The 115,343-nt window shown below is 43.3% G+C and carries 84 protein-coding genes, 6 tRNA genes and 2 pseudogenes (2 of these 92 only partly in view); 69 read left to right on the top strand and 23 right to left on the bottom strand.

Annotated features, from left to right (window positions below):
• The 4 genes from ACNEUN_RS03130 to ACNEUN_RS03115 all read left to right on the top strand — a co-directional run.
• A protein-coding gene (locus ACNEUN_RS03130; protein WP_463630741.1) for a fatty acid synthase subunit beta domain-containing protein crosses the window boundary here: on the top strand, nucleotides 1-9,438 show its 3' portion. 129 nt of this gene lie to the left of the window's left edge; only the last 9,438 of its 9,567 coding nucleotides appear in the window; the start codon falls outside the window, past its left edge; its stop codon occupies nucleotides 9,436-9,438.
• Between the two features lie 698 nt (nucleotides 9,439-10,136).
• Nucleotides 10,137-10,673 (top strand): DUF4190 domain-containing protein, encoded by a 537-nt coding sequence (locus ACNEUN_RS03125; protein ID WP_463630739.1) that lies wholly within the window; start codon nucleotides 10,137-10,139, stop codon nucleotides 10,671-10,673.
• Nucleotides 10,674-10,840: 167 nt separating this feature from the next.
• On the top strand, nucleotides 10,841-11,383 hold the full coding sequence (locus ACNEUN_RS03120; RefSeq protein WP_463630737.1) for a holo-ACP synthase: 543 nt from the start codon (nucleotides 10,841-10,843) through the stop codon (nucleotides 11,381-11,383).
• A gap of 94 nt (nucleotides 11,384-11,477) precedes the next feature.
• Nucleotides 11,478-11,551 (top strand) — tRNA-Gly (locus tag ACNEUN_RS03115).
• Nucleotides 11,552-11,698: 147 nt separating this feature from the next.
• Here ACNEUN_RS03115 and ACNEUN_RS03110 read toward each other — a convergent pair.
• From ACNEUN_RS03110 to ACNEUN_RS03100, 3 genes are all read right to left on the bottom strand, one after another.
• Entirely contained in the window at nucleotides 11,699-12,136 is a 438-nt protein-coding gene (locus ACNEUN_RS03110) for a DUF4190 domain-containing protein (RefSeq protein WP_463630735.1), read from the bottom strand.
• Between the two features lie 210 nt (nucleotides 12,137-12,346).
• A complete protein-coding gene (locus tag ACNEUN_RS03105; protein ID WP_463630733.1) occupies nucleotides 12,347-14,137 on the bottom strand; it encodes a PASTA domain-containing protein in 1,791 nt (596 codons plus the stop codon).
• Between the two features lie 108 nt (nucleotides 14,138-14,245).
• Nucleotides 14,246-15,076: a DUF4190 domain-containing protein gene (locus ACNEUN_RS03100; protein WP_463630731.1), complete on the bottom strand. Its 831-nt coding sequence runs from the start codon at nucleotides 15,074-15,076 to the stop codon at nucleotides 14,246-14,248.
• Nucleotides 15,077-15,450: 374 nt separating this feature from the next.
• Here ACNEUN_RS03100 and ACNEUN_RS03095 point away from each other — a divergent pair, with 374 nt between their 5' ends.
• Nucleotides 15,451-16,998, top strand: coding sequence for a glycoside hydrolase family 25 protein (locus ACNEUN_RS03095; protein WP_463630823.1), 1,548 nt, complete (start codon nucleotides 15,451-15,453; stop codon nucleotides 16,996-16,998).
• A 124-nt stretch (nucleotides 16,999-17,122) separates the two neighbouring features.
• Here the strand turns inward: ACNEUN_RS03095 and rfbA are convergent, their stop codons facing one another.
• The 5 genes from rfbA to ACNEUN_RS03070 form a co-directional block, all read right to left on the bottom strand.
• The gene (rfbA, locus tag ACNEUN_RS03090; RefSeq protein WP_427876286.1) at nucleotides 17,123-18,022 is read right to left on the bottom strand and encodes a glucose-1-phosphate thymidylyltransferase RfbA; all 900 of its coding nucleotides are present in this window, start codon (nucleotides 18,020-18,022) and stop codon (nucleotides 17,123-17,125) included.
• A 16-nt stretch (nucleotides 18,023-18,038) separates the two neighbouring features.
• Nucleotides 18,039-19,472, bottom strand: a complete 1,434-nt coding sequence (locus ACNEUN_RS03085) for a sugar nucleotide-binding protein (RefSeq protein WP_463630729.1) — start codon at nucleotides 19,470-19,472, stop codon at nucleotides 18,039-18,041.
• A gap of 134 nt (nucleotides 19,473-19,606) precedes the next feature.
• Nucleotides 19,607-20,641 (bottom strand): dTDP-glucose 4,6-dehydratase, encoded by a 1,035-nt coding sequence (gene rfbB, locus ACNEUN_RS03080; protein WP_463630728.1) that lies wholly within the window; start codon nucleotides 20,639-20,641, stop codon nucleotides 19,607-19,609.
• A gap of 34 nt (nucleotides 20,642-20,675) precedes the next feature.
• Nucleotides 20,676-21,440: an ABC transporter ATP-binding protein gene (locus ACNEUN_RS03075; protein WP_427876292.1), complete on the bottom strand. Its 765-nt coding sequence runs from the start codon at nucleotides 21,438-21,440 to the stop codon at nucleotides 20,676-20,678.
• A 50-nt stretch (nucleotides 21,441-21,490) separates the two neighbouring features.
• Nucleotides 21,491-22,354, bottom strand: coding sequence for an ABC transporter permease (locus tag ACNEUN_RS03070; RefSeq protein ID WP_463630726.1), 864 nt, complete (start codon nucleotides 22,352-22,354; stop codon nucleotides 21,491-21,493).
• A 177-nt stretch (nucleotides 22,355-22,531) separates the two neighbouring features.
• Here ACNEUN_RS03070 and ACNEUN_RS03065 point away from each other — a divergent pair, with 177 nt between their 5' ends.
• Nucleotides 22,532-23,374: an NAD-dependent epimerase/dehydratase family protein gene (locus ACNEUN_RS03065; protein WP_463630724.1), complete on the top strand. Its 843-nt coding sequence runs from the start codon at nucleotides 22,532-22,534 to the stop codon at nucleotides 23,372-23,374.
• A 63-nt stretch (nucleotides 23,375-23,437) separates the two neighbouring features.
• Nucleotides 23,438-24,409, top strand: coding sequence for a glycosyltransferase family 2 protein (locus tag ACNEUN_RS03060; RefSeq protein ID WP_463630722.1), 972 nt, complete (start codon nucleotides 23,438-23,440; stop codon nucleotides 24,407-24,409).
• Between the two features lie 87 nt (nucleotides 24,410-24,496).
• Here ACNEUN_RS03060 and ACNEUN_RS03055 read toward each other — a convergent pair whose 3' ends face one another.
• A complete protein-coding gene (locus ACNEUN_RS03055) occupies nucleotides 24,497-26,167 on the bottom strand; it encodes a glucosyltransferase domain-containing protein (protein WP_463630720.1) in 1,671 nt (556 codons plus the stop codon).
• 162 nt (nucleotides 26,168-26,329) lie between these two features.
• On the opposite strand from ACNEUN_RS03055, the gene ACNEUN_RS03050 reads away from it, so the two are divergent.
• The 6 genes from ACNEUN_RS03050 to ACNEUN_RS03025 all read left to right on the top strand — a co-directional run bounded on the left by ACNEUN_RS03050 (nucleotide 26,330) and on the right by ACNEUN_RS03025 (nucleotide 34,040).
• Nucleotides 26,330-27,616 carry a glycosyltransferase family 2 protein gene (locus ACNEUN_RS03050; protein WP_463630821.1) on the top strand — a complete coding sequence of 429 codons (1,287 nt, stop codon included), beginning with the start codon at nucleotides 26,330-26,332 and terminating at the stop codon, nucleotides 27,614-27,616.
• Nucleotides 27,617-27,680: 64 nt separating this feature from the next.
• Nucleotides 27,681-29,600 (top strand): rhamnan synthesis F family protein, encoded by a 1,920-nt coding sequence (locus ACNEUN_RS03045; RefSeq protein WP_463630718.1) that lies wholly within the window; start codon nucleotides 27,681-27,683, stop codon nucleotides 29,598-29,600.
• Nucleotides 29,593-30,702, top strand: a complete 1,110-nt coding sequence (locus tag ACNEUN_RS03040; RefSeq protein ID WP_463630716.1) for an acyltransferase family protein — start codon at nucleotides 29,593-29,595, stop codon at nucleotides 30,700-30,702. The genes ACNEUN_RS03045 and ACNEUN_RS03040 overlap by 8 nt, the downstream gene beginning before the upstream one ends.
• Nucleotide 30,703: 1 nt before the next feature.
• Nucleotides 30,704-31,627 (top strand): glycosyltransferase, encoded by a 924-nt coding sequence (locus ACNEUN_RS03035; RefSeq protein WP_463630714.1) that lies wholly within the window; start codon nucleotides 30,704-30,706, stop codon nucleotides 31,625-31,627.
• 10 nt (nucleotides 31,628-31,637) lie between these two features.
• Complete coding sequence (locus ACNEUN_RS03030) at nucleotides 31,638-32,771, top strand: glycosyltransferase family 2 protein (RefSeq protein WP_463630713.1); 1,134 nt, start codon at nucleotides 31,638-31,640, stop codon at nucleotides 32,769-32,771.
• 9 nt (nucleotides 32,772-32,780) lie between these two features.
• Nucleotides 32,781-34,040 carry a UDP-galactopyranose/dTDP-fucopyranose mutase family protein gene (locus tag ACNEUN_RS03025; RefSeq protein ID WP_463630711.1) on the top strand — a complete coding sequence of 420 codons (1,260 nt, stop codon included), beginning with the start codon at nucleotides 32,781-32,783 and terminating at the stop codon, nucleotides 34,038-34,040.
• Between the two features lie 58 nt (nucleotides 34,041-34,098).
• Here the strand turns inward: ACNEUN_RS03025 and ACNEUN_RS03020 are convergent.
• A tRNA-Ser gene (locus ACNEUN_RS03020) sits at nucleotides 34,099-34,183 on the bottom strand.
• A gap of 254 nt (nucleotides 34,184-34,437) precedes the next feature.
• Between ACNEUN_RS03020 and ACNEUN_RS03015 the strand changes: the two genes are divergently transcribed.
• The 6 genes from ACNEUN_RS03015 to rplI all read left to right on the top strand — a co-directional run bounded on the left by ACNEUN_RS03015 (nucleotide 34,438) and on the right by rplI (nucleotide 38,877).
• Nucleotides 34,438-35,568 (top strand): DMT family transporter, encoded by a 1,131-nt coding sequence (locus ACNEUN_RS03015; RefSeq protein ID WP_463630709.1) that lies wholly within the window; start codon nucleotides 34,438-34,440, stop codon nucleotides 35,566-35,568.
• A 206-nt stretch (nucleotides 35,569-35,774) separates the two neighbouring features.
• Complete coding sequence (locus tag ACNEUN_RS03010) at nucleotides 35,775-36,791, top strand: ribose-phosphate diphosphokinase (protein WP_463630820.1); 1,017 nt, start codon at nucleotides 35,775-35,777, stop codon at nucleotides 36,789-36,791.
• Between the two features lie 166 nt (nucleotides 36,792-36,957).
• Nucleotides 36,958-37,254: a 30S ribosomal protein S6 gene (rpsF, locus tag ACNEUN_RS03005; RefSeq protein WP_427876314.1), complete on the top strand. Its 297-nt coding sequence runs from the start codon at nucleotides 36,958-36,960 to the stop codon at nucleotides 37,252-37,254.
• A gap of 136 nt (nucleotides 37,255-37,390) precedes the next feature.
• Nucleotides 37,391-38,011 (top strand): single-stranded DNA-binding protein, encoded by a 621-nt coding sequence (locus ACNEUN_RS03000; protein ID WP_463630707.1) that lies wholly within the window; start codon nucleotides 37,391-37,393, stop codon nucleotides 38,009-38,011.
• 154 nt (nucleotides 38,012-38,165) lie between these two features.
• A complete protein-coding gene (gene rpsR, locus ACNEUN_RS02995; RefSeq protein WP_004105399.1) occupies nucleotides 38,166-38,414 on the top strand; it encodes a 30S ribosomal protein S18 in 249 nt (82 codons plus the stop codon).
• 16 nt (nucleotides 38,415-38,430) lie between these two features.
• Nucleotides 38,431-38,877: a 50S ribosomal protein L9 gene (rplI, locus tag ACNEUN_RS02990; protein WP_463630704.1), complete on the top strand. Its 447-nt coding sequence runs from the start codon at nucleotides 38,431-38,433 to the stop codon at nucleotides 38,875-38,877.
• Nucleotides 38,878-40,090: 1,213 nt separating this feature from the next.
• Here the strand turns inward: rplI and mvk are convergent.
• Nucleotides 40,091-41,284 carry a mevalonate kinase gene (mvk, locus tag ACNEUN_RS02985; protein ID WP_463630702.1) on the bottom strand — a complete coding sequence of 398 codons (1,194 nt, stop codon included), beginning with the start codon at nucleotides 41,282-41,284 and terminating at the stop codon, nucleotides 40,091-40,093.
• Between the two features lie 272 nt (nucleotides 41,285-41,556).
• Between mvk and mvaD the strand changes: the two genes are divergently transcribed.
• The 5 genes from mvaD (at nucleotide 41,557) to ACNEUN_RS02960 (ending at nucleotide 49,915) form a co-directional block, all read left to right on the top strand.
• Nucleotides 41,557-42,708: a diphosphomevalonate decarboxylase gene (gene mvaD / locus ACNEUN_RS02980; protein ID WP_463630700.1), complete on the top strand. Its 1,152-nt coding sequence runs from the start codon at nucleotides 41,557-41,559 to the stop codon at nucleotides 42,706-42,708.
• Nucleotides 42,701-45,430, top strand: a complete 2,730-nt coding sequence (gene fni / locus ACNEUN_RS02975; protein ID WP_463630698.1) for a type 2 isopentenyl-diphosphate Delta-isomerase — start codon at nucleotides 42,701-42,703, stop codon at nucleotides 45,428-45,430. Before mvaD ends, fni begins: the two co-directional genes overlap by 8 nt.
• Before the next feature lie 251 nt (nucleotides 45,431-45,681).
• The gene (locus ACNEUN_RS02970; RefSeq protein ID WP_427876327.1) at nucleotides 45,682-46,479 is read left to right on the top strand and encodes a DeoR/GlpR family DNA-binding transcription regulator; all 798 of its coding nucleotides are present in this window, start codon (nucleotides 45,682-45,684) and stop codon (nucleotides 46,477-46,479) included.
• Between the two features lie 443 nt (nucleotides 46,480-46,922).
• Nucleotides 46,923-48,314 carry a hypothetical protein gene (locus ACNEUN_RS02965; RefSeq protein WP_463630696.1) on the top strand — a complete coding sequence of 464 codons (1,392 nt, stop codon included), beginning with the start codon at nucleotides 46,923-46,925 and terminating at the stop codon, nucleotides 48,312-48,314.
• A 1,528-nt stretch (nucleotides 48,315-49,842) separates the two neighbouring features.
• Nucleotides 49,843-49,915, top strand: a tRNA-Arg gene (locus ACNEUN_RS02960).
• A gap of 340 nt (nucleotides 49,916-50,255) precedes the next feature.
• On the opposite strand, the gene ACNEUN_RS02955 is transcribed toward ACNEUN_RS02960, so the two are convergent.
• Complete coding sequence (locus tag ACNEUN_RS02955) at nucleotides 50,256-51,680, bottom strand: hypothetical protein (protein WP_463630695.1); 1,425 nt, start codon at nucleotides 51,678-51,680, stop codon at nucleotides 50,256-50,258.
• A 1,670-nt stretch (nucleotides 51,681-53,350) separates the two neighbouring features.
• Between ACNEUN_RS02955 and rpsP the strand changes: the two genes are divergently transcribed.
• The 4 genes from rpsP to trmD all read left to right on the top strand — a co-directional run bounded on the left by rpsP (nucleotide 53,351) and on the right by trmD (nucleotide 55,710).
• Entirely contained in the window at nucleotides 53,351-53,833 is a 483-nt protein-coding gene (rpsP, locus tag ACNEUN_RS02950) for a 30S ribosomal protein S16 (RefSeq protein WP_463630694.1), read from the top strand.
• Between the two features lie 2 nt (nucleotides 53,834-53,835).
• The gene (locus ACNEUN_RS02945; RefSeq protein WP_427876334.1) at nucleotides 53,836-54,072 is read left to right on the top strand and encodes an RNA-binding protein; all 237 of its coding nucleotides are present in this window, start codon (nucleotides 53,836-53,838) and stop codon (nucleotides 54,070-54,072) included.
• 10 nt (nucleotides 54,073-54,082) lie between these two features.
• Nucleotides 54,083-54,736 (top strand): ribosome maturation factor RimM, encoded by a 654-nt coding sequence (gene rimM, locus ACNEUN_RS02940; protein WP_463630691.1) that lies wholly within the window; start codon nucleotides 54,083-54,085, stop codon nucleotides 54,734-54,736.
• Between the two features lie 107 nt (nucleotides 54,737-54,843).
• Nucleotides 54,844-55,710, top strand: a complete 867-nt coding sequence (gene trmD / locus ACNEUN_RS02935; RefSeq protein ID WP_463630818.1) for a tRNA (guanosine(37)-N1)-methyltransferase TrmD — start codon at nucleotides 54,844-54,846, stop codon at nucleotides 55,708-55,710.
• Nucleotides 55,711-55,733: 23 nt separating this feature from the next.
• Here the strand turns inward: trmD and ACNEUN_RS02930 are convergent, their stop codons facing one another.
• The 5 genes from ACNEUN_RS02930 to cysS all read right to left on the bottom strand — a co-directional run bounded on the left by ACNEUN_RS02930 (nucleotide 55,734) and on the right by cysS (nucleotide 63,072).
• Nucleotides 55,734-56,315: an RsmD family RNA methyltransferase gene (locus ACNEUN_RS02930; RefSeq protein ID WP_463630689.1), complete on the bottom strand. Its 582-nt coding sequence runs from the start codon at nucleotides 56,313-56,315 to the stop codon at nucleotides 55,734-55,736.
• 9 nt (nucleotides 56,316-56,324) lie between these two features.
• Nucleotides 56,325-57,695 (bottom strand): MFS transporter, encoded by a 1,371-nt coding sequence (locus ACNEUN_RS02925; RefSeq protein ID WP_463630817.1) that lies wholly within the window; start codon nucleotides 57,693-57,695, stop codon nucleotides 56,325-56,327.
• Between the two features lie 802 nt (nucleotides 57,696-58,497).
• Nucleotides 58,498-59,619: an endonuclease/exonuclease/phosphatase family protein gene (locus ACNEUN_RS02920; protein WP_463630687.1), complete on the bottom strand. Its 1,122-nt coding sequence runs from the start codon at nucleotides 59,617-59,619 to the stop codon at nucleotides 58,498-58,500.
• Complete coding sequence (gene ffh, locus ACNEUN_RS02915) at nucleotides 59,616-61,292, bottom strand: signal recognition particle protein (protein ID WP_463630685.1); 1,677 nt, start codon at nucleotides 61,290-61,292, stop codon at nucleotides 59,616-59,618. Before ffh ends, ACNEUN_RS02920 begins: the two co-directional genes overlap by 4 nt.
• A 169-nt stretch (nucleotides 61,293-61,461) precedes the next feature.
• The gene (gene cysS, locus ACNEUN_RS02910) at nucleotides 61,462-63,072 is read right to left on the bottom strand and encodes a cysteine--tRNA ligase (protein WP_463630683.1); all 1,611 of its coding nucleotides are present in this window, start codon (nucleotides 63,070-63,072) and stop codon (nucleotides 61,462-61,464) included.
• A 507-nt stretch (nucleotides 63,073-63,579) separates the two neighbouring features.
• On the opposite strand from cysS, the gene ACNEUN_RS02905 reads away from it, so the two are divergent.
• The gene (locus ACNEUN_RS02905; RefSeq protein WP_463630681.1) at nucleotides 63,580-64,947 is read left to right on the top strand and encodes a nicotinate phosphoribosyltransferase; all 1,368 of its coding nucleotides are present in this window, start codon (nucleotides 63,580-63,582) and stop codon (nucleotides 64,945-64,947) included.
• A 95-nt stretch (nucleotides 64,948-65,042) separates the two neighbouring features.
• On the opposite strand, the gene ACNEUN_RS02900 is transcribed toward ACNEUN_RS02905, so the two are convergent.
• Nucleotides 65,043-65,327: a DUF3039 domain-containing protein gene (locus tag ACNEUN_RS02900; RefSeq protein ID WP_427877665.1), complete on the bottom strand. Its 285-nt coding sequence runs from the start codon at nucleotides 65,325-65,327 to the stop codon at nucleotides 65,043-65,045.
• Nucleotides 65,328-65,759: 432 nt separating this feature from the next.
• Between ACNEUN_RS02900 and coaD the strand changes: the two genes are divergently transcribed.
• The 4 genes from coaD (at nucleotide 65,760) to rpmF (ending at nucleotide 68,315) form a co-directional block, all read left to right on the top strand.
• Complete coding sequence (coaD, locus tag ACNEUN_RS02895; RefSeq protein ID WP_427876348.1) at nucleotides 65,760-66,320, top strand: pantetheine-phosphate adenylyltransferase; 561 nt, start codon at nucleotides 65,760-65,762, stop codon at nucleotides 66,318-66,320.
• Nucleotides 66,321-66,411: 91 nt separating this feature from the next.
• Entirely contained in the window at nucleotides 66,412-67,350 is a 939-nt protein-coding gene (locus ACNEUN_RS02890; protein ID WP_427876349.1) for a hypothetical protein, read from the top strand.
• A gap of 42 nt (nucleotides 67,351-67,392) precedes the next feature.
• On the top strand, nucleotides 67,393-68,013 hold the full coding sequence (locus ACNEUN_RS02885) for a YceD family protein (RefSeq protein ID WP_463630679.1): 621 nt from the start codon (nucleotides 67,393-67,395) through the stop codon (nucleotides 68,011-68,013).
• A gap of 107 nt (nucleotides 68,014-68,120) precedes the next feature.
• Complete coding sequence (gene rpmF / locus ACNEUN_RS02880; protein ID WP_427876353.1) at nucleotides 68,121-68,315, top strand: 50S ribosomal protein L32; 195 nt, start codon at nucleotides 68,121-68,123, stop codon at nucleotides 68,313-68,315.
• Nucleotides 68,316-68,777: 462 nt separating this feature from the next.
• On the opposite strand, the gene rnc is transcribed toward rpmF, so the two are convergent.
• Nucleotides 68,778-69,683 (bottom strand): ribonuclease III, encoded by a 906-nt coding sequence (rnc, locus tag ACNEUN_RS02875; RefSeq protein ID WP_463630677.1) that lies wholly within the window; start codon nucleotides 69,681-69,683, stop codon nucleotides 68,778-68,780.
• A 176-nt stretch (nucleotides 69,684-69,859) separates the two neighbouring features.
• Here rnc and ACNEUN_RS02870 point away from each other — a divergent pair.
• The 4 genes and pseudogenes from ACNEUN_RS02870 to ACNEUN_RS02855 form a co-directional block, all read left to right on the top strand.
• Nucleotides 69,860-71,636, top strand: a pseudogene (locus tag ACNEUN_RS02870) (ABC-F family ATP-binding cassette domain-containing protein); the annotation flags it as partial.
• Nucleotides 71,637-71,782: 146 nt separating this feature from the next.
• Nucleotides 71,783-72,016 (top strand): annotated as a pseudogene (locus ACNEUN_RS02865) (ABC transporter C-terminal domain-containing protein); the annotation flags it as partial.
• Nucleotides 72,017-72,083: 67 nt separating this feature from the next.
• A complete protein-coding gene (rph, locus tag ACNEUN_RS02860; protein WP_427876357.1) occupies nucleotides 72,084-72,845 on the top strand; it encodes a ribonuclease PH in 762 nt (253 codons plus the stop codon).
• Nucleotides 72,846-72,867: 22 nt separating this feature from the next.
• On the top strand, nucleotides 72,868-73,551 hold the full coding sequence (locus ACNEUN_RS02855; protein ID WP_427876359.1) for a non-canonical purine NTP pyrophosphatase: 684 nt from the start codon (nucleotides 72,868-72,870) through the stop codon (nucleotides 73,549-73,551).
• Nucleotides 73,552-73,682: 131 nt separating this feature from the next.
• Here ACNEUN_RS02855 and ACNEUN_RS02850 read toward each other — a convergent pair.
• Nucleotides 73,683-73,763, bottom strand: a tRNA-Leu gene (locus ACNEUN_RS02850).
• A gap of 87 nt (nucleotides 73,764-73,850) precedes the next feature.
• Nucleotides 73,851-73,923 (bottom strand) — tRNA-Thr (locus ACNEUN_RS02845).
• A 274-nt stretch (nucleotides 73,924-74,197) separates the two neighbouring features.
• Between ACNEUN_RS02845 and pgi the strand changes: the two genes are divergently transcribed.
• From pgi to ACNEUN_RS02795, 10 genes are all read left to right on the top strand, one after another.
• Nucleotides 74,198-75,892 (top strand): glucose-6-phosphate isomerase, encoded by a 1,695-nt coding sequence (pgi, locus tag ACNEUN_RS02840; RefSeq protein ID WP_463630675.1) that lies wholly within the window; start codon nucleotides 74,198-74,200, stop codon nucleotides 75,890-75,892.
• Nucleotides 75,893-76,049: 157 nt separating this feature from the next.
• Nucleotides 76,050-76,178: a hypothetical protein gene (locus tag ACNEUN_RS02835; RefSeq protein ID WP_427876361.1), complete on the top strand. Its 129-nt coding sequence runs from the start codon at nucleotides 76,050-76,052 to the stop codon at nucleotides 76,176-76,178.
• 188 nt (nucleotides 76,179-76,366) lie between these two features.
• Complete coding sequence (locus ACNEUN_RS02830; RefSeq protein WP_427876363.1) at nucleotides 76,367-78,115, top strand: ABC transporter permease; 1,749 nt, start codon at nucleotides 76,367-76,369, stop codon at nucleotides 78,113-78,115.
• Nucleotides 78,116-78,198: 83 nt separating this feature from the next.
• Nucleotides 78,199-79,713, top strand: coding sequence for an AAA-associated domain-containing protein (locus ACNEUN_RS02825; protein ID WP_463630816.1), 1,515 nt, complete (start codon nucleotides 78,199-78,201; stop codon nucleotides 79,711-79,713).
• Between the two features lie 241 nt (nucleotides 79,714-79,954).
• Nucleotides 79,955-80,320 carry a 50S ribosomal protein L19 gene (gene rplS, locus ACNEUN_RS02820; RefSeq protein ID WP_004105329.1) on the top strand — a complete coding sequence of 122 codons (366 nt, stop codon included), beginning with the start codon at nucleotides 79,955-79,957 and terminating at the stop codon, nucleotides 80,318-80,320.
• An 81-nt stretch (nucleotides 80,321-80,401) separates the two neighbouring features.
• A complete protein-coding gene (lepB, locus tag ACNEUN_RS02815; protein ID WP_427876366.1) occupies nucleotides 80,402-81,184 on the top strand; it encodes a signal peptidase I in 783 nt (260 codons plus the stop codon).
• An 11-nt stretch (nucleotides 81,185-81,195) separates the two neighbouring features.
• Nucleotides 81,196-81,903, top strand: a complete 708-nt coding sequence (locus ACNEUN_RS02810; RefSeq protein ID WP_427876368.1) for a ribonuclease HII — start codon at nucleotides 81,196-81,198, stop codon at nucleotides 81,901-81,903.
• Nucleotides 81,904-82,089: 186 nt separating this feature from the next.
• The gene (locus ACNEUN_RS02805) at nucleotides 82,090-84,687 is read left to right on the top strand and encodes an ABC transporter transmembrane domain-containing protein (protein ID WP_427876370.1); all 2,598 of its coding nucleotides are present in this window, start codon (nucleotides 82,090-82,092) and stop codon (nucleotides 84,685-84,687) included.
• Nucleotides 84,688-84,716: 29 nt separating this feature from the next.
• Nucleotides 84,717-85,451, top strand: coding sequence for an HNH endonuclease family protein (locus tag ACNEUN_RS02800; protein WP_463630815.1), 735 nt, complete (start codon nucleotides 84,717-84,719; stop codon nucleotides 85,449-85,451).
• 77 nt (nucleotides 85,452-85,528) lie between these two features.
• Nucleotides 85,529-86,437 (top strand): YlbL family protein, encoded by a 909-nt coding sequence (locus tag ACNEUN_RS02795; RefSeq protein WP_463630672.1) that lies wholly within the window; start codon nucleotides 85,529-85,531, stop codon nucleotides 86,435-86,437.
• Between the two features lie 382 nt (nucleotides 86,438-86,819).
• Here ACNEUN_RS02795 and ACNEUN_RS02790 read toward each other — a convergent pair.
• A tRNA-Val gene (locus ACNEUN_RS02790) sits at nucleotides 86,820-86,893 on the bottom strand.
• Nucleotides 86,894-87,081: 188 nt separating this feature from the next.
• Between ACNEUN_RS02790 and ACNEUN_RS02785 the strand changes: the two genes are divergently transcribed.
• The 3 genes from ACNEUN_RS02785 to ACNEUN_RS02775 all read left to right on the top strand — a co-directional run bounded on the left by ACNEUN_RS02785 (nucleotide 87,082) and on the right by ACNEUN_RS02775 (nucleotide 90,095).
• The gene (locus ACNEUN_RS02785; protein WP_463630670.1) at nucleotides 87,082-88,476 is read left to right on the top strand and encodes a DivIVA domain-containing protein; all 1,395 of its coding nucleotides are present in this window, start codon (nucleotides 87,082-87,084) and stop codon (nucleotides 88,474-88,476) included.
• 26 nt (nucleotides 88,477-88,502) lie between these two features.
• A complete protein-coding gene (gene recO, locus ACNEUN_RS02780; protein WP_463630668.1) occupies nucleotides 88,503-89,222 on the top strand; it encodes a DNA repair protein RecO in 720 nt (239 codons plus the stop codon).
• Between the two features lie 78 nt (nucleotides 89,223-89,300).
• Complete coding sequence (locus tag ACNEUN_RS02775; RefSeq protein WP_463630666.1) at nucleotides 89,301-90,095, top strand: isoprenyl transferase; 795 nt, start codon at nucleotides 89,301-89,303, stop codon at nucleotides 90,093-90,095.
• On the opposite strand, the gene ACNEUN_RS02770 is transcribed toward ACNEUN_RS02775, so the two are convergent.
• A complete protein-coding gene (locus tag ACNEUN_RS02770) occupies nucleotides 90,092-90,466 on the bottom strand; it encodes an MTH1187 family thiamine-binding protein (RefSeq protein ID WP_427876378.1) in 375 nt (124 codons plus the stop codon). The genes ACNEUN_RS02775 and ACNEUN_RS02770 overlap by 4 nt on opposite strands.
• 194 nt (nucleotides 90,467-90,660) lie before the next feature.
• On the opposite strand from ACNEUN_RS02770, the gene ACNEUN_RS02765 reads away from it, so the two are divergent.
• The 19 genes from ACNEUN_RS02765 to murD form a co-directional block, all read left to right on the top strand.
• The gene (locus ACNEUN_RS02765; protein WP_427876380.1) at nucleotides 90,661-92,181 is read left to right on the top strand and encodes a glycine--tRNA ligase; all 1,521 of its coding nucleotides are present in this window, start codon (nucleotides 90,661-90,663) and stop codon (nucleotides 92,179-92,181) included.
• 20 nt (nucleotides 92,182-92,201) lie between these two features.
• Nucleotides 92,202-93,398 (top strand): tRNA dihydrouridine synthase DusB, encoded by a 1,197-nt coding sequence (dusB, locus tag ACNEUN_RS02760; RefSeq protein WP_463630664.1) that lies wholly within the window; start codon nucleotides 92,202-92,204, stop codon nucleotides 93,396-93,398.
• A 237-nt stretch (nucleotides 93,399-93,635) separates the two neighbouring features.
• Nucleotides 93,636-94,847 carry a cell division protein FtsZ gene (gene ftsZ, locus ACNEUN_RS02755; protein ID WP_463630662.1) on the top strand — a complete coding sequence of 404 codons (1,212 nt, stop codon included), beginning with the start codon at nucleotides 93,636-93,638 and terminating at the stop codon, nucleotides 94,845-94,847.
• A 25-nt stretch (nucleotides 94,848-94,872) separates the two neighbouring features.
• Nucleotides 94,873-95,334 carry a cell division protein SepF gene (locus ACNEUN_RS02750; RefSeq protein WP_427876386.1) on the top strand — a complete coding sequence of 154 codons (462 nt, stop codon included), beginning with the start codon at nucleotides 94,873-94,875 and terminating at the stop codon, nucleotides 95,332-95,334.
• A 152-nt stretch (nucleotides 95,335-95,486) separates the two neighbouring features.
• The gene (locus tag ACNEUN_RS02745; protein ID WP_427876388.1) at nucleotides 95,487-95,843 is read left to right on the top strand and encodes a YggT family protein; all 357 of its coding nucleotides are present in this window, start codon (nucleotides 95,487-95,489) and stop codon (nucleotides 95,841-95,843) included.
• 229 nt (nucleotides 95,844-96,072) lie between these two features.
• Nucleotides 96,073-97,386 (top strand): DivIVA domain-containing protein, encoded by a 1,314-nt coding sequence (locus tag ACNEUN_RS02740; RefSeq protein WP_463630660.1) that lies wholly within the window; start codon nucleotides 96,073-96,075, stop codon nucleotides 97,384-97,386.
• A 75-nt stretch (nucleotides 97,387-97,461) separates the two neighbouring features.
• Complete coding sequence (locus tag ACNEUN_RS02735; RefSeq protein WP_463630813.1) at nucleotides 97,462-98,022, top strand: signal peptidase II; 561 nt, start codon at nucleotides 97,462-97,464, stop codon at nucleotides 98,020-98,022.
• A 15-nt stretch (nucleotides 98,023-98,037) separates the two neighbouring features.
• Entirely contained in the window at nucleotides 98,038-99,051 is a 1,014-nt protein-coding gene (locus ACNEUN_RS02730) for an RluA family pseudouridine synthase (protein ID WP_427876394.1), read from the top strand.
• A 45-nt stretch (nucleotides 99,052-99,096) separates the two neighbouring features.
• Nucleotides 99,097-102,669, top strand: coding sequence for a DNA polymerase III subunit alpha (dnaE, locus tag ACNEUN_RS02725; protein ID WP_463630658.1), 3,573 nt, complete (start codon nucleotides 99,097-99,099; stop codon nucleotides 102,667-102,669).
• Between the two features lie 14 nt (nucleotides 102,670-102,683).
• Complete coding sequence (locus ACNEUN_RS02720) at nucleotides 102,684-103,415, top strand: hypothetical protein (RefSeq protein ID WP_427876397.1); 732 nt, start codon at nucleotides 102,684-102,686, stop codon at nucleotides 103,413-103,415.
• 212 nt (nucleotides 103,416-103,627) lie between these two features.
• Complete coding sequence (gene glnA / locus ACNEUN_RS02715) at nucleotides 103,628-104,965, top strand: type I glutamate--ammonia ligase (protein WP_427876399.1); 1,338 nt, start codon at nucleotides 103,628-103,630, stop codon at nucleotides 104,963-104,965.
• A 1,425-nt stretch (nucleotides 104,966-106,390) separates the two neighbouring features.
• Nucleotides 106,391-107,152, top strand: a complete 762-nt coding sequence (gene mraZ, locus ACNEUN_RS02710) for a division/cell wall cluster transcriptional repressor MraZ (RefSeq protein ID WP_463630812.1) — start codon at nucleotides 106,391-106,393, stop codon at nucleotides 107,150-107,152.
• Nucleotides 107,152-108,207 (top strand): 16S rRNA (cytosine(1402)-N(4))-methyltransferase RsmH, encoded by a 1,056-nt coding sequence (gene rsmH, locus ACNEUN_RS02705; RefSeq protein WP_463630656.1) that lies wholly within the window; start codon nucleotides 107,152-107,154, stop codon nucleotides 108,205-108,207. Before mraZ ends, rsmH begins: the two co-directional genes overlap by 1 nt.
• A gap of 1 nt (nucleotide 108,208) precedes the next feature.
• Nucleotides 108,209-108,820 carry a cell division protein FtsL gene (ftsL, locus tag ACNEUN_RS02700; RefSeq protein ID WP_463630654.1) on the top strand — a complete coding sequence of 204 codons (612 nt, stop codon included), beginning with the start codon at nucleotides 108,209-108,211 and terminating at the stop codon, nucleotides 108,818-108,820.
• Complete coding sequence (locus tag ACNEUN_RS02695) at nucleotides 108,820-110,664, top strand: peptidoglycan D,D-transpeptidase FtsI family protein (RefSeq protein WP_463630652.1); 1,845 nt, start codon at nucleotides 108,820-108,822, stop codon at nucleotides 110,662-110,664. Before ftsL ends, ACNEUN_RS02695 begins: the two co-directional genes overlap by 1 nt.
• Nucleotides 110,665-110,688: 24 nt before the next feature.
• Nucleotides 110,689-111,840 carry a UDP-N-acetylmuramyl peptide synthase gene (locus ACNEUN_RS02690; RefSeq protein ID WP_463630650.1) on the top strand — a complete coding sequence of 384 codons (1,152 nt, stop codon included), beginning with the start codon at nucleotides 110,689-110,691 and terminating at the stop codon, nucleotides 111,838-111,840.
• Nucleotides 111,841-111,864: 24 nt separating this feature from the next.
• Entirely contained in the window at nucleotides 111,865-113,454 is a 1,590-nt protein-coding gene (locus ACNEUN_RS02685) for a UDP-N-acetylmuramoyl-tripeptide--D-alanyl-D-alanine ligase (protein ID WP_463630648.1), read from the top strand.
• A gap of 71 nt (nucleotides 113,455-113,525) precedes the next feature.
• Nucleotides 113,526-114,629: a phospho-N-acetylmuramoyl-pentapeptide-transferase gene (mraY, locus tag ACNEUN_RS02680; RefSeq protein WP_427876410.1), complete on the top strand. Its 1,104-nt coding sequence runs from the start codon at nucleotides 113,526-113,528 to the stop codon at nucleotides 114,627-114,629.
• Nucleotides 114,630-114,676: 47 nt separating this feature from the next.
• Nucleotides 114,677-115,343: the beginning of a UDP-N-acetylmuramoyl-L-alanine--D-glutamate ligase gene (murD, locus tag ACNEUN_RS02675; RefSeq protein WP_463630645.1), read on the top strand. The gene runs 896 nt beyond the window's last position; 667 of the gene's 1,563 nt are visible here — the first part of the coding sequence; it begins with the start codon at nucleotides 114,677-114,679; its stop codon lies off the right edge, out of view.

Below are 115,343 nucleotides of genomic sequence, written 5' to 3'. Positions count from 1 at the left end.
GAGTACGAAGCTAACGCGAAAACGTTACTCTCGCCAATATATGCTGAGCTTTTAGCAAACGCAGGAGGAGACGTAAACGTTTTCGATGCTTTGGAAAATAAGCATATTAACGCTGCAAACGCGCTTTTTAGCGTGCCGGGAATTACTTTAGCTCAGCTAGGAGCAGTGCGCGATTTAACCAATCTTGGCTACAACTTTGAAGTAAACAAACCTTGCGCAGTATTGGGGCACTCGCAGGGAGTAATCGCAGCGGAAATGGTAAAAGCGCGCATAAAAGCTAAATCTTGGCAGAAGGCTCGTGCGCAAATAGAAGAACTGCTTGCAATCGCTTATCTTATTGGCGCAGCTGGGGATCGCGAATCTAGAATGCTTGAAATCACGGGAGACGGCGAACGTACGCCAATGCTCTCGCTTAAAGGCGTAACGCAAAAGCAAGCAAAAGCTTTGATTTCTCGCGTAGAACGCACTCGTGGCGAAGTGTCGATTGCGGTTAAAAACGCTTATAATCACGTAGTTATTGCAGGCTATCCAGAAGATATGGAAGCTGTTGATAACGAAGCTCAGAAAGAAGCGCAACGCTCGCAAAAATTGCGCAAAATGAAGGTGCGCGGCGGTGCTGTGTTTGCTCCTGTTGCTGAATATTTAGATGTTACAGTACCGTTCCATTCGCCAATGCTTGAAACTGCTGTTGATCAGGTGGAATCTTGGGCGCGAGAAGCTGGATTAAATACAGTTCTTGCTCGCGAATTAGCTAATGCTGTGCTTGTGAAGCCTGTTGATTGGGCTGCTCAAATTAGCGAAGTTTTGGATCAAAACGATGCGCGTTCGCTTTGGATTATGGATATGGGACCTAGCGAAGTGCTTGGAAAACTTACTGGCGTGCTGGTGCAAGGTACAGGTGCTGGTGTAGTAGAAGCTGCAACTGTTCGCAATCGTGCAGAGCTTTCCACAATGGACTTAGAGCCTACTCGAACAGGCTGCTGGAATGATTTTGCGCCTCGCGTAATCGACACTCCTGCAGGACGCAAAGTTCTTACAAAATTCAGCAAACTTACTGGAAAAGCGCCGGTTCTTCTTGCTGGCATGACTCCAACCACAGTGGAGCCGGAAATAGTTGCTGCTGCAGCGAACGCTGGATATTGGGCTGAGCTTGCTGGAGGTGGTCAGGTAACTTCTGAAGTTTTCGACCGTCATATGAAGTCTCTTTGCTCTCAGCTTCGAGAAGGCGCAACGGTTGAATTTAACGCCATGTTTATGGATCGATACTTGTGGAATTTGCAGTTTGGTTCGAAGAGAATCGTACCAAAAAAGCGACAGTCTGGTGCTCCAATTGATGGCGTAGTTATTTCTGCCGGAATCCCAGAACTTGATGAAGCTAAAGAATTAGTGGCTTCTTTACAGTCTGATGGCTTCCCTTACGTAACGTTTAAGCCTGGAACAGTTGATCAGATTCGTCAAGTTGTGCGAATCGCTAAGGCTGTTTCTCCTGCAATGATTATCGTGCAGGTTGAAGGCGGCGCCGCTGGTGGTCACCATTCGTGGGAGTCTCTTGACGATCTTCTTATGACAACTTACGCACAAGTTCGCGATTGTGATAATTTGGTGCTTGTTGCAGGTGGCGGTATTGGTACACCTGAGCGTGCTGCAGACTACATTTCCGGCGAATGGGCGCGCGAGTATGGTTTGCCAAATATGCCTGTTGATGCTGTGATGATTGGCACGGCTGCAATGACAGCAAAAGAGGCTCATACAAGTCCTGAAGTAAAACGCATGCTGGTTGAAACGCCAGGAATTGTTATGCCTAAGGCTTCAAGTGTAGAAGGTTTTGATGAAGATCCGTTTGCGCCATTAGGTGAACGCTGGGTGCCTTCTGGAAAAGTTGTTGGTGGTGTAACTAGCGGCTTAAGTCATTTGCATGCGGATATTTATGAGCTTGAAAACGCTTCTGCACGCTGCGGCCGCCTGCTTGTACACATGATGAAGCATCCTGAAGAGCTTGAAACTCGCCGAGACGAAGTAATTGCAGCACTTAATGCTACTGCAAAACCGTATTTCGGTGACTTGGAAAGCATGACTTACGCTCAGTTTGCTCAGCGTTTCCTTGATTTGGCATACCCGTGGGTAGATCCTACTTATGCAGATCGCTACATGCACTTACTGCAGCGTATTGAAGCTCGTTTAGTGAGCCAAGATTCTGGTGAGTTTACGTCGATTTTGCCAACTCGTGCGCAAGTTGGCGAACATCCTCAAGCTGCTTTGGATGCTTTACTTGAAGCTTTGCCTCAAGCTCGTGAACTTAACGTTGTGCCAATGGATGCTGCTTGGTTCCCAACTTTGGTGCGCGAATACCCTAAGCCAATGCCATTCGTGCCAGTTATTGACAACGATTTGTTGCGCTGGTGGGGTCAGGATCAGCTTTGGCAGTCGGAAGATTCGCGCTATTCGGCTGATGCTGTGCGCGTAATACCTGGCCCTATTTCTGTGGCCGGTATCACTACTATGGATGAGCCGATTGCGGATATTCTAGGCCGTTTTGAAGCAGCTATGCTAAATCGTGCAGAAGTAGAAAATAAAGCAGAGAGTAAGTCTGAAAATAAATCTGAAAGTAGCGTTACAAAAGCTGCATTTAGTCAGATTTCTGCAGCTAAAAACGTTGAAGCTTACGTTCGTTCATGCCCTAATATTTCGTGGGTTGGTCACGTAACTACAAACCCAGCTTACGGAACTGAAATTGGCGATAAGAATTACGTTATTAACGTAACTTCTACAGATGCTGACTTGATTTCCCTAGATTTGGACATAAAACTCGATACTTTCTGGGATTCTCAAGAAAATCAAGAAGCGCAACACGCAGCCAAAAACGCTGCAGTATCTCAAAAACGCAAGCACGCTGTACGAGATATTGTTATTCCGCTTACAGTTGACGCAACTCGAGCAGGAAGCATACCAGTAGTCGACCGCGAACGCTTACCAAAGCATGTTTACAATATGCTTGCAGCAACCGCTGGTATTGGAAATACTGCGATTACAGGTGATGTTCTTGATGCTATGCCTAAGGTTGAGACGCTAAAAGAAGATGGCAGTATAGCGAAGTTGCCGGAAGATTTGCTGGAAGAGGGTTATAAAGATTTCCCATTTGGATTAGTTCACTCGTCTTATACTTTCTCTCGCAATCTTGGAATAGATCACGAGTCAGCTACTGCTGGAAGACTCCCAGACGGACTTCTTGCCTCTCGCATTGTGCCAGACGCGCTAGTTGGTCCTGCTTGGCCAACTATTTACTCTGCTTTAGGCTCTGTAATGGTTGACGGATACCCGATTATTGAGGGTCTTCTTAACGCCGTTCATTTGGATCATCTAATTGAGTTTGACGTTGATGTTGAAGATTTACGCAAGTATGTTGATAAGCGAATTAATTTACTCGGTTGGGCAGAACCTTACGCAGAATCTGCTTCCGGACGAGTTGTAACAATTCACGTAGTGCATACTGCGGCAGATGGCACCCGTTTGGCTCACGAAACAGAACGTTTCGCTATTCGCGGACGCAGCTTTAGTTCGGCACTTCCTGTACCAGCTAAAGAGTACGGTGATGCGGCAGGATTGCACGGATACGAAATTGAAGACACTCCTCGTCGCGCTTTGCGAAGAGTAGTAGTTCGCGCTCCTCACGATATGACGGCTTTCGCACGCACTTCTGGAGATTTCAACCCAATTCACACTTCTGCTAGGGGAGCTGCGATTTCCGGTCTTTCTGCGCCTCTTGTGCATGGAATGTGGCTTTCCGCAACAGCTCAACATGTAGCTCAAGCAGTTGATGAAAAGGGCGCTCGCTACGAGCTTATCGGCTGGTCCTACAACATGTATGGCATGGTTCAGCTTGATGACGAAGTAGAAATTACGGTTGAACGCGTTGGTAAAGTTCGCCGCGGCGGACTCGCTTTGGAAGTTACGTGCCGAGTTAACGGACAAATCGTATCTAAAGCAAGCGCACTTACTCGCGCTCCACGAGCAGCCTTCGTATACCCAGGTCAGGGTATTCAAAAGCAAGGAATGTCGCTGGATGAGCGAGCAAAATCGCCTGCAGTACGTGACACTTGGGAAAGAGCAGACAAGCTTACTCGCGAAAAGCTTGGATTCTCAATACTCGCAGTCGTGCGAGATAATCCTAAGGAGCTTACAGCTCACGGCGTAACTTACCGTCATCCTGAAGGATTACTGAATTTGACGCAGTTTACGCAAGTTGCGCTCGCAACAGTTGCTTTTGCGCAAACCGCTCGTCTGCGTGAAGCCGGATGCGATATTTGGCCAGCATATTTTGCCGGTCACTCGCTTGGTGAGTACAATGCTTTGAGCTCCTTCGCTCAGATTATTCCACTCGAAACTGTGCTCGAATTAGTGTTCCATCGCGGATCTACAATGCATCATTTGATTGATCGAGATGCACAAGGTCGCTCAAACTATCGCATGGGCGCGCTTCGTCCAAACCAGTTCGGTGTGGACGATGAAGGTGTTAACGCTTACGTTGATAGCATTGCTAAAGCTACTGGCGAATTCTTGCAAATTGTAAACTACAATTTGGCTGGTCAGCAGTATGCGATTGCTGGAACTATTAAGGGCTTGAAAGCTTTGCAAGCCGACGCTTCTAAGCGAGCAAAAGAATATGGTGGTAAGCCGCCGTTCATGTTTGTTCCTGGAATTGACGTACCGTTCCATTCTCGCATTCTTCGTAAAGGCGTGCCGGAATTCCGCGATAAGCTTGACTCGCTGCTGCCAGAGTATATTGACTACTCGGTTCTTGTAGATCGTTATATTCCAAACCTTGTGGCATGCCCGTTTGAGCTTACTCGCGAGTTTGCGCAGAAGATTTTGGATGTTGTTCCATCTGAGCGTATTGAAGCTGCTTTGGAAGACGAGGCAACTTGGAAATCTTACGCAGATGATGAGCAAAAGCTTGGTAGACTGCTTCTTACGGAACTTCTTTCCTGGCAGTTTGCTTCTCCAGTTCGTTGGATTGAAACGCAGGCTCTTATGTTTGCGGATCGCGCTCGCGGCGGTCTTGGTGTTGAAGAATACGTGGAAGTTGGTTTAGGAAACGCTCCGACTTTGGCAAATCTTGGTGCTAAAACTCTCGCTTTGCCGCAGTTTAGTGGCGAAAAGGTGACCGTTTATAACGTTGGCCGAGATGAAGGTCGCGTCTATATGACTGACACTGATTCGCTTGTGCCAGAAGTATTTGATGAGGAAGATAGCGCTACTGAAGCTGCTCCTGCTGCTTCTGTACCGTCTGCCGCACCTGCAGCACCTGCTGCTGCTCCTGCTTCTGCTTCGGCTCCTTCTGCTCCTGCAGCAAGCGGACCTGTAGCAGACTTGCCATTCAAAGCATCTGACGCAATTTCAATGCTTATTGCTTATAGCGCAAAAATTCGCCTCGATCAAATTGGCGATACCGACACAACAGATACACTTACGAACGGCGTATCTTCACGCAGAAACCAGCTTCTTATGGATATTAGTTCCGAGCTTGGCGTGGCAAGTGTGGATGGTGCAGCAGAAGCTCCAATGAGTGCGCTTCGTAAGCTAGTTGATTCTGTTGCTCCGCGCTATAAAGCATTTGGTGTTGTGCTTTCCGATATTGTGCGCGAACGTTTGCGTGCGCTTTTCGGTGCGGCAGGCGTGAAGCCAGCGCAAATCGACAAGCGTATTTCGGAAGTTTGGCAGTTAGGTGAGGGTTGGCGTGCGCACGTGCTTGCGGCTTTGGTTTTGCAAACGCGTGAAGGTGCTAGCGTGCGTGGCGAAAATCTTGCGCAAATTTCAACTGAACCAGCAAAGAATACTGCTGCTGCAGATGCGTTAATTGACGCTGCAATCGCTCAAGTTGCACAAGCTCACGGCGTTAGCGTTTCTCAGCCTGGTGCTGCGGGCGGTGCGGGCGGTGCTGTTGTTGATTCCGCAGCTCTTGACGCTTTTGCGCAACGTGTTGTTGGTGCAGATGGTGTACTTGCTGCAACAGCTAAGTTTGTGTTAGCAAAGCTTGGTGTTGAGGCGCCTCAAGCAGAAACTGAGAGCGATGAAAATGCCGCTGTTGTAGCTGCTGTTGAAGCTGAGCTTGGTTCTGATTGGCCAAAACAGGTTGCTCCTCGATTTGATGAGCGTAAGGCGATTCTTTTCGACGATCGTTGGGCTTCTGCTCGCGAAGACGTTGCTCGCTTGTACTACAAGTATGCTGGAAAGAATGTTGATATTCAGATAACTGAAGTTTCTGAAATCTTAAATGATTTTGGTAGTTTCCTTGGTGCTGGGGAAGCAGTAGCTTCAGAAGCTGAATGGTTTGCTGGTCTTGCTGATTCGCGCGGATTAAGTAATCTATCTACTGTTCTTTCTGCTATTGCTCGTGATGCACGCACCAAAATTGCAAAATCGCACGAATCTGATGCGGCTGATTTTGCTGAAGCAACTCGTTTTGCAGGAGAAGTTGCGGTTGTTACTGGAGTTGCTCCTAACTCAATCGCTGCTCGCGTAGTAACAGGCTTGCTTAAGGGCGGTGCTACAGTTATCGCAACTTCGCACAGTTTCAAGCCGAGCGTTAAGTCTTGGGCAAAGAAAGCTTATCGCGAAAACGCTCAAATGGGCGCAAAGTTGTGGCTTGTGCCAGCAAACTTGTCTAGTTATCGCGATGTTGACGCGCTTGTAAAGTGGGTTGGCACTGTTTCAAAGAAAGTCAGTGGCGCAACTACTACTATTTTGAAGCCTGCTTACGAGCCTAGTATGTTCTTCCCATTCGCAGCTCCACCAGTTCACGGTACTTTGGCTGATTCTGGTTCGCTTTTTGAATCGCAATCTCGCTTAATGCTTTGGGGTGTAGAGCGCGCAATTGCTGGATTTGCGCAAATTGGAGCAGACACGGATGTGCAACATCGTATGCACGTTGTGTTACCTGGTTCTCCAAACCGCGGTATGTTCGGCGGCGACGGTGCTTACGGCGAAGTCAAGAGTGCTTTCGATGCGATTGTGAATCGTGCGCATGCAGAAAGTGTGTGGTCTGATCGCGTTACGTTCGCTCATCCTAAGATTGGCTGGGTGCGTGGAACTGGATTAATGGGCGGAAACGATCCGTTGGTTGCCGTAGTTGAACGCCATGGATTAACTACATACTCTACGCAAGAAATGGCTGATCGTTTGCTTGAGTTGTGCACAAAAGAGTCGCGTAAGCAGGCTGCAATCGCTCCTCTGGACGTAGATTTTACAGGCGGATTAGGCAAGGAGCCTCTCGATTTGAACGCTCTTCGTGCAGAAGCGCTGGAAGATCAGAAGCGTGCGGAAGAAGCAGCAAAATCTGCGGAATCTGCTTCACAATCTGCTGCGGAAAGAACTGTCGAATCTTCTGTAAAGTCAACTAGCAAGGCTCTTCCTACCCCTTACGCACCAACTCAGCCACAAGTCAACTTGTCTGATTGGAAGAACGTAACAGCGCGTCCTGAAGATGAAATCGTAATCGTATCAGTCGGCGAGCTTGGACCATGGGGTTCCGGACGTACTCGTTTCGAAGCAGAGCTTGGAATTAAGGAAGACGGTTCCGTAGATCTTTCTGCAGGAGCTGTGCTGGAATTGGCTTGGAATATGGGCTTGCTTACTTGGCAAGACTCGCCAAAGCCAGGCTGGTACGATGCGGAAGGCACGCTTGTTCCAGAAGAAGATATTGCAGAGAAATATCGCGACGAAGTAGTAGCACGTTCCGGTATTCGACCATTCGAAACCGGAATGGGCGGCGACTACAAGGACGGAGCGAACGAAGAAGAAGCAGAAATATTCCTCGACCACGACGTAAGCTTCAGCGTGCCAACAGAAACGATTGCGCGCGAATATGTGGCACTCGACGAAGCACACACTGCAATTGCTCGCGATGCAGAATCTGGCGAATGGACAGTTACGCGCAAGGCAGGTTCCATGATTCGCGTGCCACGCAGGGCTGCGATGACCAGAACCGTCGGAGGACAATTCCCTAAGGGCTTCGACCCGCTCAAGTGGGGAATTCCAGCTTCAATGGTTGGAAGTGTTGACACGATTGCGTTGTGGAATATCGTCACAACAGTGGACGCTTACATTTCCGCCGGTTTCACACCTTCGGAGATTCTGCAAGCCGTGCATCCGTCGCTGGTTGCTTCCACGCAAGGAACCGGTTTCGGCGGCATGAGCTCAATGCGAAACCTATACTTGGATCGCTTCCTTAACCACGAAATCCCAACCGACGTGCTGCAAGAAGCGCTACCAAACGTGGTGGCAGCGCACGTAATGCAAACTTACATCGGCGGTTACGGAAACATGGTTCAGCCTGTGTCGGCATGCGCAACTGCAGCAGTTTCGCTCGAAGAAGGCGTTGATAAGATTGCGCTCGGCAAAGCTGACTTCGTAGTAACCGGCGCAATTGACGATATCGGCGTGGAATCCGTGGTCGGCTTCGGCAATATGAACGCAACTGCCAATAGCGAAGAAATGTACGCAAAGGGTATAAATCCTCGATTCTTCTCTCGCGCAAACGATCGCAGACGCGGAGGCTTCCTTGAAGCGCAAGGCGGCGGTACGATTTTGGTTACGCGCGGAGATATTGCGCTTAAGCTCGGTTTGCCTGTTGCTGGCGTAGTTGGGTTTATTCACTCCTACGCTGACGGCATCCACACTTCTATTCCTGCTCCAGGCTTGGGTGCTTTGGCTGCAGGAATGGGCGGCGCTAAGTCTAAGCTCGTGCGCGATTTGGCAGCTCTCGGCGTTACACCAGACGATATTGCAGTGGTTTCTAAGCACGATACTTCCACGAACGCAAACGATCCGAACGAATCCGAACTGCACAATACTCTTGCGCACGCAATCGGACGTACGGACGGAAATCCACTGTTCGTAATCAGTCAAAAGACGCTAACCGGTCACGCAAAGGGCGGCGCGTGCATCTTCCAAATAAACGGTTTGACGCAACTGTTTAGAAGTGGCGTAATCCCTGGAAACGCATCGCTTGATTGCGTGGATCCTAAGCTTGCGCGCGACGATCACATGGTTTGGTTGCATGAGCCGATGCGCATTGTTGGCGGATCTGGCTCTGGCGTAGTGAAGGCTGCGCTCGCAACTTCGCTTGGCTTTGGTCACGTTAGCGGATTTGTAGCCTTGGTTCATCCGGGTGCGTTTGAGGCGGCTGTGGCTGCTACCGCTGGTCCTGAGGCGCTGGAGGAGTGGCGCGCTAAAGCAAACGCTCGCTTAGCTGCAGGACAGAGAAGGCTTGAGGAAGGCATGATGGGTCACGCGCCGCTGTTTGAGCCGGTTGAAAATCGCCACTTGCTGAAGGATGGTACGCGCCTGCCGGATGGCACTCGCTATGACGGTCACGAGGCAGAAAAGGCTATGCTGCTTAATCCTGAAGCTCGCCTTAACGCTAACGGCTACTACTGCTGAGCTGCTTACGACTGTTATGGCTTGTAGCTTGTAGCTTGTCCAAAGCACTCTAATCGTTCGTAAGCGATCTAACTAGCGAGTGCAAAAGGCAAATAGGGCACTAACGTATTGCGAAAATGCGTTAGTGCCTCTTTTGTTTTGGTATGCTGACGGAGAATGTGGTGCACGAAGTGCGGAGATTGCGAAATCTTCGGCTTGCGATGCTATTTGTGATTCTTGGATCGCGTTTTGTTTATTTCACTAGATGGTTTTGTGTTTTCGACAGTTTTGCCCTGCATTTTGTCGATTTCATCGGGAGATTTGGTGAAATAAACAAAATGTGCATAAAAACCGTCGTTAGTGCAGAATCGCAGATGTCTGCTCGATCTTTCGTGGGTGCTCAATGTATAAAATATTGTCGTATCGACTCATTACTTAAAATTGCCTAAAATTTTATCGTTTTATAATAATTTATTCGTTTCGAATTTGCTTTATGCACTAGCGTTCGTTTTCTTACTTACTTACTCACTTACTTACTCAATTTTTGCATTACTCATACATGTTGTATAATCGCAGTGTTTGTCTTATTATTTGACAATCGAAATTATTTGAAAAGCGTTATAAGTTACATAGATTTTATTGCATTAATAGTGCATACTTGTTGCATTAATAGTGCATGTTATTGCATTACTTATATTGCTTTTGCAGATGGAGGGAAAATGGACGAAAATAACCAACAGGTTCCTCAGGCTCAGCCGGCTCAACAGCCTTACGCTCAGCCAGTCCAACAGCAACAATATGCTCAGCAGCAATATGCTCAGCAACCTCAGCAGAATTATGCTCAGCCGGCTCAGCAGCCTTACGCTCAGCAGCCTTATGCACAGCAGAATTACGCTCAGCAACCATATATGCAGCAACCAATGTATGTTCAGCAATCTCCAGTTTCTGGCTTAGCTGTTGCAGGATTAGTTCTTGGAATTATTGGTGTTATATTTGCTTGGGTACCTTTCTTCACCTTTATTTGGTGGATTATTGGTATTTTGGCTGTTATTTTTGGTATTGTTGCAATGCTCAACACCAAGGTTGGTGTTCCAGGTGCTAAGCGCGGTCATGGTATGGCTATTTCAGGATTAGTTCTTGGAATTATAACACTTGTTATTGCTGCGTATATTCAAGTTACTGTGGTGAGCAAGATTAATGCTGTTGTTAATACTGTAAATAATTTTAGTAGCTATTCTCGTTCTTATAACTATTAAATTTGCATAAAGTAATTTTGTAATAATAATTTATGTAATTATGTAGTTATTTAGTAATAATTGAAAATGTACTTAATAAGAAGGCGGGTGTTTTGTGCATCCGCCTTTACTTTTTACTTAGGTATGCTTAGTTATAGTAATAGGATGCAGTTTAAAAAGAGGTGTACATGATTGCAGGACTCGGGCATGATATTGTTTGCGTGCAGCAGTTTGCTCAGCAGATGCGCGATACTACAGGCTGGCGTAAGCTTTTTTCTACTCGTGAGCTTCGTCAGTGTGCTTTGCGCGCTGAGGCGAAAAATGATGATGAGTCTTTGCATGTGGCCGCTCGTTGGGCTGGTAAAGAAGCTGTGATAAAGGCCTGGTCGGAGGCTTTAAGCGCATGTGGTGGAGAATATCCTTACACATTAGACAACACGCCTTGGAATGAGATTGAGATTATTGACGATTCGCATGGTTGCCCAAGCGTACAACTTAGCGCAAGTGTGGAAGAGAAGCTTACAAAATCACTTGTGAAATTTTCTTCTGCTTGTGGAGATTTTACTTGTAGTGATTCTGCTGCTCAAGATTCTGCTGCTGAAAATTTCTCTGCTAAAGATTCTGTAGTGCGTTGGCATGTTTCTCTCACTCACGATGGGCGTTTAGCTGACGAAACGGCTATTGCCTCTGCAGTAGTAATACTTGAGCTTTTAATCAAAAATTTTAATTAGTAAGTTTTGTGTCTTGCCTGATGTCATTGGTATCTGTATACTTGAACAAGTTGCTGTTTGCGCATGAATGTTTCGTGTGAGTCAGTGATTAATTGCGGACGTAGCTCAATGGTAGAGTCTCAGTCTTCCAAACTGATTACGCGGGTCCGATTCCCGTCGTCCGCTCCACTTGATTCTTAAGTGGATATGCATAATACTCCGCTTAATACTTTAGGTTTCAAAAAAGGGCAGGTACTTTACGTACTTGCCCTTTTAGTTTTTCTATATTTCAGTATAGTTTTTACATTTCAGTATATTTCGAAAATTTAAGTTCTACTACGCAAATAGAGTAGTGAAAACTACGAAACTACCGTAAACAAGCGTGCTTTTCAAGCTATTAATTGCGGCTTGAGCAAGAATTAAAAGAATAACAGCAAGCACAGTATCAATGATTCCGAGAACCAATCCAGCTATTGCCATTCCTCGTCCTGATTTTTCGTTGCCAGTACGAAGTGCGAATGCTGCTAAGACTATAGCTAAAGGTCCGAGAATAATTGAGAAGAAGAATATACCTACAATTCCAATAACCATAGATGCTATTGCGAGACCGTTTACAGGTTTCTTTGCATACATTTGATTCTGACCATACGGCATCTGTGGCATCTGTGGCATCTGCGGCTGTGCCTGTGGAACAGGCTGCGCAGAGTAATTTGGTTGTACAGGTTGTGCTTGTGGAACAGACTGATTGTAGTCTTGCTGGTTGTTTTCTTCCATTTTCTTCCTCCATGGATTAAGAGCGGTGCCAGCTTGAGCTACGATGTATACCCTATTGCTTGCTCGCTCGCTAAACAATCTTGTAAATGCTCTTCGCAGAGTATAAACACTGCAATTGTATAACAGAGTAGTGTATCAGTGGTGTAAAAGTTAGAAATTTTACTCACTCTTTTCTGTTTTTGTACTGAGTTTTGAATTCCTAACTAATCCTTACTGCAGCATATCTCCGGGAAGCGTAGTCCAGTCAAATGGTTCTTCCATAAGATAGTAAACGTTTCTATCATCCGGGGCTGGAGCAAATGGTACCGGCTTGTGGTTAACTGTTGGTACGAACGGATTTGATTGCACAGACCATTCCATGTTGTCTGCTTTCGCTTCCGTCTCTTTGTATAATTTAGGATCGCGTTTTAATATAAACGGCCTGTCTAAATCTGGTTTTATTTCACCTTTTCCTGCAAAATATCCGGATTTTATAAGATCATCGAATCTTGTGTTAACTGGCACTAATACGAAGAAGTCGCTCATCTTAAAGCTTGATCCTTTTGCAAAGCCCGGTATTTTTTCTGGATTTCCATATTGCTTCATACTTTCAGGTAATTCGAATTCGTCAATCACTTTTCCATTTACGCATGCGAATGCTACTGAATCATCTACGCGTTCACTTCCGCAGTAAGGCGCTCCGTGACCCCTGTATAGTTCTACGGCTCCTGTGTTACCAAAAAGCAGATGGTTTTTCATAGGGTTCTCTGAAGGACTGTCTTTTAGTGCTCCACAGTTTGTTGGATCATGTGTTGCGTTGCACAAGTCAAGCGAATTATAGAAGTTTTCGTCAGTGTTAGCTGGGTAGCGTTTATCGGTTGACAGTAGTAATAAATCGTTTGTGTAGTTTGGATCTCTGCTTCGATCTGAATCATAAGATTCAAATTTGACGCAATCTCCTAATTTTGTGCACCATGTTCCTTGAACAGATTGTGGATCCATTTTTGCGTTTGTGCCAAATTCATCTTTGTTTGTGAATACTGATTTTGTTTGTGATGCGTCAACGCCATAGTAGAGTGTTACTGCGCCTTTTGTTACTGGACTTCCTAACGATGGGTTAGAACCTACTATTTTCCCTAGCATTCTTCGTGATGAGAATTTTGGATGCAATGTTACGTTGTATCCTCTGCTTACAAGCTTGTCGTATGCTTTGTTTTTATTTTCTCCGAACAAGTTAATAGGTATGCCGTCGCCGTATGTTCCAACTGCTAGGTGTATTATGTCGTTTTTTACGACTGCGTATCCAGGCATAGGGCTTGATGCAATAATTTTGCCTGGGTCGTCAGAAATTACTCTGTTAACTTCTACTGGCAATCCCATTGATTTGACGAGTTTTTCGGCTTTCTTTAGTGATTCGCCAACTACGCCTTTTTCTGGTATTCCTGGCCCTTTTGATTTTGCGATTACTACTGGTATGTGGGATGAGATTTTATCTCCAGGTTTTGTGTTTATGTAGCGTAGGAAGGTTCCTGCTTTTTTGCCACTAAATTCGTCTATGATTTTTACTTGTGCACCTTGTTTTTTTATTTCTTTTACTACGCGTGATATAGGCTCTCCTGCGTAGGCTTTTGGAACATTAATTGGATGGTCAGTTATGAAGTACCATATTGCTCCGGATGCTATTACGGCAATTGCTGCTATTGTGCTCGTTATTGTTATTGCAATTCGTTTACTTCTGCTTATCGTATGTTGCTTTTGTGGAATGTTCGTTTGGAACATCTGCTGTGCAATGTTAGGTTGAGCATTGAATGTGCTGTTTTGTTGGTTGATTTTTGGTTGGCTGGGAATTTCACCTGGCTCTAAAATTTCGTCTGGTTCTAGGATTTCTTGCCTATTTTGTGCAGCATTTTCTGCATTTTGCTGTATATTATCTGCATAATTTGGTGATGTTACTTTAGTTCCACAAAAAGCACAAAATTTACTTGTGTCAGCAATTCTTTTCCCACAATTTTCGCAGAACATAGTAATAGTAACCTTCCGTTTTGTTTTTGCCGGTATTGCCAGTGTCGCTGTTGCTAGCTTTACAAGTATTTCCAGTTTTTATTTGGCTGATAATTATGCTTATTTGTATCAGTCGTCATTGTCGTAAGTGCTCGACGAGTCATTTGAATAATCATTAGACGTGTCGTCTGATGAGCTGCTTGAATCATCGCTACTATAGTTGTCACTACTCGAACTGTCACTACTCGAACTGTAATCATTATTCGAAGAATCACTGGAATTAGAGTAATTGTTATATCCGTTGTATCCGCTATATCCGTTGTAAGAATTGTACGAAGGATTGTAGTAGCCAGAATAACCGTATGAATTTCTGTACTGATTGTACTGATTGTATGCGTTAACTATGACCATCTGAATATAAATTCCTATGGCTAGCGTGATTATGCCTAGAATCAATCCTGCTACACCCATTCCAAGTCCACGCTTTTTGTGGTTGTTTGTTACATACATGCCGCAGCATCCGAAGATTACAGCAAGTGCGCCAAGTATTAAATCAAGATATGGAATCCAAAAAAGTATAGCTCCAACAATGCCGACAGATAATGCTGCTATTGCAAAACCGCTATATGGTGCGTTTTGTTGTATTATAACAGGCTGCTGTATGTATATTGTTGAAGGCGTTGACGATTGATTTTGTACAACTATAGGTGACGGATTTGAAGTAGGAGCGTTGTAAACGTACGGCGTTTGTGGTTGTGAGTACGACTGATCGTATAGTGCTGGAAGATAAGGATCCGGCTGATACTGTGGTTGTTGAGCAGGTTGCGTCATTTGTTGCTGCATTGGGTACTGCGGCGCTTGTTGTTGCGGCATAGGTTGCGTCATATTCACTTGTGGATTTTGCACGTTATCTTGTGCGAGCCTAGCTAGTGAATCCTGATAATAATCGTTTCCGTACATTCTCTTTCTCACTTTATATAAAAAGTTAAAACAAATAACTTTATAGATTATATAACGCGCATATGTCGTAATTTAAAGTGAAAAAACTTGTATATAAATAGTTTTTTAGTAAATGTGTAAATAATCGCGTTTGTTTCGTGTGATTATAAAACAAATTGCTTATACGTTAGCTTACTTTTACACGCTATCTGAGTTATTTGTGTTAATTTTTCAAGAATTTTATTAATATATGCCTTCTTATTGGTGATGTTATTAGTGGCATGTTGCTAAGGTAGTTAGTTGTTTAAGTCTGAAAACATGTATATGGAGGACTTGTGAAACAGGTTATCGTGCGATTATTCGCTGGTTTTATTTCTGTTGCTACTGCTTTTAGTATGAATTTCATACCTTCTAAGCAGCATGTAGCGTCTGTACTAAGCGAAGTTAATGGCAATCAAAATAGGTTAAGTTTAGTTAATAAAGCAAACGTTCACGACGATATTGTGCCAAATACGGATGTGGTAGGTTCTAATAATTCTACTTTTAAGCCTATTCTGCAAACTCATCCTTCTGGAGTTGTTCGTCAAACTTCGCTTTCGGCTAATGAGTATGGCGTTTATTGGGGTGATCAATATGGAATTCCTACATTCTTTGAATCTGATGGAACTCCGTTTGTAAGAAACGCTAAAGGTGTTATTGATGTTTCTGAACATCAGAATTTGATTGATTGGAATGCCGTAAAAGCTTCCGGAGTAGACGGCGCTATTATTCGCATTGGCTACGGTTGGGATAATGGTTACGATAAGCAGGCCATTTACAACATTAATGAATGTAAGCGTTTAGGAATTCCTTTTGGTATTTACCTTTATTCTTACGCTGAAAAGCCAGAAGATGGTGCTTCTGAGGGCGTGAGCTTGGTTAAGCTTTTGCGCGGTGCTGGAGTTAGCCCATCAGATTTGACTTATCCTGTTTACTACGATTTGGAAAAATGGACTTGGGCTGGTCATGAAGCTCCAACTTCTCCATACGTGTATCAGGATATTGTTGCTTCATGGTGGAATCAGCTTGTTTATGCTGGGTATACAAAGCTTGGTGTGTATTCATACTCTAACTATTTGCGCGGCCCACTTAATTCTCATTACATTCATAATCGTACCAGTTGGGTTGCTAGCTACGGTTCGCGCACGGGATACAATTTTACGAGCGCTTTGCGTGGATGGCAGTACACTTCCAGCGGGAATGTTGCAGGAATTAATGGTTCTGTAGATTTGAACGCTTTTGGTATGGCTGATGGCGGAGAAATTAACGGTACTTCTGAATTTGGTACTGTTACTAGCGAAAGATACAACATTCCTGCAGTAAACTTTACTTGGATTGTTCGCGATAGTGATATAGCTGTTGGTGCTTCGGTAGTAAATACTGCTGCAAGTAATTTGGAATACCGTTGGCTTTCATACAATTTGACTACTAAGCAGTGGGAAACTATTTCTGATTGGACTCCAGGAAATTGGGCTTCTTGGGTGACTAATAACGGTGATTATTGGCTTCACTGTGAAGTTCGTGTTGCTGGAACAAATTCTGCTGTAGCTGTGAAAACTATAGCTTTCCATTACAGTGTTAATAACCCTATGAAGAGTGCTCCTTCTGTACAAGATAATCCTGGTGGAAGCAACAATACTTCTGACTTTGTTGGAAATACTGTAGTTTCTAGTACTTACGCTGGATGGCGTGGTGGAAACGTTCTTTTGGGTGCAATTACCAACAATCCTAACGGTTATACGATCATAAAGATTTACGATTATAACGCAAAGCAGTGGATTAGTCAGTTTAGAGGTCCGTGGGCTTTGTGGAATCCTAAGCCTGGTATCTATTGGACTCATTTCGAAGCTTATTCTTCCGATGGTACTCTTAAAGATACTAAGACTTACGCTTTCAAAGTGTGATTCTTAATCTTTATGTAAAATAGTAAAAGTCAGTAAATATAGTAAAAAGACCGGGCGCAAACCGCTCGGCCTTTTTATTTTATTAAGTGCTTTTTATTAATTTAAGTTACTAATTTATTTTTTACTAATCTGTGAATAAATCTTTGGATATAATAATACGATTTTCGGCAACCTGCTTTAGATGCTTTCCGTAGTTGCTTTTGCCGTATTTTTCAGCAGATTCCATAAGCTGCTCGCGGTCAATCCACTGATTTTCGTAAGCGATTTCTTCAAGAACAGCAATTGGCAATCCTTGAGCTTTTTCTATAGTGCGCACGAATTCGCCTGCCTCATACAATGAATCCATTGTGCCAGTGTCTAGCCACGCGTAGCCTCTGCCAAGCGTCATTACGTTTAGTGAACCGTTTTCAAGATATATTTTGTTAAGATCTGTAATCTCAAGTTCTCCACGTGCGCTTGGCTTAACTTGCTTAGCAAATTCTGTTACTCTTGAATCGTAGAAGTATAAGCCTGTAATAGCGTAGTTTGATGCAGGGTGCTCTGGTTTTTCAACTATGCTGATGGCTTTGTGATTCTCGTCAAATTCCACAACGCCGTAGCGTTCTGGATCGTCAACATAGTATCCGAATACCGTAGCTCCGTGTTCTACGCGTGCAGCGTGCTTTAGAATACCTCCAAGGCCGTTTCCGTAGAATATATTATCTCCAAGCACAAGAGCGCAGGAGTCGCCGTTTATGAACTTTTCTCCAATAATAAACGCTTGTGCTAATCCGTCTGGGGATGGCTGAACTTCATAAGACAAGTTGATGCCGAATTGTTTACCGTCTCCAAGTAACTTTTCGAAGTTTGGTAAATCTTTTGGCGTGGAAATCACAAGAATATCCCTAATGCCAGCCATCATAAGCACGCTAAGAGGGTAGTAGACCATTGGCTTATCGTACACAGGTAACAGCTGCTTTGAGGTTACTGTAGTAAGAGGGTAAAGTCGTGTGCCTGATCCGCCGGCGAGAATAATTCCCTTCATTGTTCGTATAAGTCCTTTACTCGTTATGGTTTTTTACGTATGTTTCGAGTAGTTGTTCCCAATTTTCTGGCTTAAAACCAGTAGATTCTATTTTTGATAAGTCAAGCGAGCAATGATGCGGACGTGGAGAGCCGTGAGATATTCTCGTATAATCGTCTACATGATTCGCTTCAATTTCGCTTGTGTTTGCTCCGACTAATTTGAATATTTTTTCCGCAATCTCATACCATGATGCAGGTTTTCCAGAGCAGGTAAGATTATATGTTCCGTATTCTGCATTCGTATTTAGAAGGTGGAATATTCCTTCCACTAAATCGCTGGCAAAAGTTAATCTTCCAACTTGATCTATTGGCGCTTGAACATTTATGTTTTCGCCATTATTGCAGCGGTTTGCAAAATCAATCATTCTGGTTACAAAATTGTGTCCTTCGCCAACAATCCAGCTTGATCGAATAATATAATGTTGCGAAACGTTTTCTACAAGAGCATCGGCAGCGGCTTTTGTTTGACCGTATACGCCGAGAGGTGAAAACTCTTCTGTTTCTTTGTGGTATTCTTCACTTCCGTCGAAAACGTAGTCGCTAGAAATATGTATTAGCGTAATATGGTGGTCTTGCGCAATTTTTGCAAGATTTGCAACTCCCGTAACGTTGCTGCGCCATGCTGCGCGTCTTCCTTCTGGGGTTTCTGCTTTATCAACTGCTGTGTATGCTGCAGTGTTAATAATTGTGCCGTATAAATCCCAGTCGTAGCTGTTGTAATCGGATTTATTTGCTATATCGAAACTATCTAAGTCTACGTATTCAAATCCTTCTAAATTATGCTTTTGAGCGTAGTCTTTGATCGCGCATCCAAGTTGTCCGTTGCATCCCGTTATGAGGGTGCGTTTTGGTGCCATTGGTTTTGCGTCTTTTAGCATTGGATGGTGTAAGTCTGCTTCGCTGCGCTCGGATTCTTCGAGCGGTATTGGCCAGTTAATGTGTAATTCTGGGTCTGCAAGGTTCACAAAAGTGTATGTTTTCTTTTGTTCTAACGACCAGTGTGCATTTACTAAGTAAGTGTATGCTGTGCCGTCTTGCAGTGCTTGGAAGCTGTTGCCTACGCCTCTAGGAACGTATATTGCTTTGCTTGGGTTTAGCGTAGTTGTATAAACTTGTCCGAAGCTTTCTCCTGGTCTTAAGTCAACCCATGCTCCGAATACTTCGCCGGTTGCGATGCTAATGTATTTATCCCATGGCTCTGCGTGTATGCCTCTGGTTACTCCGCGTTTTTCGTTGAACGAAATGTTGTTTTGCACCGGTCCAAAGTCTGGTAATCCTAGAGCAGTCATTTTGGCTCGTTGCCAGTTTTCTTTGAACCATCCTCGGTTATCTCCGTGTACCGGAAGATCGAATACTAGCAGACCAGGAATGTTAGTTTTTGTAACGCTTAGTTCTTTTTCAAATTCCATAGAATCCTACAAATTCTTTTATTTGTGATTAAATTCGTTTACTAAAGCAAGCAGAGCTGACTTTTATGAAGCTTACAAAGTTTATGAGTTTTATGAATTTTATAGACTTCATAAAACTTATAAGGGTGATTGTATCACTGTCCTTGTGCTTTATATTTCGCTTCGGTTGCGCTTTTAGCGCCTTCCCACCATGCTCGATTTTCCGTGTACCATTTGATTGTTTGTTCTAAGCCTGTTGTAAAGTCTGTGTGTTTTGGCTTCCATCCAAGCTGCGTTTGCAATTTTGTGCTGTCGATTGCGTAACGGCGATCGTGGCCTGGGCGATCTTTTACAAGGTCAAAGTCGTCTGCATCTTTGCCCATCATTTCAAGAATCATGCGCAGAACCGTTATATTATTTTTTTCACCGTTCGCACCAATCAGGTACGTGTTTCCAAGTTCTCCCTTTGTTAGGATTGTCCAAACAGCGCTACTGTGATCTTCGGTGTGAATCCAATCTCGCACGTTTAAGCCTTGACCGTATAGCTTTGGTCGAATACCTTCAAGAATGTTAGTGATTTGTCGAGGAATAAACTTTTCAACATGCTGGTATGGTCCGTAGTTGTTTGAGCAGTTGCTGATTGTTGTGTGCAAGCCGTAAGTGCGCGTCCATGCGCGTACCAGCATATCTGAAGCTGCTTTTGTGGAACTGTATGGGCTGGATGGATGATACGGGGTTTCTTCAGTGAATTTAGCTGGGTCGTCTAACGCTAAATCTCCGTACACTTCATCGGTAGAAATGTGATGGTAGCGTATTCCATATTTACGTACAGCTTCTAGAAGTCTAAAAGTGCCTTCAACATTGGTTTTAAGGAATGGTTCAGGGTCTGCAATGCTGTTGTCATTATGCGATTCTGCAGCATAATGCACAATTGCATCGTGTCCTGGAACGATCTTATCTAAAAGCTCTGCATCGCAAATATTGCCGTGCACAAAATCAACTCTGTCTTCTGGCAACCCTGCAATATTTTCAATATTTCCGGCGTAGGTGAGTGCGTCTAATACTGTTACATGAGTTTCTGGATGATTGTTCACTACGTAGTGCACAAAGTTAGATCCTATGAATCCGCATCCGCCGGTTACGATTATGTTTTTTGGCTCAAAATTTGTAGCGTTAGTCATATTTTCCATAATATCTTGTTATCTGCCTTTCTTGGAAAGATTTTTACGCTAAGCTTTTGCGCATTACATTAAACGCTGGTTCTGTGTCGCCGTCGTAAATCATGTGCGAATGTGAAAGCACAATGCAGCGAGAGCAAAGTTGCTTAATTTGATCTTCGCTGTGCGAAACAATAACCATTGTTTGTCCGCGTTTTTGCTGCTCTTTAAGTCTTGTTATGCACTTATGTTGAAACGCTTCATCTCCAACGGCTAAAATCTCGTCTATTAGGAAGATATCAGGATCGCTGTGTACTGCTACAGAGAACGCTAATCGTAAGAACATTCCGGAAGAATAGAACTTAACTTCTGTGTCCATAAAAGGTTCTATTTCGCTAAAATCTACTATTGACTGATATTTAGCGTCTATTTCTTCTTTTGTCATTCCAAGAATTGCGCCGTTAAGATACACGTTTTCGCGGCCAGTTAAGTCGGCTGCAAAACCAGCTCCAACTTCAATCAATCCTGCGATTCTTCCACGCACGCAGACTTGACCTTCGTCTGGTTGCATAACGCCGGAAAGCAGCTTTAACATTGTTGACTTTCCAGAACCATTCATGCCTATGAGTCCAACGGTTTCTCCGCGTTTAATAGCAAAATTAACGTTGTCTAAAGCTGTGAAATTTTGCGTTGCGTGCCTTTTTGACGGCGGTGTCAATAAGTTTACTATCGATTCTTTAATTGAATGATTTGCACGTAGCGAAAATCGTTTGCTGACGTTGCAAACGTCTAACACAACGTCTTCTGGAAGAGTGTTGGAAAGATTATTCATATGTAACTCCTGCGTAACCCCTAAAAGTAAATTCGCTAATCCTAAGCGGCTTAAATTTCCTGGGCGAATTTGCCTTCAAGATGTCTAAAAGTTCCTTCGCCAATGAGCAGAACTACAAAAGCAACCAACAGGCTTTCGCAAAGTCTTAAGGACCATGCGCCCGCAAATTGGAACGTGTGATCTGTGGCATTTAGCCAGAAACCGCGGTGGAATGCTTCAACGCATATTGCAATAGGATTCGCGTAGTAGACTTCCAGTGCCCACGCTGGAACGTGAATGGCCACCATTTGCCAAGTGTAAAAGCATGGAGCTAACCACACTGCAATCATTGCAACCAAGTCTGTAATATTTTCTGCATCCCTGTAGAAAACGTTAATTGCTCCAAAGAATAATCCTAATCCGAAAGCAAAAGTGCATATTGATACGAATCCGACTATCGCAACTATTATGCCTGCGAAATCTGGAATCCATCCCATGCAAAATGCTCCGATTATAAGCACTATTACTTGTGGGAAGAAGTGTACGAGAGCTACGCGCAAAGAAGCAAGCGGGAACAGCTCTCTAGGAAGGTAGATTTTTTGTATCAGTCCAGCGTTAGAAAGTATGGATCTTGTGCAATTAGAGAATGCTTCTACGAAGAAGTTCGTTACTATGATTCCGCTAAAAAGATACAGTGGGTAAGCTTGAATTCCGCCTCCGCGGCCAAGTCCTAGGAAAATTCCCATTGCTACGTAAAACACTATAAATTGTGTAATCGGCTTCACATACGTCCAAGCCATGCCCAGCCAAGAGCCACGGTATCGAATACGCACTTCTTTTTTTACAAGTAGGTCAAGCAAATAAAGGTATCTTGGAATGTCAATCAGGCCTTTGCTTTTACCAGGATGATAGATGGCGTCAGACTTTGCTGTCATCGTTGCCTTTCTTACGAATTTAGCGGTATTGCACACTTACAACTTCGTTATAGTTTACATTTGGGGATTGATTTGGGCTAATAGCTAGCACGTGTTTTGTGTTAGGTTGCTTTTGTTTATAGCTTTACTGTGCTTGGTATGTTTGAAAGTTTTTATACACTGCTAAACTTAAAAATTATGAGTAAGCGAATTCTTGTTACCGGTGCTGGTGGTTATATTGGTCGTCATGTTGTTAAAGCGTTGTTGGATGCTGGTGCGCAAGTAATTGCGTCCGATTTGCGTCTTGACGGCGTTGACGAGCGTGCAACGCGTATTGAAGCGAATATTTTTAGCGATGATGCTGATTTGTTCACAAAGCTTGGGTCTCCAGACGTTTGCTTGCACATGGCTTGGCGCAACGGTTTTAAGCATGCTGCAGACACTCATATGGAAGATTTATCTAACCATTACCGCTTTATTCGACTTATGCTTCAGGGCGGTCTAAAGCAGATTGCTGTTATGGGTTCTATGCACGAAGTTGGCTACTGGGAGGGCGCTATTGACGAGAACACGCCTTGCAAGCCAGCTTCCATGTATGGCATTTCTAAGAATGCTTTGCGTGAAGCTACTTTGCTTTTAGGTAAAGAGTATGATGCAACTGTTCAGTGGATTCGCGCGTACTACATCGTTGGTGACGACGCTCGCGGAAACTCTATTTTCTCTAAGCTTCTTCAGGCTTCTAAAGATGGCAAGAAAACTTTCCCGTTTACTACTGGCAAGAACAAGTACGATTTTATTAATGTAGATGTGTTGGCTAAGCAAATTGCTGCAACCGTTTTGCAAGATAAAGTAAATGGCGTAATTAATTGCTGCACGGGGGAGCCTGTTTCTCTGGCAGATCGCGTTGAGCGTTACATTCGTGAGAATAATCTTGATATTTCGCTTGAATATGGCGCATTCCCTGATAGGCCATATGATTCTCCAGCAGTTTGGGGAGATAATAGCAAAATTTCCAAGATTATGAGTGACTTCCTGAAATAATTATTGCAAATCGTTACTTTTCTGGATTTTAATGCTAATTGTGGTTTTTAGAAGGGATTAATATTGCTTGAAACATTGCAAAACGGCAAGCGTCCATGCGTATATTTTGTTCTTCCTTGCTACAATGAGGAGCCTGTTCTTCCGAAGACTTCTAGTATTCTTTTAAGCAAAGTTACTTTTCTTATTGAAAATAAGATTATTTCAGATTCTAGCCGTATTCTTTTTGTTGACGATGGATCTAAAGATTCAACTTGGAATATTATTTGCGATTTGCACAAGTCGAATCCTTCGCTTTTTGGCGGAGTAAAGCTTGCGCATAATCGTGGCCATCAGAATGCTTTGCTTGCTGGCTTAACTACAGCATATAAATCTGGTTGCGATGCTGCAATTTCTATGGACGCCGATTTGCAAGACGATGTTAATGTTGTTGACGAGTTTATTGCAAAATACGTGGAAGGCTACGAGGTTGTGTATGGCGTTCGCTCGTCTAGAAAAACAGACACGTGGTTTAAGCGTAACACTGCATTAGCTTTTTACGGTGTTTTCAAGTGGATGGGCGCAGAAACTGTGCCAAATCATGCCGATTATAGACTTATGGGCAAGAATGCGTTGAAGGCTCTTTTGGAATACAAAGAAGTTAATCTTTTCTTGCGTGGCATAGTCCCATCTATTGGTTTTAAGTCAACAAAAGTTGAGTATGTGCGAGGCAAGCGCGAAGCTGGCGTGTCTAAGTATCCGCTTAAAAAGATGATTTCGTTTGCTATAGATGGCATTACGTCTTTTTCTACTAAGCCTTTGAGTTTTGTAACATTTGTTGGCTCTGCGTCTATTTTAGTTTCATTAGGCGTGTTCATTTATGTAATAGCTTCCGTTTTGCAAGGAAAAGCAGTTGCAGGCTGGGGTTCTATTATGTTCTCAATGTGGTTTATTGGCGGATTGATTATGCTTTCAATCGGCATTGTGGGCGAATATATTGGCAAGATTTACATGGAATCTAAGCATCGCCCACGTTACGAGATAGAAACACTTATCTAAGTTTGCTCACAGTTTGTTGCTCACACTTTATACTCATTTGTTAGGTGCATTTATAAAGCGTGAGCAATTTTATTTTTAGTTAGTAATTTAGAATTTTACGATTATATACTTGTTATCTAAAACAGTAGTGCATTTATCCGAAGGCCAAGAAGGCAGATTTTGTGCGGCCTCTTCTGCACTCATATAAGCTGATTCTGATACAGGTGTTTCCATCTTAAATCCAGTAGTTGAGCGTATGAAACCACTTTTTACCCATGTGCCGTGAAGAGTTGAGAATCCAATCTCAAACATTGATCGCCCAATAAGCTCAAGTTGATTTGGTTTAAACTCGCTAGGATTGTAGTCTGCTACATGATTTCCAACGAATATTACTTTAAGCGGTTTTTTACGATTCGCCTGTAGTACTTCTATTTTTCTAACAACATCTTGAGCAATGTAATAGTCTTGGTTGTAAGTCATGTATTCCGTATAATACAAGCGGTTTACTGTAAACGATTGGCTTAATCCAATAATTGCAATAAGAATGCACGCAATAATTGTTGTTAAAGTCTTTTTACTAAATTGCATAATGTAATGCAGTACATACATTGATGCAAAAGCTCCAGCGAGCGGATAGGTTAGTTCCGTTCGAGCCATGCTAGCTGTGCCAAGTATTACGCTCATCATCATAGGGCTTGCAGCTATAGCAATAGCAAAAATAACAGTAAAAGCGTTAAGTTCTTTACGAATCACTTGAACAATAGTTAATAACACTAAAGCGATTAATGCAATTGTTATAAATTTGCTATGGAATATTGTTTTTCCTAAATACATGTTTTTTGCACGTGAAACTATAGCATAAATGATTTTTGCTATAGGGTCTTTACCCCAACGCATTTGTTCTTTAATGTACGGATCCGTGAAAGTGTGGTTGGCAGATATAACAATCTTGTTCAAAATCGCATAGGTTACATAACTTGCTATAAACACACAAATATACGTAAAAACGTAACCTACTATGTTCTTGAATTTGCACGCATAGTTGCCTTTAACCATTAGCGCAATCATGGCTGTTCCGGCAACAAAAACAGTAGTCATTGCCAAGTAGATAGTGAAACCAAAAACTGCAAAAACAAAAGCCATTAGTGCGTATTTTGCAAGAGTTTTAAGTTCTTTACGATTTTGGTACGCGTTATGCGTGCACATAAGCGATATGCTAACAAACATTAGCGCACAAGCTACGTCATCTCCCATAAGCAAGAATCCAAGCATTTCTGCAAGAATAGGAGCGCTTATAAACGGAATTATAAATAAAGCTGGGTGGAATTTTGCGCCTAAATTATGCGATTTGCTAAACAAATATGCCCACGTTGTTGCGGCCGCAAAAAGCGCAAGAACCATAAGTATGCCGGCCAAAGAATTGTTATACCAGTATCTTCCTGTAACGTACTTAAAAGCCAGCAAGCCGAAGCGTTCTAGTCGTATCCAAGAATTGTAAAGAGCATTAGATCTAGAGATCATCTCTTCTGTGTCTATAGAAAAAGTGTTAGAAAAAGCTTTTTGACCGTATGCAATAATCAAAAAAATCGCGCTTATTGCAAGTTCAGCAACATTAGATTTACAAAAATAAATGAAGTCTTTAAAAGAATACGTTTTTTCTATAATTGCTCCAGTTGTGCTAGTTGAGTTGCTTTTTTTGCCGCATTTTGCAAGTGTAGCTGAATCTTGTAGTTGATTAGTGTTTAATTCTTTAATGCAACTAGAGTCTGCTTGATTCATACTACAACCCTTCTATGCGTTTGATATGCATGTGCTACTCATTACTAAAAATATACTATAAGATTTTAATGCGTGACAGCAATCTAAAAACTGATTGTGTTTAGTAGTACAATAGACATGATTTGTGCTATTTTACCGTTTAGTGTGCAATGGAGACGATTTATGAATCCTGCAATTTCTGTGGTTGTTCCTGCGTATAACAAGGAACCGTATATTAAACAGTGCATGGATTCGCTTGTTAATCAAACTCTTAAAAACATTGAAATTATTGTTGTTGACGACGCTAGCACAGATAATACTTTGCAGATTTTGCGTGATTACGAGAAAAAAGATTCTAGAGTAAAAATTATTGCTAAAGATCATAATTGCGGTAGACACGTTGCGCGTAAAACTGGTGTTCAGGAAACTATTGGAGATTACGTTCTTTTCGTTGATGCAGACGATGAGATTGAGCTTAAAGCTTGCGAAGTTCTTTATTCTTACGTTACTAATAATCCTGCAGATATATTGCATTTTGGTGTTTCTATTCATCCGGAAGGTAAAGCGGATGAAGATTTTGCATACAGCTACGATCAAATGTATGCGCAAACAAATGGTGATCAATCGGGAGACAATATTATAAAATCGTCGTTCTCTAGCGATCTTCCGCATTGGACACCTTGGAATGTTATAACAGCGCTTTTTAAGGGTGATTTAGTTCGAGATGCGTTTAAAAAAACAGTTTCAACACGACTTTCTAAAGCAGAAGATGCTTACGAATATTTTGCGATTGCAGCCTTTGCTCAAACTCTAAAAGACTTAACAGCGTTCCGTGCGCTTAAATACCATATTGGCAGAGGAATTTCTGGAAGATCTAAAATCAGCGTTGAAAAATTCACTGTAGAACAACAAAGTGTTAAAGATGTTGTAAGCGCTGTTTACGATTTTGCTAGTGATTTTGCTAGTGATTTTGCTAACGAGTCCTCGATGAAAAGTCGCAAGCAAACCGTTGAAGAAGCCTCACGCTGGTTTGATAATCGAGGATTAAAAATAGTAAAAGATGAGTTCTTTACAAGGCTCAATGTTGAAGATTTCGAGGCTGCTTTTAATTCTGTTTCGAAAACTTGGGGTTCTGAGCGTGCTTGTTCAATGTTGCAAAAAAATCTTGTATATTATTTGGATCAGCACGTTAAAAATAGTTGCGATATAGAGCATGGCTCAAAATGTGATGTTCTACTAGAAATTTACAGAAATTCTAAACCGAAAACTTTTAGTAATTCGCAAAGCAAAGCGTATGATCAGCAAATTGACTTAATGTCTTTGCATATTATGCAGGTTCATCAGCAAAAATATGAAGAAGAACAAAAACGTTTGCAAATTGAAGCGCAAAAACGTTACGACGCTATGCCAGCGTATAAGCGTGCTGCACTAAAGATAAAAAACTTAATTAAATCGAAAATAAATAAGTAAAATTAAAAAAGTTACGATTTTAGAGAATAATAATTAAAAGTATTAAGGATAATCAGGAGATAACATGATTTTGGAAAATCCAAAGCGCTTGGGCATTTTCTTCTTCTACGATGCGCAAGGTCACGCAGACCACTATGTGTCTACGTTGCTTGACGGATTTAAGCCATTCTTTAACGAGCTTGCGATTGTAGTTAATGGAAAAATAGACGAAGCAAGTGAGAAAATGCTTCGCTCTTACGCGAACAAGTTTATTTTGCGCGAAAACAAAGGTTTTGACGTTTGGGCGTACAAAACAGCAATGGACTCTTACGGTTGGGGTGAACTGGAAAAGTTTGATGAAGTAGTGCTGTTTAACGCAACAATTATGGGTCCTGTGTATCCATTTAGCGAAATGTTTAACGCTATGAACGCAAAAGACCTTGATTTTTGGGGTATAACAAAGTTTCATAAGGTTAATGGCGATCCGTTCGGCTACAGTCCGTACGGATACTTGCCAGAACATATTCAATCGCATTTCCACGCATACAGAAAAAGTTTTATTCAATCTAAGGATTTTCAGAATTATTGGAATAATCTTCCACAAATCAACAGCTACTTTGAGTCTGTTGGATTGCATGAATCCGTATTTACAAAGCGATTTGCAGACAAGGGTTACAAGTGGGATGTGTACGTTGATACGAGTGATTTAGAAGGCTACTCTTACGGTCCAATAACGTATGCTGCAAGGCAGATTGTGGAATATAAGCGTTGCCCTATTTTTAAGCGCAGGTCTTTCTTCCACGATTACTCCGACGTTTCTACACAATCCGTTGGGAATCCTGCATTAGACTTATACGAGTATTTGCGTGACCACACAGATTATGACACGGATTTGATTTGGGAAAATGCTTTACGAAGCATGAATATGGCAGATTTGATGAAGAATCTTCATTTGCGATACATTTTGCCGCAAAATCAGATTGTAGAAAACTCGTCAACTGCTACTACAACTGATAAGCCTACATCTAAGCCAAAAGTTGTGTTGTGCATGCACTTGTATTACATGGATTTGCTTGATAAAAGTCTGCACTATATTCAATCCATGCCGCAAGGATGTGACGTTATTTTAACTGTAGGTTCAAAAGAAAACCAGCAACTTGTGAAACAGCGCGTGGAACAACTTCCGTATAACGTAGACGTACGGTTGATTGAAAATCGCGGTAGAGATGTGAGCGCATTCTTAGTTGGTGGCGGTGCTGACCTTATGAAGTACGATTACGTATGTTTTGCGCACGATAAAAAAGTTACGCAGTTATCGCCTAGAAGCATAGGTGATGGATTTGCATACAAGTGTTTTGAGAATATTCTTGCAAGCAAAGAGTACGTGCAAAACGTTATAAATCTATTTGAAACGCATCCGCGTCTTGGAATGGCAATGCCAACGCCGCCAAATCATGCAGACTACTTCCCAGGATTTACATACACTTGGGGTCCAAATTTTGAAGGCACAAAGAAATTCCTAGAAAAAAAGTTAGGAATTAGCGTTCCGTTAGACGAAAATAAAGACGCTATAGCGCCGCTCGGCACAATGTTCTGGTTCCGCACAAAAGCACTGCACGGGCTGTTAGATAAAAAGTGGACTTACGAAGATTTTCCGGCAGAGCCGCTAAAAATAGACGGAACATTGTTGCACTTTATAGAACGAGCATACGGATACGTGCCGCAATCTAACGGCTACTACGACGCATACATATTCTCGGATCACTTTGCGAGAATAGAAATGACGAATCTAGAATTTGATGTTCGAGAACTATCAAAATCTGTTAGCACGCCGTGGATTAAGCACAATTTGGAAGAAACCTGTAGGGAAGTAATGCGCGGAAAGCGCTTCCGCTACACTGTTTTAAGAGTGCTAAAAAGTATTGCAAAACGCGTATTTTATAAGACTTTGTACATAGGTCAAAGAATTGTGCATATTGGTCGTAAAGGTAAAGAAGATGAGTGATATAAGTGTAAATACATCGTCGCCAAAACTCGCGCGAGTAAGAAAACCGCGACTTTTCTACTTGGATTGGATTCGCGCAATAGCTGCGATTCTGATTGTTGTAACGCATTTTAACAATCCATATTTGGAGCCTACGCGATTCTTTGTAAATAGGCCGTTTGGAATTTACATTGGCGGATTAGGAGTATCGCTGTTTTTGATTATTTCTGGCGCTGCTCTTATGTACAACTATGGGGATAGAGAAAGTCTTGATTTGCGCACGTTCTACACAAAGCGCGCAAAAACACTGTACCCAATGTTTTGGGTAGCATTTGTAGTGGCGAATATTTTACTGTTTATTCGTAATAACGGTTATATTTTTGTGCCAAGACACAGAATAACAGCAATTTTTTCGCTTTTTGGAATGGATGGTTATGCTGCAGCATTCGGTGTAGGCACATTTTACACTTTAGGTGAATGGTTCCTCGGATTCATAATACTGTTTTATATAGTGTTCCCGCTTTTAAGAGTTGGCATAAACAAAATGCCAATAGTTACAGTGTGCGTTGTGTTGGCCCTATATGTTGCAACAGTTGTGTTCTTTAAGTTTTATCAAATTCCACGAGTTCCATCCGATATTCTTTTAACAACAAGACTGCCAGAACTAGTATTTGGCATGATTTTTGTTAAGTTTATTAAAAAAGTGCCGTCTTGGCTTGCAGCAGTATCTTTTGTGATTCTTGTAGCACAACAGTTAACGCATATATTAAAGGACAATATTGCAGTTACGATTGTAGGCATATTAGCATTCCTATTGCTGTCTTATATTGGCGAACTTGTTAAAAGTTTTAAGCCATTAAGTGCGTGCACGAAGTTTGTGTCTGCTTACTCGTACCCGATTTTTTTGGTTCACCACGTGTTAATAATGCAAGTATTTACAGTAATATATCCAGTGTGGCTTAATCGCTGGCAAGCATACGGGCTGCTAATCGCAGAGTTTGCGGTGATTCTTGTGCTTTCTGTAATACTTAAGCGTTTTACAAACTTGATTGTGGGTTTTGTGAGCAAATGTTGCGTGAAAATCGGAAGTAAGAATTGCAGCACGAATCGCAGTTTGGATTAAAATGCGTATTTGTGCAGGGATAATCACCTATAATCCAACTTTAACGGATGTAGATACGTGTTTAGAAGCGTTATGTAATCAAGTAGAGCGCGTAATAATCGTAGACAATGCGTCTAAAAATGTTAAAAGTTTACAAGAAATTGTAAGCAAATACGCAAACGTAACTTTAGTTAAAAACAGTCAAAATATTGGTTTTGCAAAAGCGCTAACGCAAGTGTTTAAGTGGGCAAAATCGCAAGGTTTCAACTGGGTTCTAACGCTTAACGACGATTCTGTTGTGCCAAGCAACATGATTAGCGAATACAAGAAAATCCTGGAAAATCAGGAAAGTCTTGTAAATCAAAAAAATGCAAAAAATTCAAAAATTGCAATTGTATGCTCTTTGCTAAAAAACCGTTTAGACGGCACGATTTTACACAGCAAGTGCCACGAAGACGAATGCATAACGTCTGGAAGCTTAACAAGCGTAGAAGCGTGGGCTAAAATCGGCGGATTTGACGAATGGTTGGAAATTGACGGAGTAGACTTCGACTTTTCAAGGCGACTTGCGCGCGCTGGCTGGCAAATCGTAGAGTGCCAAAACGTTATAATGGAACACCAAATCGGCAAAGCGCGCTCAATAAACTTGATTATAAAACACCCAATCGTGTGGAATCACAACGCAAATCGCAAGTACTACATAGCGCGAAATATGCAAGTAGTGGATTACAAAATGGGAACATACTCGTATGCTAAGTCGTTGCGTGCGGTTGTGCGAGATATGATTTTCGTGGCGTTGTGGGAAAAGGATAAGTTTGCGAAAATTCGCGCAATGATACGCGGATTTAAGGATGGGCAGAAAAAAATTCGTCAAATGCGCAAATACGAATGTGTAAAGTACAAAGACGAATGTATAAAGCGCAAAGCAGAACAAAACGCGGTTTGAAAGGATAGCAATGGAAAATTACGCTAAAAACGAAAATCCGCTAGTTTCTATAATCGTGCCAGTTTACAATTCTGCAAAATATTTGAGCGGATGCGTGGACTCGATTCTTGCGCAAACTTACAAAAACATAGAGCTGATTTTAGTAGACGACGGATCCAAAGATGACTCGGGTAAAATTTGCGATTTATACGCATCAAAAGATTCGCGAGTTAAAGTAATACACCAACAAAACGGCGGAATATCGCGCGCGCAAAACGCAGGGCTTGATGCGGCAAGTGGCGAATTTATAGCGTTTGCAGACAACGACGATATTTTAGACTGCAAAAATATTGAGATTCTACTCAACGCTATTTTGCAAAGCGGAGCGGATATGAGCAAAGCGAAATGGCAACAATTCGGGATAAGTAGCTTAGAACAAATTAAAAAAGAAGCTGGCTTGGGTGGAGCTGGTTTGGACGCACTTGATTTGGGCGCGGAAAAGTCGCAAGCAACCGAGCGCTTAGAAAATATTCCTCAAATAAAAATCGTAAAAAATCCTCTAAAAGCGTACCAAACCGTATTTTGCAAAATATTGCGAATAATAGGAAACAAGCTTGGCAGGTGCAGCGAAGCGCGTTACTTTAACGAAGCAAACTGGTGCAGACTGTACAAGCGAGAGGTTTGGGAAGGAGTGCGATTCCCAGAAGGAAAGTTTGCGCAAGACACTGCAATGGCAAGCGTGCTGTATTCGCGCATGAAATGCGTGGCGCACGTGGACGCAGTACTGTACTACTGGCTGCAGCGCGCAGATTCTGTAACTCACAAAATGCGAGACGCGAGCTTCTATCACGATCATATAGACGCAGTTCGAGCAAATTGGGATTTGTGCTTAAAGCACAATGTTGTGCCAGCAAGAAGCTACTACACGATGGTTGGAAACTTGAGGTACGAGCGATGCGCGCTGAAAAGTGGAAAAAATAGCACGGTAAATATCGACGCAAAAATCCAAAAAATATACGAAAAAAATTATGCTGAAGACGTAAAATTTGCTAAATCAGCAGTTAAAAAGCTTACTATTTTACAGCGCGCGCAATGTTTTACTATGGCGTGTGTGCGAAATCTTGAAAAAATAATCTACGATTGCAAAATCAAAAACATGAAGTAGGCGAGCAAAATGAACGAAAACAATAATGCAAAATCGCAAGAATATCCAGATTTAGTAGTTGTTGGAGCTGGCTTATTCGGCTTAACTGTAGCTCAGCAAGCGGCAGAACGCGCTGGCGCTCGCGTTGAAATTATTGACGTGCGTAATCATATCGGCGGCAATGCTTACTCGTATTTTGACGAGCGCACGGGAATCGAAATTCACAAGTACGGCGCGCATCTTTTCCACACAAGCAACAAGCGCGTGTGGGATTATGTGAACCGTTTTACGTCGTTTACTAGCTACGTGCATCGCGTGTACGCAACTCACGACGGCGAAGTTTATCCGCTGCCAATCAACTTAGGTACGATTAACCAATTCTTCCACGCGCACTACACGCCAGAAGAAGCGAAGGCTTTGATTGCAAGCCAAGCAGGGGAGTTGGCTGGCAAAGATCCGCAAAATTTGAACGATAAAGGCATTAGTTTAATTGGGCGGCCTTTGTACGAAGCGTTTATTAAAAACTACACGGCAAAGCAGTGGCAAACGGATCCTTCTAAGCTTCCAGCAGGAATTATTAAGCGCTTGCCGGTGCGATTTAACTACAATAATCGTTACTTTAAAGACACTTGGGAAGGCTTGCCAACGGACGGCTACACGGCTTGGATGCAGCGCATGATTGACGATCCGCTAATTCACGTTTCGCTCGGTGTAGACTTTTTCGACGAATCACAGCCGTTTAATAAGCGCGCGTTGGCGAAAGCTGGAGTGCCTGTTGTTTACACGGGGCCAGTGGACAGGTATTTTGATTACGCGCTTGGTGAGTTAAAGTGGCGTACCGTTGACTTTAAGGAAGTGCGTTACCAGGAGAATGACCACTTTGGTTGCCCAGTTATGAACTATTCGGATGCTGATGTGCCGTTTACGCGTGCGATTGAGTTTAAGAACTTTAATCCAGAGCGCGAGGAGGTTGAGGGTGAGGATGGCAGAGAGACTGGTTGTGATGATGGCGAGGCTGATTTCGTGCCTGGCAAAAGCGTGAAAGCAGGGGAGACTGTTGTATGGCAGGAGTATTCTCGCGCTGCAACTCGCGACGATGAGCCTTACTATCCTGTGAATACTGATGCAGATAAAGCCTTGTATGCGCGCTATGCGGAGCTTGCGGCGGCTGAGCCTCGCACTGTTTTTGGCGGAAGACTCGGCACTTACAGCTACTACGATATGCACAATGTGATCGATATGGCTTTGCGTGCTTACGAATCGCAAGTAGCGCCACTAATTGCGCGATAATCGTAAATAATACGAAAAAGGGTTCCGGGCAATCGAAGTGCCTAGAACCCTACACGCGCGGAGAATACGAGATTCGAACTCGTGAGGCTGTTACACCAACACGCTTTCCAAGCGTGCGCCATAGACCACTAGGCGAATTCTCCAATGTTGTACAGCTGAAAAGACTTAACGTCATTAAGCAAACAACTTAAACAGAATAACACGTTTTCTAGATAATGCAAACTCTGCGTGGCGGATTTATAAATTATTACTTATTGCGACACGCATACAAAATTTTTTGAAGTTTTCTGCATTTATATTTTTATTAATTGACTTAACGTGCAATAATACATTAATACGTTGCAAGCTAATTGTTGCAAATTGTTAGTTTTGGGGTTTTAAATGAAAGAAGTAGACTATGGCTATGCTTATATTGCATCGCAAACGACGCATTGCCGATAGTCAGGGTAATTCTGCTGATACTTCGTCAGATACTACTGCTTCGGATACGCTAACTTCCGCAACTTCTGCAGATTCTGTAACTTCTGCAGATTCTGCAGATTCCGCAGATTCTGCAACTCAATCAGCTTCCTCAACTTTCGACGAGTCAAAAGCTGCTGCTGCTGCAATCGCAGAAAATCCAGAAAAACCAAATCCTTCATTTAATCATTCCGCTGGAAGCATAGTAATCGGTATGATTCTTACGCTTCTTGGAGGAGCGCTTTGGGGTACAAACGCAACGGTTTCCAAGATTTTAATGATGAACTATCACGTGTCGCCAATGCAAATAGCGTGCGTAAGACAGTTCGCAACGGGAATCTTATTTATAATTATCGCAGCCATATTCACACCTAAGCAGCTTGTAAAAGTTTTCGGCGCAGGACGTGACTGGTTCATGATCGTAGCTACGGGAATGGTATGCGTGCTATTTGCGCAAATCACATATTTGATGGCAATAGATTGGACTAATTCTGGAACTGCTACAGTTTTGCAAAGTCTTAACTTGCTTTTTGTGCTTTTATACGTGTGCTTGCGTAATCGCAGAACTCCTACTATGCGCGAAAACGTTGGTGTGATTCTTGCTTTTGCTGGAACTGCTCTTATGGCTACTGGCGGTAATATCAACTCTCTTTCTTTGCCTATTATGGGTTTGGTTTGGGGATTAGGAGACGCTTTTTCGACTGCTGCTTTAGCTATTATGCCTATGAAACTCGTAGCTAAATGGGGTAGTTTTGTCATTAACGGTATTACTTTTATTATTGCCGGCTCTATTTTGATGCCGTTTGTTAGACCGTGGGCTACGCTTCCTCCGCTTGACGCTTTTGCTATCTCTTTATTCGTCTTTACTGTTGTTGGCGGAACTTTTGGAGCGTATTGGCTATTTCTTGCTGGTGTTATGCGAGTTGGTTCTGTTAGAGCTACTTTGCTTGGTGCAAGCGAACCTGTTTTGGCTGCGATTACTGGCGTTATATTCGCTGGCGCTGTGTTCTCTTGGGCTGATTTTGTAGGCTTCTTGCTTATATTTATTATGATGACTTTGATTAGATAGTTTTACTAATTTTTTGTTATCTGCTAACAAATTTTCGTATCTTTTTTATTTTTCGTAACTTTTGCGCAATTTTTTATCTAATTTTCTATTTAATTGCGTATCTTATTATTTTTGTGTTGGTACGGCTTGACGGGCTGGTAGAATAAAATCTATATGTGCAAATACGCATATTTGCGCTAAAAATTTTGCAAAATGGGAAGGCAGATATGTCAACGATTCTTGAGGGCACTCCTAAAAAACAGATGATGTTGGTTACCGGTAGGGCGTATCCGGAACTTGCTTCACAAACGGCTCAATACCTTGGTATTGACGTTTTGGAGACAACTGCTTACGATTTTGCAAACGGTGAAATGTATGTGCGTTTCACTCAGCCTGTACGTGGTTCTGATGTTTTTGTTTTGCAAGCTCACACTAATCCTATTAACAATTGGATTATGGAACAGCTGCTTATGGTTGATTCTTTGAGACGTGCTTCCGCGCGCAGTATTAATGTTGTTGCGCCGTTCTTTGGGTATTCGCGTCAAGATAAGAAGCATCAGGGTCGCGAGCCGATTACTGCGCGTTTGATGTTTGATTTGTTCCGTTCTGCTGGTGCTACTCGTATTTTGACTGTAGACATGCATGCTGCTCAAGAGCAAGGTTTCTTTGATGGACCAGTTGATCATTTAACAGCAATGCCTGTGCTCATTGATTATGTTCGCAACTCTATGAAACTCGACAATGCTACGATTGTGTCTCCGGATGCTGGGCGAATTAAGGTTTCTGAGCAGTGGGCTGCAAAACTTGGTAGTTTGCCTCTTGCTTTTATTCACAAAACTCGCGATATTACTAGGCCTAATTGCGCTGTTGCTCACGGAATTATTGGCGATATTAGTGGTCGTGACTGCATTGTTGTTGACGATATGATTGATACTGCTGGCACTATTTGCGAAGCTGTGCGTACTTTGCGAGAGGCTGGTGCTAATTCTGTAACTTTAGTTGCAACTCACGCTTTGCTTTCAGGTCCTGCTGTTGAAAGACTTAAAGCTTGTGGTGCTAGAGAAATTATTGTGACTGATACTGTGCCTGTTCCAGAAGAAAAGCGTCTTGATAATATGACTGTTCTTTCAATTGCTCCGCTTTTGGCTGCTGGTATTCGTTCTGTTTTCCGCTCTGGTTCTTTGGTTTCGTTGCGTAATGCTCTTCCGGAGGATATGAAACAGCGTAGTATTTATGCGCATTAGATTTGACGGCTGCTTGTTGACTGTTTGTTGACTGTCATCTAAGCGTATATGTTTGAGTCGTGTCTATAAGTTAGAATGTCAAAGTTGCCCTCTAATCGTAGGGTAATTTTGCAAACACACTCCTGCTGTGGAAATACCACAGCCGATAGTCCGAAGGAGGTGGGTGATGTCTGCACATAAGTATGAACTAATGTTCATTGCCGATCCAGAGCTTGATGAGCGCGGTCTTAAGAAGTTGACCGAGCAGTATCTTGAGCTTGTCACCAATGAGGGCGGTTCCGTTGATGGCACCGATTATTGGGGTCGTCGTAAGCTTGCTTACGAAATTGACGGCAAGTTTGAAGGCAATTACGTTGTAGTGAACTACACTGCTGAGCCAGCTTTAAGCGACGAGCTTGACCGTGTGTTGAACTTGAACGAGTCTGTGATCCGTACGAAGATTCTTCGCAAGGACGCCAAGTAAATAATCTTATAGTCAGCTGATTAAGCTCGATAATCGTCGTAATAACTTAAGAGTTTAAGACTTTAAGACTTTAAGACTTTAAGACTTTAAGACTTTCACAAATAACTTAAGTTTTACGGGAAAGAAAAGGCACAGTATGGCAGGTGAAACAGTTATCACAGTAGTGGGTAATCTTACTGCTGATCCAGAGTTAAGAACTATTGCGAACGGTTCTGCAGTGGCAAGTTTTACTATCGCTTCCACTCCACGTACGTTCAATCGTAATTCTAACCAGTTTGAGGATGGTCCTGCACTGTTTATGCGCTGCTCTGCGTGGCGAGACATGGCAGAACATTGTGCTAACACTCTTTCCAAGGGTATGCGTGTTATTGCGCAAGGCCGCTTATCGCAGCGTTCTTACCAAGCTCAAGATGGTTCTAACCGTTCGGTTATTGAACTAACAATTGATGAGATTGGTCCTTCGCTCCGTTATGCAACTGCTCAGGTTACTCGTCAAAGCTCTGCTACCGGTTTTGCTGGTGCATCGCGTGCTGCGGGTAACGCTAACGGTAGTGGTAACGGCGGTAACGGCGGTTATCATGGTGGTAGCTCTTATGCTGGTGGCGCAAATTATGCTAATAATCAAGCGCAATCTGCGTCTGCTGCTTCTGCGGCTCCTGCTGCAGATCCGTGGAGTGCTTCTGCTCCAACTAACGATAGTTTCGCTTCGTTTGGCGCTACTTCCGATTTCGGTGGTAGTGACGAACCAGAGTTTTAATACTAATAGTTAGTTTATTTCAGCTGTTTAAACTTGTAACTTTATTTTATTTATTATTCATTGGTTATAAGCGTTACGAAAATTAAAAATTATATTAAATGCGTTTAGAAACGTTTAGAAAAGTTCGTATCGCTTTGTTTAGAGAGGACATCTTATGTCACGCAAGAGGCCGCAACCACCGGTCAAGCCTTTCAAGAAGAAGCCAAATCCTTTGAAGGCTGCCAAAATTACTGAAATTGATTACAAGGACGTTGCTTTGCTGCGCAAGTTCGTTTCCGATCGCGGCAAGATTCGTTCACGTCGTATTACTGGCGTAACTGTGCAGGAACAGCGCAAGATCGCGAAGGCCGTGAAGAACGCTCGCGAAATGGCTTTGCTTCCATACGCCACTACCGGTCGCTGATTGAGAGGTTGTAACAATGGCTGAAACTAAGGTTATTCTTACCAAGACTGTTGCTAACCTCGGTCACTCTGGTGACGTTGTTGAGGTTAAGGCTGGTTATGCTCGTAATTACCTGATTCCTCAGGGTCTTGCTTTTGCTTGGAACAAGGGCGCTGCAGCTCAGATTGAGGCTATGCGTCGTGCTCGTTTGGCAAAGGCTGTTGCTACTCGTGAAGAGGCTGTTGCTCAGAAGGCTCAGATTGAAGGCTCTGTCGTGGAGATTTCTGCTAAGGTTTCTGAGTCCGGCAAGCTTTTCGGTGGTGTTTCTGCCGATAAGATCGCTGCAGCTTTGGCCCCTAAGGCTCAGGTTGATGCTCGCACAATCAAGGTTGCCACTATTAAGACAACTGGTGAATTCCCTGCAACCGCTGCGTTGCATCCAGAAATCACTGCTTCCTTCACTGTGAAGGTTGTTGCAGAGTAGTTATTTGTAATAATTTTACGAAACGTGTTACAGCAGGCGGTTTTTCACGTTTAGTGTTTTCCGCTTGCGATCCATGTGGATTGAACTTAAGCATTTACTCCGCGCGAGTTGTGGTCTAGTTTTATTTGGCCGCAACTTTCGCGGAGTTTTTTTTTATTTGCCGACTTTTGTAGCTGCTAATGCTGCCTCTTGCTCCAATCGCGAGACCCTTCTCTCGCGAATGGAGTTGTTGATTAGATTATTTGCTCCAAACCTGAGACCCTTCTCTCGCTTTTGGAGGGTTATTTATTGCGTAGCGCTCCATTTGTGAGAGAGTGTTCTCGCTTTTGGAGGTTTAGATTAGGATTATTGCTCCAATTGCGAGAGCCTTCTCTCGTGTTTGGAGTTGTTGATTAGATTATTTGCTCCAATCGCGAGACCCTTCTCTCGCTTTTGGAGGGTTTGCTGTTGATTATTGCTCCAATCGCGAGAGCTTTGTCTCGTGTTTGGAGCGTGTTGTTCTGCGTTTTGCTCCATTTGCGGGCGCGACGACCTGCTTGAGCGCTGCGATTTAGCGCGCGAAAGCAACTCGGAGCGGAAACTCGCTCAAGTTGGAAGTCCAGTGGACTTTCAACGCGAGTTTCGTAGCGAGCGCTTATAGCGCGAGCGTTAGAACACGTTTGGAGGGTGTCGGTCTGCGTTTTGCTCCAATCGCGAGAGCCTCGTCTCGCTTTTGGAGGGTTTGCTGTTGATTATTGCTCCAATTGCGAGAGCTTTGTCTCGCGTTTGGAGGGTTTGATTCCGTCATACGCTCCATTTGTGAGAGAGTGTTCTCGCTTTTGGAGGTTTAGATTAGGATTATTGCTCCAATCGCGAGAGCTTTGTCTCGTGTTTGGAGGGTTTGATTCTACTGAATGCTCCAATCGCGAGAGCTTTGTCTCGTCTTTGGAGGGTTTGATTCTACTGAATGCTCCAATCGCGAGACCCTTCTCTCGCTTTTGGAGGGTTTATTGTTGATTATTGCTCCATTTGTGAGAAAGTGTTCTCGTATTTGGAGTTGTTGATTAGATTATTTGCTCCAATCGCGAGAGCTTTGTCTCGTGTTTGGAGCGTGTTGTTCTGCGTTTTGCTCCAATTGTGAGAGGACTGTCTCATGTTTGGAGCGGTACATTATTAATTAAAACTGTGAAAATCGCTACTTGCGTTCACTACTTGCGTTCGCTACTCGCGTCCGCTACTCGCGTCCGCTACTTATATCCACAATCCACGTATTTCGAGCGCCAGCCTCTCGCAAAGCTGCGCTAACTTTTCGCGCATCTTCCGCACTTTCTGCCAACGCTATTACGCATCCGCCGCCACCGCCGCCAGTTAGCTTTGCACCCAACGCTCCGTGTTCACATGCCGTGCGCACGAGCGAATCAAGTTGTGGCGTACTAACGCCAAGTTCCGCCAAAATCTTGTGCGCGCGAGTCATTCGTTCGCCCATATTTTTTGCGCGGCCATTAGCCAAATCGTATTCTGCTTCGGCGGCGAGTCTGCCAAGTTCTTCTAATAATTTGCTAACAGTTTCAGGCTGCGATTTCAAATATTTTCGTAACGCTTCGACTGTTACGCGAGTCATACCTTTGTGCCCAGAATCCGCCAGAATAATCCAAGCGCGCATATTAATGTCCATGCGCGAAAACTTTCCGTGCTGAAAACGTACCGGCCATGACGCTGCTGTTGCAGTTGCGTCCAGCCCAGAAGGATGACCATGCGCTATGCGCTCAGCTGTCTGAGTTAGCTCAAAAATCTGCTTTTCTTTAGCTTTTATGTTGTAATAGTCAAGAATCGCCCGTATCACTGCGCCTGCAGCTGCGGCAGAAGATCCGAGCCCTCGTTCCGGCGGAAAATCTGCTTTTGTTGTTATATGTAGTGCCTGCCCGTCCCATTCTGCAAACTCTAGCGCGGCTTTAATTGCCGTGCGCACGCTGTACAAGCGCTGAGGTATTTCGCAAAGCGGCCCCGTAAAATCTAGGCAAGTGAGCGTTATTCGCGAGTCTGCGTTATTTGTGGAGTCTGCGTTATTTGCACCATTTTCATTATTTTTACTAGATTTGCAGCCCGTTACGGTTGCGCGCATTTTTAGATTTTTTAATGGCAATGCTACCGCTGGATGACCGTATACTACAGAATGTTCGCCGAAAAGTATTACTTTTGCACAAGTTTCGCCATATCCTGCTCGTGTAGTTTCAGATACTTTTGCGCGACTTACAACACTGCTTCCTCTGCTTCCTCTGCTTCCTCTGCGACCTACTGCGCTATCTACCGCGCTTCTTCCTCTACTGCATTTATTTTCCCCAGCGGGTTTTGCAATAATTTCCCCAACATTTTCTGCAGTAAGTTTTTCGGCAAGATCGCATTTGCTCTGAGGCTGAGTCTGAGGCACAGTTTGTATCTCCTTACTGACTCCTTACTGATTGCAGAGTCGTCGCCAAGGCGGATTTGCACTATTTTAACAGATTTATCAAGTTGTCAATCGCTTAATTCCGCATTTTCCGACTGTTCTAATCTAGTCGTCTTAATCGCAAAAGGCTACGATATGCGATTTACGCTCACAACACATTCACATTTCTTATTCCGCGTATGTTTCAGCGCGCGATTTTGGTAGAATATCAACTTGGAGCTATCTTATTTCATTATTTATTCCGAAGGGTTAGCATGCAAAAAGTAGAGATTCAGCCGAAAATAAAGTTTGACTCTAATCTTTCATCTAACACAGCTGTAGTTAGAGCGAATGTGAATATCGCGCTAATTAAATATTGGGGTAAGCGTAATGAAGATTTGATTTTACCTTATACTTCTTCTCTTTCCCTTACTCTTTCGGATTTATGGACTACTACTAGCGTAAGTTTCGACGACAATCTTACTGAAGATTGTGTTAATTTTGATGGCAATAACCTTAGTTTAGATGATTCTTCCTTCCGCAGAATAGTGAATATGCTTGATTTAGTGCGCAAAATGGCTGGTATTTCAAAGAAAGCTAGTGTTATTTCAACTAATCATGTGCCGACTGCGGCAGGTTTAGCTTCCAGCGCTTCTGGTTTTGCGGCGCTTGCTGCTGCGTCTTCTTACGCTGCCGGTTTGGAGTTGAGCTCGCGTGATCTTTCTAGGCTTGCCCGTAGAGGTTCCGGTTCTGCTTGCCGTTCTGTTTATGGTGGTATTGTCCTCTGGCATGCTGGTTCTGTTGATAATTCTGTTGATACTTCTGCCGGCGATGCTTCCGGCGATGCTTCCGGCGATGAGACTTCTTTCGCGGAGCCTGTTGATGTTCCCGAAGACTTTGATATTGCTATGATTGCTGTTGTTTTAGATTCTTCTAAGAAGTCGATTTCTAGTCGTGATGCCATGCGTCGCACTGTGCAAACTTCGCCGTCGTATATGCCGTGGGTTGAGCAGTCTGCTAAAGATCTCCGGCAGGCGCTTTGTGCTGTTAAGAGCAGTGATATTGAGATGTTGGGTGACGCTGTTGAACGTAATTCTTTTGGTATGCACAAGTCTATGCGTGATGCGGTGCCGCCAGTGGATTATTTGACTGCGAAAACTCACGCTGTGCTTGGGGTTGTTAAGTCTATGCGTGATTGCGGTTGGCCTGTTTGGGCGACTATGGATGCGGGTCCTAATGTGAAGGTAATTACTTCTGCGTCTGCTGCCGAGCGAGTTTTGAATGAGCTCGTAGATCGCGTTAAGCGCGAGTTTGCTCTCACTGCAAGCAGTTCTGTAAGCAGTTCGATAAGTACTTCGGAACCGGATTTTATTTTGGCTTTTCCTGGTAGCGGTTTGATTGTTAATAGGGGTGTGAAAAATGACTAAGGCTCAGGCGAGTGCTCCTGGAAAATTGTATATTGCTGGAGAATATGCTGTAGTTGATGGTGCTGCTGCGATAGTTGCGGCAGTAAATCGTTTCGTTACTGTTACAGTTGACGACGAAAATCTTTTGAAAAAAGATGAGACTGCTGTTAAAAATGACGCTAATTTAAGTAAAAACAGTACTTTTTACGGCAGTACTTTTTACGGAAGTATCGCCTCTGAAGCTGAAAATTATAAGCCGCTTATTTGGAGCCGCGCGCGTAACGGAAAAAGTATTGTTATAGAAACTTCCGCAACCGCATCTTCCGCAACCGCATCTCCCGCATCTTCTATAGAATCTCCCGCATCATCCTCATCATCCCCGTCTAATATCGAAGAAATAATAAAATCCTACTCTTACGTACTTTCCGCAATGCGCGTGGTCGACGCATACGCAATCGAATTCGGCTCAACTTTCATTCTTCCCTCATATAATTTGCGCATTTCCAGCGAATTGTACGACGCTAAAAGCGGCAGAAAATTCGGCCTCGGCTCTTCGGCAGCTGTAACTGTTGCTGCAGTGCGCGCGCTTTGTGAATTTTATAAACTCAATCTTTCCATTCAAAATATTTGCAAGCTTGCGCTGATTGCATCATCTCTTGTTAAGAAGTCGGGTAGCGGAGGAGATGTGGCAGCTAGCGTGTACGGCGGCTGGATTATGTACAGAGCGTACGATCGCGATTGGCTTAGTGCTGAGCTTGAGCTGGTTAAATCTGGCGACTCTAGTTTTGGCAAACTTTTGTGCAAAAAGTGGCCGCGTCTTGAGATTAAGAGATTAGATATTAGATCTGATATTAAGCTTTTGGTTGGTTGGACAGGTTCTCCTGCTTCTAGTGCGGAGCTTGTCAGTAGCGTAAAGTCGAGCGCTGGCAGCGGCGCTAGCACTACTCGCTCATCTGCACCTTCACTATCCGCATCCCAACTTTTTACGTATAAAGATTTTTGCGCAAAAAGCGAGGCTTTGGTGCAGCGTCTTATATTTACGCTTGAAAGTGGTGATCTCGTTGGCGCTGCAAACGGTTTTGCTTGCGCGCGTCAACTTTTGAAAGATTTAAGCGCACTTACAGGCACCGTTATCGAAACTCCGCAGCTTACGCGTCTTATCGAAGATGCTTTAATTTACGACGTTCCTGCAAAAACTAGCGGCGCTGGCGGCGGCGATTGCGGTATTGCGCTACTGTACTCAACCGATAAAGAGCGAATTGATTGCGTTAAATGCGCTTGGAAAGAGAATAAAATTCGTCCTCTTAATATTAATGTTGCTAAAATTAATGGCACTGGCAGTAAGTCCGAAAATATAGTGCTTAAGAATGCGGATCGCGCTGTGATTTGTGATTCTCAAAGTTGGCTCGATGATATTCCGGAATACGAGTCTGATGAAAGAGCGAAAAAGCGTACGCGTGAAAATATGAATTTGCTTCGTTTTGGTACGAAATTTGATGATATAAGATTGCCGCATGAGGGGGAGTCTGCGCCTGCAGCAGTTTCCGCAAACGCGCCTGCAGCAGCTTCCGCACTTTCCGCATCTTCCGCAGCTTCAGCGTCAAAAATCGCAAATGTATCTACATCTTCCACAAATTTAATTACGCAAAATCGCAAGGATGCGCACATTGCGCTCGCACAAGAACAGTATCATTCGCATGCAAACGCTGGCTTCGACGATATTCGTTTTGTGCCGAACGCATTGCCGCAGCTGTCAGTTGAGTCTGTTGATACTAGCGTAAGTGTTTTTGATAATGCTGCCATATGGTCTTATCCGCTTTATATCAACGCAATGACGGGCGGCAGTGAGAGTACTCGTAATATTAACGCGTCTTTAGCTCGTGTTGCTGCGAAAACTGGTGTTGCTATGGCATCTGGTTCGCTTAGTGCTGCTCTTCGTGATTCTTCGCTTGCTAGCACTTTTAGCGTAATTCGTGAGGAAAATCCGAACGGCTTTGTTATGGCTAATGTCAGTGCTGGCGCTAGCGTTTCGGATGCTATGCGTGCCGTTGATTTGCTTGAGGCGAACGCTTTGCAAGTGCATTTGAACGCTGCGCAGGAGCTTGTTATGCCTGAAGGAGATCGCGATTTAAGCTCTTGGCTTAAGAATATTGAGCAGATTGTGTCTGCTGCTTCGGCTGTGTCTGCTGCTGGCGTGCCTGTTATGGTGAAGGAAACCGGATGCGGTTTGAGCGCTAAAAATGTGGAGATGCTGCTCAATGTTGGTGTCCGTTATGTTGATATAAGTGGCAGAGGCGGCACGAATTTTGTGTCTATTGAGAATGCTCGTCGCGAGTTTGGCGATTTTGGTTATTTAGCTGATTGGGGTTTTAGTACTGTTGAATCGTTGCTGGATGTGCTTCATTCGAGTTGCGTCTGCAAATCATCATCTAATCAAAATTCTCTTTCCGTATTCGCAAGCGGCGGTATTCGCAATCCTCTTGACGTGCTTCGCGCTTTATCTTTGGGCGCTAGGGCTGCCGGCGTTGCTGGCGAGTTTTTGCATACGCTTATGTGCAGCGGCGAGGATGCGCTTTTGCAGCAGATTACGTCTTGGCAGTCGCAAATACGCACTCTTATGGCTTTGCTTGGTTGTAAAACTGTCGACGATGTTCGTTTGCATACGTCACTGTTACTTTCGGGTGCAGCTGCTGATTTTGCTAAATTGCGTGGTGTAAATCTGCATGATTTAGCTAATCGATAAGACGTTAAGTCGCTAAGCTGTTAAGCTGCTAATCGTTAAGCTACAAGGCTGCATGTTTGTTTTTCTTGCGTTTTAAGTAAGTGTATTTTGCGCCGGCAATGTTCGTTTTGTATCTTTGGTTGCGCTTATTTTTGTGCATTCTCACATTGCTTACTGAATTTTGCGTTATTTTTGTGAAATATGCGTCATTTTTCGTTTAGAAACGCTCAATTACGTTTGTTTTTTGCGTTTACGTGTGCGATAATGTTCGTATGATTTCTTCACAGCGTCAGCATTTGATTTTAAGTCGTCTTCGTACTCGCGGTGCAGTGCGTATTACTGCTCTTTCTAAAGAGCTGAACGTTTCTGCTATGACGGTTCGTAGGGATATTGCGGAACTTTCGGATCGCGGTCTGTTAAAGCGCGTTCACGGCGGCGCTGTAACAACTAATACGCTTCTTTCGGAGCCTCTGTTTTCTGTTAAGTCGCAGATGGATATTGGTTTGAAGGATGCAATTGCGCGTTTGGCTGTGGATTATGTGTCTCCAGGAGATGTGATTGCTATTGGCGGCGGCACTACGGCTTACGTTTTTGCGCAGCATTTACTTGAGTCGCGTAGGGCTTCTGGTATTACGATTTTGACTAATTCGATTCCTGTTGCGGAGCTTGTGCAGGCGCTTGAGTCTAAGGATGTTGAGGTTATTGTTACTGGCGGTGTGATTACGCGCTCGAATTCGCTGGTTGGGCCTATTGCGGATAAAGTTGTGGCTTCTCTTCGTGTGAATACTGTGTTTTTGGGTACGCATTCTGTGTCTCTTCCGCGCGGCTTCTTAATGCCGAATTCTTTGGAGGCGGCTACGGATATGGCTTTAATGGATATTGCTGACCGCACGATTATTTTGACGGATCATACTAAGTGGAGTTGCACGTCGCTTTCGCTGTTTGCGCGTTTTGATCAGGTTGATACCGTTATTACTGATGACGGTTTGGATGCGGATTCGCAGCTTCGTACGCGCGAGCTTGTTAAGGATTTGGTTTTGGCGCCGACTGTGGAACCTGTTGCCGAGTAGGTGAGTGGTGGTTTAGTTTTTCGTTTGTTGCTGCGGCGCGTTGGGTTTGTTGCGCATTTTCTGTGCCGCGTTGCGTTCGTTGGGTTTGTTGCGTTTGTTGTTTTCGCTTCGCTTGTTTTTAGTGCATTAGCGCAAACCTTAAAGAATCCTGAGAATTTTATGAAAAAAGTCTTAATGCGGCGTGTTTTGTAATATTTTCTATATTTACAAAATAAAGCAGGAAATATTTCAGTATCTGCAGAAAAATAGAGAAAATATTTCAATATTTTTAATTATTTTGCGTTTGCGAACCTGAGAATTACTATTGAGTTTTCTGAGAGCGGGTCGTATAGTTAATCCTGTTGCGGATGAAATCCCTAGTTTCTGAAGCACACGCGGGAAACCGCATCTAGCATTTTTTCTTCGTGTTCCTAGCACGAAGGAGAAGAAGAAAGGAAATTATTATGTTGAATAAGAAGGCTATCGCCGCATTCGCTGCTGGCGCCACCCTCCTCTCCGGTATGGCATTCGCCGCTCCAGCTTTCGCTGCTGAGCCTGCTAAGGATCCAAAGGCCGAGAAGTGCGCTACTGCTCAGAACAATGTTACAAAGCTTGAGCAGGAGAAGGCCGTGCTTGAGGCTAAGGTAACTGTTGCAAAGTCTGAATATGATGCTGCACAAGCCAAGTTTGATAACGCTAAGACTTTGGCTGGTCAGTATAAGGCTGCTGTTAACGCTTACAAGGATGCCGCTGCTAAGGCTAAAGCTGCTAAGGATGCAGGCGAGGATCATGGTGCTCTTGATGATGCTGCAGAACATGCACGTAAGAGTCTTGCTGACGTTGTAACTAAGGTGAAGGCTGATGAGAAGTTAAAGAAGACTGCTGCTGCCGCATTCGATGCTTCTGATGCTAATAAAGCTGGTAAGCTTGATCCTAAGGCTTTAGATAAAACTGTTAATGCTGATACTTTCGCTGCCAGCAAGGATAGTTTGAATCAGGCTAAGTATAAGGTCTTCCTTAAGGATGCTGAGTTGACTGCTGCTAAGGCTGATCTTGCTAAGCTTGCTTGCCAGGCCAGTGGTAGTGAGCAGAATCCACCAAAGCATGATCCTACTACCCCAACTCAGCCAGGTTCTGTGAAGGATGCTGATGCTGCTAAGGCTGATGTTATGGTTAAGGCTGCTGCTTATGATGCTGCTCGCGTGAAGAATGCTGCTGCTAAGGCTGATGCTCAGAAGGCTTATGAGGAGGCTGCTAAGGCTAAGAAGGCTGATGAGGCTGCTCAGGCTGAGGTTGAGGCTGCTCAGAAGGCTGTTGACTTGTTCGCTGGTGATAAGACTTCTAAGGAGTACAAGGATCTTAATGATCGTTTAGATCGTGCTAAGGCTAAGAAGACTTTCACTGAGAATACTTTTAAGGCTGCTGCTGCTAAGTATGCTGAGAAGCAGGCTGCTTTCGATGCTGCTAATGCTGAGGCTCAGAAGGCTTATGATGCTTACAAGGCTGCTGTGAATGTGGCTGCTGCGTTTGGTGTCGATGTTACCAAGCTTCCAGTTGTTGTAGCTATGGATCCTTTGGATAAGACTTTCCCTGGTTTTGCTGATGCTCAGCAGCTTTATCGTGATGCTCAGTCTGGTAAGTTTGGTCCTGCTGCTGCCGCTGCTGCTAAGGGTGCCGCTAATGGTGCTGCCGCTGCTGATAAGAAGGCTGATAAGCAGGGTAAGATTACTGTTGAGAAGGGTAAGGATAAGGCTGGTAAGAACCTTCCTAAGACCGGTGCTGCTATTGCTTTGACTGCTTTGGCTGCTTCTGTTCTTGCTGGTATGGGTGCTGCTGTCCGTAAGGTCCGCCACTAAGCAAATCTGCTCTAACTGTGGATTAAAGCGTTCGCGTTTTAATCGCAGTTTGAGCCTGCTAACTTAGTCTGGTTGTAAAGCATTCGCTTTACAACCAGACAGGGGCTGAGTTCTCAGCCCCTTTTTTGTTTTTGTTTTATTATTCTTTTTGTTTTATTATTCTTTTTGTTTTTGTTTTTGTTTTTTTGTTTACTCTTTTATATTCTTATATTTTTATTTTTATTTTTTATATTCTTATCTTTTATATTCTTTTATTCTTTCCTCCTTTCCTCCTTCCCTCCAAACATGAGACCCCTATCTCGCTTTTGGAGGGTTGCTTGTTTCGTTTCCCTCCAATCGTGAGAGCATCGTCTCGCTTTTGGAGGGTGTCGACCTGCGTTTTGCTCCATTTGTGAGATGTTGTTCTCGTAATTGGAGTTGTCTACCTTGCTTTTCCCTCCATTTCCGAGCCTCTTCTCTCGCTTTTGGAGGGTTGTTTGTTGTGCTCCGCTCCAATCCCGAGACCCCTTTCTCGCATTTGGAGGCTTATTTATTGCGTAGCGCTCCAATCGTGAGATGTTGTTCTCGAGTTTGGAGGCTTATTTCCGCCATACTTTTTATATTTTGTATATTCTTGTATTTTTTATTCTTTTACTTTTATTCTTTATTCTTTCCTTCTTTCCTCCAAACATGAGACCACTTTCTCGCTTTTGGAGGTTTTATTTCTGCCCTCCGCTCCATTTGCGAGACTCTTCTCTCGCTTTTGGAGGGTTTATTGTTGCGCATCGCTCCATTTGTGAGACTCTTCTCTCGCGTTTGGAGGCTTATTAGTCAAGTCATTTTTTGCTGTAAATTCGGTTTTACGTTTATCTGATTTGAAATTCTCTTAATTTAATAATTTAATAATTTAAAATTGATGAAATTAATTTTCAGGTAGAATCAATGTGCTCTTTTCGTGTGATTTTGTTTTGAAAATATTTTATAAAAATTATTTGAAAATAGTATTGTACTTTTTCTAAATTAGTGTATTATTGAATTAAGCCATTTAGCTCCCTTGGATGCGATTGATTCGGGAATGCACCCAACGGAAAGTAAATGGCTTTTTTTATTGATAAAACCAATTCTAATCCGTAGTAGATGTAAAGCATACCGTGTGATTATTTAAGTTCTCTGTTTCTGTGATCATGTACGAGCTTTATGGTGTGTAGTCTTAACATGAGCTATTGTCACACGCCAAAAATAAGAACAGAAACAAAAAATTTTTGTACACACATTTTTTGGAATAACTCCCTTATTTGCTCCAATTGTGAGAACATTCTCTCGCTTTTGGAGGTTTAGCTTAGGATTATTGTTCCATTTGCGAGAGGTGGTTCTCGTAATTGGAGTTAATTCTGCCTTTGAATGCTCCAATTGTGAGAACATTCTCTCGTGTTTGGAGGGTTTGCTGTTGATTATTGCTCCATTTGCGAGAACACTCTCTCGCTTTTGGAGGGTTTATTATCGTCCTCTACTTACAATCCCTAGTAACGTGTATACTTTCACGAGTTGCGGGCTTGTAGCTCAGTGGATAGAGCGTCTGCCTCCGGAGCAGAAGGTCGTGGGTTCGAACCCCATTAAGCCCACTTTGTGAAGTCTTGAGCAGATATATTCGTTCCGTTTATCTTTCGTTTTTATCGCAGTTTAAGTGAGTAAACAGTTTTTCATAATTGAAGTTATAAAATATGCGAATAATATAAAATTTCGCATAAAACTTATCTATTAATACCAGTGAAAACGCGTTAGTTTGCAGAGATGCGCGTTTTGATGCGCGTTTTGATGCGCGCTCTAGCTGAGTACATAGCGACTAAAAGTACATAGCGACTAAACAGTACATAACGGCGAAGGACTACATAAATTCGCCTCAACAACATCTTTATAATGCAAAATTAAATCGTAACCTGCACACGTGTAACTTTCGTAATATCAAAACGTAATTTTAGGCACCCCGGCGCCCAGCAAACGCTCCTCAAGCTTTGCTGGAGAAATCACGTGGGAGAAGTCAAATCGCACTATAGTATCAACCCCGCAACTGTACAAATGCCGCTCCCTATCGCGCTCGCGTATTACAGCAGATCTATCGTAATTGCGTAGTATGAATTCATTCGAACTGTTGGAATTAGACGAGTTGTTGGAAGTGTCATAAGATATGTCGCTGCTCGCTGCATCAATAGTGTCGATGTTTCTCTTAATTTCATTATTTCCGTTAAATTTTTCGTCATTATCAGTAAAATCAATATTTTTTCCAGCGTTAACTAAATATTTATCAGCACCATCAAGCTCTCCAACAATCAATTTTCCGCCAACTTTCCACGCAAAATCAACCCTATACGGCCACTTTGGATTAGTCTCATTAGGGAATTCATGCTGCAGCTCAGGCCGCACAAAACCAAGCTCAATCATCGCAGCGCGCGCCAACGACTCTCCGCCATTCTCGCTTTTGCCGTCAGCAAGCTGGCAAAGTGTGCGCAGTCGAGATAAAACATCACTTTCGTCAACGTATGTAAGAAGAGAATTTTTTTGCTTAAAATATGGCAGGTCTTGAAAATCCGCTGCCTCTTGCTGATAGCGGTAATCAGCGTAAAATTTACTGCAAACGCGGTAAACTTTTTCAAGATTTACGCCATTTCGAGCCGCAGAGTCAAAAATTGGCAGTGCGCATCTGAAAGGAAGAGTCCACGCGCATACAAACAAAACGTTATAAATGCTTGCCACGCTTTTCACTGCAGATTCTTCTAACGTTGCAACATGACCAAAATTAGTTGTATTTAGATTTTTTGGCTTCTCGTTACTTGCGCCGTTACTTGCGCCGTTATCTGCGTTTTTATTTGAGTTGCGTTTTCCTCCATATTTTTCACGTTTGAAATCGCACTCTTCGAGACGAATCCCATCCTCGTCCTCAATAATATCCGGTAATTGCACGCGCCGAAGCTGACGTTTTGCGGACTTGTAAGAGTCGTGAGAACGCGCCTCGGCAGCGTGCTTGTCTGCATAGGGGCATGAGACATATATTTTTATGGGTTTTCCACAGGTATCTGGAGCACTAGGCGTTTCAAAATTAAGTAAGGCTGCGCCTGTTTCGCCGGTAAACTTCCACACACCTATTTTTATTTTTTGCGCAAGTCGCGTTGCGATGTGCGTAATTCTCTTTTTGTGCGTTAGGCTTAACCAAAACAGTTTGCGCGCATACAATCCATAATATGGTTCGACCAGATCCCCTGATTTTAGGCTGTGTCGTACGCCGTTGCGATACGGAAGATGCGATGCCATAAGGCAGGAGCCTTCGTTTTCTGCAGCGTCTAGTGCTATGTCTAATTCGCTTAATTTATTATTTAGTGTATTTTTTATCATATTATTTTGCCTTTCCGCTTTTTTGTAAATAGATGATACTGAGCGTAGAAGTGGAAAAAAAGAAAAAATGTGCATTGTGGATACAGCCTATGTGAGGCCGCATTTTACTTAGGTTTTTGCTTATTTTTAGATGTGGATTTGTGGATTTTTATTTATTTTTTTTTATTTTTTTTTACGGATTTTTCTTGCGATTTAGTTTGTTGCTTATTGCTCCATTTGCGAGACTCCTTTCTCGCGTTTGGAGGGTTGTTTGTTGTGCAGCGCTCCATTTGCGAGATGTTGTTCTCGTAATTGGAGTTGTCTACCTTACTTTTCCTCCAATCCCGAGACCCCTTTCTCGCTTTTGGAGGGTTGTTTGTTGCGCAGCGCTCCAAACGTGAGAGCATCGTCTCGCGTTTGGAGGCTTTGATTCTACTGAATTCTCCATTTATGAGAGGCTGCTCTCGTAATTGGAGTTGTTGATTAGATTATTTGCTCCAATCGTGAGATGTTGTTCTCGCGTTTGGAGGGTTATTAATCAAGTCATTTTTTGCTGTAAATTTGGTTTTACGTTTATCTAATTTGAAATTCTCTTAATTTAATAATTTAATAATTGATGAAATTAATTTTCAGGTAGAATTAATGTGTTCTTTTCTTGTGATTTTGTTTTAATTTCAACTGTTGATTTTGTTTTGAAAATATTTTATAAAAATTATTTGAAAATAGTATTGTACTTTTTCTAAATTAGTGTATTATTGAATTAAGCCATTTAGCTTTCCTTTGGATGCAATTGAGATGGGAATGTGCCCAACGGAAAGTAAATGGCTTTTTTATTTGTGAAACGGGATATAAAAATACCTGATAATTCTTTAAATCTGTAATTAATACGAGTTTTAGAAGCGTAGTGTCCTAATATGTGTTATACGCGACACGCTGAAAATAAGAACGAAAACAAGAAATTCTGGGGTTATAGGTCAAATTCTGTATAAACATTTTGGGAAATAACCATTATTTGCTCCATTTGTGAGAGGTGGTTCTCGTAATTGGAGTTGTTGATTAGATTATTTGCTCCAATCGTGAGATGTTGTTCTCGCGTTTGGAGGGTTTATTTCCGTCGGCTGCTCCATTTGTGAGAGTCTTGTCTCGTGTTTGGAGGGTGTTGGCTTGTGTTTTGCTCCAATCGCGAGAACACTCTCTCGCGTTTGGAGGGTGTTGGTTTGTGTTTTGCTCCATTTGCGAGAGTCTCATCTCGCGTTTGGAGGGTTTAGTTTAGGTTGGTTGCTCCATTTGTGAGAGGTGGTTCTCGTAATTGGAGTTAATTCTGCCTTTAAATGCTCCATTTGCGTGAGTCTCATCTCGCGTTTGGAGGGTTTATTGTTGCGTAGTGCTCCAATCGCGAGAACGCGCGCTCGCGTTTGGAGGATGTTGGCTTGTGTTTTGCTCCATTTGCGAGAACACTCTCTCGCTTTTGGAGCGGAGTTTATTATTTCTCAGCTCTAATACCCATCGTCAATCAAGCGCCCTAAAGTGACTTACACGGAAAAATCGTCCAAGCAAAGCGACATAATAGATAAGTTATTCGCGTGGAATCGGCGCCCTCTTCCCGGCCACGTGAGGAACATGTGGAAGCTCGCAAGGAGTGCCCCACACCCAAGCGAAATTCTACGACTCTAGTTATAAGGAGAGCCATTTTGGCAACCAAGATTCGTCTTAAGAGACTGGGCAAGAAGTTCTACGCTTTCTACCGCGTGGTTATTTCCGATTCACGCAACAAGCGCAACGGTAAGTCTATCGAAGAGATCGGCGTGTACGATCCAAACAAGCAGCCATCCATGATTCAGATTAATTCTGAGCGTGCGCAGTACTGGCTTGGCGTTGGCGCACAGCCAACCGAACCAGTGTTGAAGCTTTTGAAGATTACCGGTGATTGGCAGAAGTTCAAGGGTCTCGAAGGTGCTGAAGGTACTTTGAAGACCGCTGAAGCTGGTCCAGATGCTGAAGCACGTATCGAAGCCGTAGATGCTGAAGCTCAGAAGCTGAAGGCCGCTAAGTCTGAAGCCGCTGCTAAGGCTCAGGCTGCAGCTGAGGCTGCTGCAAACGAAGCTGAGGAAGCTCCAGCAGAAGCTCCAGCAGAAGCTCCAGCAGAAGCTGCTTCCGAGGAAAAGGCTGAGTAATTATGCTGTCTCAAGCTGTGGAACATCTCATTAAAAACATCGTTGATTTTCCAGACGATGTTTCAGTGCGCTCCTACGAAAATGCTCGCGGAGAGCTGCTGCGCGTTCGCGTGAATCCTGAGGATATCGGACGAGTTATCGGACGAGGTGGACGTACAGCCAATGCTATCCGCACCGTTGTGCAAGCGTTAAGCGATCACAATGTACGCGTAGATATCATGGACGTACGCAATAAGTGAAATAAGTGAGATGAACGTGGCATTAGACCAACATTCTTATGGCAACCCTCAGCAACGTCGCAACGACCTGCTGAGGGTTTGTCGTATCGGCAAAGCCCAAGGACTAAAGGGTGAGGTTACTGTACAAGTTTTTACAGACGAGCCCGAAGAACGTTTCAAACCCGGCACTGTGCTTTACAGTTCAGATGCTGCTCGCGAATTCATTGTTGAGCGCGCGCGAACATTTAAGAACCGCTGGATTCTGCTGTTTGAAGAATCGCAAGATAGAAACGCTGCTGAAAATCTTAACGGTTTGGAATTATATGTGCCGGCGGAGGATGCGGAAAAGCTCGCTGACGAAAATGCGTGGTATATAAAAGATTTAATTGGATTAGAAGCGCGTTTGTGCGAGAATAATCAGCTCGGTTTATCTTCGCAAGTTATTGGGAAAGTCGTCGACGTGCTCGACGGAGCGCAAAGTTTACTAAAAATTCGTCTATCTAATCAGATTGAAAACAAGGAAAACGCATCTACTAAAAGTAACGTATCCAATAAAGAAGATTCTAAGATAGACGATACTAAAACTGCGCTTGTACCGTTTGTAGAAGCGCTTGTTCCGGAAGTAAATTTAAAAGACAGATATTTGACTATAGACCCTCCAGGCGGATTGATTCCTGGATTCTAAAGTATAAAATTGCGCGGCTATGCAAAATTGCACGGCTATGCCAATACGCAAGTTGTAAACACAGAAATTACTTAAGTACTTAAGCGAGCAGAAATAGACTCATTATGATGAATATAGACATCGTTTCCGTATTCCCAGAATACTTTCACATACTTGATTTGAGCCTATTGGGAAAAGCTCAAGAAAACGGATTACTTAAGATTAACGCGTACAATTTGCGAAGATGGACGCACGACGTTCATCAGTCAGTTGATGATACTCCGGTTGGCGGCGGCGCTGGAATGGTTATGAAGCCGGAAGTTTGGGCTGAATGTTTAGATGAGCTTCTTGCAGAAAATTGCGAAAGTGCTGCCGTATCTGAAAGTGCGTCTGTACCCGAAAACGCAGCTATACTAACGAAGCCTGTTATAATCTTTCCAAACCCATCTGCTCCGCTATTTAATCAAGAAGCAGCTACAAGCTTAAGTAGCGCAAAACATCTGATTTTTGGCTGCGGACGTTACGAAGGTTACGATGCGCGAATACCAGAATATTACCGTTCTAAAGGCTATGATGTGCGTGAATATTCGATTGGCGATTACGTATTAAATGGTGGGGAAGTGGCAGTTTGCGCAATGGTAGAAGCAATAACTCGCTTAATTCCAGGATTTATGGGAAATCCAGAATCGATTATTGAAGAATCATATACAGGAAAAGACGCGCTTTTAGAGCACAAGCAGTACACTAGACCAACCACTTGGAGAGATATAAGTGTACCAGAAATACTAACATCCGGAAATCACGCTAAAGTAGACAGATTCCGCAGAGACGAAGCGTTAGAACGAACTGACGAGATACGTCCAGATTTACTTACGAAACTCGACTGCAGTAAATTAGATAAGGCAGATCGGAAAAAACTTATATCACTCGGATGGGAAGTTTCAGGAGAGCATCCAAAGATAAGAGTTCCTAAAACCCAAGCACAAGCCAAATAATTTGGCAAACTTAACAAAACTGATTAACGCTTAGGCTGAATATACAAAACAGCAGTTTCGCCATAGTCTCGAGTATCAAATAACTCCAAGCCATCAGGCATATTAGGCGAAACGCTTCTAACGCTGCGCTCAAGTACAACAAGCGTATCTGCTTCAACACTAATCACTCCACTCTCGCACATTTTATTAAGCAGATTCTCGCATTCAGAAGTCTCATAAGCGTAAGGTGGGTCTATAAATACAAGATTGAAAGCAGCGCCACTGTAGTCATTTACAAACTGTTCTGCGCGTTTACGAACAACTCGCATACTAAGATCACTATTCCACTCGCGCGAATTTTGCAAAAGCTTAGCTGTGCGCTGTATAAGAGCTGCCGCTTGCGCATTCGCTTCAACCGACACAAGCTCACGAGAGCCTCGAGATAATGCTTCCACTCCAAGAGCGCCAGTTCCGGCAAACAAATCAAGAACGCGCGCATTCTCAAGAACATTCCATGAATCAAGTCTAGAAAAAATCGCCTCTTTAGTGCGATCTGTAGTAGGACGAGTGCATGATTGAGCTGACGTCAACGGCAACGATTTAAAACGACCTGAAATAACACGCATACTTACAAACTAGCCTTCTATCTTTGGAATAAACATTGAACAAATCAGTGCCAATGCAAGAGTAGCAGCACCCACAATAATAGATGCCAAATATCCGCAATTTCCAGCAAAAAGATTATCAAAAACAGTAAAACTTGCATACAAAAGAGCAAAACTAAGTCCTGCGCCAAGATTAAACGCACCAGCATTTAAACCAGGTAAATAACCAGGATTATCTTTAGGAGAAAGAACTATTCCCAAGCCGTTAAGCATAATATTTGTAACACCTGAATAAACAATACCGAGACAGATAGAAACTGCAAGCAAAGAAAGTGCTGAAGGGTATTTTAGCAAAAATGCGCTCGCGAAAAGAGTTAACATGCTAAACATTATGCCAAATTGCAACACAATGCGATAACCGAACTTACCTGCCAGCACTCCAGTAACAGGGCCAAAAATGAAGCCGATTATGGCGTAGGGGGTAAGTGTAACAAAAGAAACAACACTTAAATCAAGGCCGGCGCCAAAATGCGAATCTTGAGCTAGCTTAGGTAAAATTCCGTTTGCAATTGCAAAAACGCCGGTCATAGTGAAAAGAGTCGTTGAAAGCAAACCCCACGTTCGGCGTTGGCGTAGGTAGTGAGTCGAAATCATAGGCTTTACTAATTTACTAACAGATATTTCTTTTTTGCGCTCAACATTCCAAAAAATTGCGAACAAAACAATTGCGCTAAAAGCAAGAATCAGTACAAAAGCAAAATTAGAATTAGATAACTTTTGCAACTCATTAATCGACATATAAGCGCACAAAAACGCCAAACTAAGAAGGAATACTCCAAGCCAATCCATGCGAGGCGTATTTTCAACGGAAGAATCTTCAGTTTTTGCAAGAATCAAAATCGCTGCAATTGCACAAGCTAAAGCTATGCAAACAAAAACAGATCTAAAACCAAAACTACACGCAATCGCGCCGCCTAAAAGCGCATCAATGCCAGCAATACCGCCATTTACTGAAGTTAACACGGCCATAAGATTAGCGTAATGGCGTTTATCTTTAACTCTTACGTGCAACATAATCAACACAAGTGGCACAACAGGGCCGGCGGCACCCTGCAAAACGCGGCCAAACATAAGCATCTTAGCGTTAAGCGACAAAGCTGAAATTACAGATCCTACAGTTGCAATAAGAAGCATAGAAAAAAGTACTTTTTTGCGGCCGACTATATCCGCTAAACGCGGCAAAAATAAGGAAAATAAGGCTGCAGAAGTGAAGAAAATGGTTTGAGTAAGGCCGATATATGAGTCGGTAGTATTAAGCTCGCGTTGCATTGCCGGGAGTGCGGGGGAAAGCATGGAAACGTTGAGTTGAAAGGCTATTACGGCGGAAAATAGCGCAATCATTAGGGAGAGTAGTGAAGCGCGTGCGGATGGTGCGGTTGGTGCGGAGGTTGTGGATGGTGCGGTTGGTGTGGATGAGGGGAGTGCGGAGGGGAGTGCGGAGGTTTTTATTAATTTAGAATCGCTTTGTGATTTATTAGAATGCGTATCTTCAGTCATATATCACCTCTCGTAGCGCTTTACATCCAGTGAAATAAAACAGTGTATAAAAGCTTATGAAAGCATATAAATAAGTGTAATGCTATAGTGTGCGTTCGCATAATAAATATTAGCCATTCGAATTTTAAATTCTCCAAACATGAGCATCCTCTCTCGCATTTGGAGGGTTTAGAATCGTTATTCGCTCCATTTGCGGGCGCGACGACCTGCTTGAGCGCTGCGATTTAGCGCGCGAAAGCAACTCGGAGCGGAAACTCGCTTAGGTTGGAAGTCCAGTGGACTTCCAACGCGAGTTTCGTAGCGAGCGCTTATAGCGCGAGCGTTAGAACACGTTTGGAGGTTTAGCTGTTGATTATTGCTCCATTTGCGAGAGCACCGTCTCGTGTTTGGAGGGTTTGTCATCGTCATTTGCTCCATTTGCGAGAGTATCGTCTCGTGTTTGGAGGGTTTGTTTCCGTCATACGCTCCATTTGCGAGAGTATCGTCTCGCGTTTGGAGGGTGTTGGCCTGCGTATTGCTCCAATCATGAGAGCCTTCTCTCGCTTTTGGAGGGTTTATTGTTGTGTTTTGCTCCATTTGCGAGAGAGTGCTCTCGTAAATGGAGGAGGTTGGTTTAAGTCCGCTACGATATTCGCATATCGCTACGCTAATCTACTTTGATTTCTGCCATATACGCGAGGTGATCAGTGCCGTCAACTACCGCATTTTGCTGCCAACCGGCCGCAGCTCTGCAATTTTTTGCGCAAAAAATCACGTGATCAAGCGTCAAATTTGGCCATTTAAGCCACGTAGGCCATGTGCGCAAACGCTTTCCTAACGAAATTCCTGCGTCTGTAAAACCTGCTTTCAAAAGCGAACGAAAACTTGGGTGATCAATTGTTGAATTGAGATCTCCCGTAATAATCGTAAGAGTTGAGTAAGCTCTGTCTTCTTCAATTCCTCTACTTTCCGCAATTTTTGCGAGCGTGCATATCCCTTCGCTCCACGCTTTGCAACTTCGCATAGGCGATTTCGTGTGAGCAGATGCGAACGTTATCCTAATATTTTTCGCACAAGTCGCGAAATTTGTTCCCGCTGTTCCTACTGTTCCTACCGTTCTCGCTGTCGTCACAGTCGGCACTTTTGCCGCTTCAATTTCTACGGAATCGTCGCAAGTTTCAATAGCGGAATACTGCGTAAAGATTGCGTTAAATCCTCCGTTATTATGCTCACTTTGCGCGCCTATGCATGAAGTCGGAAAAATTTCGCAAATTCCTAATTTTTTTAGATTATTTACTAAAGATTCGCTTAATTCCTGTAAAAGTAACGTATTTATATGATATTTTTCTGCTATTTTGATTATTTGAGATGCGTTTGCTCTTCCATACCTACAGTTAAGTGTCATTACGCGTATTTTTATAGGAGAACTTGCCGTAGATTGACTGCGCAATTCACCAATAAAACTGCGCAATTTTCCAATCCAATACGGCATATACGACTGCAGCGAAATCAGAAACAACGCTGCGTATGAAACGCATAAATATGCGTAAGACTGCGTAATACCGCTCGATTGCGCTTGCACATATTTTCCGTAGAAAAATTCGCACCACACTGCAGCACCGCAACAGCATAAAAACAACGTTCCGATTACGAAAGTAGCCAGCGGCAGTAACGCAATAGCATACGGAAGTGGGTTATGTTTATCAACTTCAGCTGGAAGCCAACGAAGTAGCTGCCACGCAAGAAGCACTGCAAACACAACCCACAAAATTACTACTACAAGAATCATCTTCCAAAAAGACCGGCTAATCCGCCGCCGAAGTTAGGTGGAAGTTGAGCATCTTCGTATTCAGCGTCAGAGTTCATCAAATTCTGCAAACCGGCAGGAAGACCCTGCATATCTGTCTGCTGAGGTTTTGCAAAAGCAGATTCTTCAGAACCTCCGCCCATTGCGGAACCAGTTCCCGAAAGACGCTCGCGAAGTGCGCGCTCTTCTGCTTCTCGACGCATAGGATTTCCAGACTTTCCGCCCTTCTTCTTTGACTTTTTATCCTTGCGTTTCGACTTGCTTCCAGCACCACCAAATCCTGGCATGCCGCCCATTCCAGGCATTCCAGCGCCGCCGCTCATGCGTTTCATCATCTTCGCAGCCTGCTCAAAACGCTGCAAAAGTGCGTTAACTTGCGATACGCTTACGCCTGCACCGGCAGCGATACGCGCGCGACGAGATCCGTTTATTATCTTCGTATCTCTACGCTCTGCCGGAGTCATAGAACGAATAATTGCTTCAGTGCGATCGATTTCGCGATCATCAAACTGCTCAAGTTCCTGCCTGTGTTGCGCCATTCCCGGCATCATTCCAAGCAGTTTTTTCATAGAACCGAGCTTGCGTACTTGCTGAAGCTGATCCAAAAAGTCATCTAAACCGAATGTGCCTTCCGAAATTTTTGCAGCAGCTTTACGCGACTCTTCTTCATCAAACTGCTTTTGTGCTTGCTCGATTAGCGTCAAAATATCGCCCATATCGAGGATTCGCGAAGCCATACGATCCGGATGGAACACCTCAAAATCTTGTAAGCCTTCGCCGGTTGACGCAAACAAAATCGGTTTTCCGGTTACGCTAGCAACTGATAAAGCAGCGCCGCCTCGTGCGTCACCATCCAGTTTTGAAAGCACTACGCCTGTAAAATTCACGCCTTCGTTAAAAGCCTGAGCAGTGCGGACTGCATCCTGACCAATCATTGCGTCGATAACGAAAAGCACTTCCTGCGGCTGTACGGCATCGCGAATATCTCGAGCCTGCTTCATAAGAACATCGTCTACGCCCAAGCGGCCGGCAGTATCAATAATCACAGTGTCGTACATTTTTGCGCGAGCAAAATCAATCGCCTTGCGCGCAACTTTAACCGGGTCTCCTTTAGTAGACCATGGCAAAGAAATTGCGTTTCCTCCTGTTTGCACGCCTTTTTCGGGAGCAAAAACAGGAACGCCGGCGCGCTCGCCAACAACCTGAAGCTGCGTTACAGCATTAGGACGCTGCAAGTCAGCTGCAACTAGCAGCGGCGTATGACCCGAATCTTTAAGCCAATATCCGAGTTTTCCTGCAAGTGTAGTTTTACCAGCGCCTTGCAAACCTGCCAGCATAATTACGGTAGGTGGGTATTTTGCAAAATTAAGCGGCCTGTCTACACCTGCACCCAAAACTTGAGTCAACTCATCGTTCACTATTTTTACGACTTGCTGAGCTGGATTTAATGCGCGCGAAACTTCCTCGCCAAGTGCGCGCTCGCGGATACGCGCTGTGAACGAGCGTACGACTTCCAGCGCAACGTCTGCGTCAAGAAGAGCGCGTCGGATTTCGCGAATAGTGCCATCGATATCTGATTCTGAAAGCTTTCCCTTGCTGCGTAAATGTTTAAACGCGTTGGAAAGACGGTCTGTTAACGAACTTAATGCTGCCATAATATTCCCATTATATCCTTGTGTTCTGTCATAAAAAATTTTTTACTATACGATACCCGTTTATTTGTTTATTTACCTATTTATTTATTTACTTACTTACTTACTTATACGCGCGTTACTGTCGCGTTACTGCTTACAAGCATCATACAGATTTTCGTTTTTGAGGGTTTTATTTTAGATGCCAAGATGAACCTTGCGCGCTATCTTCAATAACAACTCCTGCATTATTAAGAGCGTCTCGGATTGCGTCGGCTGTAGCAAAATCCTTAGATTTTCTAGCGTTTGCTCTTGCGTCAAGTTGCGAAGTAATCAAAGAATCTAGGGCAGTATGTTCTTTACTATTTGCGCTATTTTCTAAAGATTGTTGAGCTTTTGAAGCCCAAGGTTCGCTGTACGGATCCAATCCAAGCGTGTCTAACATTGCGCGCACTTGTAAAACAGAAGTGTAAAGCAACTGACTTGTGCTATTTTCTCGTTTTTGAGCAAAATCATCCAGAAGAGCGTTTCCTTGGCGAATCGCGGTAAATATTGCTGCGTTCGCGCCGGAAACGTTGATATCATCGTTCATTGCTCGTGTAAAATCTTCCGGAAGCTCGTCTGCGCTAACAGACTGCACTTCTTCTTGAGTTGGTTGATTTTCCAATGCGCGACTTGCTCGTTCAAGGAAGTTGCTAATACGCTCGTATGCTGCTTGCGCTTCTGACAAAGCTTTATCTGACCATTCCAGCATGGCGCGATATTGCACAGCTCCCAAAGCGTAGCGCACAACCCAAGCTGAGTTTTTTGCCAAAACTACAGGAACCGCAAGACCGTTTCCAAGAGATTTTGACATTTTCTCACCTTTTGCTGTGACCCAGGCTGAGTGCATCCACACGTTTGCGCTTTCCCAGCCAGCAGCTGTGGTCTGTGCCATTTCGTTTTCGTGGTGAGGGAAGCGTAGATCTAATCCGCCGCCGTGAATATCAAAATCATCTCCTAAGTATCGATGACTCATTGCTGAGCATTCAATATGCCAGCCAGGGCGACCTTCGCCGAAAGGAGTATTCCAGCGCGCGTCCGGCTGATCAAAATCGCAAGGAGCTTTCCAAAGTGCAAAATCGCGCGGATCGTGTTTATCGGGGGATGCGTCAGCTGGGTCAGTTGGATTATAAATATCGTTTCCTGCAGTATCAACGCTAGGTCCCTTTGAGTCGGCAATTGCCGCAGCTTCGTCGATACTGATTTCGTTTTGATTTTGGTGCGTTAATTCGCCGTAATGCTCCCAACTTGGCACGTCAAAATAAACGTTTCCGGTGGGTTTTCCGGAAGCGTCACGAATAACGTACGCGTGGCCGCGCTCAATTAGGCGTTCAATTAGTGCAACCATATCCGTAATATGGCCGGTAGCGCGCGGCTCAACAGTTGGTGGCAAAACGCCTAAAGTGTTATAGGCTTCAGTAAATTCGCGTTCGTAAATGTAGGCGCGTTCCCACCAGGTTTGTCCAGATTCGCTGGCTTTTTTCATGATTTTATCGTCGATATCTGTGACGTTTCTTACGAAAATTACTTTGTAGCCAAGTCGCATCATCCAACGGCGAATCACGTCGAAAGCTATTGCCGCGCGAATGTGGCCGATATGTGGTGAGCTTTGTACAGTAGCGCCGCACACGTACATGCCTACTTTCCCCGGTTTTTTAGGCGTAAATGTGTTTGTTGTGTGTGATGCAGTGTTGTATAAGCGTAAGTTTGCTGCTGCTTTAGTAAGTTTCGCGGTTTCTTCGTTCAAAGTCTTATTCATCATAAATGTAATTATAAATGGTTCTTTATACTGCGATTTTGTGCTGCGCTCCATTTGCGAGACCCTTCTCTCGCTTTTGGAGGGTTTGATTCTACTGAATGCTCCAATCGTGAGAGCCTTGTCTCGTTTTTGGAGGTTTTGTTTTGGCTTATTGCTCCATTTGTGAGAGCCTTGTCTCGTTTTTGGAGGGTTTGTTGTTGCGTAGTGCTCCATTTGCGAGAGCACTGTCTCGTGTTTGGAGGGTTTGATTCTACTGAATGCTCCAATCGTGAGAGCCTTGTCTCGCGTTTGGAGGTTTTGTTTTGGATTATTGCTCCATTTGCGAGAGCACTCTCTCGCATTTGGAGCGTGTCGTCGCGCCCGCGCTTCCCACGCATTCCCATTATCAAGCTCAGCAGATAGAGCTAATATGATTCCAGCATTACCTTGTGGCTACGTATTAATTAGCCGCGCGTAATACGACATTCCTTAATATTTAGTTTTGATTTGTTCATTGTTGAAAGGAATATCATGACTGAGTCCCCATCCAACCAAACCTCATTTTCTCCGTTCTCTTCTGCGCTTATGACCGACATGTACGAATACACTATGCTCGACGCTGCTCTTAAAGATGGCACCGCAAATCGCAAGTGTGTATTCGAAATTTTCACGCGTCATCTTCCTCAAGGTCGTCGTTACGGTGTCGTTGCCGGCACGGGTCGTATCTTGGAAGAATTACAGAAGTTCCATCTTTCGGAAGAAGATTTGCGTTTTCTAAGTGATCGCAAAATTGTTAGCCCAGAAACCATTAAATGGCTGGAAAATTTCCGATTCCACGGCAAAATTACCGGATATCGTGAAGGTGAGATGTTCTTCCCAGATTCGCCAATTTTGCAAGTAGAAGGCACTTTTGGTGAATGCACCTTACTTGAAACGCTACTGCTTTCCGTACTTAATTACGATTGCGCTGTTGCGTCTGCTGCTGCTCGCATGGTTTCTGCTTCCTCCGGCCGTCCTTGCATGGATATGGGTGGCCGCCGCACGAACGAGTATTCTGCAGTTGCTGCATCTCGTGCCGCTGTAATTGGCGGTTTTAAAGGCACTGCAAACTTGTTGGCTGCAAAAATTTACGGTTTGAAGGCGATTGGCACTGCTGCTCACTGCTTCACTCTTGTGCACGATACCGAGCGCGACGCTTTTGCTTCTCAAATTGCCGCTCTTGGCAAGGGCACTACGCTTCTTGTTGACACTTATAATATTGAAGAGGCTGTGAAAACTGCTGTTGAAGTTGCAGGTTCTGATCTTGGCGGTATTCGTATTGATTCTGGTGACTTGTGCGCTTTGGCTCGCCAGGTTCGTGCTCAGTTAGATGATTTAGGCGCAAAGAACACCAAGATTACTGTTACTAACGATTTGGATGAGTATGCGCTTGCTGCTTTGCAAAATGCTCCGGTTGATTCTTATGGAATTGGCACAATGCTTGTAACTGGCTCGGGTGCTCCAACTTGCGCAATGGTTTATAAGCTTACTGAGCGCGAGGGTGCTGATGGTGTTATGCAGCCTGTTGCGAAGCGCTCTAAGAATAAGGCTACTGTTCCGGGACGTAAGCTTGCATTCCGTTCTTACGATTTTTCAAAAGATTCGCGTGGTGTTGCTGACTGTGAGCACGTAGTTTCCGGCTCGGAAGTTGCGCTCGCGAAGTTTGTTCCTGCAGATAATTTTGAGAATTTGTTGGTTGACTATATGGTTGACGGCGAGGCTGATGAACAGTTTATGGGTCACGATGCGATTATGCGTGCTCAGGATTATTGTGCTTCTGCTTTGCAGCGTCTGCCGCTTTCGGCTCAAAGTCTGATGAAGGGTGATCCTGCAATTCCTACTGATATAAGTGTTTTGTAGTTGAGCCTGTTTTATATTTTTAGTTTTTACGGTTTGTGTTGTTGAGCTTTGAATCGCGTAGTGTGTTTAAAGCTCAACAACATTAGTTCGTCGAATCAGAATCCAAATTTGTCCATATTCTCATAGATTCGCTTGCATTCAGGGCACACTGGATAATCGTTTGCTTCACGCTTAGGAATCCAAACTTTTCCGCATAACGCTACTACTGGTCGTCCTGTTAGGCGAGAAGCTTCTACTTTATCTTTAGATACGTAGTGTGCAAAACGATCCGCATTCCCGCCGTCGTCCATACGTGCATCTTCGTTTACTTCTGGACGTTCTAAAACTGAAGTACTTGTGCCTGAACCTGAGTCTGGAGTAGTGGACTGTGCGTTTTCCATGGTTGCGTTGAGGGTATCACTATCTTTTGAAAATGCTGAAAACATTGCCTCGTCCTTCCTCGTTTAAGCTGAAACACTAACTCAAAATTGCTGAACGCTAATTAGTAGTTTAAGTATCGTTCTTAACCAATAGTTTTAACAGCATAAAGTTTGTTCGTCAATCTTTATAAATTTTATGTTGTACGAATTTTAATTCAATACATATCGTATTGATTTTTATCTTAATTTTAATACTAATTTTTTATCTTAATTTCTAGTGTATTGCATAGTGTATTACAGACACTTTTTAATTTAATCAACTCAAGATATACTTCCGCGCTTTCTGTACTTCTGTACTTCTGTACTTCTGTACTTCCGCTACTTTCGCTACTTTCGCACTTTCCGCATGTCTGCAAATTTGTTATAAGCGATAAGGGTGCTAATCTAAAAAGCATGACTATAGCTGTGTGTCCCGGATCGTACGATCCTGTTACTGAAGGCCATCTTGATGTGATACAACGTTGTGCTCACTTATTTGACGAAGTACACATACTTGTTGCAGTAAATGCTGCCAAAACCCCACTTTTTAGTGAGGAAGAGCGAGTAAAAATAATAGAAGAGGCAATCAAAAAAATAAATCTATTAGACAAATCCAATAATCTTTCTAAAGAAAATATCTCATCTTCGCAAACTGTGGGAAAATTAGTAGTTTCGTCTACAAATGGATTAGTAACTGATTATTGTAAGCGAGTTGGTGCAACTGTTATAGTAAAAGGCTTACGTCAGAATGGCGATTATGAAGCAGAGTTGGGTATGGCTTTAGTTAACCGTAGACTTGCTAACATAGAAACACTATTTTTACCTGCTGATCCTATTTTGGAACACGTTTCAAGCTCTGTTGTTAAAGACGTTGCTCGTCATGGCGGAGACGTAACTGGAATGGTTCCAGATAACGTAATACCCTTATTACATAAGTTGTTTGCTGCAAATCGTAGTGTTGACGGTAGTTTATAGCGTCGAATTGCGAAAATGCTTGTAAACTTAAAATAAATAGCTGTAAAAGTTGAGAAAGAGTAACGAAAGTTTAGAAGACAGGAGTATGAATATGATGTCTGAAGACGATGCAGCATTGAGCGGTGATTCTACGCTTGAAACTGACGATACTATGGAAAGAGCAGTCAGCAATGGAGACAGACTTCCTTTGCACCCAACTCTTGCTGAAAATGTAGATGATGATGCCGATAATACAGAAACTTCTTCTGTACGTGCAGAATCAGTTATGAATGCGGCTAATTCTACAAGTGATGTTAATTCTACTTCTAAAAGTGGGTCTAAACCTGTAGCTCCTCTATTTCCTATGCCAGATTTGCGTGAGCGCGAGGATGGCGGCGCTATTTCCTTCGATGATGAGGATGATGAGGAGCCGGTTGAAGATACTGTTGATCCTGTAAGTGACGAAGTGCGTTCTAAAAGCCGTGCAGAATTTACTACTGTTTACGACGTTATTGACACTATGGAAGAGAATCTTTCGGAAGCTAAGAACGTTCTGTTTGCTGCCGGAATGGTGAAGATTGATAGAGATGCTTTTGCTGATCATCTTTCTAGACTTAAGGATATGCTTCCAGTTCAGCTTGAGCGCGCATCGGCTTTGATGCGTGAAGCTGAGCGTCGTCTGCGTACAGCTCAAGCTCAGGCGAACTCTATAGTTACTTCCGCACAGTCCAAAGCGGCGCAGATTGTTGAAGAAGCGCAGGAGCGTGCGCAATTCCTTGCTGGTCAAGAAAACGTGACTGCTTTGGCTAAGAAGAAGGCACGTGAGATTGTGGCAGATGCTCAAGCTAAATCCGATAAGCTTACTCAGGGTGCGGATAAGTATTGCACTAATGTTATGGACGGATTGAAGCAGCAGCTTGATAAGCTCGAGCAGGATGTTCAAGCGGGTCAGCGAGTGCTCGAAGAGCGTCGTTTGCATGCAGAACGTGAGCAGCGCAACTTGAGCGCTAGCTTGCATGATGATGACGAAATGTATTACGACGAAGATTAGAAAATATTTAATCGAATTAAAATTTCGTGAAAGGAACGTATTATGGCCTCGCATCCCTCCCAATCATTATGGGCGGTGCCTGTAGCGCAAATGGCTGCGCGTGCTGGTAGCAGTATGGAGTTGCATAGAGCTTTTCCGGCTCCAGAAGGCATTGGGGATAGTGTTATAGGTGTTAAACCTGGCAGCGATGTTATGGTTGACGGTAATTTTGATGCTGTTGTCGATGGTCTTATGTTTCAGGGCACTATTACGGCTCCTGTGCACGCTCAGTGCTCGCGTTGTTTGATGCCGCTTCGTCGCGATTGGAAAGTGGATGTTTGTGTTTTCTTCCCATATCATGATTCGCGTTCTGATTCTCGTGAGAAGCGTGGAATAGAAGATGAGAACGATGCGGATATTTGGGAAGATAATGATGAGTCTGGTAATGTTTATCCTCTAGTAGGCGGCGGAGATTTTGCTGATATTGAAGCTCTTATTAGAGATACGATGGTAGGTGAGTTGCCGTTGCAGCCACTTTGTGAGCCTGACTGCCGCGGTTTGTGCTCAACTTGTGGAGAAAATCTTAACGAGCATCCGGATCATCATCATGATGTTACAGATATCCGTTTTGCTGCGTTAGAAGGTTTGAAAGAGAAACTTGAGAAAGCACAGAGCGGAAAATAGCGTTGTTTAGTAGTGTAGAAAACGTTGAAATTGCGCAATTGTACTGCACTTGCTGTAATATACAGAACGCTTAAGCTCAATCGTTCGAACGAAATAGAGGAAAGATTATGGCACTGCCTAAGTATAAGACCTCGCGTGCTAATACGCATTCGCGTCGCGCTAATTGGAAGGCGTCTGCCGTGCAGACTGTGACTTGCCCGAACTGTGGTTCTGAGGCATTCCCACACATGGCTTGCCCAACCTGCGGTAACTTCCGCGGTCGCGTGTACAAAGAAGCCATTCGCTCGGCACACACCAAGTAGGTTGTACTGATAAAACCCTGCCATCGACGGGTGGCAGGGTTTTTCTTTTTTGCGCTCCAATCGTGAGAGCCTTGTCTCGTATTTGGAGGGTTTATTGTTGTGCAGCGCTCCATTTGCGAGAGAACTGTCTCGCTTTTGGAGTTGTTGATTAGATTATTTGCTCCATTTGCGAGAGATAGTTCTCGTGAATGGAGTTGATTCTGTTACACAACGCTCCATTTGTGAGAGAACTGTCTCGCGTTTGGAGGGTTAGCTGTTGATTATTGCTCCAAACCTGAGAGTGCTGTCTCGTATTTGGAGCGTGTCGGTTTGTGTTTTGCTCCATTTGCGAGAGCCTTGTCTCGCTTTTGGAGGGTTAGCTGTTGATTATTGCTCCAAACCTGAGAGTGCTGTCTCGCTTTTGGAGCGTGTCGGTTTGTGTTTTGCTCCAATCGCGAGAGTGCTCTCTCGTGTTTGGAGCATTCACTCGTTAGTGGAATTCGCGCGCGAATCGAGCGCATGCCACGCTTTCTCTGCAGCCGCGAGCTGCGCTTTGCGCTTACTAGTACCTCTGCCGATTCCCAGCAATTCGTCGCCATCCTTGTGCGCTAGTACTGCGCGCGCCTCAAATACAGGCGCATATTCCGGCCCAGAAACAGCCATACGATATTCAGGATTTTTCAAACCCATGCCATGCGCTTTAACCGTAAGCGAAGTCTTCCAATCAAGTGCCGGCCCTTCAGTCAGCACTTCCGCCAAAGTGTCGTCAATTAGACGATGAACAACTCGGCGCGCCTCATCAATGCCATGTTCCACGAATGTAGCGCCAATAAGCGCCTCAACAATATCGCAAAGAATCGAATCTTTCTTACTTCCGCCTTGCTCCATTTCGCCGCGCCCCAGCAAAATATAAGCTCCCGCGTTAAGTTTTTTGCGCGCAACAGCCGACAACGCCCATTCTGACACTGCTTTCGCACGCATTTTCGCGAGCTGACCTTCAGTCATGTCCGGATGCGCATAAAATAGCGTTTCTGTAGAAACCAACTCAAGAACAGCATCTCCTAAAAACTCTAGTCTCTCATAATTTCGCGTACCAGGATGTTCGTGTGAGAACGAGCGATGAGTTAGCGCTTCTACCAAAAGATCTGGCGAAATTGTCGTACCTAAAGCGTTTAAAAGCTCCTGAGTTGGGTCTCCCGGGCGAGCTTCATTGCCGTCCAATCTCAATACTCTACTTGCGTTGTGCTGTGTCGGCAGGCTGTGATTTTTCTGCTCATTTTCTTCCGGCTTTTTCTGCTCTTCCTGAATATCTTCTTGAATATCTTCCTGCATATTTTCCTGCTGCTTTTCGCTGTTCTGCTGATTTTCCTGATTAATTTGAGTCGCCATAGCACGCATCATTATAGTCTGTATTGCAAACACAGTATTATTGACGCGTCAGTTTCGATAATATTCCGTTTCTAAACTGCGTTCCCGTCAACTGCGTTCTCGTCAACTTCGTTCTCGTCGACTTTTATTCGTATAAGTCTGCAATTCGTATAAGTCTGCAACTATATTTGTGCATTATGCCTACGTATGATTTGGGATTAGAACGAGTTTCGCTAGAGTTTGCTACAAAAACTATTTTTACAGACGTAACGCAAGGTGTCTTTGAAGGAGACAGGATCGGCATAGTTGGCCGAAATGGAGACGGAAAATCTACGTTACTTCACTTGCTTGCTGGTAAGATGCAGCCTGATTCTGGGCGCGTGACTAAGCGAGGAGGTCTCACTTTCGGCATGCTTGATCAGCGAGATCCTTTGGATGATAACGCGACTGTTCGTCAGGCTGCGTTAGAAAATCGTGAGGATTACGAGTGGGCTGCAGATCAGCGTTCGCGCGAAATCGTAGAAGCTCTTCTTGGCGGCATAAATTTGGAAGCGAAAGTTGGTACGCTTTCTGGCGGTCAGCGTAGACGTGCAGATTTGGCGAGATTGCTTCTTCACGACTGGGATATTTTGGCTTTGGATGAGCCTACTAACCATTTGGATGTGGTGACTATTCACTGGCTTGCCGAGCACTTACTTAACCGTTGGCAGGACGGTCAGGGTGCACTTTTGATTGTGACACACGACCGCTGGTTTTTGGACGAAGTTTGCACGTCCATGTGGGAAGTTCACGACGGCGTAATTGACCCGTTCGAAGGCGGCTACAGTGCGTACATGCTTCAAAGAGTTGAGCGAGAACGTCAGGCGGATGTTCGCGAGGAGCGTCGCAGAAATTTGGCTAGGAAAGAGTTGGCTTGGCTTTCCAGGGGTGCTCGTGCGCGCTCTACTAAGCAGAAGTTCCACGTTAAGCAGGCTCGTGAGCTTATTGCAGATGTGCCGCCGCTAAGAGATACTCTCGAATTGAAGAAAATGGCAACTTCGCGTCTTGGTAAGCAAGTTGTTGATTTGATTGACGTTACGCAAATTTTTGACGATTCGCATCAGCTAAAAAATATTGATCCAGATATTGCAGAAACTGCAGTTTTACGTGATTCTGCTGCAGGAAGATCAAATAAAGTCGATATAGTGGAGTCTGCTTTTGCGCAGCCGACTCACGTAGGAAGCGTTACGATTTCGGTTGACGAAAATCAAAAAAATTCTTCTGATAGTACCGCCAATAGTGCCGCCAATAGTACAGAAGTTACAGAAGCTACAGAAATTTCAGACATTGCAGAAACTGTAGCAGCGTCTCGCAAAACTATTACAGGACGCATGATTTTAGACGATGAAACTTGGTTAATTGGACCTGGAGATCGCTTTGGAATTGTGGGTGCTAACGGCGCTGGAAAATCAACTTTATTAAGCATTATTGACGGTTCGCTAAAGCCTACACTTGGTCATGTAAATATTGGTAAAACGGTAAAATTCGCGGTACTTTCGCAGCGTCTAGAAGAGCTCGAAAAGCTTGGAAAATATAAGGTTAAAGAGGTTTTAAGCCGATATAAGCCAAGCTATATTATTGACGGCAAGGAGGTGACTCCGGGTCAGCTTATGGAAAGGCTTGGTTTTAAGCCTGAGCAGCTTATGACGCCGATTGCGGATCTTTCTGGCGGTCAAAAGCGACGTATGCAGCTGCTGTTGATTCTTCTAAATGAGCCGAACGTGCTGATTATGGACGAGCCTGGCAACGATCTCGACACGGACATGCTCGCTGTTATGGAAGATTTGCTTGATACATGGCCAGGTACGCTTATTGTTGTTTCGCATGATCGCTACTTGCTTGAGCGTGTAACTGATCAGCAGTTTGCGCTGATTGACGGCAAAATCCGTCACCTCCCGGGTGGTGTAGACGAGTATCTGAAGATTGTTGAGAATCTGCAGCGTGAGCATGAAAATAGGCTTAAGGAAACGCAATCCTCTACTGTTATTGCGCAAAACAATAGCGCCGCTAGTTCTGTTGCTTCTGCAAGTTCTGCAACTAAAGTAAGTTCAGTAAGTTCAGAAAGTTCAGTAAACACAGTAAGTGAGCCAAAACTTACTGGCAAAGCCTACCATGACGCCACAAGACGTGTGTCTGCGATTGAGCGCAAACTTGCGAAATTAGAAGAGCAAAAGTCTGATATTGAAAATCGTATGGCTTCTTGCGACCCGAGTGACTTCGTAGGTCTTCAGGCTCTTAATGAACAATTGCAGCAAAATGTGCAAGAAACTAGTGTTCTTGAGGAAGAGTGGATGGAGCTTTCTGAGAAGCTTTAACGCAAAAATTACCGCGCGTTAAGAAGATGAAATAGAAGATAACAGCCACGTGCTAGATTGTTGAGTTATGGCTCAAATCAAGGATATGTTGGAATCTGTGAAACCAATTCGCGTTGATGGGCGTGCTGTTGATGAGCTTCGTCCTGTACGCATAACGCGTAAATTTACTGACGTTCCGGAAGGTTCTGTGCTTATTGAGTGCGGAAATACGCGAGTAATGTGTACTGCAACTTTTACGGTAGGTGTTCCTCGTTGGCGTAGAGATTCCGGTTGCGGTTGGGTAACTGCCGAATATTCTATGCTTCCGCGCGCTACTGCAGAGCGCACAGATCGTGAGTCTGTTAAGGGTAAAGTTGGTGGACGTACTCACGAAATTAGTCGTCTTATTGGTCGTTGCTTGCGTGGTGTAGTAGATATGAAGGCAATGGGCGAGACGCAAATTCAGATTGATTGCGATGTTTTGCAGGCTGATGGCGGTACGCGTACGGCTTCTGTTACGGGTGCTTATGTTGCGTTGGTTGATGCACTTCGTTGGGCAGAAAAGAATAAGCATATTAGTAGTGCGAATAAGGTTATAAAAGATTCTATTTCTGCAGTTTCTGTAGGTGTTATTAACGGTACGCCTATGCTTGATTTGCCGTATATTGAAGATAGTCAAGCTATGACAGATATGAATGTTGCTATGACTGGATCTGGTAAGTTTATTGAAATTCAGGGTACGGCTGAGCATCGTCCTTTTACTCGCGATGAATTGAATGTGCTTTTGGATTTGGCTGCAAAAGGTAATACTGAATTGCAGGAGATGCAGCGTAAGGCTTTGGAAAATTAATTAAGATTAAGGGAGAGCGGGCGTGAAACTTGTTGTGGCAACGCATAATGAGGGCAAACTCGTTGAAATTAAGCGTATTCTAACCGAACAGTTATCGGATCATGCTGATGAAATTGAGCTTATGACTGCAGCTTCATTAGGATTACCTGATCCTGTTGAAACGGGCGTTACTTTTGAACAGAACGCACTGTTGAAAGCTAGGGATGTAGCTCAACGTACTGGATATCCTGCGATAGCTGATGATTCTGGTTTGATAGTTGATATTTTGGGTGCTGCTCCTGGCATTCTTTCTGCTCGCTGGAGTGGAGTTCATGGCGACGATCATGCGAATAATGCGCTTTTGCTTCGTCAGCTTTCTGATATTCCTGATCAGTGTCGTACAGCTCGTTTCCGTTGTGCTGCAGCTTTAGCTATTCCAGATGACTGTAGTGAAGTTCCGGAAGGTAGTGTTATGTCTCATGCTCATGGTTTTGAGACTGTACGTGTTGGTGAAATGACTGGACACCTTTTGCGAGCCGAGCAGGGGACTAATGGTTTTGGTTATGATCCTTTGTTTGTGCCTGATTCGCAGCCTATTCGAGATGGTGTTCGTATGGAAGGTCTTACTAACGCGCAGCTTACTTCTGACGAGAAAAATGCTATTTCACATCGCGGATACGCTTTGAGAGCTTTATTGCCGGAATTGCAAGCTATGTTTATGAAATAGTTTGATCAGATAAAACTAATAAAATTACTTTAGTTTCAGTAAATATTTTGCAGTAAATATTTTGCTTATTGCGTGTGTAATTTTGCGTGTGTAAGTATACAAACGTGTATATTTGCTTAAGAATCACAAAGTGCGCGAGATGGGACTTGAACCCACACGTCGTAAGACACAGGAACCTAAATCCTGCGCGTCTACCATTCCGCCACTCGCGCGTTAGCAAATAAGCAGCAAGCAAATCAGCTAAGCAAAACCTATCGGACAATACAAATAGAACATTTATACACCCGAATGGGTTAGAGAGCCACTTGACAGAATCGAACTGTCGACCTTCTCATTACGAGGGAGACGCTCTACCGACTGAGCTAAAGTGGCATGTAGCCCGAGACGCATTCGCGACTCGCGCACAAATCAAATATCATATCATGTTTTTTGCAATTTGTCTAATTGGCGTGGCGTGTTAGAAGTGATGTTTCGTGTAAATCTCGTGTACTTCTGTCTTCTTTTGTGAGTATCTTGTGAAGTGGATGATTGTGATGCGATAGTTGCGTTACACACATTGTTCATACGTGTGAAAACAAAAGCTGTCATAGTAGCGGCATAAACCGCACATCACGTCACGTTACCGAATATGAAAGGACCAAAACAAATGGCCATCAATCCGCCAGTTGACGCCGTAAAGACTCCAGAGTGGGCTGCTTTACAGAAGCATTTCGATCAGTTGCAGTCTGAAGGCGTTTGCCTGAAGAAGTGGTTCGCTGAAGATGCGAACCGTGTGGATAAGTTGAGCTTCGAAGCTGGAGATCTCCACTTCGATCTTTCTAAGAATTTGATTAAGCCTGAAACGCTTAAGCTTTTCGCCGACCTTGCAAAGGCAGTTAAGCTTGACGAGCGCACTAAGGCAATGTACACCGGCGTGCACATTAACAATACCGAAGATCGTGCAGTGTTGCACACCGCTTTGCGTCGTCCTGCAGAGGATGCAGGCAAGTTCATCGTTGACGGTCAAGATACCGTTGCTGATGTTCGTGAAGTATTGGGTCGCATTTACGATTTTGCTAACGAAGTTCGTTCCGGCGCTTGGAAGGGCGTTACCGGCAAGAACATCAAGACCGTTGTAAACATTGGTATCGGCGGCTCTGATTTGGGTCCAGTCATGGTTTACGAAGCCTTGAAGCCATACGCTGACGCTGGCATTAGCGCTCGCTACGTTTCTAACATTGATCCAAACGATATGGCAGAAAAGACCAAGGATTTGGATCCAGAAACCACGCTTTTCATCATTGTTTCAAAGACTTTCACCACTTTGGAGACTTTGACCAATGCTCGTACTGCTCGTACCTGGTTGCTTAACAAGCTTCAGGAGTGCGGTGCTATTGACGGAAGCGACGCAAAGAAGGCTGAAGCTGTTGCTAAGCACTTCGTGGCTGTTTCCACCAACCTTGAGAAGGTTGAAGAGTTCGGCATCAACCCAACCAACGCCTTTGGCTTCTGGAACTGGGTTGGCGGCCGTTACTCTGTGGACTCCGCTGTTGGTACTTCTTTGGCTGTTGTCCTCGGCCCAGAGCGCTTCGAAGAGTTCTTGAAGGGCTTCCACGCAATCGATACTTACTTCGCTGAGACCCCATTCGAGAAGAATGTTGTGGTTCTTCTTGGTATGCTCAACGTTTGGTACCGCAACTTCTACAAGGTTGCTTCTCACGCTGTGCTTCCATACGATCAGTACTTGCACCGCTTCCCAGCTTATTTGCAGCAGCTCACCATGGAATCCAACGGTAAGTCTGTGCGCTGGGACGGCACTCCTGTAACAAGCGAAACCGGCGAAATCTTCTGGGGCGAGCCAGGCACCAACGGCCAGCACGCTTTCTACCAGTTGATTCACCAGGGCACTCAGCTTATTCCAGCTGATTTCATTGCTTTCGTGAACACGCCAAATCCTACTAAGGATGGCGATCAGGATGTGCACGAGCTATTCTTGGGCAACTATCTTGCACAGACTAAGGCTCTTGCTTTCGGCAAGACTGCTGACGAAGTTCGCGCTGAAGGCACTCCAGAGGAGATTGTTCCAGCTCGCGTGTTCAAGGGCAACCGTCCAACCACTTCTATCTTCGGCGATGCTTTGACTCCATTTAGCTTGGGCGAGTTGATTGCTCTCTACGAGCACATCACCTTCGTTGAAGGCACTGTTTGGGGCTTGGATTCCTATGATCAGTGGGGTGTGGAGCTTGGCAAGCAGCTTGCAAAGCAGATTACTCCTGCAATTTCTAAGGATGATGAAGCTTTGGCAGCTCAGGATGCTTCTACTCAGAGCTTGATTCGTTTCTATCGCGCTCACCGCAAGTAAGTGCGTGCGTAGCAATCTCGTTTGATTGCTGATTTATAAGCCTCTTGGCGTATCTGTTCGTCAAGAGGCTTTTTATTTGTTTCTCTGCTTTTGTTATCGCTTGACACGATATTGTCGATATTTTATAATTAGCACGAACTTAAGGAGGTGATTCGCCGTGAAACATGACAGTAAAAGCCATAATTCGAATACTTGTGCTGATGAAGGTTCTGACACTATTGGTAGTAGTAGTTCGGACGTTCCTCCTGAATATATGAAGCCGGCAATCACCGAATTTAGGTTGTAAAATTGCGGAAATTATAACTTTCTAAGATTATAAATTGCGCAATTAAAAGACGTGGGTTCTGTCTATTTGCGCCTATAATGCGATCAATGGTGATACGGCTGCATAAAAATCTAAATAAAAATAATTAAACAGAAATAAACAAAATAGACGAAGGCGAACCCACTTATTGCCTATTCGAGGATTTTATTATGACCGTATTCACAACTTCGCGCAAAGAAGCCGCTGGTGCACAGATTGACGAGAACACTCGTTTCTGGTCCGATATTATTGTTTGCATCGGTATTCTTGCTGTTTTTGGCGTAACAGCATTTCTTTTGCAGCGTATCAATCAGCCTATTGGTCCGAAGGGGATTCCATCCACTGTATCAACTGATCTTATTAATCTTCCGTATTACACTCTTAGATCAGTATTCCGTATGATGCTTGCGCTTATTGCATCGCTTATTTTTACTATTATTTACGGCTCTCTTGCAGCGCGCAGCCGTCGTCTAGGTAAGGTTCTTATTCCTCTCCTAGATATTTTGCAGTCCGTTCCAATTCTTGGCTTCCTTTCTGCTACAGTTACGATTTGGCTCGTAATTTTCCCAGGATCAATGATGGGTGTTGAGGCTGCGTCTATTTTCGCTATTTTTACAAGTCAAGCTTGGAATATGACGTTCTCTTTCCATCGTTCACTGCTCAGTGAGCCGAAGGAACTTGATGAGGCTGTGCGTAGTTTGCAGCTTACTCATTGGCAGCGTTTCTGGGTTCTTGATATGCCGAACGCTATGATTCCTCTTCTTTGGAATTGCATGATGTCCGTTGGCGGCGGATGGTTCTTCCTTACTGCTTCAGAAATGATTTCTGTTAACAACCATACTTATGCTCTTCCTGGAGTTGGTAGTTTTGTGGCTCAGTCTGCTGCGCAAAACAAGCTTGGGAATATTTGGTGGGCTATTGCTTCAATGATTATTGTTGTGCTTGCTATTGATTTCTTCCTTTGGAAGCCGCTTACCGCTTGGGCTGAACGTTTCCGCATTACCCAGAGCGCTTCGGATGATGAGCGTCATAGTGCTATTTTAACTTTGATCCGTCATTCTCATGCTGATGAGGTTGTTAGTAAACTGTTTTCTCCGATTCGTGAATGGTTAGAAAAGATTACGCGCCCATTTGGTCGTACTGGAGCTAAGTGGCCTCGTAAAGCTTCTCAACGTAAGTTTGGAGATTTAGCTTTTAACGCTGTTATGATTCTGCTCGTTATTGTGGGTGCTGCTCAGCTGCTTTATTTTGTTGCTGTTACTTCTGGATTGCAGGAGTTTGCGAAAGCTGCAGCTTTTGGTGGTTTAACTTTCTTGCGTGTGGCTGTTTTGATTGTGGTTAGCTCCATTATTTGGGTTCCGGTTGGCGTGCTGATTGGTATGAATCCTAAAATTTCTCGCATTATGCAGCCAATTGTGCAGATTCTTGCTAGTTTCCCTGCTAACTTTATTTTCCCATTCGCTATGATGTGGTTCCTTGCTTGGAATATTGATTTGGGTTGGGGAAGTATTATTTTGATGGCGCTTGGAACGCAATGGTATATTTTATTCAATGTTATTGCTGGTGCGAGCGCTATTCCTGATGATCTGCGCGAGATGACTCGTAGCTTCCGTTTGAGTAATGTTTTGCGTTGGAAGACTTTGATTTTGCCAGCTATTTTTGGTTCTTGGTGCACTGGTGGTATTACTGCTGCTGGTGGCGCTTGGAACGCATCGATTGTTTCCGAAATTGTTGAATATGGCAAAAATCATATGGAAACTCAGGGTCTTGGTGCGTATATTACTTCTGCTACTACAGTTGGTGACTCTACGCGTACTTTAGTTGGCGTTACTGTTATGAGCTTGATTGTTGTGCTAAGTAATCGACTATTCTGGAGTCCTTTGCGTAAATATTCCGAAAAACGTTACGTTTTGGGATAAATCTTAAATAAATCTTAAAAAGTATTAAATAAAAATCTAAATTTATAAACTTACTGAATGAAATGAGTAGAACGGCGGATATTATGACTACCATCAAGAACAATGCAGTAAAAACTCCATCTTTAATAACAGGCGATATTATCGACGCAAAACACATAAGCCAAAGTTTTACATCCGATAGTGGAACTACCCAGCATGTGCTTCACGATATATCCTTTACTTTACGAGAAGGCGAGATTGTAGCAATTCTAGGCCGTTCAGGTGCTGGAAAATCAACTTTCCTTCGTACTATGGCAGGTTTAATTCAGTCAACTGAAGGAACTGTTACGTATCGTGGACGCGAGCTTACAGGACCAAATCCTGGTGTAGCAATCGTTTTCCAAACCTTCGCGCTTATGCCTTGGCTTACTGTGCAAGATAATGTGGAGCTTGGATTGCGTGCTAGGGGAGTTAGTAAAGAGAAGCGTACAGAGCTTGCTTTAGCTGCTATCGATGCTATCGGTTTGGACGGCTTTGAAACCGCTTATCCAAAGGAACTTTCTGGTGGTATGCGTCAGAGAGTTGGTATTGCTCGCGCATTAGTACTTCGTCCAGACGCTTTATTCATGGATGAGCCGTTCTCTGCTCTTGATGTTCTTACTGCTGAAAACTTGCGTCAGGAAGTTCTTAAGCTTTGGTCTAGCGAGGAACGAGATATTAAATCTGTTCTTATTGTGACTCACAATATTGAGGAAGCTGTTCAAATGGCTGACCGTGTTGTTGTTCTTGGCTCCCATCCGGGTCATTTGATTGCTGATGTTGAGGTTGATTTGCCTCGTCCGCGCGACAAGCATAGTGCTGAATTTGAGTCAATGGTTGATAACTTGTACGCTATTTTGACAGGTTCTGCTCCTGATAGCACTTCGGAAGAAGAAAGCCAGAATGTGAGTGAGGATAATAGCCAGAATCAGTCTACTGAATCAGAAGATACTGAAGATACTGAAGCTGCAGCTATTGCAGATATGCTTATTCAACGTCACCGCGATGATGAAGATGAAGATAAGCAAAATGAGGATGACGATGAGTCAGGCGAAACTAAGCCTGAACCTGTTGCCGTGCATTTGCTCCCTAACGCAACTCCTGGCGGTATGGCTGGTTTGCTTGATGTGATTTCTGAGAATCCTGAAGGCATTGATTTGGCTGATTTGGCTGCTGATTTGTCGTTTGAAATCGATGATTTGTTCCCTCTGGTTGATGCTGGAACTATGTTGAATCTTCTTACTGCTGATAACGGCCATATTACCATTACTCCGGAGGGTGAAGAGTGGCATAATGCCGATATTTTGCACAGTAAGCAGGTGTTTGCACGTTTAGCCATTGAGCACGCTCCGTTAGTTCATGCTATTGATCAGGCATTAAGCCGTAATCGTAATGGTAAGCTTCGCGGTGAGTTGATTTTAGATTTATTGCGTAGTAAGCATACTGATGCGCTTGCTCGTCAGCAGTTCGATATTGCAATTAGCTGGGGTCGTTACGGTGAGCTGTTCGATTATGATGCTGATGATGATGAGCTGACTCGCACTGTTGAAACTGCTCCTCTCGATGGAGTTGTGCGCTGAAATAGTGCGGAATTATGCTCAATAATGTCCATTATTGAGCATAAATTTGGTATTTGTATGCTTTCGATAAGAGGATGCCGCATAGTTCTTTTATCTTTAACGTCTAGTCGCTTCTTTTAGTGAGATTGCGCGGATCGAAAGCCCCCAAAGAGCAAACTTTTTGGGATAGATAGCCGATTTTTCATTAGTTTTGATTTCGGCGTGACTTGCGCTGGTATGCGGCGGCGTTGGAGGAATTATTATGGTGAATGCTGTAGAAGCATTTGATGCTAAGCATCTTAAGGCTGCTGAAGAAATTCCAGCTTTCCGTCCTGGCGATACCGTTGATGTCAACGTTAAGATTCAGGAAGGCAACAACACTCGTATTCAGACCTTCACCGGCGTGGTGATTGCTCGTAAGGGTGCTGGCGTTCGCGAGACTTTCGTTGTGCGTAAGGTTAGCTTCGGCACTGGTGTTGAGCGTCGCTTCCCACTTCATTCCCCAGCTATCGATTCGATTAAGCTGGTTCGTAGTGGTCGCGTTCGTCGCGCTAAGCTTTACTACTTGCGCGCTTTGCGTGGTAAGGCTGCTCGTATTGCCGAGCGTCGCGATAACTCTGCTAAGTAAGCAGTGTTTCGTAAGCTTTTTCGTAAAGCCTATAAGCACAGGTAGTTTTACCTAACTATTTACACAAGGTTGAAGGTTATTATGGCGTCCGATGGCACACAGTTAAGCGATAATCATATTGTAAATGTGGCTGGCCATGGTATTGATCCTTCGCCTGTGCCGCCGGAACCGGAAGATACTAATGTGTCTTCCGGTTTCCAGCTACCTAGAGGTTTACGCGCACGTCATTCTAATTCTGCTCTTCATGCAAAGTCGCGTAAGTCTTCTTTTCTTGATTCGCTACTGTGGTTTATTTGCCCAGTAATTTTAGTGATTTTGCTTCGCGTTTTCGTCTTTGGTGTTTATGTTATTCCTTCCGGCTCTATGATGGACACTATTCAAGTTGGCGATTATGTGCTTACTTCTAAGTTGACTCCTGGAATGTTTCCTCTTCATCGTGGAGATATAGTAGTGTTTGAGGATCCTGCTCACTGGTTGAATGGTGAGTCAGCTGCTGCTGGAAGTAAAGATTTAATTAAGCGTCTTATTGGTCTTCCTGGCGATGTTGTTGAGTGCGAAGGGCCTGGTGAGCCAGTTAAAGTTAATGGCGTTGCTGTGCACGAATCTGCTTATATTAAGCCTGGTGTTGATCCTAGTTCGTTCCCGTTTAAGATAAAAGTTAAGCCTGGCCACGTGTTTGTGCTTGGTGATAATCGTTCTAATTCTGCAGATTCTCGTTACCATAAGAATGATGGTGACGATGGTTTAGTTCCTATTTCTAAGATTAAAGGCGTTGCGTTAGTGCGTTGCTGGCCTTTGAACCGAGCTGGTATTTTAGAGGATCACACTGATGCGTTTGACGATGTTCCTAATTCGTCTAAATAATTAAGGTTTTTATGTCAAATTCAGATAACGTTCCTTTAGTTCCTTCTCTTCAATTTGAGAGAGATTTGTTAGCTGAAGGATACGATTTTGTTATTGGTCTCGATGAAGTTGGGCGAGGTTCTTTAGCGGGCGTAGTAATGGTTGGTGCTGCGATTGTAGGAAGTGAGCAAGTTGAGACAGAAGATATTCCTCAAGGACTTGCAGATTCAAAACTTCTTACTGAGCATCGTCGTGAAAATCTAATTTCGCCGTTAAAAAATTGGTGCACTTCGTGGGCTGTTGGTTCTTGCACTAATAGTGAAATTGATGAGTGGGGTATAAGTTATGCTCTTGGAGTTGCAGCTCTTAAAGCAATTTCTGAAGCAGAAACGAAACTTTCTAATATATTGTCACTTGAAGGTAAGCGAATTGCTGCTATTTTAGATGGTCCTTGCGATTATATTGATAAAGTTTTAAACACTTTTGATGCTCCTGAAGTTCCAATTCCGGCGAAAATTCACACTTTAGTTAAAGCAGATCGTAAGTGTGCTAGCGTTGCTGCTGCAGCAGTTATAGCGAAAGTTACTCGAGATAATATTATGATTCAACTTTCTAAAGATTCTCGTTATTGCGCGTATGAGTGGGATAAAAATAAGGGTTACGGTTCTAAAGCTCATCGTGAAGCAATTTCGAAATATGGGCCTAGCGATTTGCATAGGCTTTCCTGGCATCTTTCTTAAATTATTTACATAATTATCTTTTAGACTTAATTGCTGAATTACTTGCATTTACCTTGTTTTTAATTACTGTTTTTAAGCGTTACTTTTAGTGCTGAACGGCGTGTTGATGCCGCGATATTAGCGTAATCTTAGGAAGCGAGTGGTTGGTGTGTTTAATGTTAAGAATCTTTTGAAAAGGATTGGGAGATGATTAGTCGTTTCTTTGCGTTCGTGCCTGGTGTAAAACACTTGGTGGCTTTAAGAGCGGCAAGTTTATTACTTTCTTCCCTAATGAATATTGGTTTCGTATACGTGTGCGTAGGTTTACTTTCGCCAGTTTTACGTCCGGTTAAAAGTTCATCACACTCACTTGTTACTTCTTCTATAGAAATTACGCCTTACATAGTTGCTCTTATAGTAATAGTTTTAGTTAAATATGTTTCTTTTCACGGATCTTGCACTTTAGGCGCAGAAATTGGCACTAAGGTTGCTATGCGTCTGCGTCCAAAAATGTTAAGAGCTATTCTGTCTTTGCGATCTGTAAAAGCTGATGAGAGTAATTCTTACAACTCTGCTACTACTGTTAACGACGATGTGTCTTGGATACAGAGTTGGGCTGGTTTGCTGATTCCTCAAATTATTGCGTCAATTCCTATACCGTTTATTGTTTGCGGAGTTTTATTTACTGTTAATCCTGCTATTGCTAGTATTTCTGCTATTTCTGCAATATTTGCGTTTGCGACTCTTGTTTGTTCTCTTTTAAATGTTTCTGTTGCTGCGCGCTGTGTTTGTGCTTTGTTCGCTTATGCATCTACTGCTGTAGCAATTATTTCTACAGTTTGGCTTTCTTCAGTTAAGGGTGTCGGTTTAGCTGCCGCACTGCTAACTATGCCTTTGCTAATGCTAAGCGTGGAGCCTCTTCGTAGAGTCGGTCGCCAAATGTATGTTGTGCGTCACGCGACTCACGGTTTGATTCGTATGCATGCTTTACTTGAACGAGTTGTTGATTCTGAAGCTCCTGTTTCTTTTACTGATGATTCTACGAGTCTTAAACTTCCAGACGGTGCAACACACGTATCTTTACATGTGCGCTGTGAGATTCCTGCTGATGAGCATCATAGTAGAGCCAGGATGTCGTTTATAGCGCAAGATGGTGTGCTTAATATTGTTCCGCAGCAGTACAATCAGCTACTTCGGAAATATGTGTTATCTGGCACAGGTTTTAACGATAACGCTGATGTTGCGCTGTACTATAGCGATAAGTATGATACGCTGCAAAGCGCTGATTTTTCACCATTTGTTGCTTCTGATCGTTTGAATGAGACGCAAAATTCGTCTTATATTTCTTTGTGTAATGCTGCTCCTGGAGCTTTAGCTGATGTTGTTACTTTAGTTAGTGAGCGTAGTCATTTATTTGCTACTACTTTACGTAATAATCTTCTTATGGCTTCTTCGAAAGCCACTACAACTTCAATGTGGGATGCTCTTCGTCAAGCACATGTGGATGGAGTTGTGTATGCGGATTATGACGGTTTGGATTTGCGAATTGATCGCATAGAAGATAATCATGAGAATATTTTGCGCAGAATGTTAATTGCTAGAGCAATGTTGCGTCATACTCCAGTTTACATTTTTGACTATTCTGCTGAAAATATAAGCGATCAGGAATCTTCTCAAATACTAAGCATGCTTCGTCGTTTGGCTAGAAGCGCAACAGTTCTGGTTTTAATGCCTAATTCTGTTGGAATTTCTAAATCTGATTTAAGCGTTGATGTTGACGTGTACAGATATCCGGAAGATAAGCAAGTAAAACAGACGAAAGTTGAGTCTAAAAAGTTTTCTGGTTCTAACGATTCTAATTTAGTTACGAGCCATGTTTTGCGTTATGAAATTCGTGAAATATCTACTTTTGCTAAAGTTGCTTTTGGTATTATTTCTACTTTCGCAACTCTTATAAATATTATTGCCACTGTACTTATACCTGTTTGTACTGTAGCTGCTATGTTTGCTGAGGCTGGAAGAAATATATGCAATTTAACAACTCAGCAGTTTATTATGGTTTCCGTTATTTGTATGACTATTAGAGCGTTTACTCTTCTGCTTTCTTTTGCTGGTGTAGATATGCATCATGCGCATTTGCATCGTGCTGGTATAAGTATGAGCGTAGGAATGATTGTTGCGGTTATACCGATTGTTGCATTGTTGAATTATTTCCATCAGCGACTTGCTGTTGTGTCTGTTGTTCTTTTGGTAATAATAACTTTTGTTATTCCTCTAATTTTCCGTTTGCGTTCAAGAAGCGTTATGGCAAAGGTTCGTGCTGAGCAGCATGCTGTTGAGCTTGAAGCTGATGATGTGGAGCTTGGTATAGATGAGGTTCTTGCTTATCGTCAAGGCGAGCGTTGTGTTAATGCCATGATGGTTACTATGAATAAGTTAGCGCAACAGAATATGCGTCTAAATCGTAGGATTGGCAGAATGACAGCGCTTGTTATGTCTTGCGCTCTTATTGGCATAGCTTATGCTGTGATGCTTATTTCTCAGACTATGCATCCTGCTCCGTCAAATATTCCAGCGTGGAGTACGGTTTATGTTGTTATGGCAGTAATTGTTCTTGTCAGTGTAACTCAGCAGGTTGTAGATGTTGTTCTTCGACGCATACCTTGGGCTGTAGATATGCGAACTATGCCTTTATCTCACAGGAAAGCAAATAAACTTAGGAAGCTTCAAAAAATCAAAGATTCTAATAATTCTTTGAATCAGAAAACAGAAAAAGCTTCTTTTTCAGGCTCTAAAAGTAAGTAGAGGCCGCATTGAGTAGCACTTATCGTTCCGTGCGCTCAAAGCGCAAGTTTTCGCATCGTAAAAGCCTTTCTCGCTCAGCCAAAGCATTAATATGGTTGATTATTCTTGCTGTGATCATTGGAATCGCAATAGGTCTTTTGCTTCCAAAATTTAATCGCACTGCGGCTCAGCTTACAGGCGAGTATGAGTCTAGTGGGCAGGCTGCAGAAGTTCTTCGTACTTTGAAAGTGTCGAAACCGCATAGAAGTGGATATGATCGCACTCTTTTTGGGTATCGTTCAACAGATGTTGATGGTAATGGCTGTGATGTTCGCGAAGATGTTTTAGCTAGAGATTTAGTTAATGTTCGTTTTCGTTATGCTGGCTCTTGTCAAGTACGTTCTGGGTTGCTTCATGATCCTTACACCGGTTTAGATATTCAATTTGTTAGGGGACGTAAAACTAGTTCTCTTGTTCAAATCGATCACGTGGTTGCATTGGAGAACGCATGGCAATCTGGAGCGTGGCATTGGAGTAAATCTAAGCGTATTAGTTTTGGCAACGATATGCTTAATTTGCTTGCAGTTCAAGGTAAAGCTAATGAAGATAAAGGCTCTGCTTCTGCAGCTTACTGGCTTCCGTCTAATAAGAAGTTCCGTTGCGATTATGTAGCTCGTCAAATTGCTGTGAAAAGTAAGTATTCTCTTAGCGTAACTGATGAAGAAAAGCGATCTATGGCCTTAATTTTGCATAATTGTAATGCTCAAAAATTGCCTGAAAAATGAAATTTTATATACGATACTTTTGAAATAATATTTGTAATTTTGTGTAGAGTCTTATTTTTGGAGTATATGATAAAACTATGTCTCATATCTTGTACGAATTGCGTAACCCTTCTACCTATAAGCGTGCTTTATTTGCATTTCTGAAGGCAGTACTGTTTAGTCCGCGTACTCTTTTTCGTTATGTTAATGCGCGTCCGTTGCGTTATTTTACTGGGTTCTTTGCGTTTTTACTTGCCTGGTTTATGCTTCTTATTCCGAGTGCGTACGTTGTAGAAGAGCCTGGTCCTACTCAAGATGTGTTAGGTAAATCGTATGGTGAACCTGTAATAACAGTAACTGGTTTGAAGAAGCCTGTTGATGAGGATCCTGGCAAATTGCTTCTTCTTACTGTTGATGCTTCTGGTGTTCCTGGCTATGAGGTTCCTACAGTGTCTGCATTATTGGCTTGGAATAATCCTCGTAGTGCGATTACTCCTGTTGAGGCAGTGGTTCCTGCAGGGCAGGATGCTGATGCTTATGAGAAGGAGTCTAATGATGAGATGAACACTTCTCAATCTTCAGCTCAGGATGTTGCTCTTGAGTATGCTCGTAAAAAACTTGGTATTTCTACTGACGGTGTGAAAGTTAAGCTGCATATTGATGAAATTGGTGGGCCTTCTGGTGGAATGATGTATACGCTGGGTATTCTTGACAAGCTCACTGACGAGCATGAAACTGGTGGAAAAATTATTGCTGGAACTGGAACTATTGATAAGTCTCTTAAAATTGGTGCTATTGGCGGTATTCGCTTGAAGATGCTTGGTGCTCTTAGAGATGGCGCTACCTGGTTTTTAGCTCCTTACGATAATTGTGATGAAGTTGTTGGCCATGTGCCGTCAGGTCTTAAAGTTGTTAGCGTTAACACTTTAGATGATGCTTGGAAAGCGTTGAAAGCTATAGGATCTGGTAAAGGAACTGATAAGCTTCCAACCTGCAAAGTTTATTAATTAAGTTTATTAAACTTTGGCGCTCGCATAAGTTGGATTATAGGCCAAAAGTGTGTAAGAAATCTTATATTAAGTATTGCAATACAAGAGTTTTGCGCTAGTCGAATCTGTTTAGAAACCCTCGCGCAGAACGCTTACTGCATTATGGTCTCATTCTGCCTGTTTAGAGGCTCTCGCGCAGTTGGCGCGCTGCATTAGTGTCTCATTACCGTTATTTTCTCAGTCGCCCATCTGAGTTAGTAACAGTATTGAGTCTGCGGCTTATACCACAAGATATTCATCAGCTTAGCTTTTGACACTTTTGGTCTATAACCTTAAGTCTGTGATGAAAAACAAAAATCTTAAGCGGAAATGAGGCATATCCGCTTAAGATTCACGAAAGTGGGCGATGAGGGACTCGAACCCCCGACATCCACCGTGTAAAGGTGGCGCTCTAGCCAGCTGAGCTAATCGCCCGCTTGAAACAAGATACAGTATGGTATGTACGTTAAGCAAATTTATGCGTGTACCGCGTGTTCATAAGTTCATACGTGTGTGTTGCAGTTTTGAATAATTTTGTATCAATAGTTTATAGCGTGGCGTGCGTCTCAACAGTCGCGTACAGTATAGAGAACAAGAATTTGTGCTCAGGAGGTCAATTTTCGATGGCTCAGAAACCTGATACCGCTCGTAATGCTTCTGGAATGGAGCGTGTTGGTAGTCGTAAATTAGGTTATAACGTTGCGCAGGTTGATGCTTTTCTTGAGCGCGCGCACTCGTTGTATGAAACTGATGATGTTAGGCTCACTCAGCAGGACATTCAAGAAGTTTCATTTGATTTAGCGCGAAATGGCTATGTTATTAGTCAAGTTGATGCTGCTTTATCCCGTTTAGAACGTGCCGTTGTAGATAAAAACACTGAGTATGATTTAGCTCAGCGCGGACGCGTTGCGTGGAAAGCGGAAACTGAAGCTGTTTACCGTGATCTTTTGAAGCATGCTAAGCGAGATTATCGCAATAGGTTTGCTGAAGGTAAGAAGAGGCGTCCTTCATACGATCGCAAACAAGTAGACGATATGGTCGATCAAACGCTTGATAAGATTGCTGTGATGCTCGGTGTTAAGCCTAATTGGGGTAATGATGCAGAGTATCTTGAGGATATCGATTCAACGTTTGTTTCTAACATAATTTTCACCCAGCGTTCTGGAAAGCATGGTTACGACGAGAGGCAAGTTGATTATTATTTGAATACTTGCATTCGTTTAATGAGCAGGTTGGAAGCGTATGAGCGTGTATCTCAATATGATTCTGACGATGAAGATTTTGCTTTTGAAAATAATTCTTATAATGATGAAGATATTCCAGCTTCGTTTGCTCCAAAGTCTTCTTCCGATAAGGACTCTCAGAATCAGGAGTTACCTAAATCTGTAGCTTCTTCTATGGCTGCTTTAGTAGCTGCTACAAATGCGAAGTCTGCTGCACACGAAACTTATCCTTCCTTTGCGCCTTCTGCAGCATCAGATTCGTCATCTGCAGAGAACATTTCTGAGCAAAATGAGGATTCAAATAAAGATAATATTCCTAACGTTCCTGTTGCTCCAAATTATGAGAAGCAAAGTATTTTCCCTCATGTAGAGCACGACAATGACTCTTCGGATGATTTTAATGATTTAGACAAGTCTGAGCGTGCTTTGTTTGATTCGCGTTCTTCTCATCGTGTGATCGATAACACTGATAGCGATGATGAGCTTTCTCAGAGTGCAACTGTTCTTAATAATCATTCTGACGAGGCAAAAGATTCGCAGACTTTGCCTCCAATGTTCCCGCCAGCTCCTTCTAAGCGGTCTGCTAATCCAATTCCTTCTTTCCCTCCTGCAGCACCAAAATCAAGCAAGTCTGAAAGTAATGGATCTTCTGTTTTTGAGGAACAGCATAAGCTTAATTTAGATATTCCTGAGCTTTCTTTCCCAATTATGAATAGGCTTGGAACTTTAGATGACGACGATTCTGATGATTCCAGCGACGACAATCCTTTGTTGAACGATACTGATCGTAAGTAGTAATTTCTACAACGCTTTAAAGCATTATGCCGTTATATCGTGATGAAGCAGTTGTGCTTCGTACTTTTGATCTCGGTGAAGCAGATCGTATTGTTGTTCTACTTACTAAAAATCACGGCAAAGTGCGTGCTGTAGCAAAGGGAGTAAGAAGACTTAAATCGCGCTTTGGCGGCCGCTTAGAGCCATTTATGCGTGTAGATGTGCTTCTTGCTAAGGGTAAGTCTTTAGACGTTATTTCTCAGGCTTCGTCTATTGCTGCGTATGCCGGCACTATTTGTTCCGACTATAATCTTTACGAGTACGCTAGCGTTATGTTAGAAATTGTTGACGCGCTTGTATCTGGAGAGTTTCAAGATTCTTCATCGCAATACACTCTTCTTATTTCGGCTCTTTCATCTCTTTGCCAACATAAACATTCTCCAAAAGCTATTGGGATGTCTTATGCTATGCGCTCGCTTTGTCTTGCCGGATGGTCTCCTCGCTTAGTTTCATGTGTTGTGTGTGGTAGGGAAGATGGTCTTCAATTTTTTGCTCCATCTGCCGGCGGAGTTATGTGTAATACTGACCACACTTCTGGATCTTATATTTGTGACGAAAACACTAGGAATTTACTAATTGCATTATCTAATGGAGATTGGAAAGTACTTGATTCAACTTGCGTTGACGAAAAAACAGTTATGTGCGTTGAACGCTGGTGTGAGTATTATCTGGAGCGTTCCCTTCGATCTTTTTCTGTTCTTTCGTAAGTTTTTTTTGATAAATCTTGCTAGTAAGTTTTCTCACTTTGTGTTGATTCGTTCAATGGGGTTGTTACATTCTTAAGTATGGCTTTTGAAAACGTGGATTATACATCGCTTAATATTCCAGCGGCTCCTTTTAGTGACCCTTCTCGTATACCAGATTTTCCTAAAGGAAAAGTTCCTCGCCATGTTGGTGTGATTATGGATGGTAACGGTAGATGGGCTAAAGAGCGTGGAATGATTCGTACTGAAGGCCATAAAGCTGCGGAACCTGTTGTGTTCGATACTATTGCAGGTGCTATTGAAGCTGGAATTCGTTACTTGAGTTTGTACACGTTTTCTACTGAAAATTGGAAGCGCTCGCCGCAAGAAGTACGCTTTTTGATGGGATTTTCTAGAGATATTATTCACAGACGCGTTTCTCAAATGAACGAGTGGGGTGTGCGCGTGCGCTGGGCTGGTCGTCGTCCTCGTTTGTGGAAGTCTGTTATTGACGAGTTAGAAAAAGCTCAAGAAATCACCAAGAATAACAAAACTATTGATGTTGTTTTTTGCTTAAACTACGGTGGACGAGCAGAAATTGCGGATGCTTGCGCGCAAATTGCTAAAGAAGTTCGTGACGGAAAGATTAAGGGCGATCGCGTTACAGAAAAAATGATTTCTGAACACTTGTATAATCCGGATATTCCAGACTGCGATTTAGTTATTCGCACTTCTGGCGAGCAGCGTACAAGTAATTTTCTTCCATGGCAGGCATCGTACGCAGAACTTGATTTTGTTCCGGAACTTTTCCCTGATTATGGTCGTGAAGCGCTTTGGAGATCTATTGATCGTTATGCGCATCGTGATCGCCGTTTTGGTGGAGTTAAGAACGCTTAATTTTCGTTTTTGCGTCGCTTAAGAATTTCATCAACCAACTCGTGCTTTGCGTCAATTTGCCCACTAAAACCAGGACGAATATCGAGTTTTAGTATAACTTCCGTTCTATGTCCCTGGTTTACTACAGCCATTGTTGCATCTTTTACTACGCGCATAACGTCATCAAATTCGCCTTCAATGTTAGTAAACATTGCGTTTGTCTCGTTTTTTAAACCAGAATCGCGTATTACTTGTACAGCATCTGCAACATACTCGCTTAACTCTTCTCCTACTCCGCTTGGAGCAATGCAGAGAGCTGCAACAGTATTGGTTTTATGAGTTTGAATTTTATTTTCGCTTTCTGCGCTCGCGTTTTCTTTTGTTTCGTTCATTTTTTACTCGTTTCGATTGTGATTAATCTTAGCTATTTTTTATTGTATCTTTATTTTTCAGAATCTTTCGATAGTGCTTGTAAAGTGTTAACTTACTTATTTTTATAAATTAGAGTTTTAGAGTCAGAGGGTTTTTCTATAATAAACACCGTTTTCACCCGAATTTTCTTAAGATTTTACGAAAAAGGTGTATTGTGGCTGTTTCAAAGCTTGATGAAGTTGTTTCCTTGGCTAAGCGTCGAGGATTTGTGTTCCCTGCTGGCGAAATTTATGGTGGTACACGTTCTGCTTGGGATTATGGTCCTTTGGGCGTGGCTTTAAAAGATAACATCAAGCGTGAATGGTGGCGCGCAATGGTCACCACTCGTGGAGATGTAGTTGGTGTAGATACTTCTGTTATTCTGCCTTCCCAAGTGTGGGTTGCTTCCGGTCACGTTTCTGTATTCAATGATCCTTTGATTGAGTGCTTGAACTGCCATAAGCGTCATCGTGCCGATAAGCTCGAAGAGTCTTATGCTGAGAAGCACGGTGATAAGATGCCTGAGAATGGTTTGAAGGATATTGCTTGCCCAGATTGCGGTACTCGCGGAAACTGGACTGAGCCACGAGACTTCAATATGATGCTTCGTACTCATTTAGGGCCGGTTGAAGACGAAAATAGCTTGCATTATTTGCGTCCAGAAACAGCTCAGGGTATTTTTGTTGATTTCAAGAACGTTATGACTTCTACTCGCCAGAAGCCACCTTTTGGTATTGCGAATATTGGTAAGTCTTTCCGTAACGAAATTACTCCTGGAAACTTTATTTTCCGTACTCGCGAGTTTGAGCAGATGGAAATGGAGTTCTTTGTAGAGCCTGGAACTGACGAAGCTTGGCATCAGTATTGGATTGATACTCGCGTTCGCTGGTATGTTGATTTGGGTGTTAAGCCAGAAAACTTGCGCATGTATGAGCATCCTAAGGAGAAGCTCAGCCATTATTCAAAGCGCACTGTCGATATTGAGTACAAATTCGGCTTCCAGGGGTCTGACTGGGGAGAGCTTGAAGGTATTGCAAACCGTACAGATTACGATTTGTCTGCTCATGCTAAGCATTCCGGCGAGGATTTGAGCTACTTTAATCAGGCTACTGGTGAGAAGTACGTTCCTTACGTTATTGAGCCTGCTGCGGGTCTTACGCGTTCGCTTATGGCGTTCTTGGTTGATGCTTACGACGTTGATGAAGCTCCAAACACTAAGGGCGGAGTTGATAAGCGTACTGTTCTTCGTCTCGATCCGCGTTTGGCTCCTGTTAAGGCTGCTGTTTTGCCTCTGAGTAAGAAGCCAGAATTGCAGGCTGTTGCTCAAGATTTGGCTGCGGATTTGCGTCAGCATGATTGGGTTATTGATTACGATGAAGCTGGTGCTATTGGTCGCCGCTACCGTCGTGAGGATGAAATTGGTACGCCTCTGTGTGTAACAGTTGATTTTGATACTTTGGAAGACCACGCTGTAACAATTCGTGAGCGCGACACTATGCAGCAGGAGAGAGTTTCTCTCGACAAGGTTGCGGATTATGTTGCTAGCCGTATTAACGAGAAGCGCGTACGTTATCCTCAGGGTCCTGCTGAGATAGTTGGAACTCGTGCTGCTGATGGTGGTATGGATGTTTCTAAGGAAGTGGGAGAGGATGAGTCTAAGCCTGTGCAGATTGCTCAAGCTGGTGGCTTGTACTAACTTCTTATAAAGACGTGCAAATGTCGCAGAATACTGTGGAAACTGGGATTGCGCAGGCTGATTCGGTTTGCGCAATCAAGCCAGTAAATTTAGGTAAAATTCACGTAGCTACTCCTGTAGTTCTTTCACCTATGGCTGGTATTACTAACTGGCCTTTTCGTGTAATTTGCCGCGAATATGGTCCTGATGGGCTTTATGTAGCAGAAATGATTACTGCGCGCGCATTGGTTGCAAGAAATCCAAAAGCTTTGCGTTTATGCCGTTTTGCGCCTAGTGAAAAAGTGCGTTCTTTGCAACTTTATGGAGTGAATCCTTCTATTGTTGAGCAGGCTGCACGAATTGTTGTTGATGAAAACATGGCTGATCATGTTGACTTAAACTTCGGCTGTCCGGTCCCAAAAGTTACAAGGCGCGGCGGCGGTTCTGCTCTTCCTTGGAAAACTGATTTGTTGCAGGAGATTTTGCATCGCGTTGTTGGCGTGTGTGAGCCAGCAGGAATACCTGTTACGGCTAAATTCCGTGTTGGTATTGATGAAGACCACGAGACTTTCATGCAAGCTGGCCATATTGCGCAAGAAGAGGGTTGTGCGGCTGTTACTTTGCATGCTCGTACAACTGCTGAATATTATGGCGGTCACTCTGATTGGCAGCGTATTGGTGAGCTTGTAGAGTCTCTTGATATTCCTGTTTTTGGAAATGGTGACATTTGGGGTGCGGATGATGCGCTAGCAATGTTTAAGGAAACTGGTTGCGCTGGCGTTGCTATCGGTAGAGGCTGTCAAGGTAGGCCGTGGATTTTTGCTGATATTCGATCTGCTTGCGAGGGTAGCGAAAGTCGCGTAAATCCAACTTTGTCAGAAGTTTGTTCTGTTATTTTTCATCATTTGCAGCTTCTTGTTGAGTTTTATGATGGCGACGAGCGTATGGCTGTGCATGATTTGCGCAAGCATGTAGCCTGGTATTTGAAGGGTTTTCCTGTTGGCGGCGGCACTCGTAAAAACTTTATGGAGTGCGAATCAATTGAAGATGTTAAGCGTAATATTGATATGCTTGATGGTTCGTTGCGTTTGCCTGAGCAGGTTTTAGACACGCCGCGAGGACGTGTTCGTTTTGCTAAAAAAGTTCATCTTCCTTATGGATGGTTAGATTCGCGTATAACCAATCATGAGGAACGTGAGGCTTTATTTGGTGACGATCCTATGGATGCCAGCTATTAAAATTTAATGCGAATTTCCTAAGTTTTTCTAGGGTTTTTCGGCTAGTATAATCGGCACTTTTACTTTTGTTTATTTAATTAAACATTTGTTGTATATTACACGTTAAGTATTTGCATAGTGCCGGGTGTATTATCAAATAAGTGACATTTTTTCAGTTTTTATTGTTAAAACGTCGCCAATATCGAGCGTTTTGCGCTAAAGTATTGCGTAAACGTGCGTGAGTGACAGGAGACAACGGTGAGCGAGATTGCCCAGACTGACAATTTCAACGACAAAACCATCATCAAGGTAGTCGGCGTCGGTGGAGCCGGTGGTAACGCCGTCAACCGAATGATCACCGAGGGTTTGCAGAATGTAGAATTCGTAGCTATTAACACTGATGCTAAGGATTTGTTGCGTTCTGACGCTGATGTGAAGATTTCATTATCTGATGCTTCAAGTAGAGGCCTCGGCGCTGGTGCGGACCCTGAAAAGGGTGCTAAGGCGGCTCAGGATCATCAATCCGACATTGAAGAAGCATTAAAGGGCGCTGATATGGTGTTCGTTACATGCGGCGAAGGCGGTGGCACTGGTACAGGTGCCAGCCCAATCGTTGCGCGTGCAGCACATCAGCAGGGTGCGTTGACTATTGCTGTGGTTACGCGTCCATTTGGTTTTGAAGGACCACAGCGTGCAGCATCTGCGAAACTTGGTATCGAAAATCTTCGTAACGAAGTAGATGCGTTGATTGTGATTCCTAATGATCGTTTGTTGGAAATTTCTGATAGAACGATTGGTATTATTGATGCGTTCAAGACTGCTGATACTGCACTTCTTGCTGGTGTGCAAGGTATTACGGACTTGATTACCACGAATTCTTACATCCATGTTGATTTTTCCGATGTAACAGCTATTCTTCGTGGAGCTGGTACTGCATTGTTCGGTATTGGTTCTGCTAAGGGTGAAGATCGTGCTACTCAAGCTGCAGAGATTGCAATTAGTTCGCCACTGCTTGAAGAAAGCATTGAAGGTGCTCACGGTGCTTTGATTAACATCGCCGGCCCAAGCGATTTGAAACTTCAGGAAGCATCTGCTGCTACCGAGCTTGTTCGTAAGGCCATACATCCAGAAGCTCAGATTATTTGGGGTCTTTCTTTGGATGATTCCTACGGTGACGAAGTTCGCGTTACTGTTATTGCTGCAGGATTTGATTCTCATCCAAAAGCAGAAGAAGGAAACAAAGCTGGTCAGTTTGTTGACATGCAGGCTGATGTGAAGTCTGTTGCACCAGCTCAGTCAACTTCTCCTGCACCTGCAAGTTTGCCTGTTTCTGCTCCAGCTCAGCCTGCTGCAACTAAGGTACAGTCTGTATTTGAAACTCAGCCTGCTCCTCAGCAGTTCCAGCCTATGAGCACTCCTCAGCAAACTGCTGAACCAGACGAATTGGATATTCCTGATTTTCTGCGTTAAATCATAACGAAGGGAGGGTCGCTTCATGGCTGGGTTTATGAAGAACATGATGTCGTATGTTGGTATGGCAGATGTTCCAGAAGATGATGATTACGTTGAGCAGGAAGCTCAAGATACTTCCTTCGACAATGATCATTCAGTTGCTTCTGCGACTTCTCAGCGTTCTGATGTTTCTCGTGCAGCAAGTCCTCGCACGACAAGCGTTGGTCGCATGAGCCGTATTACTACGATTCACCCTAAGTCTTACGATGATGCGCAGCTCGTTGGTCGCGCTCTTCGTGACGGTACACCAGTAGTGTTGAATCTTACTGGAGTTACTGAGTCAGTAGCGTATAGAATCGTTGATTTTTCTGCTGGAGTTGTGTTTGGTGTGCGAGGATCGATTGAGAGAGTAACGCCTAGAGTGTTCCTTCTCAGCCCAGCACAGGTAAATATAAAAGTTGAAGATGCTCCAGTAAACGGTGCTGCTAGAGATTTGTTCTCGTAAATTTTCTAGTAAGCAAGCTTAAACTGCTGAACTATGTATATGTGCAGATGAAGGCAATGTTTCTAAAGAAGCATTGCCTTCACTATTTAGCAAATATAAATTTTTGTTAGTAAAATTATCAACTTAAAAATAAGCTACTAAAAGGGGTAAAAGTGGGGGAATTAAGTAAAGAATTAACAAACGTTACAGTTTCTTCCATATTTGGAACGTACATATTTGAATCTCCTATAATTTTTTACTCCTGGCTTATATTCCACTTCTTCTTAAACGCATATATGACAATTTTCATAATTAGAGCAGTGCTTGATTGGATTCTGCTGCTTGCTCGCAATTATCATCCTCGCGGACTCGTATATGAACTTATTAGAATTGTGTACTACATAACAGAACCACCTTTGCGTTTTATTAGACGACTTATTCCTTCCAGTATGCGTTTAGGTGGAATTAGTTTGGATTTAAGTTTTATGATTTTTTACTTCCTGCTAATTGTTTTAGAAATTTGGATTTAAATATTGGATTTAAACAGCAGAAATAATTAAAAATATTTTATTAAATGTAAAAATTTTAGAAAATAAAATAATCCATAGTGATATAAGTAAAGTATCTATAGAATATAATAAAAAATTAAATATTACTTGTTATAAGTTAAGTGAGCTTTTTGACCTAATCTTCTGCGGGCGTGATAGCATTTAAGAGGTATATCAAAGAGCTGCGTCCCCAAAAGCGAGGTGTAAAGATATGGCTCTGTTAACGCCTAAAGATATTCGAGAGCATACCTTCCAGATTGTGCGTTTCAAAGGAGGATACGACGTCGACGAGGTTGACGAGTTTCTCGATCAGGTTACAGAAACAATAGAAGCGCTCGGTCAGCAGGCCGTGCAAGGACTTGGGGCTTCCACACAGTCTCTGGGTTCAGATGTTGCTGGTCTTAACACTAAGATTACTGAGTTAACAGATAAGGTTAATTCTCTTACAAAAGAAAATGAAAATCTGCGTGCTGCTGCAAATAAGCCTAACGATAATCACAATGATGTTACTGCTGCGAAACTTGCTGAAGCTGAAGAAAGCAACCGTGCTCTAGCATTGCAGAATCAGCAGCTTAAAGAGCAGCTGGATGGCCTTGGTGCTCAAGTTGATCAGCTTACAGCTCAGGCAGCTAAATCTGATAATGATAAGAAGCTTGTTAAAGAATTGGAAGACGTTACTCGTGAACGTGACGACTTCCGTGCAAGCAGCGAGACACTCGGCCGTGAACTTGAGACTGTACGTCAGCAGCTTGTAGTTACCCAGCAGGAGAACGTAAGGGTGAATGAGCTTACTCAGCAGTTAGAGGAGTCTCGTCAGCGTGAAGAGCAGCTTCGTCAGCAAGTTGCTAAGTTGGAACCAAATACTGAAACTGGTAGCTTGCAGAAGATTGCTGGTGCTGGTGCTGAAGTTAGTGGTTCGGAGCCAGAGCGTGCTACTGCAATGTTGACTCTTGCAATGCAGCTTCACGATCAGTATGTAGATAAGGGCAAGGCTAAGGCTCAGCAGATTGTTGAAGAAGGCCAGGCTCGTTACAACGAAACTGTTTCTAAGGCTGATGATTATTCTGCTCGTACTCGTTCTGAGGCTGAAGAATATAGCAAGCAAACTCGTGACGATGCTGATGATTATTCTGCTCGTACCCGTTCTGACGCTGATGCTTATGCAGCACGCGCTCACAATGAGGCTGATGCTTACTCTGGTAAGGTTCGTCAGGCTGCAGATGATTACGCTAAGCAAGTGCATGATCAAGCTGATCAGTATGAGTCTGAAGTGCAGCATCGTGCCGCAGAGTACGACTCAACAACTCGCACTGCTGCTGATGCTTACTCACGTCAGGTTCATGAGAACTTGGATAAGCAGACCAAGGTTATCGAAGGCAATATTCAGAGCCTTAAGCAGTTCGAAAGCGAATATCGTGCTCGTTTGAAGGACTTCTTGGGTCAGCTTGTTGCTCAAGTTTCTGACGAGAATGCGTTTGATAACTTAGGCAAAGATGATAAGCAGGAAGAGAATAAAGAAAATTAAGTATAGCTTAGTTTTTTAAGGTTTACTTATAAGTTTATTCCCTTAAAGATTGGATAAACATTGGCGCATAGAGATGTGCGTGTGAAACGGCTGCGTACGCGCGCAGCCGTTTTTGCACTTATTGTAATTGTTGGGCTTGTAATAGATCGAGCTACTAAAGTGTGGGCTCTTGGAGCGCTTCAATACGGAAGGCAGATTTTGTGCATTCCTAATTTCCTCTCGCTCGCTTTAGTTAGAAATTCCGGAGCTTCATTTGGATTAGGATCAAGCTTAACTTGCGTAATTAGTATTTTGGCCATTATTGCTTGTAGTGCTATGCTTGTGGCGGTTCGTCGAACAACATCTTTGCAGTGGACTATAGCATTATCGCTTGGATTTGCTGGAGCTTTCGGAAATCTTATCGATAGAGCTACTTATGCTGAAAATTTTTTGGACGGCAAAGTTGTTGATTTTATAAATTACGGATGGTCTGTTGGCAATGTTGCAGATATTATTTTGGTATTTGCAGGATTGTGGTTTGTTGCTCTTATACTCTTCGAAACTCCATTTTATGCCGACGAAAAAGATGATAAGACAGAACCCGTAGATTCTAACCAACCGGAAGATATAAACGAATCAGTAGAGAGCAGTAAGTAGAGAGCAGCAAAAAGTATGGTTCATAGTATGCCAGTTCCAGAAGAATTGGTTGGTTGTCGTTTCGACGTTGCAATATCGCAGTTACGTAATATTTCTCGTTCAAAAGCGAGCAATCTTATTTCGCAAGGTATAGTAAAACTTTCAAATCGAAAAGCAAATAAATCGGCAATTCTTCTAGATACTGACGAGATAGTATTTTTCGAAACCCTGTCGAAAACTGTAAGATCTGAAGTTAATAAAACTGAAGAATCTACTACTGAAGAATCTACTACTGAAGAATTTGCAGAATCTAAAAATTCTTACGAAACTCAAGAATGGCAAAATATTGAGCAGAGTATGACCATTGCTTACGAGGACGAAGATATTGTTGTAATTGATAAGCCTGTTGGCATGGCTGCTCATGCTGCAAGCGGATGGTGTGGTCCTACCGTAAATGAAGCGTTAAAAAAACGCGGAATTAAAATTACTACGACTCTTGGCGAAGCAAATAGGCGCGGTATAGTAAGTCGTCTTGATGTTGGAACAAGCGGTCTTATGCTTGTTTGTAAAACCGATATCGCTTATACGGTTATGAAACAGCAATTTGCTCAGCACAGCGTTATTAAAACGTATCATGCTCTTGTACAAGGTGACTTAAGTCAAGACAAAGCTACTATTGAGGCTCCAATTGGACGCGCAAAAGTATCTGATTTTCGTTTCACTATTACTTCTGATGGCAAACCTGCTGTAACGCACTGGGATGTTCTTGAGCGTTTCGGAAGAGCTACTCTCGCTAGTGTTAATTTGGAAACTGGTCGAACTCATCAAATACGCGTGCACTTTACTTCTATTGGACATCCGCTAGTCGGAGATTCTATGTATGGTGCAAACCCAGTTTTGGCTAAAAATCTTGGTTTAAGCAGACAATGGTTACATTCTATGGAACTTACTTTTACGCATCCTACTACCGGTAAAACTGTTACGTTAAAGTCGCAGTATCCTTCAGATTTGCAACACGCTTTAGAAGCCATGCGAGCATTGTCAAAATAGCATTTTTGATTTTAGAGGTCAACTTTCGCTTATAGAATATCATCTATGAGTCAGCCGGAAACCAATTTTGTACATTTGCACAATCACACGCATTATTCGTTGCTTGATGGTGCGTCAAAAATTCCTGATTTAGTTAATCGTGCTAAAGAATTAGGTATGCCGGCTGTTGCTATTACCGATCACGGCAATATGCATGGTGCGTACGAAATGTGGAGTACGGCTGTAAAGGCTGGTATTAAGCCGATTATTGGCATTGAAGCCTATGTTACTCCTGAAACTGCAAGGCAAGATAAGAGCCGCGTGCATTGGGGCACGGAAGAGCAGCATTCGGATGACGTTTCTGGCGGTGGTTTGATTACGCATATGACTTTGTGGGCGCAAAACGATGAAGGTTTAACTAATCTTCTTAAAGCCTCATCTGTTGCTAATCTTGAGGGTCGTGTTATGCGCTACCCGCGTATGGATAAGGAAGTATTGTCAACTTATTCTAAAGGAGTTATAGCGTCTTCTGGCTGTCCTTCTGGGATTATTCAGACGCGTCTTCGCTTAGGCCAGTTTAAAGAAGCTTTACGTGCTGCAGGCGAGTTTCAGGATATTTTTGGGCGAGATAATTTCTTTATTGAGCTTATGAATCACGGGCTTTCTATTGAAACGCGAGTAACGAAAGACTTGCTTGAGATTGCGAAAAAACTTAACGCTCCTCTTCTTGCTACAAACGATTTGCATTACGTTCATGAGGAAGATCGCGAAGCGCAGGATGCTATGCTTTGCATTAATTCAGGCTCGCGTTTGGATGACCCGGACCGTTTTAAGTTTGACGGTTCTGGTTATTATCTGAAGTCTGCTGAGCAAATGCGCGAACTTTTTAAAGAACTTCCTGAAGCTTGTGATAATACTCTTGAAATTGCGCGCCGTTGTAACGTTATGTTTGATGACGGTGAAGATGGCGCTTTTATGCCGCAATTTGACTGTCCGGAAGGTTGGGATGAAACTTCACTATTCCTTAAAAAAGTTGAGGAAGGTTTGGAGCGTCGTTACAACAATAACGTTCCGATGGAAGTTTTAAAGCAGGCTGATTACGAATGCGGTGTGATCTGCCAAATGCAGTTCTGCGGTTACTTTTTAGTAGTTGCAGACTATATTAACTGGGCTAAAGCTCATGGAGTGATGGTTGGTCCTGGTCGTGGTTCTGCTGCAGGAGCAATGGTTGCGTACGCAATGGGCATTACTGAGCTTGATCCTATGAAGCACGGTCTGATTTTCGAACGCTTCTTAAACCCTGAGCGAGTATCTCTACCAGATATTGACGTTGATTTTGATCCTGATGGTCGTGCGAAAGTACTCGAATACGTGGGTGAAAAATACGGAAGAAATAAAGTTGCTCAGTGTGTTATTTACGGAACTATTAAAACGAAGCAGGCTCTTAAAGATTCCGCACGTATTATGGGTTACGAGTTTTCGGTAGGCGAAAAAATTACTAAAGTTCTTCCTCCTGCTAAAAACGGCAAAGATATGAGCTTGCATGATATTTTTGACGAAAAATCAAAACGTTACGCTGAAGCGCGCGAGTTTCGCGAAATGTACGATACGGATCCAGATACGCATCGTATTACGGAAGAAGCAAAAGGTATTGAAGGTTTGATTCGTCAAACCGGTGTGCATGCTTGCGCAACAATCATGGGCTCTGAGCCAATCACAAACACTTCGCCACTTTTAGAGCGCACTGATGGTACTATTACCACAACTTTCGAATATCACACTTGTGAGACTCTCGGCCTTGTAAAAATGGACTTTTTAGGTCTTTCTAATTTGACGGTTATTCGCGATACTTTACAAAATATTGCAAATAACGGTAAAGAGCCTATTGATTATACTAAAATTCCGTTAGACGATAAGCCTACTTATCAACTACTTTCTAGGGGAGATACTTTAGGCGTTTTCCAGCTTGATTCCGACGGTATGCGCGCGCTTCTGCGTACGTTAAAACCAGATAATTTCAACGATATTTCGGCTTTAATTGCACTGTATCGTCCTGGCCCTATGGATATGGATTCGCATACGAATTACGCTAAGCGCAAAAACGGTTTGCAAGATATTATCCCAATTCATCCGGAAGTAGCAGAACCTCTTAAGGAAGTTTTGGACGAAACGTACGGTCTTATTGTTTATCAGGAGCAGGTGCAGTCTGCTGCGCGTATTTTAGCAGGCTATAGTCTTGGTAAAGCAGATGTTTTGCGTCGAGCAATGGGTAAGAAGAAGCCAGAAGTGCTGGCAAAAGAGAAAGTTCCGTTCTTCCAAGGTATGAAAGAGCACGGTTATTCTCAGGAGGCAGCTCAAGCAGTTTGGGACGTACTAGTACCGTTCTCTGGTTACGCGTTTAATAAAGCTCATTCTGCGGCATATGGTTTGATTTCATACTGGACTGCGTATTTGAAAACGCATTATCCTGTAGAATTTATGGCTGCTTTGCTTCAAAACGAGCGTACAAATAAAGACAAAACCGCACTTTACTTGGGCGAAGCTAGACGTATGGGTATTCAAGTTTTGCAGCCGGATGTGAACGAGTCTGTGCTTGAATATTCAGCAGTTGGAGATGTTGTGCGATTTGGCTTGGGCGCTATACGTAATGTTGGAGACAAAGCTGTTAACGATATTATCTCAGAGCGTAAAAGCGGTAGAGGCAAGTTTGTTAATTTTATGGATTTCATTAAGCGAGTGCCATTTACCGCACTAAACCGACGCTTAGTTGAATCACTTATTAAAGCTGGAGCTTTTGATTCAATTGATTCAAATCGTCGCTCATTATTCCAAATTTGCTATCCTGCAATTGATTCTATTATTGCGCTTAAACGCAAGCAGGCAGAAGGGCAATTTGATCTTTTTGAAGATTTAGATAATTCGTCTGATTCTTCTGACGCAAGTAATAATGGCATGGGTGATATGCAAATTACTGTGCCTGATGTTGAAGAGTGGGATAAGAAGACCAAGCTTAACTTTGAGCGAGAAATGCTGGGTTTGTACGTTTCGGATCATCCATTAAGTGGATTATCTGCTGTTCTTTCAGATTTGCGAGAAATGTCTATTGCTCAACTCATAGATAACGCAAAAACTATGGGAGATGGTCAGAATGTGACGCTTGCTGGCTTAGTTACTAGCGTTGATAGACGTTTGTCTCGAAAAGGTAACGCTTGGGCAATAGTTACTTTGGAGGATATGGAAAGCTCAATCCAATGCATGTTCTTTGGAAAAGTTTATGAAGCTTCAGCTAAAGATTTGGCTATAGATCAGGTTGCTCGTATTCGAGGACAGATTGAAGTTCGTGACGAAACTGTTTCGCTTAGAGTTACAGAATTTGAGATTCCAACACTAGAATCAGTAGATGAGCGTCCGCTTACTATTGTGCTGCCGCGCGTAGCTTTGGAACGTTCTAGGGTAGAAGAGTTGAGGAATATTCTTAACCGTCACCCTGGGTGCTGTGAAGTGCATTTAGCGTTACTTGATGATTCTGGAAAAGCGCAAGTATTGACTTTAGGTGACAATTTCCGAATAAAACGAGATACGTCACTATTTGCAGAAATGAAGATTGTATTCGGTCCTAGCTGTTTACCAAGCGTTTGAAAAGGAGAGAAACTATGGAAGATAAAAAGAATAGTAACGAAAATTCTGATAAAAATATTCGCGCATCCTTTACTGATGCTGAGCTAGAAAACGCGCTTGCTGATTTTGAACGCGAATTTAATTCAGATAACCAAAAATCGGAAGAAAATAAAACTGCAAGTAATGCAGATAATTCCTCAAAACTGTCCTCAAACTCTAGCGGCAAGTTTTCAGAAGATAGCATTGACGAAAATGATATTAACGATGCCATGAATAAATTTGAGGAAGCTGAGTTTAAAGAAGATTTAGAAGAGCTTTTAGGTAAAAAAGCTAAAGCCGCTGTAATCTTAGCACACGTGGATAATTGTGAGATTCTTGCTGCTCTTTGCAAACTTGCTGGAGTATCGGCAGATTGTTTTACTGAGGAAAACGGAAGCGTGGCTGTTTTGCACAATTTGCAAAATGATGAGCCAGAAATTGCTATTAATAAATTCATCAAATATTTCAAAGGTATTGAAGGCTTACTCATAGTAAATCGCGCTAATAGATTAGAAGCAAAACTTTATAAGTACAAAGTTCCAACTCAAGATATGGTTGCTCCAATGGTATTATCAATGTTTTCTGATCGCGTAGAGGATTTACTTATAGGAGTAGCTACTTTGGAAGATCTGAAGAAGCAAGATATTGAGATTATAAATAGTGACTTATTAAAAAAATCTGATATTCCTGGAATCTTCAGTAAATACGGTAAATATTTTAATCACTGATAGTATCTAGTAAATATTTAGCGGGAATTTAGTGGAAATTTATTATTATATTTTTCTTCTAATTTCATTACAAGTAGGTAAATTCATGCATTTTTACGTGCGTGTACCTTAGTTAATAGGTGATAATAAAAATAGATCTTAGTAATTTTTATATGCTTAGATACTTGTGAGATTTTATAGAAGACACTATGCATAGGAAACGAGGGTAAATCATGGATAGGCAACAAGAGTTCGCACTGCGTACTGTTGAAGAACGTGACGTTCGTTTTATTCGTCTCTGGTTTACTGACGTGCTTGGCACGCTTAAATCTGTAGCTATCGCTCCTGCAGAATTGGAAGCGGCTTTCGATGAAGGAATTGGTTTCGACGGATCTGCCATAGAAGGTATGACTCGCGTGCTCGAAGACGACATGATTGTTAAGCCAGATCCATCAACCTTCCAAATTCTTCCATGGCATGGAGGCCCAGAAGGCACAGCGCGAATGTTCTGCGATGTGCTAACTCCTGATGGTGAGCCTTCGCTAGGAGACCCTCGTCATGTGCTTAAGACTGCGCTCGCAAAAGCGAAAGAAAAAGGATTTACTTTCTACGTGCATCCTGAAATTGAGTTTTATTTGTTTGAAGCTCAGGATGATTGGTCAAAAGCGCCTGTGCCGATTGATGAGGGCGGTTACTTTGATCACGTTCCTAGAAGCTCGGCAATGGACTTCCGCCGTAATGCTGTAAGTATGTTAGAGCAGATGGGTATTTCTGTAGAGTATTCGCATCATGAAGGCGGTCCTGGTCAGAACGAGATTGATTTGCGTTACGCTGATGCGCTTACTACCGCGGATAATATTATGACTTTCCGTACGGTAGTTAAGGAAATTTCGCTTGAGCGTGGAATGTACGCAAGCTTTATGCCAAAGCCGTTAACTGATCAGCCGGGTTCTGGTATGCACACGCATTTGAGTCTTTTTGAAGGCGATACGAACGCTTTCTATGAAGCTGGTCAAGAGTTTAATATGTCGCTTATTGCGCGTCAGTTTGCGGCTGGTATTTTGCATCACGCTTCGGAAATTTGCGCTGTAACTGATCAGTATGTGAACTCGTATAAGCGTTTGTGGGGTGGTGCGGAAGCTCCTAGCTACGTATGCTGGGGTCATAGTAATCGTTCTGCGCTTTTGCGTGTGCCGCAGTACAAGCCAGGTAAGGGTAATTCTTGCCGAATGGAGTTTCGTGCGTTGGACCCTGTGGCAAATCCATATCTTGCTTACTCTGTGCTTTTGGCTGCAGGTTTGGATGGTATTGAAAAGCAGATGACTTTGTGCGATCCGACTAGTGACGATGTGTGGGAGCTTACGGATGCTGAACGTCAGGCAATGGGTATTCAGCCGCTTCCGGAGTCTTTGGACGAGGCTTTGAAGATTATGGAGCGTTCAGACTTTGTGGCTAGCGTATTAGGTGAGCATGCTTTTGAGTACTTCTTGCGCAATAAGCACCAGGAGTGGGAAGAGTATCGTCGTCAGGTTACGCCTTTTGAGCTGGAGAAGTATTTGCCAAGGTTGTGATTTTGTGGATTTGTTAACTGCGGATCTGTTGATTGTTGATTTGATATTTCTGTGAATTGCGGATTTGTGATTTTGCGGATTTGCTAGATGCGGATTTGTTGATTGATAATTGATGGTTTTAGGATCGCTGGGAGATTACATTTCTTCCAGCGATTTTTTTTTATACATTCTTTGCTCCATTTGCGAGAGCATCGTCTCGCTTTTGGAGGGTTTGCTGTTGATTATTGCTCCAATCGTGAGAGCATCATCTCGCGTTTGGAGGGTTTGTTGTTGCGCAGCGCTCCAATTGTGAGAGGACTGTCTCGTGTTTGGAGTGTGTCGGTGTGTGTTTTGCTCCAATTGTGAGAGGACTGTCTCGTGTTTGGAGCGTGTTGATCTGTGTTTTGCTCCATTTGCGGGCGCGACGACCTGCTTGAGCGCTGCGATTTAGCGCGCGAAAGCAACTCGGAGCGGAAACTCGCTCAGGTTGGAAGTCCAGTGGACTTCCAACGCGAGTTTCGTAGCGAGCGCTTATAGCGCGAGCGTTAGAACACGTTTGTAGGGTTGTCGTGCGTGTTTTGCTCCAATCCCGAGAGCATCGTCTCGCTTTTGGAGCGTGTCGGTGTGTGTTTTGCTCCAATTGTGAGAGGACTGTCTCGTGTTTGGAGTGTGTCGGTGTGTGTTTTGCTCCAAACGTGAGAGGACTGTCTCGTGTTTGGAGGGTTTATTTACGTCGGTTGCTCCATTTGTGAGAGAGTGTTCTCGTGAATGGAGTTGTTGATTAGATTATTTGCTCCATTTGCGGGCGCGACGACCTGCTTGAGCGCTGCGATTTAGCGCGCGAAAGCAACTCGGAGCGGAAACTCGCTCAGGTTGGAAGTCCAGTGGACTTCCAACGCGAGTTTCGTAGCGAGCGCTTATAGCGCGAGCATTAGAACGCTTTTGGAGCGGAGTTTATTTTTAAAATCAAGTAATTTCAAATCCAATGGTGCATTGAAATTAATTCCTTATTGTTTATCTTTACTTATTTATATATAAAAAAATTAATTTTTTGTAAAAAAGTGGGGAATTTTGGTGAGTTGTGGAGTAAGATGGTGAATCACGTGCATGCGGCATCGTGCATCGTGATTAAGGAGGTGGAGAATGGTGCGTAGCAGTGACCCTAAAAAGTCGCAGAATAATGCCGACTTCTCCTCAAAAAACCTTCGCAACAATCACGATTTTCTAAATACTGAAGCTGCTACTGAATCTGCTAATCAGTCTGCCGGTCAAACTCCTAATCAACCTTCTAATCAACCTGCAGAGCAATTCGCGCAAACTTCTGAATCTACTGCAAATCAGCAAACGCAGATGCCACTGCCATATGCTGCGCAGCAAATCCAGCAGCCTAATGCGCAATCTTTCCAGCAGTATCAGCCTTATTACGGGAATACTCAATATGCTCAGATGCCAGCATTTTCGCCAGTAATTCCGCAAATTTCGCAAATGACAACGCAGCTGCCTCAGCAGATTTTGCAACAAAACTTGCAGCAGCCTGTGCTTTCCAGCGAGCAATTAACGCAAAATTCGGCTTTTACCTCCACTCCTTTGCCGATTTCCGCCGCGTATGCTCCTCAAGCTCAGGTTGCTGCTCCTTCTACTTACGCTGTTTCTGCCGCGCAAGCACCTGTTTCTGCCGCGCAAGCACCTGTTTCTGCCGCACCTGCAGATCCAACCGCACCTGCATCTGCCGCACAAGCCTCCACCGCACCAACCGCATCCGCCTTTTCCGCACCTGTTCTACTAGGCACATATACGCCAAAAATTGATGCAAAAGGTCGTGTGGCTTTGCCTGCAAAATTCCGCTCTCAACTCGGTCAGGGTTTTGTTATTGCTCGTGGTCAAGAACGTTGCGTGTACGTGCTTCCTATTTCCGAGTTTCAGCGTATTACGTCGCAAATTCAGAGGACTTCCATGAGCAACAAATCTGCTCGAGATTATTTGCGCGTGTTCCTTTCTGGCGCTGTTGACGAAGTCCCAGACAAGCAGGGTCGCATTGTTGTTCCTACAATGCTTCGCAATTACGCTAATTTGAGCGAAGATATCGTAGTTATTGGCGTTGGTACTCGCGCAGAAATATGGGATAAGTCTGCTTGGGAAGATTACCTTTCTGATCGTGAGCAAGGTTACGCTGATATTGCTGACGACGTATTGCCGGCGGTGATGTGATGACTGATATTTCAACTATTCACGCTCCGGTTTTGCTTAAGGATTGCGTTAATTTAGTATCTCCCGCATTGCAACACGATGGTGCAGTTGTAGTAGATTGCACTCTCGGCCTCGCTGGTCACGCTACTGCGTTTCTTAAATCTTCTCCGAAGGCGAAGCTTGTAGGCATTGATAGAGATAGCGAAGCGCTTGGTTTAGCTACTGAGAGAATGCGTCGTGAAGGTTTGTCGGATCGTTTCATACCAGCTCATGCTGCTTTTGATGAGATTGATGAAGTTCTAGCAAATAACGGTATCGATTTTATTGATGCTGCTTTTATGGATTTAGGTCTTTCGAGTTTGCAGATTGATGAGACTGATCGCGGCTTCTCTTATTCTCACGATACTGAGCTTGATATGCGCATGGATACTACACAAAGTACTACTGCCGCAACGATTTTAGCTAATTATGATGTTCGTGAGTTGTCTAAGATTTTCCGCGAGTATGGTGAGGAGCGTTTTGCTTCCGCAATTGCGCGCAAGATTGTAGAAACAAGGGATATTCAGCCTCTTGTTTCTTCTGGTCAGTTGGTTAGCTTAGTTGATTCCGTTATTCCAAAGGCTCATCGCGCTGCTGGTAATCCTGCTAAAAGAGTGTTCCAGGCGCTGCGTATAGAAGTTAATGGTGAGTTGGATAAGCTTTCGCGCACTCTTCCAAAAATTGCTTTACGTTTGCGCAAAGGTGGCCGTTTGGTTGTGGAATCTTACCATTCTTTGGAAGATACAACTGTTAAACGTTTTATGAATCAGGGTTTAAAAGTTGATGTTCCAGCTAATATGCCTGTAATTCCTTCTGATGCTCAGCCGTTCTTTGAATCTCTTACCCGTGGTGCAGTGAAGGCTTCTAAAGAGGAGATTGCGAATAATACTCGTTCTTCTTCTGTGCGTTTGCGTGCTGTTTCGCTGTGTAGAGAAATACCAGATAGGTGGGTTAAGCGTTTTGATGATGAAGCGCGCGGTTTTATCAGTGCTACTGGTAGTTCTCAGCGTGCTGTTCGCAGACAGGGGGGTAGGTGACATGGCAGTTTTGAATTCTCGTAATTCTCGTAATTCTCGTATTGTTCCTTCTTCTTCTGCTCCTGCTGGAAGAAGAGTTCAGATTAAGTCTGATAGAAAAGAGCGTTCTGTTTTTTCTGCTCCTGTTTCTTCTAGTGTGTCAGATCGCGGATCTTCTAGTGTTATGAAGCGTTTGCATAAAGTTGTTGCGTGGAGTAATACTCGCAAAGCTCCTCTTCTTAATTTTGTTGTGATTGTTCTGTTCCTTCTTATTACTCTTTCCGTTTCGTTACTTTTGCGTACGCAGATGGCTGAAATTTCTTTTGAACAGTCTGCAACTCAATCGCGAATTGTTAGATTGCGACAAGATGTTGAAACAACTCAAGCTCAGTTAGACACTTTGGAGGCAGGTCTTCCTGCAAAAGCCCAAGAGATGGGCATGGTTCCTCAACAGAATTCTATTTCTATAGATTTGAGCGACTATGCGAAAAATAAGTCTGCTTCGGGCAATCAGCAGCAAGCCCAGCAGCCGCAGCAAAAGCCGCAGCAGCAACAAAAGCCGCAGCAGCCGCAGCCGCAACAACAGAAACAACAAACACGTCCAAATAATTCAGTAAAACAGGAGAAACATTGATGCGCCATTCAATCAGACAACGTTTCGCCCAATGCGACCCATTTGTACGTAAATGCATAGTCGTAGCAGTAGTATTCGCTATGCTAGGCTCATTTGCAGTTATAAAGCTGAGTTTTATTCAACTTGTTAACGCTCGTTCCACAGCTCAGGCTGCGCAGGCGGAGCGCAAGCGAGTTCGACCAATTCTGGCTCGTCGCGGTAGAATTCTTGACACAAACGGTTCTGTACTTGCTCAAAGCGTTGAACGTTACGACATTATTGGCGACCCAATGAATGCTCAGGCGTTTACTCCAACTCCGTGCACTAAGCAGACTTCTCACAACTGCCAGTCTATTAACGGAAAGCCGGTAGAGGGTACGGGAGCGTTGGCTGTTGCAAGACTTTTGGCTCCGGTTCTTAATATGAACGTTATGGAACTTGGTGGAAAATTGGCTGATGGCGGCCGATATGTTGTGCTGAAGCGTAACGTTACTCCGGAAGTAAAACGTGCTATCGATGCTATGAATCTTTCTGGATGCATTTATGCTGAAAACAGTAGTCAGCGAGTGTATTCTAGCAGCCATATTCTTGGCTCTATTATTGGCGGCGTTACTAGCGCTGATCAAAGTCGTAGAGACGATGTTGATAAAACCAAGAAGGGTGAAGTTGGCGATTCTGGCTTGGAGCTTACTCAAGACAAAATTTTAACGGGTGTTGACGGCTATCAGAGCTACCAAGGAAATAATGCTGGTAGCGAGAGAATACCTGGAACTCCTACAGAATCAAAGCCTGCTGTTAATGGCAACGATATCAAGTTGACTATTGATAGTGATGTTGATTGGTATGTTAAAAAAGTTCTGTTAGATGGCAAAGAAAAGTATCATGCCGCATGGGGTGTTGCAGTAGTTCAGGACGTTAAAACTGGCGAAATATTAGCTTTGGAAGATACCGACAATATTGAAGCCGGAAGTCCTGATGCGAAAACTAAAGTTTCAAAAGCCGTAAGCCAAACTTTTGAACCTGGATCTGTTGGCAAGACTTTCGCTATGGCAGGTATGTTGCAAACTGGAGCTCATAAGATTACAGATCCGTTTGCTGTTCCGGGATCTATTAATAAGGGTAAGCAGCAGTTTAGAGACGCAATTGACCATTCTGTTAAGCATTGGACTCTTGCTGGTATTCTTGCTCAATCTTCTAATGTTGGTATGGTTCTTGCTGGAGAAAAGTATCCTGTAGATAAGCGCTACGAGTATCTTTCAAAGTTTGGTTTTGGTAAATACTCAGGAATGGGTCTACGAGGAGAATCTCAAGGTTTGCTTCCTGATTACAAAACTTGGGATGGTAGAAAGAAAGACACTGTTCTTTTTGGACAGGGCTATGCTGTTAACGCTTTGCAACTTACGAACGCTATGGCAACTATTGCGAATAAGGGTGTAAGACTTCGTCAGTCAATTGTGAAGTCGGTTATTGACCCTTCTGGTCATGTAACTCCTGCTTCTCATCGCGAGGCTACTCGTGTTATTGACGAGAATGTTGCTGCTCAAATGATGAACGCTCTTGAGAATTCTGCTGAACATTACAATAAGTTCGTTGGCATAAATGGATATCGTATTGCTGCTAAGAGTGGTACTGCAGAAGTTGCTGGCTCTGGCGTTGGCTTGACTTCTATTATTGCTGACTGGTCTGGAGTTATTCCTGCGGATAATCCTCGATTTGCTATCAGCGTTATTCTTAAGGACCCAGAAGGAATGTATGGTGGTATTACAGCAAGTCCTATGTTTAAGACTATTGCTGAGTTTTTGATGCAGAAGTATGATATTCCTGCTTCTGCTCCGCGCAATGATGCAGTTCCAGTTGAATGGTAGTTTAAGAACGGGTGAGGTGCTTGTATGGATGCTTTGGATGAGTATTCGCGCATAAGGGTAACTCTCGGGTTTGCAGCTAAGCGCTACGGTTTTGAAGTTGTGCCTGCTTTTGCTTCTGGGGTTACTATTACTTCTCTTGTTGACGATGTGCGTAACGTGCGTCCGGGTTCTTTATTTGTTCCTTCTGGCCATGTTGATAGGCGACAGCTTGAGGCTGCTAGAGATGCAGGAGCTTATGCTGCACTTGTACCGCCAGAATTTTATTCTGAAGCAGCAGATTTAGGGATGCCACTTCTTATTTCTGCAGAAAATCCTGTAGCTTTAGGGAAATTAGCAAGCGATATTAATTCTGATCCATCTTCTTGCGTAGCGACTTTTGCAGTTGCCGGTTACGATGATGATGAAATTCATGCAAATGTCATACGTTTAGCTGATTTTTTGCATATGCTTGGCAATCCTGTAGGTATTATTAGCGATGCTGGCTCTAGTTCTTTGCAGCGAGAGCTTAATTTAGATTATCCTCTTGGAATTGCCGAAGTACAGCATACTTTGTCAGTATGTGCGGAAGATGGTGCAGCTGCTGTTGTTATAGCGTTGACGCCTGCAACGTTACGTAAGAATGCGCTTCAGTGTGTAAATATTGATGTTGTTGGAGTCGAAAAAGGTGAGGATAAAGTTACGGAAGATGCTCTTCAGCGTGACGAGTATGATTTCGATGCATTATCTAATTCTTCTGCCGTAAGTGAAAGCAAAAACAGTGCTGGCAGTAGCGCAAAAAGTAGCGCAAAAAGTAATAAAAACAGTATGAATACTGAGAATTCTGATATTCGCGCTATAGACGCTTATAAGATTATTAATGCTGAAAATGATGCCGCTCGTAGAAAATTATCTCTCTCTTCCGGCGCATCTTTTAACACTATGAACTTATCTTCTAATGCTTCTCGTCCTTCGTTGAGTTTCTACTCTCTGCGGCAGCGTTATGGTTTTGAAAGTAGAGATCACGAGTATTGCGTTACTCGTTCTAACGATTCGGATGAGTTGGCTGCGTTAGCTGATCAAATTAGTGGCAAAGATATAAAAAGGCATGTTTCTTTGTCCATTGCAATGGTTCTTGCTGCCGGAGTTCGTCGTGGAACAATTAAAAGCGCTTTGCGAGTATCGCATGAGTTGCGTTAATTTCGCATTGTTTGGAGGGACAATATGAGTTGCTGTGATAAGAAATCATGCGAAATGATGGCAATGAGTTTGAAAGAGGTTGCTGAAGCTGTTGGCGGCGATTTAAGAGTTTCTAATGGCACTGATGTTAATTCATTAGTTGCTACTTCTGCTTGTAGTGATTCGCGTGAAGCTCACGAAGGTTCAGTTTTTGTAGCTATTGCAGGAGAGCATGTTGATGGACATGATTACGTTGAAAAGGCAGCAAATTTAGGTGCTGTTGTGGCTCTCGTTGAGCATAAGGTTAAGCTTTCAGCTGGAGTTTCTATTGCGCAGATTATCGTCGATGATTCTGTTAAAGCTTTAGGATTGCTTGCAAAGCATAATCTTGAACGTCGTAGAGCAACTGATGATCCTTTTACTATTGTTGGTATTACAGGATCTGTTGGTAAAACTACTACTAAAGATATGTTGCACGATTTGCTCAGTACTGTTGGTAGCACTGTTGCTCCAGTAGGCTCTTTTAATAATGAGATCGGTTTACCTCTTACAGCTTTACACGTTAATTCTCATACGCGATTTTTAGTTGCAGAAATGGGAGCTAATCATGTTGGTGAGATAGCTGGGCTTACTCGTATTGCTCCTCCTGATATTGCTGTAGTTCTAAAAGTTGGGGTTGCGCATTTAGGCGAGTTTGGTTCTGTAGATCGCATCGCGCAGGCAAAAAGTGAGATTGTGCGGGGTCTTGTGCCTCACGGAATTGCTGTTTTAAATGCTGACGATATGCGAGTATCTAATATGTCTCATCTTGTTGATGATGGCAATGTTCGCTGGTTTGGTCGTGAGTTAATTGATACCGGTCTACTGCCAGTTCCTGAGAATTCATATCAGATTTTTGCAAGTGATATTACTTTAGACGATTTTGGTTTGCCGGTTTGTAAGATAACTGTACATAACGAATCTGGTAAAACTGAGTCTGCATCTTTGCATCTTGCTTTGCACGGTGAACACAATATTATGAACGCACTAGCTGCAGCAAACGTAGCGTATTACTGTGGTATGTCTTTAGAAAAGATTGTTGAAGTTCTAAGTAAAGTTTCGCATATTAGCCCTCATCGTATGCAATTTTCTAAAGTTTCTGCGAATAATCGTAGTTTTACTTTGATTGACGACTCGTTTAACGCTAATCCTGATTCTATGAAAGCAGGTATTGACGGCCTGTGTGCTTTTGAACATTCGAAAGATTCTAGTTCTTCTGATTCTAATAGTTTATTCCGCATCGCAGTATTAGGCTCTATGCTTGAGCTGGGCGGCGACGAGTATTTGCTGCACAATAATATCGGTGAGTATGTTGCTCAGCACAATGTTGATGCAGTAATAGCTGTTGGTTCTACTGATTCTAATGAGCTTGATTGTTTGGCTGAATGCATAGCAAATGGTGCTCGTAAAGCTTGGAATAATAAGATTTTGACAGCAAATGACGCTATTTTCTTTGTTCATAGTGATTCTCAAGCTAATGATATTGTTTGGGATTTGGTAGATAAGCATCCTGATAGTGTTGTTTTGTTGAAGGGATCGCATGCTTCTGGCTTGAGTGCTTTAGCTGAACGTTGGGCTAAATTGATGTCGTGTTAAGCAGCAAGTAATAAGATAGAGTTAAAAGCACTAACTGGGCAAAATAGATTACAGCATACGGAGGTTAAGCGGTGATTGCGCTTATTATTGGAATTGTAGTGTCGCTTGTAGTTACCATAGTTGGTACACCTATGCTAATTAAATTAGTTCATCGTTTGCACTATGGTCAGTACATTCGTCAGGACGGACCGCAATCTCATATGATTAAGCGTGGTACTCCAACTATGGGTGGAGTAGTTATTAATCTTTCTGTTGTTGCTGGTTGGGCTGCTTCAGCATTGTACCGATATCTATCTGCTGGTAGAGCACCTTCCTGGTCGGCTGTGCTTGTTCTGTTCGCTATGCTTTCCATGGGTTTGCTCGGTTTTATTGACGATTTTGCGAAAGTGCGTAAAAAGCAGAATCTTGGACTTTCAGTTCGCGCTAAGTTTATTGGGCAGATTGTTTTCGCTAGTGTCTACGCTTTTTTGGCGCTTATGTTGCCTACTCAATCTGGTATTGCTATTGCGCAAGCTGGTATGAGTTTTATTGAGCGTCCTTTTATTAACTTCTACGTTTTTGGTACTTTTGTTGGAATTGTTGTTTTTATTATTTGGGTTAATTTCCTTATTGCAGCATGGTCAAATGCTGTTAATTTGACTGACGGCCTCGATGGTTTAGCTTCCGGATCTTCTATGATTGCTTTCGCTGGCTACGCTCTTATAGCTTTTTGGGAAAGCTATCACGTTCGTGGTGGAGGCCATTTTGGTTTCTCATACGCTGTTTCTGACCCTCTTGATTTAACTATTATTTCCGTTTGCGCAGCTGTAGCTTGCTTTGGATTCTTGTGGTTTAATTCGAATCCTGCGCAAGTTTTTATGGGAGATACTGGTTCTTTAGCTTTGGGTGGCTTGTTCGCAGCTCTTTCGATTGCTACTCACACTGAATTTTTGGCTGTGATTTTGGGTGGCTTGTTTGTTCTTGAAGCTATTAGTGATGTTATTCAAGTTGGCTTCTTTAAGATGACTCATAAGAGAGTGTTTAAAATGGCTCCTATTCATCATCATTTTGAGCTTCTCGGTTGGCCAGAGACGAAAGTTGTTGTACGTTTTTGGATGATTGAGCTTATGTTTGTTCTTAGCGCTTTGATGATGTTCTATGCTGATTGGGCTGGCCGATCTGGATTACTTATTTAAGACTTTTAATAGTATTAATATTTTTATAAAACCGGAGGCTAGTGGCTATGAGTAGTGATACGAATTGTGAATATTCTTGCGATTTTCCTTATAAACGCGTTTTGGTGGCTGGTCTTGGTGTTTCTGGCCGTGGTGCTGTAGAAGTTCTTAAAGCTGTAGGATCTATTCCTGTAACTGTTGATGAGAATAAACCTGAGGCTGATATCCACGATTTTTCTGATATTAATTGGTCTCAAATTGATGCGGTTGTCACTTCTCCAGTATTTAATCCTAGAACACCATTTTTAGTTCAAGCTCGTGAACACAATATTCCGGTAATGAGTGAAGTTGAGTTAGCTTGGAAAGTGCGAGTGCCTTCTAAACGCTCTAATAAGCCTGCGTTATGGGTTGGTATTACTGGAACTAATGGAAAAACTTCTACTACAGAAATGACTTCCGCTATGCTGTGTGCTTGCGGTTTTAATGCTCCTGCAGTCGGTAATATTGGTAAATCTGTTTCTAAAGCTGCTCTTGATTGCGAATATGATGCTTTGTGCGTAGAGCTAAGCTCATTCCAGCTTCATTTTACTGATGATTTAAGATTAGACGGTGCTGTTATTACTAATATTGCAGCAGATCATTTGGATTGGCATGGTGGAATGGATGCCTATGCTAGTGACAAATCGAAAGTATTTAATTCTGTTAAAAAGGTTCTTGTTTATAATGCGCAAGATA

Source organism: Gardnerella sp. C0684A1 (assembly GCF_055326835.1).
The sequence above is the reverse complement of the archived record's forward strand: the minus strand, read 5'-3'. Positions and strand labels throughout refer to the sequence as shown.

Excerpts from the sequence above, each read along its gene's own strand:
- ACNEUN_RS03125 (WP_463630739.1), top strand. The coding sequence starts at position 10,137 with ATGGACGAAAATAACCAACAGGTTCCTCAGGCTCAGCCGGCTCAACAG.
- ACNEUN_RS03120 (WP_463630737.1), top strand. The coding sequence starts at position 10,841 with ATGATTGCAGGACTCGGGCATGATATTGTTTGCGTGCAGCAGTTTGCT.
- ACNEUN_RS03110 (WP_463630735.1), bottom strand. The coding sequence starts at position 12,136 with ATGGAAGAAAACAACCAGCAAGACTACAATCAGTCTGTTCCACAAGCA.
- ACNEUN_RS03105 (WP_463630733.1), bottom strand. The coding sequence starts at position 14,137 with ATGTTCTGCGAAAATTGTGGGAAAAGAATTGCTGACACAAGTAAATTT.
- ACNEUN_RS03100 (WP_463630731.1), bottom strand. The coding sequence starts at position 15,076 with ATGTACGGAAACGATTATTATCAGGATTCACTAGCTAGGCTCGCACAA.
- ACNEUN_RS03095 (WP_463630823.1), top strand. The coding sequence starts at position 15,451 with ATGAATTTCATACCTTCTAAGCAGCATGTAGCGTCTGTACTAAGCGAA.
- rfbA (WP_427876286.1), bottom strand. The coding sequence starts at position 18,022 with ATGAAGGGAATTATTCTCGCCGGCGGATCAGGCACACGACTTTACCCT.
- ACNEUN_RS03085 (WP_463630729.1), bottom strand. The coding sequence starts at position 19,472 with ATGGAATTTGAAAAAGAACTAAGCGTTACAAAAACTAACATTCCTGGT.
- rfbB (WP_463630728.1), bottom strand. The coding sequence starts at position 20,641 with ATGGAAAATATGACTAACGCTACAAATTTTGAGCCAAAAAACATAATC.
- ACNEUN_RS03075 (WP_427876292.1), bottom strand. The coding sequence starts at position 21,440 with ATGAATAATCTTTCCAACACTCTTCCAGAAGACGTTGTGTTAGACGTT.
- ACNEUN_RS03070 (WP_463630726.1), bottom strand. The coding sequence starts at position 22,354 with ATGACAGCAAAGTCTGACGCCATCTATCATCCTGGTAAAAGCAAAGGC.
- ACNEUN_RS03065 (WP_463630724.1), top strand. The coding sequence starts at position 22,532 with ATGAGTAAGCGAATTCTTGTTACCGGTGCTGGTGGTTATATTGGTCGT.
- ACNEUN_RS03055 (WP_463630720.1), bottom strand. The coding sequence starts at position 26,167 with ATGAATCAAGCAGACTCTAGTTGCATTAAAGAATTAAACACTAATCAA.
- ACNEUN_RS03050 (WP_463630821.1), top strand. The coding sequence starts at position 26,330 with ATGAATCCTGCAATTTCTGTGGTTGTTCCTGCGTATAACAAGGAACCG.
- ACNEUN_RS03045 (WP_463630718.1), top strand. The coding sequence starts at position 27,681 with ATGATTTTGGAAAATCCAAAGCGCTTGGGCATTTTCTTCTTCTACGAT.
- ACNEUN_RS03040 (WP_463630716.1), top strand. The coding sequence starts at position 29,593 with ATGAGTGATATAAGTGTAAATACATCGTCGCCAAAACTCGCGCGAGTA.
- ACNEUN_RS03035 (WP_463630714.1), top strand. The coding sequence starts at position 30,704 with ATGCGTATTTGTGCAGGGATAATCACCTATAATCCAACTTTAACGGAT.
- ACNEUN_RS03030 (WP_463630713.1), top strand. The coding sequence starts at position 31,638 with ATGGAAAATTACGCTAAAAACGAAAATCCGCTAGTTTCTATAATCGTG.
- ACNEUN_RS03025 (WP_463630711.1), top strand. The coding sequence starts at position 32,781 with ATGAACGAAAACAATAATGCAAAATCGCAAGAATATCCAGATTTAGTA.
- ACNEUN_RS03015 (WP_463630709.1), top strand. The coding sequence starts at position 34,438 with ATGGCTATGCTTATATTGCATCGCAAACGACGCATTGCCGATAGTCAG.
- ACNEUN_RS03010 (WP_463630820.1), top strand. The coding sequence starts at position 35,775 with ATGTCAACGATTCTTGAGGGCACTCCTAAAAAACAGATGATGTTGGTT.
- rpsF (WP_427876314.1), top strand. The coding sequence starts at position 36,958 with ATGTCTGCACATAAGTATGAACTAATGTTCATTGCCGATCCAGAGCTT.
- ACNEUN_RS03000 (WP_463630707.1), top strand. The coding sequence starts at position 37,391 with ATGGCAGGTGAAACAGTTATCACAGTAGTGGGTAATCTTACTGCTGAT.
- rpsR (WP_004105399.1), top strand. The coding sequence starts at position 38,166 with ATGTCACGCAAGAGGCCGCAACCACCGGTCAAGCCTTTCAAGAAGAAG.
- rplI (WP_463630704.1), top strand. The coding sequence starts at position 38,431 with ATGGCTGAAACTAAGGTTATTCTTACCAAGACTGTTGCTAACCTCGGT.
- mvaD (WP_463630700.1), top strand. The coding sequence starts at position 41,557 with ATGCAAAAAGTAGAGATTCAGCCGAAAATAAAGTTTGACTCTAATCTT.
- fni (WP_463630698.1), top strand. The coding sequence starts at position 42,701 with ATGACTAAGGCTCAGGCGAGTGCTCCTGGAAAATTGTATATTGCTGGA.
- ACNEUN_RS02970 (WP_427876327.1), top strand. The coding sequence starts at position 45,682 with ATGATTTCTTCACAGCGTCAGCATTTGATTTTAAGTCGTCTTCGTACT.
- ACNEUN_RS02965 (WP_463630696.1), top strand. The coding sequence starts at position 46,923 with ATGTTGAATAAGAAGGCTATCGCCGCATTCGCTGCTGGCGCCACCCTC.
- ACNEUN_RS02955 (WP_463630695.1), bottom strand. The coding sequence starts at position 51,680 with ATGATAAAAAATACACTAAATAATAAATTAAGCGAATTAGACATAGCA.
- ACNEUN_RS02945 (WP_427876334.1), top strand. The coding sequence starts at position 53,836 with ATGCTGTCTCAAGCTGTGGAACATCTCATTAAAAACATCGTTGATTTT.
- rimM (WP_463630691.1), top strand. The coding sequence starts at position 54,083 with ATGAACGTGGCATTAGACCAACATTCTTATGGCAACCCTCAGCAACGT.
- trmD (WP_463630818.1), top strand. The coding sequence starts at position 54,844 with ATGAATATAGACATCGTTTCCGTATTCCCAGAATACTTTCACATACTT.
- ACNEUN_RS02930 (WP_463630689.1), bottom strand. The coding sequence starts at position 56,315 with ATGCGTGTTATTTCAGGTCGTTTTAAATCGTTGCCGTTGACGTCAGCT.
- ACNEUN_RS02925 (WP_463630817.1), bottom strand. The coding sequence starts at position 57,695 with ATGATTGCGCTATTTTCCGCCGTAATAGCCTTTCAACTCAACGTTTCC.
- ACNEUN_RS02920 (WP_463630687.1), bottom strand. The coding sequence starts at position 59,619 with ATGATTCTTGTAGTAGTAATTTTGTGGGTTGTGTTTGCAGTGCTTCTT.
- ffh (WP_463630685.1), bottom strand. The coding sequence starts at position 61,292 with ATGGCAGCATTAAGTTCGTTAACAGACCGTCTTTCCAACGCGTTTAAA.
- cysS (WP_463630683.1), bottom strand. The coding sequence starts at position 63,072 with ATGATGAATAAGACTTTGAACGAAGAAACCGCGAAACTTACTAAAGCA.
- ACNEUN_RS02905 (WP_463630681.1), top strand. The coding sequence starts at position 63,580 with ATGACTGAGTCCCCATCCAACCAAACCTCATTTTCTCCGTTCTCTTCT.
- ACNEUN_RS02900 (WP_427877665.1), bottom strand. The coding sequence starts at position 65,327 with ATGGAAAACGCACAGTCCACTACTCCAGACTCAGGTTCAGGCACAAGT.
- coaD (WP_427876348.1), top strand. The coding sequence starts at position 65,760 with ATGACTATAGCTGTGTGTCCCGGATCGTACGATCCTGTTACTGAAGGC.
- ACNEUN_RS02890 (WP_427876349.1), top strand. The coding sequence starts at position 66,412 with ATGATGTCTGAAGACGATGCAGCATTGAGCGGTGATTCTACGCTTGAA.
- ACNEUN_RS02885 (WP_463630679.1), top strand. The coding sequence starts at position 67,393 with ATGGCCTCGCATCCCTCCCAATCATTATGGGCGGTGCCTGTAGCGCAA.
- rpmF (WP_427876353.1), top strand. The coding sequence starts at position 68,121 with ATGGCACTGCCTAAGTATAAGACCTCGCGTGCTAATACGCATTCGCGT.
- rnc (WP_463630677.1), bottom strand. The coding sequence starts at position 69,683 with ATGGCGACTCAAATTAATCAGGAAAATCAGCAGAACAGCGAAAAGCAG.
- rph (WP_427876357.1), top strand. The coding sequence starts at position 72,084 with ATGGCTCAAATCAAGGATATGTTGGAATCTGTGAAACCAATTCGCGTT.
- pgi (WP_463630675.1), top strand. The coding sequence starts at position 74,198 with ATGGCCATCAATCCGCCAGTTGACGCCGTAAAGACTCCAGAGTGGGCT.
- ACNEUN_RS02830 (WP_427876363.1), top strand. The coding sequence starts at position 76,367 with ATGACCGTATTCACAACTTCGCGCAAAGAAGCCGCTGGTGCACAGATT.
- ACNEUN_RS02825 (WP_463630816.1), top strand. The coding sequence starts at position 78,199 with ATGACTACCATCAAGAACAATGCAGTAAAAACTCCATCTTTAATAACA.
- rplS (WP_004105329.1), top strand. The coding sequence starts at position 79,955 with ATGGTGAATGCTGTAGAAGCATTTGATGCTAAGCATCTTAAGGCTGCT.
- lepB (WP_427876366.1), top strand. The coding sequence starts at position 80,402 with ATGGCGTCCGATGGCACACAGTTAAGCGATAATCATATTGTAAATGTG.
- ACNEUN_RS02810 (WP_427876368.1), top strand. The coding sequence starts at position 81,196 with ATGTCAAATTCAGATAACGTTCCTTTAGTTCCTTCTCTTCAATTTGAG.
- ACNEUN_RS02805 (WP_427876370.1), top strand. The coding sequence starts at position 82,090 with ATGATTAGTCGTTTCTTTGCGTTCGTGCCTGGTGTAAAACACTTGGTG.
- ACNEUN_RS02795 (WP_463630672.1), top strand. The coding sequence starts at position 85,529 with ATGTCTCATATCTTGTACGAATTGCGTAACCCTTCTACCTATAAGCGT.
- ACNEUN_RS02785 (WP_463630670.1), top strand. The coding sequence starts at position 87,082 with ATGGCTCAGAAACCTGATACCGCTCGTAATGCTTCTGGAATGGAGCGT.
- recO (WP_463630668.1), top strand. The coding sequence starts at position 88,503 with ATGCCGTTATATCGTGATGAAGCAGTTGTGCTTCGTACTTTTGATCTC.
- ACNEUN_RS02775 (WP_463630666.1), top strand. The coding sequence starts at position 89,301 with ATGGCTTTTGAAAACGTGGATTATACATCGCTTAATATTCCAGCGGCT.
- ACNEUN_RS02770 (WP_427876378.1), bottom strand. The coding sequence starts at position 90,466 with ATGAACGAAACAAAAGAAAACGCGAGCGCAGAAAGCGAAAATAAAATT.
- dusB (WP_463630664.1), top strand. The coding sequence starts at position 92,202 with ATGTCGCAGAATACTGTGGAAACTGGGATTGCGCAGGCTGATTCGGTT.
- ACNEUN_RS02750 (WP_427876386.1), top strand. The coding sequence starts at position 94,873 with ATGGCTGGGTTTATGAAGAACATGATGTCGTATGTTGGTATGGCAGAT.
- ACNEUN_RS02740 (WP_463630660.1), top strand. The coding sequence starts at position 96,073 with ATGGCTCTGTTAACGCCTAAAGATATTCGAGAGCATACCTTCCAGATT.
- ACNEUN_RS02730 (WP_427876394.1), top strand. The coding sequence starts at position 98,038 with ATGGTTCATAGTATGCCAGTTCCAGAAGAATTGGTTGGTTGTCGTTTC.
- dnaE (WP_463630658.1), top strand. The coding sequence starts at position 99,097 with ATGAGTCAGCCGGAAACCAATTTTGTACATTTGCACAATCACACGCAT.
- ACNEUN_RS02720 (WP_427876397.1), top strand. The coding sequence starts at position 102,684 with ATGGAAGATAAAAAGAATAGTAACGAAAATTCTGATAAAAATATTCGC.
- glnA (WP_427876399.1), top strand. The coding sequence starts at position 103,628 with ATGGATAGGCAACAAGAGTTCGCACTGCGTACTGTTGAAGAACGTGAC.
- mraZ (WP_463630812.1), top strand. The coding sequence starts at position 106,391 with ATGCCAGCATTTTCGCCAGTAATTCCGCAAATTTCGCAAATGACAACG.
- rsmH (WP_463630656.1), top strand. The coding sequence starts at position 107,152 with ATGACTGATATTTCAACTATTCACGCTCCGGTTTTGCTTAAGGATTGC.
- ftsL (WP_463630654.1), top strand. The coding sequence starts at position 108,209 with ATGGCAGTTTTGAATTCTCGTAATTCTCGTAATTCTCGTATTGTTCCT.
- ACNEUN_RS02695 (WP_463630652.1), top strand. The coding sequence starts at position 108,820 with ATGCGCCATTCAATCAGACAACGTTTCGCCCAATGCGACCCATTTGTA.
- ACNEUN_RS02690 (WP_463630650.1), top strand. The coding sequence starts at position 110,689 with ATGGATGCTTTGGATGAGTATTCGCGCATAAGGGTAACTCTCGGGTTT.
- ACNEUN_RS02685 (WP_463630648.1), top strand. The coding sequence starts at position 111,865 with ATGAGTTGCTGTGATAAGAAATCATGCGAAATGATGGCAATGAGTTTG.